The sequence below is a fragment of the Buttiauxella sp. WJP83 genome (genome assembly GCF_027594725.1).
In the GTDB taxonomy this organism is placed as follows: Bacteria; Pseudomonadota; Gammaproteobacteria; order Enterobacterales; family Enterobacteriaceae; genus Buttiauxella; species Buttiauxella selenatireducens.
Genome location: NZ_CP110080.1, coordinates 2188606 through 2303948 on the forward strand (window position 1 = coordinate 2188606; position 115343 = coordinate 2303948).

Consider the following 115343-nt stretch of genomic DNA (forward strand, 5'->3'; position numbering starts at 1 on the left):
AGAATTACTGCATAGCACAATTGATTCGTACGGGCCGACTATAAGTCGGCTTTTTTTTGTCTGCGATTTGTTGTCTATGCTTAAAGGACAGGTTTCAAGTGAGCAGTACAGGAGGTAATAATGACGGTATATCGACACTTAATGATGAGCGATCCCTTTCCGAGCGAACCGGCACCCGTTCCAGACCCGATTCCAAGACCGCAACCTCTCCCTGAACCGTTAGATCCCGACCCAAAACCGATTATTGATCCACCGCCGTTCAGGTAGAAGATTCCCTCTCTCAGGCGAGAGAGGGATGAGAGGATTACTTGATTTCGAGAATATCGAGACGCTGCATTGGTGCTTCGTTGTCATCTTCTTCTGGCTGCCAGCCCACAGGTTGCATTGGCAGCTCTTCGCGGTCAAAGGCCAAATCGCCGCCATCAACCACTTCTGCACCGTGCGTGATACCCGCAAAATCAAACAATTCGGTGTCACACATGTGCGAAGGCACCACATTTTGCATCGCGCTGAACATGGTTTCGATACGGCCTGGATAGCGTTTATCCCAGTCTCGCAGCATATCGCCTATCACCTGACGTTGCAGATTCGGCTGAGAGCCACATAAGTTGCATGGAATAATGGGATATTCACGCGCGGTGGCAAAGCGCTCAATGTCCTTTTCGCGACAGTAAGCCAGTGGACGAATCACAATATGCTTGCCGTCATCACTCATCAGTTTTGGTGGCATGCCTTTCATCTTGCCGCCATAGAACATGTTCAGGAACAACGTCTGGAGGATGTCGTCGCGGTGATGTCCCAGCGCAATTTTCGTCGCGCCCAACTCAGTTGCAGTGCGATAAAGAATGCCGCGGCGTAAACGAGAGCACAGAGAACAGGTGGTTTTGCCCTCCGGGATCTTATCTTTCACAATGCTGTAAGTGTTTTCTTCGACGATTTTGTATTCGACACCGATACTTTCCAGATACTGCGGCAGAATATGCTCAGGGAACCCCGGTTGTTTCTGATCAAGGTTAACCGCAACCAGGCTGAAGTTGATTGGCGCGCTCTGCTGCAAATTGCGCAGAATTTCCAGCATGGTGTAGCTATCTTTGCCGCCAGACAGGCAGACCATAATGCGGTCGCCTTCTTCAATCATATTGTAATCAGCGATCGCTTCACCCACGTTACGACGCAGGCGTTTTTGTAATTTGTTGAGGTTGTATTGCTCTTTCTTGGTAACGTCTTGTTTGTCTTGCATTTAATTGGCACTCTAACGCTAAAAGGGGCGCCACAGGGGCATGGCTAGCTACATGGCGTGTATGGTACGGATTGCGGCGACGAATGTCAGCACGAATTGCAGTAAAAACGCCCCGTGAAGCACGGTTTCGTTATGCTTGTTTTGGAGAGACTCTGCCAGTCGCGGTAATTTTATCAAGAAATGTAGGCATATGTGCCGGAGCATCGAACGCATTAACGAGCAGGGTTAGCCAGAGCAGTAACAGTATAACCAGCAGGGCACTGGCTATTTTGAATGCCCAAATCAGTGGGAATCGTCTTTTCAAGAAAGTCTGACAATTATCTGGTGGTAACATGCGGAAGGGTAACGGTTAATATGTTGAGAGTAAGAATTAAATGCCGGTGAGTGACACCGGCATAATGGCTTATTTAGAGCAGTACACGCGAGCGTCGCGTGGGGTATAAATACCAAAGGTAATAAAGCTCAGGAAACCATCGCCAAAGGTCTGTTGAACTTCAGTACGTACCACTTTATCAGCACCACCACACACCGCTGCAGCATCAACGGTTTTAGTTTGGCCAATTCCACTAACAAAGAAGTGGTGCGTTGTCGTTTGCTGCGGTTTCTCCGCAATATCTTTGTTAATGGTAAAAGTCTGTTGTGCACAACCAGATAAGACCACTGCCGCTACCATCGCTATCATTAACTTTTTCATTACAACCCTATTTTTATATGTGAACTGCTCGTAGCTTCGCATTGTAATTAAGGGATGTGAAGATCCGTTAGTGATTCCATGAGATTTTTCTTATAGTCGTTTCATTGCCGTTTACACAATGAAAATATCGGGTGCCGGTTTCCATTGACTATCAAAAAATGACACCAGTGACGCAGGCCGATAAATTTGCGTGACCCACTGACCTTTACTGTCCTGCACAGGTAAAGGATTGGGGTAGTTAATCCGGGAAATAGCTGAGTGATGAATGGCCAGATCAGCAGATGCCGGCCTTTTAAATTTGCGTACGCTCAGCGAATATTTAATCTTGTACCACTCACAATGGATTTGCCCGCAGTAGTCAGCAATCCAGTTACCGGCTTGCAGTTTTACACCAAGATTAACCAGTTCATCTCGCATCCATAAATACGCGCCGTTAGATAAACCATTGCCATTATTCACGCTGCTATAACCACCACCGATATCAGCATGAATACCAGGGAAAAGCACCTGGACAATATTTTTCCGTTGATCCCAATAGGTCGGGGTAAAATCCCGCCGCATCTCATCAATCGCTAATGCCTGTCTGCCATTTTTAACGTGTTCACCGAGGCCGGTATCGGTAAAACGATAGACATCCACGCGCTCGTCATTCCAGTATTTGGGGATCCCTAATGCTCCCACCGTTTCCCAGACCGCCACGGCTTCAATAGGGACAAAATAGAGCATCTTATTAGGGTCGACTTTGTCATGAAGAAAGTAGGGTGCATCGCGGATGATTTTATCCAGTAAATTTCCATCGACATTAGAATGTTCTCGATAGCTTCTCCATACGGCGGCGCCCAGTCGATACGCTTCCTCTTTATCATTACTCAGGTCGTATTGTGTCGCATCCAGCAGGCCACATTTACCAATCATTCCAGCCAGCGCTCGCACCGTATACGCACCACGGCTAAATCCAACCAGATAGATCTTGTCTCCTTTCACATAATTTCTGCTGATGAAGGTATAACCGCGCACAATACGCTCCACCATTCCCGCACCAAATACACCGCCCATTATTTTTTCCAGCCAGTTATTTGAGTCGCCAACACCATGCAGATATTTACTCACCTGATAAACCACCCCAGATTTTGTGGTGGCGACTTTTTCTTGCTCATTACGCAGAAACATATCAGGGGCATCTGCTGTGCCGTCAAGTTCCGAAAATAGCCGTAAGACATTTGTCCTGTCTGGAATGCGGTCGCCGTCATCGTCATTATTCGGTCCATTCCAGGTGCCGTCAGCGCAAAAGATAATGTTTTTACTCATAGCTGGCCTCATTCAAGTCAGAACAGGATGGTGCTATTTAAATATAGAACTAAAGGCACTGATGTCTTTATTTTCATTCCATTTCACTTGCACTTCTTCTTTCATACAATCATTAAACCAAGAGACAAAGTTATCAATATGTCTGCCGGTTCCTTTTGGATAACAGTGCATTTTCCAGCGGTTGGCTGGCGCATTATCAACGCGCAATGATCCTGCGTTATAGGCTGCGGCAACTTTAGGCGGGTCAAAATGAGTCACGTAGCGCTGATGGGCAATATAAGCCGTTCCGGCTTCAATAGAGGTGGCGGGGTCAAGCAGGTCGTCTCCGGTAAGTGAAGGCCGGCCCAATGCGCCTCGTGCCGTTTTGACCAGCGTCTGCATTAACCCAACGCTTTCGTCATGGATTTGCGGTTCCGCGCGTCTGGCGTTCCTGTCACCACCACTTTCTGTAGCGATAGTTGCGATGATCAGTTCAATGGGAACACCGTACATTTTCGAGGCTTGCACGCAATACGGGCCATACAGATCCCATATTTTCTCAACGGTGGTCGGTTTACCTTGTGTGCCTGACGGGGTGGTCCCCTGAATTGAAATACCGTCTTTCTGCAAATTCCAGCTCACACCGCTGCTAATAAATTCATGCGGGGCGGCCAGCTCACTCCACGTGTCATTGAGCAGGGTGGGCTTCGCGGGAACGGGAGGAGAGGCGATATCGTCAGAACCACGGGCGCTGGAGCGGGGGATCTCCTGCAGCGGTTTTTCCTGAGGCGCATTAGATGCGGTGTTGCTCGCGGTCGCCGCATTCGTCTCCAGTGTTTTTGCAACACTTTCGCCGAGATTCTTAAAGCTGCTGGCCATCTCGATGCCTTTCTCTTTCGACCCCTGGCTACTGCCCCAATAATAGCCAACGATGTTGGATGCTAATCCGTTGATAAAACCAATGACAGTACCGATGATGCCGAATACCGCCGTCACGATACTCTGCTTTTCACTAGGGATTTGTATGCCAGGAATAAGCAATAATAACGAGGTAATAATAACGACCAACAATCCGCCCATGGCTATCCAGACAATTTTAATGCCTGAATTAAAGATATTACCGGCGATGCCTGAATTAACCTGAAAGTCCTGAATACTTTGTTTTTCCTGTAAAGCCAGCTCAGCAAAACGTATGCCTGACGTTATCTCATAATGCTTCAGACTTTCTTCAGCGCTTCTAAGGTCAGTAACGATGGTCGGGGACGTTTGATTATCTTTGATGATCTCAACGATTTGTTCAGGTGTCATGGCCGCTGGGTTTATCGCGTTTCCGGCATTATTGAGTTGCTGCGCCGCATTGGTGGGCAGATTCTTGCTCAGAATACCGGACACCACCGTCGCGGCGATGAGATTCAATGGAGGGGGCAAACTCAGCGCGGTCAATAAAGTAGGGGCAACGCTTCTGATTAATAGCTTAATGTTGTCAGGAATATTCATGCTACAGCTCATGACGTGGGTGACCATGAATAAAGTTAAATTCTGAACTTGGCCATTAACCCTCATCTGTTTTCATGATTTTAAATGACGCACTAAACATCGCCCTGAAAATGCAAACAAAACGTCAGCAGCGTTACCCCCTCAAATCTGCTAACATGCGCGCCAGACGCTGTCTGCCAGCCCATTAATTGAGAGTATAATTGTGACATCTTTTTCTACCCTAAACGTTCTGCCTGCAGAACAACTCGCCAACCTCACCGAACTTGGTTATCACACCATGACGCCTGTTCAGGCGGCTGCATTACCCGCAATACTGGCTGGGAAAGATGTCCGTGCACAGGCAAAAACCGGCAGCGGCAAAACGGCCGCATTTGGACTTGGTTTGCTGCAACACATTGATGCGAGCCAGTTTAAGACTCAGTCACTGGTGTTGTGTCCAACGCGCGAACTGGCCGACCAGGTGGCCAAAGAGTTACGCCGCCTGGCGCGTTACATGCCAAATATCAAAATATTGACGCTGTGCGGTGGGCAACCGTTTGGTGCGCAGCGCGACTCGCTGCAACACGCGCCGCATGTGATTGTGGCCACGCCTGGCCGTTTGCTCGATCATCTGAAAAAAGAGACTGTCAATTTAGAAGCACTGCAAACGCTGGTGCTGGATGAAGCTGACCGCATGCTGGACATGGGTTTTGCCGATGCCATTGACGATGTTATTGGCCATGCGCCACAAGACCGGCAGACATTGTTGTTCTCCGCGACGTGGCCAACGGCAATTGCAGCCATCAGCTCCCGCGTACAGCGAACGCCAGAAACGATCGAAATTGATTCAGTAGATGAATTGCCGTCAGTCGAACAGCAGTTCTATGAAATCTCCCGCAGTGGGAAAATCAGCCTGTTGCAAAAATTGCTCAGCAAGCATCAGCCTGCATCTTGTGTGGTGTTCTGTAATACCAAAAAAGATTGCCAGGCCGTTTGTGATGCGTTGACGGAAAGCAACCAAAGTGTGTTGGCACTGCACGGCGATATGGAACAGCGTGACCGTGACCAGACGCTGGTGCGTTTCGCCAATGGCAGCAGCCGTGTGCTGGTGGCAACAGATGTTGCAGCGCGCGGGCTGGATATTAAAGCGCTGGAAATGGTCATTAACTATGAATTGTCATGGGATCCCGAAGTTCACGTTCACCGCATAGGCCGTACTGCGCGTGCGGGTGAAAGCGGCCTGGCTATCAGCCTGTGTGCTCCTGAAGAAGCCCAACGCGCCAGCGTGTTAGCGGAAATGCTCAATTTGTCTCTGAACTGGCAACCCGCACCAACGGGCGGCAGCATCAAGCCACTTGAAGCTACAATGGCGACGCTGTGCATCGACGGGGGCAAAAAAGCGAAAATGCGTCCGGGCGATATTCTCGGTGCACTGACCGGTGATATGGGGCTGGATGGGGCGGATATCGGTAAAATTGATGTTCATCCAATGCACGTGTATGTCGCGGTTCGCCAGTCAGTGGCACGTCATGCCTGGAAACAGCTACAGCAAGGCAAGATTAAAGGCAAAGCTGTTCGTGTGCGCTTACTGAAGTAATCCTGAAAATCCTCTCCCGGACACGACAGCGTGTCGGGAGAGGGAATGCATTACTCTTTGGCGACGGCGTCCAAAACCCGCACCAACTGAGTCACAAAACCATATTCGTTATCATACCAGGCGACCGTCTTCACTAATTGCAAATCCCCGACTTCCGTGACCTCTGTTTGGGTCGCATCGAACACAGAGCCAAAATGCGTACCGACGATGTCAGACGAAACAATTTCTTCATCGGTATAGCCAAATGATTCATTGTTTTCCGTTGCCTTTTTCAGGGCGGCATTAATCTCATCGACCGTCACTTTTTTCTCAAGAATCGAGACTAACTCCGTCACTGAACCTGTCAGAGTCGGCACACGTTGCGCATGTCCTTTAAGCTTGCCCTGCAATTCAGGGATAACCAGGCCAATAGCTTTTGCCGCACCGGTAGTATGAGGAATGATATTTTGCGCAGCGGCTCGAGACGCTCGCAAATCTTTCCCTCGGGGGCCGTCCACCAGCGATTGTGTGCCGGTATAAGCGTGGATGGTGGTCATGGTGCCGAGTTTAATGCCGAAGTTGTCATGCAGGGCTTTTGCCATGGGTGCAAGACAGTTAGTGGTACAAGATGCGACGGATAGGATTTTATCCTCAGACGTAATGGTGTTGCAGTTCACATTGAAAACAATGGTTTTCATGTCACCCGCAGGGGCAGAAATGAGTACTTTCTTCGCTCCTGCGTCCAGATGCGCGCTGGCTTTTTCTTCCGATGTATAGAAACCGGTGCATTCAATGACTATCTCTACGCCATCTTTTCCCCACGGAATATTTTTGGCGTCTTTCTCGGCATACACCGCAATTTTCTTGCCGTTGACCACCAACGAATCGTCGGTGTAATCAACCGTGCCATCGAAGTTACGATAACTGGAGTCATGCTTGAGCAGATAGGCCAGAACTTGCGGCGACGTAAGATCATTGATGGCGACAATCTCCACCTCACTTTGGGTTTCCAGCACACGACGCAATACCAGCCGACCAATACGACCAAAACCATTAATACCGATTTTTTTCATAACCATAACCTCGTATCTCAACATTGAGAATTGCTTAAATCTTAATCAATTGTAGTGATGGTTCAGAATTGAGGGGGCGCAAACCGATGTTGTTAAGAAAATTGAGAGGGAATTTCATCAGATGTTAATGATTTTTAGAGGGATTGCCGCTATCCTGGAAAAATCATTGTGACAAAGCAGGGCACTCAAATGCGTAGCAAATACACCGCGTTACAGATAACGCTTCATTGGCTGGTTTTTTTACTGGTAGTGGGGGCTTATTGCGCGATGGAACTGAAAGGTTTTGCACCTCGTTCTTATCGGCCAATCTTTAATGCCACTCATGTTACCTGCGGGATCAGCGTCTTCTTTTTGATGATTGTGCGTCTGCTGGTTCGTATTAAATACCGTGCGCCAGCGATAACGCCGAAGCCGCACCCGGCAATCACCGGAGTGTCGCATTTAGTACACACCATCATCTATTTGATGTTCATTATTCTGCCGATCCTGGGTTTCTTAACCGTGTACTTTAAAGGCAGCGACTGGTCGGTATTTGGCATTTCGATGCCACATGCGATTGAGCCTGATGAGGATATGGAGTTCACCATCAAAAGCTACCACGAACTCATCGCCAATATTGGCTACTTCGTTATCGGCATTCATGCTTTTGCGGCACTTTTTCATCATTATGTGTGGAAAGACAATACCTTGCTGCGCATGATGCCAGGTAAAAAGGACTGAGCTTTTTTCCAGACCAGATACCCCACTTGAATAGTGGGGTTGTAGAGAAATGCATTGTGCACTTTAAGCCAATGTGGGCGTAAAACCCACGTAGTATAATGGGCGCTATTTCTTTCTTAACCTGACAACAGTGCTGAGATAAAAAGGCAGAATGAGAATTTGAATCTTTCTGGAAATTCTGAATTCACTTATAAAAGGCATTAAAGCTTTTTGTAATTTCCGCTGTTCTTGAAGTGAAAAAATCGCATGCTTATTCTTAATGAGCATGTATTTTATAAAGTTAAACACTCTTTGAACCGTTGGAAAAAGTATTGCTTTTGTTTCAGGTCTTTCTTTTGAAAGAACAGATAATGTTGTTGCCACGTAAACTAAATCAGAAAGATCGTTTTGTCTAAAGGTCTGCGTGATACTTTTCTTATGAAAACGATACCAGATCAGTGATTTGTTGATTCCAAAAATACATTTGCTTTTCAAATACAAAGCAGGGACTGTGCTCATGTCCTCGTACAACCGGCCTTCCGGAAACTCAATACCGTTCTCAATAAACAACGATTTCTTATAGACCCTGGCCCACGGATACCATTTGCACCGTTGAAATGCAGGTTTCAGTTGTTCAATAGACACAATCCGTTCTTTGCCGGCAAAAACTACACAATCAATGTGCTCGACTATATTTGAAATCTCACTTTCAAACTGATCAGCATTAAACTCGATAATATCAATCGTTGAATCATTAAGTAGCGGTGGAATTTCGGACCAAAAGTCCTGATGATAAAAATCATCTGAATCCAGCAGCGAAATATATTCACCAGACGCAATACTTAACCCTTTGTTTCTGGCAGCAGATAACCCAGCATTTTCTTGATCGATAACGATCAGATTTTTTTCAGGATAGCGCTGCGAAGTCTCTATTATAATTTCGTTGCTGTTGTCCGTTGAGCCATCATTGACAATAATTATCTCTACATCACTTTTAGCATAAGGGAGGACAGATTCCAGACATTCTTCAATAAAGTCAGCAGCGTTATAGCATGGGATGATAATGCTTAATTTCATCAAAGTATCGGTGCTCATTTTTTGTTCTATTTTTTGAAATGTTGCGACATTTTAGCACTGACTCATATGCACTGCGAAATTTACAGTATCGACGAGGGCTTATGTGAACAGGCGGGGGTGTACAACTGACTGAATGTGGAGATGACACTGGATCATTTTGAAAATGCTGAAAAGATAAAATCCCGCGTTCTAGCAATGTTTCGAACCGGTCAGTTTTCGGGTTCAAAAGCTTTGAGAGGGATCCGGTTCCCTTTACGCTGCAGTTGTTATGGACTGAGGGTTAGGCATGAGGCTCAGCCCCATTTGACAGTCCGCATTTCGCTAATGGCTTCCACAAAGTCATGTGGGCGGCTCAGGGTGTGAAGCTGGCATGACAAGTAATGAAGACTGGCACAGTGATTCGATACCGTTTACGGTTACAGATTGAAGAATTTGACCAGCAGACAGGAATCAATAATGGCACGAAGAACCGAACTTAGAGGAATAGCTAATTCACTTAATGGAAGCTTTGTCAGCCGAAATAACGAGTTCGGTGGATATTGGTCTATTGGGCAGTTAAAGCTTTTCGTTGCCGAAAGAGGGCTCACCTCCGTGGGGTTCTCATTCCCCATGCATAAACACAATACCAGCGTTGACTTGATGAATCACATAGCACGGCGCTACACATCCTTACTGGCTGAACTTTTAATGATACAGCGACTTCCTGACTCTTGGGTTAAAGATGTTATCATTACGGTCGACTTCGACACTCCTGTTGAAGCTACACAGTTACATGACATCCCAACAGTGGGCGAACCTTTCAAATGCCTTTGTCAGATCGTTGATGATAATGGTCGTCTCTATTCCTCTGCCATCTATGGCCGGTGTCAGCCTCATTCCACTGCGAAGGAATTGCGATCGCTCCGCGAACAGTTGCCTTAGGTCCTAAGTTATAGGATGGCAAAGCCGTTATCTCGACATGTTGTATCCCATTTGACTGTTAATCTAATATTCTTTTGGCAATGAATTCATTTTTACCAGTTTTCCTCGCTCTATTTCAATATAGCCTCCTTGTTTCAGGGATGATAAAATTTTCATAATCCCACTGCGAGAAAGATTTATTTTACTGCTAATGTAATTTTCAATTGTCGTTGAGTTGCGAATATTTTGAGTTTCACTCATCAGTTCTAAAATTTGAGCACGAACTAACGCGTAAGTAGTGGGGCCAGAAACGTGCTGATAGACCGTGAATAACTTTGCATTGATAACAAAAAGATGCTCCGCAAGCGTTTTCCACAAATTTAGTTTATCAATAACTTCAAGAGCCTCACGGGTAGGTAGTATACCTATTTCACATGTAGAGAGCGTTTTGATGTAGCAGCCAAGGAACATCTCGGTATAATTGCTCATTCCCATTATCGCAGGGGCCTTGCTAAAACCGACGATAAGATCATCATTTTGACGATGATATTCAAAGCTCCCATGCGAGATGAGATAAGAGAAATGCACATTTTCGCTAGAAACCATCAGTTTTCGCCTTGCAGGATATGTTTTTAATATTGCGTAGGGCAGCAATTTATCGATGATTTCACGTGCAAAAGGTGAGGGGACAGATAAGTACGTCGGAAACATATCAGTTTCATTCATTAGAGCATCCTATATCGTAATAGTAGATTGATCCTACTATTAAGTATAGATGCATTTGCGTTCCAGGTGGGGAAATTTTAATTATCCGTCAAGATTGTTATTTTCGAATATTAATATTTAGAGGGTAAATGATTTATGCTAAGTAAAACACCTCGATTTAATGTGATACACTCCGCATTGCGTAAATTGGAAATTATTTTCATGATCCCGCTTCGGGATAAATAGGTTCTATTTTGTATGTAGTTTGCAGCGGTAACACTAAGGCGCACGCGTTCAGGTTCTTGCATTAATTCAAGTAAATGAATTTTAATTATCTCATAAGATGACAATTGCGAAATGAGTATGCAATGTTCATAAACTCTTGAAGCGGTATAAACGATCATTCTACACACGCTTTCCCAAAGCTCTTCCTTTTGGACGATTAAGTTAAATCTCTCCAAAGGAACCTGGACTATTTTTGCATCTAGCATCGCGCGTACATATATGTGGTCTTGTGAAGAATTCTGGTAGCCCACTCCTAAAATAAAGGGAGCCTGCTCGGAATTAAGCACCATCCCATCGCCGCGACGGTGTAGCGATGCCCCGCCTTCCAATAAGAGATAACACACTCTTATATTATTGCTCATGTAACGTAAAGCCTCGCCTCTGGTGCGGGGGAACTCCTCTGCATATGGCCTAATATGATCAATAAGTCTCTGTATGTGCTCAATTGGCTTAGTGGCAGCAAAGGGCGCGGACGTTGATGAATGTTCTGTAGAGAACTTTGTCTTCATGAAGATGATTCCATAGATAACATTGGGCTAAAAAATTACGCCTGCAAGTATCCTACTGACTATTTATGAGTTAAATAGAAAAATGGTCTATGTTTAGACCTTTCCTTTAACTAAACATTAACATTTATCATGAGTGATTTTTTGTTGCCAGCCAAATTATTCAAAATAAGTAATGACATAGAAACTATTAATTTATATCAATCCCTCCATGAACAAACCAGTTTATCGCTCATATGTTTCACGAATGTTAATGCATGAGTCTACAGTTGGCCTAAAAACAAATTGTTTTAGCTACTCGCCTTATTTATATTTGTCGTCAGCAAGATAATGTCGTTAACGTAAATAACTAATTAAATAGTTGGGTTTATTTAAGGCTCTCACAATCCTTTTATTTTAGTGAGAGTGATGGCATTTATCTTCGCTCAAATGTAAGAGGCAAGGAAACCTGTTTAAATACCACATTCCTAAAAGCTTGAATTCATTTAAGCCAGGATGGTATTCACAGGAATAATAAATTTATTCTCAAGGAATTAATAAATGAAAAAGAATATCATCGCTGTTGCTTTCGCTGCTGTAGCTGCTTTGTCTGCATCTAATGCTTTCGCTACTGCTGGTACTGTAAATTTCACCGGTGAAATTTTAGATGCGGCTTGTACTGTTGATGTTGCTTCCCAGAACCAGACTGTGGCCCTGGGTTCATATAACAAGTCTGAATTCGCTGCTACTGGTGCGGTGACTGCGGCTAAGAAATTCACCATCGTGTTGAAAGATTGCCCGGCAGCAGTAACTGCTGCACACGTTCGCTTTGACGGCACACCAGAAGCAACTGATTCTACTCTGCTGGCTATCGACAGCACCGTTGCAGGTGCAGCAACCAATGTGGCGATCAACCTGATGTCTGCAGATATGGTTCAACTGCCACTGCACGGCGATAATGGCTACAACTACGTCCTGAGCAGCACCGCAAATAACAATCTTGATTTCTACGCTCAATATAAATCAACTGCAGCTGCAGTGACTGCTGGTCCGGCAAATTCTGTAGCTAACTTCTCTGTTATCTACAACTAATTTCCTGCCGGAAATTATAAGGGGTCGGCTAACCCGACCTCTTTTTTATAGAGGTACAAAATGAATTTTCTTCGTAAAACTTTAATTGCTCTGGTAATCATTAACTCAGGTGTTTGCGCTGCCAATGCAGGAGTTATTATCGGTGGAACCCGTGTTATTTATGATGGCAATAAAAAGGAAGCATCTATTAGCGTTAACAACCCGGACAGCACCGCGTATCTTATTCAGTCCTGGATTGAGACGCAAAATGGTGGCGCGGAGAAAGCTCCTTTTGTTATTACACCTCCGCTTTATCGCCTTGACCCTACGCAGCAAAACGTTGAGCGTATTATTTTAACCGGTACGCTGCCGCAAGATAAAGAAAGTCTTTACTGGTTAAATATAAAAGCCATTCCATCCGCACCGAAAAAAGATAACACTTTACAAATTGCGGTGAAAACAAGTTTGAAACTAATTTATCGTCCTGCGTCATTAAAAGGCACGACGCCAGAAGAACAGGCTGAAATGTTAACCTGGTCGGTTGTCGGCAATCAAATACAGGTAACTAATCCAACGCACTTCGTAATGAATTTTAATGAGATCACCGTAGCTGGGAGAAAAGTTGAAAACGTAACCTATGTACTTCCGGGGTCAACGGCGCGTTTCGATTTGCCAAAAGGTATTCATGGTGGAAATGCCACATTCACCGTAATTAATGATTACGGCGGTCCTGGCAAAATACATAACACCACCATTTAAAAATTAGACCGCAATAACAGGAAATGACATAGGTGATGGTAATGACCTCAAAAAAACAAATATTTAAGCCTGCCAGGATGGCCATTTATATTGCGGTCGCTCTAAGCAGTTGGACTCAGGTTGCTAATGCTCGCGATACATTCAATCCCGAATTGCTTGAGGTCGGTAATCCTGGCGCAGGTAAGACGGATCTTTCGGCTTATGAAGCAGGCTCTCAAGCACCAGGTGTATATCATGTCGATATTATTCTTGACGAACAACTGGTGGATACCCGCGACGTCGAGTTTAAAGCGATCACTGATAAAAATGGCGATCAAAATTTAGCGCCATGTATCAGTCTTGAGACGCTTAAAAGCTGGGGCGTGAAAACAGAACTCTTCCCTGAGCTGAAAACTGATGAGCAGTGTGTCAATTTCGGCGCCATTCCTCAGGCTTCCACGGATTTTCAGTTCGGCACCCAACGATTGTTAATCAGTATTCCACAGGCGGCGCTTGCACCTCAGGCCCGTGGCTATGTTCCACCGGAAAAATGGGATGAAGGTATCACTGCCGGGATGTTGAACTATAGCCTTAGCGGTGCCAATAACTGGGCTCGTGGGAATAATAGCAGCGCCACTAATACGCAGTATGCCAACCTGCGCCCAGGAATAAATATTGGGCCATGGCGTCTACGTAACTACACGACCTGGAACCGGGACAGCAAGGGTCAGGACAAATGGGACACCGTTTATACCTATGCTCAGCGCGATATTATTCCACTGAAGGCGCAGTTTACTGCAGGCGACAGCTCTGCTCCCTCCGATATTTTCGACAGCATGCCGTTTCGTGGTGCTCAGCTCGCGTCGGATGACGACATGCTGCCAGATTCAATGAGAGGTTATGCCCCGGTTGTACGTGGGATTGCACGCACCAACGCTCAGGTGGTTATTCGTCAAAACAGTTACATCATTTATCAAAGTTACGTAGCACCAGGAGCTTTTGAAATCACCGACATGTACCCAACCGGCGGAGCGGGCGATCTGGATGTCACTATTAAAGAAGCGGACGGCAGCGAGCAACATTTCAGCGTACCCTTTGCGTCACTGCCACTTCTTCAACGTGAAGGGCATCTGAAATACGCTATTACCGGCGGTCTGTATCGCTCTTATGATAACAGCGTAGATAAAACGCCATTCTCACAGCTCACCGCTATTTATGGCTTATCAAAGGGATACACCATTTACGGTGGCGTTCAGGAATCCAGTAAATATCAGTCTTTAGCTTCTGGTATTGGCAAGAACATGGGCGATTTTGGTGCGGTTTCAGTTGACGTGACCCAGGCATGGTCCAAACCGCAGGATGACGTTAAGTCTACCGGGCAGTCATGGCGTGCGCGTTACAGCAAAAACTTTGTTGATACGGGGACTAACTTTGCTATTGCAGGCTATCGCTATTCCACCAGTGGCTATTACGGCATGCAGGAAGTACTGGATTCCTATAGCCGCAATAGCGACATCATCGACCGCCGTCGTAACCGCATGGAACTGACGATGAGCCAGTCTCTGGGGGGGAATTTCGGTTCGCTGATGATTGGTGCTATTCGCGAAGACTACTGGAATAACGGCAAAGCCATGGAGTCGTACAGCACTGGTTATAACAATTCCTGGGGGGGCGTTAACTTTGGTATTACTTACACCTACAGCAAAAACGGTGCGTCGGACGGTTACAGCGAATCGTCCCGTTATGATAAAGATCAGCAGATTGCTCTGAACGCCAGTGTTCCGCTGGAGCGCTTCCTGCCAGGAACGTGGGCGAATTACGCCATGAACTCGAGTAAAAACAGTGGCACAACGCATTCTGTTGGTTTAAACGGTGTTGCGCTTGAAAACAATGCGCTGAACTGGAACGTACAGCAGGGGTATGGCACGAATAATGTTGGCGCGACCGGAACCATGAATGCCGATTATAAAGGCGCCTATGGTGAAATGACCGCGGGATATGGTTATGACAAAAATAGCAATCGTCTGAACTACGGCCTGCAAGGCGGTATTATGGCACATGCTGATGGAGTCACTCTTTCTCAACCGCTGGGTGAAACTAACGTATTAATTAAAGCACCTGGTGCATCCGGTGTAGGAATACAGAACCAGAGTGGTGCCAAAACAGATTATCGCGGTTATACCGTTGTCAGTAATTTAACGCCGTTCCGTAAAAATGATGTCACCTTATCCCCGGATATGATGCCGGATAACGTAGAGCTTGATTTAACCACAGCAACGGTTATTCCAACCCGAGGTGCAGTTGTGCGGGCGGAATATATTGCGAACGTCGGGATGCGTGCGTTAGTCACTTTGACTCAGGCTAACAGGCAGTTTGTACCTTTTGGCGCGATTGTTAGCAACGAGAATAATAAAGGGCAGGGTTCAATCGTTGGTGACCAGGGGCAGGTCTATTTAACAGGCCTGGATAAGATTGCTAATCTATTAGTCAAATGGGGTGATAAACAAAATGAACAATGTCGTGTTGATGTGCATATTCCGTCAACAGATACGAAAGGTGTGCAGGTAATAAATGCCATCTGCCGTTAATACCACATTACATATTCCAGTGAAAAATGGTGCGAAACATGTCACTACTTAAACGTGCAATTCTCTTTTTGATATTTATTTTACCAGCGTATGGCTATTGCTGTACTTACAGCTTTATCGGTTCACCTTATACAATTAACTACGGAAATATCGTTGCTCAGCGCGATGCGCAAGTAGGTCAAGCCATTAGCAATGCTATTTCCGGCACATATGCGACAGGGTACGTCTGTAGAACGTCGGGAAATGAAGGTTCATCGGCAGGTTTGAGCAGTTTTATTTTATCCTATGCTTTTACTTCAACGAGTGGAGCCCGTGTTTATAATACTAATGTTCCAGGTGTTGGCATATCAATTGGATATTACACAAATGAAACTGCAGCAGCAGCTTCAGCGTCGGGCACCTATTATATCAATGACAGCACAAATACCTCAGTTAGTCTGTGGACGTCCAACCCGGGTGATACCGATACCTATCGGTTCCAGCCTATGATACAATTTTGGAAAACAGGGAATATCACATCGGGTTCTTTATCTGGGCAAATAGCTGCATTTTTTGGGCGAACGGCTCGGACGGGTGGTAGCTCTGTCGCAGATATTCCTATTTATGCTGGCTCTGGTTCAATAACACAAGTGGCCTGTTCAATTACCACACCAAATTTAACCTTCCCAATTGGGGATATATTGGCTTCAAATTTTGGATCAAGTGTGGGGACAACGCCATCAGTTGCCCAGAATACTCAAAACCTTGGGTTAAATTGCGATGCCCAGGCAAATATAAATGTGAGTTTATCGGGAACGCAAAATCCGGATGTCTCAAATACCAGTGTCCTTGCATTAACTAATCAGGGAGGCGCCAACGTGGCAAAAGGAGTAGGGGTGCAAATTATTTATAATGGTACGCCGCTGGTATTGAATAGCAATATTGTTTTAAAACGTTCTTCTGGTGGTCAGGAAACATTCCCACTAACGGCGCGTTATTACCAAACTAAAACAGCTGTCGGCACGGGTACGGCAAACGCATCGGCTACGCTTAATTTAACCTATCAATAAATATGGAATTCAAAATGAAAATGAATAAAATCGCAACAGCTTGTTTATTGATGGCGAGCGCTTATGGCTATGCAGTCGACCCCGTCACACTTAATATTACAGGTAATATTGTTGCTTCACCTTGTCAGATAAGCAGTGATAGCGTGAGCAAATCCGTTGATCTCGGGCAAAACATTCAGGCGTCGGATCTTCAAACGGCTGGTCAGGCGACTACGTGGACGAATTTTACGATTAATTTGACCTCCTGTCCTGCAGGTACCACAACCGCAATTATGACGATGCATGGCACGGCGGATACCGCAAATCCAGTTGATATGTATAAGAACACCGGCTCGGCACAAAACATCGCTGTTCAACTGCAAAGCCAGGTTGCTGCACCGCTAGGTGATGGGAAAACTATTTCGGGTACCATTGCCAGCAATGCTTATTCCTATCTATTACGTGCTCGCGCCTACACCCAAAATGGGGCCGTCACCCCGGGCACTATTGCTGCAGTGGTAACAGCCAGTATTGTCTATAACTAGAAAATCTATCGCTGAATGAAATATTGGCCGAGGAGGGTGTTACTCAGCGGCTATTTTTCAATCGCGAGGCTGGCTAATTAATTCACAAAATATTTTGTGATAATATCAGAGCGAATAATTAAAAGACTATGTGTAACTTACTCATTAAAACAGAAGACAGTGCATTTCGTTTTGGTATTACGAATTTAATGCATCAAATTTTTTATGATCTTAAAAAAGAGGGCGTGTTAACTATTGTAGAACTTGCGCAAGGTGCTATTGCATGTGCCGATATCATCGTCATGGAATTTATTGCCGGTGAAAGTGTCGTTTGCCATCAAACACTACAAACGAGAAAGAACAATAGTATTATATTTGGGTTTTATGAAGGAAACAAAACCCCATACTCTTTAGAGTTACCACTCTGTTTGAGTAATACGGTATTTATCAGTAAATCTGCTTCCATTAATACTGTGCGTGAGGCAATAATTAAAACATGGATGGTTTCTCCTGATAGCTATAAAACATATCCTTCAAGGAACTGCTTTGATTGTAAGCACAGGGCTTTATCACCTCAACAAATTAATTTTGCCAATTTATTTGATCGCAGTGAAAAAATGGATGAGATAGCTAGATTTTTGAACATAAACACTAAAACTGCGCATGCTCATAAGTTGATCATTAAAAAGAAATATAATATTGATACTGATCTTGAACTTTTAAACTTACTGAGAATCATTAAAGTAAAAGACTGCGCGTCAGAACTTTGTTTTTGTCGATAATTTAAACCAGCGGCGAATCCCCTACGTTAAAATAGCATCTATTTGGTCCATTTCTCGCTCGCTCTGTAAAGCGCAGTCTCAACCTTTTCGAGTGCCTAAAAAAACCTCATGATTACTGACGGCCATTGGCTATCAGGTCATGAGGGTGTAGAAATTATCTACTAACAGGCTTATTACTGCATCAAACTAATTGAGTCCCGTTTAACATTTCATTCAACCCGATCACATCGAGTTGTTCAGGTGTGTAAGTCCGATCCCCTCTGGCATATTGATATGCTGAACCATGGCTAAATCCATTTTCACGGGCCTGTTTATACCTTGCTATTATTTCAGCATTCGAGCGCGATATATGAGGTGTAAACGGTGTAACATTTGACGCCATAGGCAAAGTATCAACGCAACCAACCAAAATACCTATAACAAGTAGCAGCACTTTCTTCATACACTTAACCAGATATTTTTAAGTATCGTTATAGCGCTGACGATGACCCAGATAGAGCCCGCACCAACGATAACATTCACGAAAATTTCATAAATATGTGAGTTACCCGATCTCACAACACCATTAATAAAAAGCTTACTTTGTGAAATAGCGAAAAGTAATGCCAGCGGTATCCAACCAGTAATAACCCAGTGGTCTAAAGCAAAACCAGTAATATCGGGCATTTGATTTTTCTCAGTAATGAAAACCACCGCTATTGCGACCACCACCGATAGATTCACTACCTCCTAAACCATGTGCACTCTGACTATTCGCCGCATTATTAGCACCATTCCCAGTTCCATGTTCACCACTACTGCGGCTAACAGAATGATGACTTCCGCCTTTCACTGGGGAACTGAACACGCTGTTAAAAGCGACAGATACTTGGGTGTTTTTAGGAAGTGAGCCCGCAGTCACGATCCCTTTATCTGTTTTCACTTTGGTGGAAGGGGCAAGGGTGGAAGAAGAAACATTCATCGTGCTGTTCCCTGTTTGACCGACCACCGAAACAACAGGGCTACCGGTAGGATTCATTTTAGTTCCTGTAACCATAGAAACAGGATTGCCAGCCGAATTCATTTTCGTGCCATAACTCTCTAATTTTGCTTGTGCTTGCGCATTAGTTAAGTTCTGGTTAGCCGCCTTTAAATCTGATTCAGTTTGTGCACGTAATGCCCCAGCATGATTAGAAGCATCAGCCCAGGCAGCGGGAGAGCCTTTACCATATGTTGATTGTGTTGAATCGACATCACCCTGTGCGGCGTCATTCATACGTTGGGCATGTGCTACGGCTTCCTGAGCGGCTGCCAAATCAGCAGCATGTACAGAGAAGGAACAAGCAGCAACAACAAGAGCTAATATTTTGATTTTCATTATTTTGCGTAGCCCTTAAATGTATTGCTGGTATCAGTTACGCCAATCTTGCCGTTGCTGTATACGATGTAATTAAACAGCCCCTGCTGATACACGGTAGTTTTAGCTGTTTTCTCTACTTCTGCTGCAGGTTTACCATCCACCGTCAAGCCGCTGGCAGTGACGATTAACTTCATCCCTTCCCATAGTTTTGACTTGTTAGCCGATGCCGCAGAATGAGAACCCTCGCTGGTACGATGGGCGCTCTGAGCTTTTTGCACTGGATAAAGAGCCTGAGCATTTTCCATAGCCTGCTTTTGCGCAGCTCCATTCACAGCCGTTTTACGATTTTGTTCTGTCAGATAGCAGGTATCCTGGGAAATGCCCTGAGCCTCACACTCAGCCTGGCGCTGCGCACTGGATGAACAACCGGCAAGGATTAAGGTGGATGTGAAGACAGTGAACAGCGCAAGGTTTCTCATTTCAGTTCTCTCAGTAAGATTTTTCAACAGTTGTTGATTTCAGTTATCCCCTTGCACACCACTGTCAACGGGAAATCCTGTTCGGTGCATCGACAATTCGTTGCGACCTTCAACAAAAGTAATCTAACTTGAGCTTCCAATCAACATCTGTTGAAAATTGAAATTGTGTTTATTTCTACATTGGCTTGATGCTATCCTGATGACACTTTTTACTCGCCGGACAAGATGATGCTGATAACACGTTACCCAACAACGAAACCATTCCCTTTCTCTGACATGGTTGCATCGCAGGGATTTCTGTTTTTGTCGGGGCAGGTGTCAATGACAGCCGAAGGAGAGCCCGTCTACGGTACCGTTACGGAGCAGACTTTAAATATCATGCACGGTGTAACGAAGACGCTGAATCGCGCAAGGGCGAGCCTGAATGATGTTGTTCGGGTGCAGGTCTGGTTAAGTGACATGAAGCATTTTGCAGAATTTAATCGGGCATACGGCAGTTTCTTTCACGAAGTCTACCCATCAAGGACAGTGACCAGCAGTACTCTGGCTTTTGGTATGGATGTCGAAATTGAGATTCAGGCAGTAAACCCAGGGAATAAATGATGACATACGAGCGAGAAGCCCTGATTAACGTCCTGTCGGCTGCACTGGAAGCACTGAGAACCACACTTCCTTTAAATACTGAAGCTGTACTGCATGACCTTACTCAACCAGAAGCGTCAGTGGTAAACATTATTAATGGGCATGTCAGTGGGCGAAAAATTGGAGATGCTCTTCTTAAAGGGCCCGAGGATGATAAAGGATTCCTGGGATTGTTTGACGTGCCAAAGCAGACATCAAGCAAGGTTTTCAACGGATATACCACGACGACTGCTGGTGGGAAGGTCTTAAATAGCGCCTCCACACTGTATTACAACTCAGATGGGACGCCTTTGGTTGCCTTTTGTATTAACGTCGATACTGATGTTGTCACTCGTCTGATGCGTGATCTTGAGTATTTGGTTCCTTCGCCGCTGGACTCTGCCGAACAGGAAAACACGCTTACAGGCGTTCCTGAAGAGTCTCTTGATGAGTTCCTTTCGCGTTTTCGGATGACTGGTTCTGAAAGTCAGAAAGAATACAGGATGAGAGTGGTCTCCGAAGTTCATGCGATGGGATTTTTCAAAATCAAAGGAAGTGTTAACCACCTTGCGAAGATGCTCGGGGTGACGCGGTTTACTATTTATAATTATCTGGAAAAACTGAATGCAAAATCATAATGCAAATAGCATCCCTTTTTATCAGGTTGATGCCTTCACATCCCAGCCGTTTGGTGGCAATCCTGCCGGTGTTTGTCCTCTCACTGAATGGCTCAGTGATGAGACGCTGCAAGCGATCGCCATTGAAAATAATATCTCTGAAACCGCTTTTTTCGTCCCGGAAGAGGATGGCTATCACTTGCGTTGGTTTACGCCTGGCTGTGAAGTTGATCTGTGTGGTCATGCCACACTGGCGACAGCATGGGTTCTGTATAACAAACTGGGTTACACAGGTGAATTGGCGCGCTTCCACACCCGTAGCGGCGTGCTGACGGTTAGCAGGCACGGTGAGGAATATTGTATGGACTTCCCGGTGACCTGGCCTGAACCAATCGCTATAACACCGAACCTAACTGAATCACTTGGCATCAGTGAAAAGGACATTATCGGGGTCTGGAAAGCTCCAGATATTATTGTCCTGCTCCGGGATAAGGCCATCATTGATACGATGGAGCCGGATATGAATAAGCTGGTGCAAATCAAGGCACGTGGTGTGGTCTGTACTGCAGAGGGAACCAATGATGGGCCCTTTGATTTCATCTCTCGCTGGTTTGGGCCACAGGTGGGTGTCAATGAGGATCCCGTTACCGGATCAGCGCATACCTGGCTTGTGCCCTTGTGGTCAACGCTGCTCAATAAAACCGAATTTTGCGCTCAGCAAGGGGGAGCACGTAAAGGGGAGCTGCGCTGTGTGTTGCGTGATGATGATCGCGTAGAGCTTTACGGTTCTGCCAGGATGACCATCGAAGGGCGGTTTTACCTTTGATTGTCATTTCTCCTTCTAAATGAACCACTCCCTTTCAGTGACTTCTACACTTCTGCATCCTATCTTACTGATAGTAATGAAAAATATAAAATTTCCAATGAGTTAAAAATTAAAATACAATACCCCCCTATAGTATATAGGGGGCGCTATGCCACATTCACCTGAAGACAAAAAACGGATTCTGACTCGCGTGCGGCGAATACGCGGGCAAACGGAAGCGATAGAGCGCGCGCTGGAAAATGGGGATCCTTGTATCGCTATTTTGCAGCAAATCGCAGCCGTGCGCGGCGCGGCCAATGGCCTGATGGGTGAAATGTTGGAAATCCATCTGAAAGACGAACTGGTCGCGGGGGAGACATCCGAGGATCAGCGTACTGTGCGCATGGCAGAAGTCAGCCAATTACTCCGCTCTTATCTAAAATAATCTACATCTAAAATAAAATTCACACTCACCTGACGACGGAAGAAGAATATGAAATCACGTGCTGCTGTTGCATTCGGTCCGGGAAAGCCTCTGGAAATCGTTGAAATTGATGTCGCACCGCCACAAAAAGGGGAAGTGCTGGTCAAGATTACTCATACCGGTGTATGCCACACCGATGCATTCACTTTATCGGGTGATGATCCGGAAGGTGTTTTCCCTGCGGTTCTGGGGCATGAAGGCGGCGGAATTGTCGTGGAAGTGGGTGAGGGTGTGACCAGCCTGAAACCGGGCGATCACGTTATTCCTTTGTACACCGCTGAATGTCGCGAGTGTAAATTCTGTAAATCGGGTAAGACCAACCTCTGTCAGGCGGTACGCGCGACCCAGGGCAAAGGCTTGATGCCAGATGGCACCACGCGTTTCTCTTACAATGGCGAACCGATTTACCACTACATGGGTACCAGTACTTTCAGCGAATACACAGTGGTTGCAGAGATTTCACTGGCGAAAGTGAATGAACAAGCCCCATTAGACAAAGTTTGTCTGCTGGGATGCGGTGTCACCACCGGGATTGGTGCGGTTCACAACACGGCGAAAGTGAAAGAGGGTGATACCGTTGCCGTATTTGGCCTGGGTGGAATTGGGCTGGCGGTGATTCAGGGGGCGGTACAGGCAAAAGCTGGGCGTATTCTGGCCATCGACACCAACCCAGAAAAATTCAAACTGGCTACTGAAATGGGGGCTACAGACTGTATCAACCCTAAAGATCACGAAAAGCCGATTCAGGACGTAATCGTTGAGATGACTGATGGCGGTGTGGACTTCAGCTTTGAATGTATCGGTAACGTCAATGTGATGCGTTCAGCACTGGAATGCTGTCATAAAGGCTGGGGTGAGAGCGTCATCATCGGTGTTGCGGGCGCAGGCCAGGAAATCAAAACGCGTCCGTTCCAACTCGTCACCGGTCGAGTATGGCGTGGTTCAGCATTTGGTGGTGTAAAAGGGCGCACCCAATTACCGGGTATGGTCGAGGACGCGATGGCGGGCAAAATCAATCTTGATCCTTTTATCACGCACCGGATGCCGCTTGAACAAATTAACGAAGCGTTCGATTTAATGCATGAAGGGAAATCGATTCGCACCGTTATCCATTTTGGCGATAAATAACCGCTAAACTGACCCTCGCTGATTGCTCTACAGAGTGAATCGGCGAGGTTTTTATGTCCCCAAAATCATGCTTCCAGATGCTCGCCATTTTCTCTCATCCATTGCGCGAGTGAGTCCAGTGTCGGGCGCAGTGACTTTCCTAACTCGGTTATCTGATATTCAACTCTCGGCGGGACCTCCGCAAACACTTCTCGTGTCACCAGCATTCTTGATTCAAATTGCCTTAATTGCCGTGTTAGCTCTTTTTGTGTGATGGGATGCACTGCGCGCTGCAAGTCACTAAAGCGCACCGGCTGGTCGATAAAGAATGGGGATGGCCCATTTCCCGGAAATGAGATTCACAAAACTGACCATCGGGCAGCTTTCGCTGGCGACGGGTATCCACCAACAGCGAGCACTTAGCGAGCAACTGGCGCAGTTGTGGCCACGGCTGGATGTGTTGTATGTGAACGCCGGTGATGTCACGCATCGCTTGCTGGAGGAATGGGATGAAAGCAGTTACGACAGGCTGATGAATACTAATCTCAAAGGCCCTTTCTTCTTGATCCAGTCTCTACTTCCGATGCTGTCTAACCCGTCTTCGTTGATTGTCTGTGGCTCGGTCAGTGCGCATATCGGCTTGCCGCAAAGCAGCGCGTATGCCGCCAGTAAAGCAGCAATCTTGTCTCTGGCTCGCACACTTTCAGGTGAGTTAAAGGCAAAAGGTATTCGGGTTAATGGATTAAACCCTGGCCCCACAGAAACTCCAGCACTCAGCAAATTGGGCAATGGGGCGTCTGACCAACCGCTGCGTGACGAAATCCGTGCCCTGGTGCCTGTAGGTCGCCTGGGCAGTACGCTTGAGCTGGCCAAAGCTGCCGTGTTTCTCGCGTCTGATGAGTCTGCTTTTATGGTGGGTAGTGAGCTGCTAATGGATGGGGGTGTAAAAAATATTTAACCGAACTCAGTTCGATTTAAGGGATGACATCATCGCGTAAATCGGACTGAGTTAAGAATCGCTACAGTTGATAAGTGCCCGGACGGCGTTCTTTTACGTGGTAATGTTGTTCACGAAAATCGGCGGCAGAATCTTCGGCTGCCTGACGTATTTCATCACTATCGGCCTGGTGGCGTAGCAACATGTCAGCACTTTTGACGACCAAATACAGGTGACCGTGTGTTTGAGCAGTCGTTTGGCCAGAGAACAGCGCCGCACCGACCAGTAACAAAATCATCGCCAGTTTTGACCGCAATTGTTTAACCATAATCATCAACCTCGTTTACGTGACGGGCACACTGTATAGATAATTTCGTTCAGTTACTATTCAACTTTTAGAAAAAAAGTAAAATTTTTGTCAACAATGTAAAAGGGTTGTTTGTTAACTTTTGGTTTAAGATTTGTTGATGAAAGGCATGCCATGCTGCCACCCTTTTGTGTACAAAAAAGCGGCAGCATGGAGATTCAATGTAAGGATTAGTGGGCGACTGATTTTGAAAACAGGTTAATGACTAACACGCCCAAAATGATCAGTGCCATACCTGCAATCGCAGGCCAGTCGAGTTTTTGCCCCAGGAATATCCAGCCCACCGCTCCAATCAACACGATCCCGGCACCTGACCAAATCGCATAAATAATCCCGGTAGAGATAGTGCGCATGGTGATGGATAAACAATAAAACGCCACCCCATAAAACAGAATGGTGATAACACTCGGCCATAAACGGCTAAAACCTTCCGAGAGTTTAAGTGAGGTGGTTGCGATCACCTCGGCAATAATGGCCACAATAAGCCACATATAAGTCATGTCCGTTTCTCCCACAGATATTCAGCTCGACAATGTAAAGTTCAAAGCCATTTCAGGCAAGAAATTGGCATCCTCAATATTAAAAATTCTCATTTTCATTAACTTGCTTAATCTGCTGTAACAATTAGAAAAGTCAGTGAAAAATTCTAGTCAACTCCCTCGTGATATAATTTTAATGATTTAAAGAGTTGCCTTTAATAGATTAATACACTTTCCGTGTTTACCTGTTTGTTTTATGATACCGGTAACATGCGGAACCTTATTGCTTACCCGTCAGGCCTCGTATGGAAGAGTTCAGTGGGTTTTACATGGCCTTTGGGGATTTAGAATGGACTGGTTTGTTGATTACTTTTCAACGTATCTTTACGGATTGAAAGTCATCGCTATTACTCTGGCGATATTGATGCTAATTAGCGGAATTGATGACTTATTTATTGATATTGTCTACTGGATTCGCCGTGCATGGCGTTCAGTGACCGTCTACCGTAATAACGATTATCTGGACTATAAAGCCCTGTATGAGCCGCAAGAAAAGGCCCTGGCGATTATGGTTCCCGCATGGAATGAAACTGGCGTTATCGGTAACATGGCGAGACTTGCCGCCAGTTCACTGGACTACGAGAATTATCATATTTTCGTCGGCACCTATCCCAATGATCCAGATACACAACGCGATGTCGACGACGTTTGTGCACGCTTTCCGAATGTCCATAAAGTGGTGTGCGCACGTCCTGGCCCCACCAGCAAAGCGGATTGCCTGAATAACATTCTCGACGCTATTTTGCAGTTTGAACGCAGCGCCCGTTTTAATTTCTCCGGCTTTATTCTGCACGATGCGGAAGATGTGATTTCTCCACTCGAATTACGCCTGTTTAATTATCTGGTCGACCGAAAGGATCTCATTCAGATCCCGGTATATCCGTTTGAACGTAAATGGACTCACTTCACCAGCCTCAGCTACCTGGATGAATTTTCCGAACTGCACGGTAAGGATGTTCCGGTACGCGAAGCGTTAGCGGGGCAGGTTCCTAGCGCAGGTGTGGGCACCTGTTTTAGCCGTCGCGCGGTGTTAGCGCTGTTGGCCGATGGTGATGGCATTGCGTTTGATGTACAGAGTTTGACGGAAGACTACGACATCGGTTTCCGTTTACGCCAAAAGGGCATGGAAGAAATTTTCTGCCGTTTCCCGGTGATGGACCCAAACGACACCACCCGAAAACCGTTTGGCCAGCGAGCGCGTACCGCCAACGTTATCTGCGTACGTGAATATTTCCCCGACACCTTTGCAACAGCGGTACGACAAAAGTCGCGCTGGATAATCGGCATTGTCTTCCAGGGATTTAAAACACACCGCTGGAGTTCAAATCCAGTACTGAATTATTTCCTATGGCGAGACCGCAAAGGGGCAATCGCCAACTTTTTAAGTTTTGCCGCGATGCTGGTGATGATGCAACTGGTTGCCATCATGATTTATCAGCGCTGCGTTGATGGGGCATGGCAATTCTTGTCTATCTTCGTGGGGGGAACCTGGCTCACCACGCTGCTGTGGATTAACTTCGGACTGATGACCAATCGCATTATTCAACGCATGATTTTCGTCACCGGCTATTACGGAATCAGGCAAGGTTTGCTGGTCATCCCACGCCTGTTCTGGGGAAACCTGATTAACTTTATGGCTAACTGGCGTGCCATTAAGCAGGTTATTCAGCACGGCGATCCGCGTCGCGTTGCATGGGATAAAACTACGCACGATTTCCCAACCGTCAGCGAGCAGCGTTCCACTCAGCCGTTGGGTTATATCCTGGTGGATTCTGGTGTGATTACCCAGCAACAGCTTGAAGATGCTCTGCAAAACCGTATTCCTGGCCTGAAATTGGGCGGCAACCTGGTACAACTGGGTTACATCACGGCAGTTCAGCTTGCGGTCGCGCTGGCAAAACAGGCTGAAGTCCCGATGGAATCTATTGACTCCCTCACACTCGATCCGCAACTGATCAACAGCATCCCGGCAAAAGTGGCACAACATCATGCGGTACTGCCATTGCGTATCGAAGGCGAGAACCTAATTCTGGCCTGTGAAAACACCCTCGATCCGGTTTCTCTCTCGGCGCTGAGTCGCAAAGTGGGTCGTCCGGTCAAATACGTTGTGGTGCCACGCGGTCAGGTTGTGATTGGACTGCGCTATTGGTACGGACAGGAAGCGTTGTTGAAAGAAAAACAACTACTGGAAAGTGCGGTAAGTGAAGATCTTCTCACCGAGTCACAAGCGGCAGAAATTTGGGATAAATATGTCTCCGGGCAACTGCTGTTTGCGGACGTGTTGACCACAGAATCCCATCTCAATGAAGCCGTTTTGCGCGCGGTGCTATTACGCTACGAGCGCAGCGATTTGATGTTTGGCGAATACCTGGTGCAAGAAGGTGTGGTCAGCCAGAACGTGGTGGATCATGCGCTGGAACAGCAGAGGAAACTGCAACCCTCCCTGAGCAAGTTGCTGCTGAAAGCCGGAATCAATCAATTACAACAGGCTCGCCTGGCTGGGGAGGCAATATGAATATCCGCCTCAATCCCCTGGCTGTGTTGATTTGTGGTGCACTGATCATGGCCCCCGCATTCGCCGCGCAAGAAGGATCAAAACAAGATCTGGGCTTAAACGATTACCGCTACTTCAAGGTGTATCCGCATATCGAGCGTGCGCATCAGGCCATGAAAGCCAATGATGAAAAACGGGCCTTGAGCAGCTTTGAACATGCGCATGAAATGGCACCTGAAAGTGTGCGCCTGACATTGTGGCTGGCAGAAGCTTATCGCTATTTTGGTCACGATAAGAAAGCGCAGACGTTTCTGAAAGATGAACTCAAGAAGAAACCGCAAAACCCCGAGTTACAGCGAGCGCTGGCGGCGATCCCCGTTCCCGAGCCACAGGTTAATAGTCTCGAAGAACTGCTGGCGCTGCAAAAACAGTGCGACGCAGAGCCCACCGTTGATTGCCGGAGTAAAGTCGGTAACTACGCTATCAAGTTCAATCAGTTAAGCATCGCTCGCGCACAGCTTTCTGACCCGACATTTCGTCATACCGCTGCTGCTCAACAACTGACCAATAACTACATACAACGTGCGATTTTCAGGCAGCAGTGGACAGCAGCAGACCAGGGTTACGCACTGTTAGACAGTGATGCCACATTGAGCGAGGCGCAATACCAGCAATGGTTTGCCATCTTGTTACATATGCAGCGTGACCAGCGAATATTGGATTTACAAAGTCAGGGCGTGATGAATAGCCCGGGTATGCAACTTGCCTATGCTCAGTCCTTGGCTGAACGTAACGCGCTCATGCCACTGCGTCATTATCTCACCAGCCGTAAACCGGCATTTAACCATCCTACTGAGGAGCGGAACTGGTTGCGTTTACTGGCAACTTACTGCAAAGAACCCGGCAAAATGGTGGCTAACTGGACGGTCAAATATCCAGAAAACCAACAGTATGTGTTATCAACATTAGTCCCTATCCGTATCCAAAAAGGCGACTGGCAGGGGGCAAATGCACTGTTAAGTAAAATCCCAGGCGATCAGGGGCTTGATCAGCGCCTGGCGTTGAGTCTGGCACGCAACGACACGCAAACCAGCTTGCAGGTGATCCGTCTTATCAGCCAGACGCGCGATTTATCTTCGCAGGAGCTGGAAAATATCAGCTACCAGTTGGTCGTCATGGATCAGGGGAAAATGGCCGCTGAATTGCTACTTCGCTACTGGCCATTTGCGCGGGCGGGCAGGTTGCAGAATTCGCTATCGACGCGTTTGTACACCCAGCTTGCGCTTCATCCTGACGGGTTGTCTGCCGAGAGCCGAATGCGACTGGAAAAACCGTTACCCACGGCCACACAGCGCATGGCTCAGGCGCGGCTGTTCCAGGGGCAAGAAAACTGCGCCATCGTCCGAAATTTGTTGGGCGATATGTCGGCCGAGTATGACGCGCAAAGCTGGTCTCATCTGGCGCAATGCTACCCATCCCAGCCAGGTCTTGCCTTATATGCTGCGCAACAAGCGCTGGCGCGTGACCCATCACCATTTTATCAACGACAAGTGGCTTACCTGGCGTATGCCGCGGAAGATTATCAGTTAGCACAAGCCAATTGGTCACGTATACCGACTGCGACCTTAGTGGATAATGATGTGCTGGCGGCAGCACGCGCCGCCAAACTCTCAGGGAACGATAAGGCATTTGATTACTGGCAGGATGTGGCCTGGCATCGTGGGATGGCGGAGCTTAAATTCGACTCAGCGCCGACACAAGATGACGCTGCACGTGGCTTTGCGTTGTTAGCGCAAGGTAAACATTCTGAAGCCCGTGACGCGCTGGAAAAAGCTCGCGTGACTTATCCGGACTCGCCGGAAATCCTGCGCCAACTGGTCTATCTCAACGAGAGGCTGGATGATAAACCGAAAACCCGCGAGTACAGCGAGCGGGTGGTGGATGACATTGATAATACCCTCACGCCGCAGCAACAGCTGAGCGATAAACAGAAAGAAGACCGCTTTGAGTTCCGCCGCATTCATGAGGACAGCGATCGTCGTTGGACCTTTACTTACGATGGTTCTTTCGGTTTGACGCCGAATTCCATGAATAGCGGTGGCAGCAGTAGCAGCGCCCAGCAGGGAAAAAGTTATCGTAGTTATGAACAATTTGAAGCGGAGTACCGTATCGGTAAAAACCAACTTATCGACGGCGATCAGCTTTCCGTTTACAGCCGAATTTTTGCCGGTAGCGAAAGTGACGGCGAGCATAATTTTATGCCGGTCTATGAGCCGATGCTTGGCCTGGGTGTGCGCTGGAAACCGCTGCGCGACCAGGTTATTTATCTGGCGGCTGAACAGCAAATTCCCCTCGGAAATCACGATGGCAAAACGGATGTCATGCTGCGTGCTAGCGCGTCGTTCTTCAACGGCGGCAAATACAGCGATGACTGGCATCCCACTGGAAAGGGCTGGATGGCGCAAAATCTCTATCTTGACGCAGCGCATTTCGTGAAAGCGGATTATCAGCTGTATACCGCAGATTACCGCATGAGCTGGCACCAGAAAGTGAATGGCCACCAGACGGTCGAGCCATACTGGCATGCGCAATACAACGCCAGCACCGACACGCCTTATCGCGACAACACGCTGGGTGGCGTCGGCGTGCGCTTCAATACCTGGTTTGGTGAAACGCACTACACGGCTTTCCCACACAAGGTCAGCGTAGGTCTGGAATATCAACGCGCACTTTCCGGCCATAACCGCGACACCGACTCCAAAAATAACCTCTTCCTGACTTTAGGAGCACGCTGGTAATGATGAAAATCCTTTTAACCACCTTGCTTCTGGCAGCCCCGGCAGCTAACGCCATGAATGCCGTGATGTATCAACCGCAACTGCGCGATACCACGGTCACTGACGCGCAGTGGCAAACTGTGTTGAGCCAACTCAAAGGGCAGGGAATTGATACTCTGGTATTGCAGTGGAGCCGTTACAACGAGGCTTTCACTGGCGGGGAATCTCGTGCCTGGCTTGAGCATAAAGCGCAACTCACCGTCTCAAGCGGCCTGAAACTGGTTATCGGCCTGGCGGCAGATGGGCAGTTTTTTGAGCGGCAAAAACAGCCTGAACCGGCACTGGAAAACTATCTCAACCATTTGCGCGCCAATGACGTAGCGGTGGCAAAGCGCTGGGTAGAGGTGCTGGGTAAGCCGTCGATTTCTGGCTGGTACATCAGCAGTGAACTCGATGACCGTCGCTGGCGCGATCCGCAGATGCAACAGCTGGCGGAAAACTGGATGAAGAAAACGCGATTGTCGCTGGCCGCGATTGCGGATAAGCCGGTGGCGGTCAGTAGCTTCTTTGCCGGAAATATGACGCCGGATTCTTACCGCAAATGGGTCACGACATTGAGCCATAGCGGCGTAAAAGTCTGGGTGCAAGATGGTGCGGGAACGCAGATGTTGACGGACGCTGAGCGGGCGTTGTATCTGCAAGCGCCCAGTGCCGGGAAGGTTATCGAACTGTTCCGTCAGGACAAACAGTCCAGAACGTTTAAAGCGACTTCGGCACCTGCGGAATATCAGCAAAAATGGCTGGCAACACCTGTCCCGCAAGGGCAGGACCGGGTCTATTTCTCGCTGCGTTATATGAGTGCGGCCAACGGGGTGTTGGCCCACTAGATATTAGGACTTAAATCCGGCGGCATTCATCAGCAGCCGGAATCCCATCCCCACGGCGGTCAGTGTTAAAACACTGCCGCCCCATAACACCACCATCCACATCAAACGCATACCCGTCTGTTTCATCAGTGATACCCCTCACCATGCTGTACTTTTCCGCGGAAAACGTAATAACTCCAGAAGGTGTAAACCAAAATAATCGGGATGATAAACAGCGCGCCGACCAACATAAAACCCTGGCTTTGCGGCGGTGCGGCAGCCTGCCAAATCGTAATCGACGGCGGAATCAAATACGGCCAAATGCTGATGCCCAACCCGCTAAAGCCGAGGAAAATCAGCCCCAGAGTCAGCAAAAATGGCGTGCTGTGCCAGCTGTTTTCGTGACCGACAGAAAGCCATATCAAGACGCTGCACACCAGCACCAACAACGGCACCGGTAACAGGAACCAGAGATTCGGCAGGCTAAACCAGCGTGTAGCAATTTGCGGATGTGCCAGTGGCGTCCAGATACTGATAACCGCGATGATCACAAGCATCACAATCAGCAGTGGCTTCATCAGTTTACGCATGGATTTGAGCAGAGGATCTTCGCTTTTCATCACCAGCCAACTGGCGCCCAGTAGCGCATAGGCGACTACCAGACCGATGCCGCAGAACAGATTAAACGGCGTTATCCAGTCGAGCTGCGAGCCGCTAAAAGTGCGCCCAGTGACTGGAAAACCTGAGATAACCGCGCCAACCACAATGCCCTGGCAAAATGTCGCGACGATTGAGCCGCCAATAAAGGCCTTATCCCAGAAGGGGCGATGTGCAGGCGTGGCTTTAAAGCGAAACTCAAAGGCCACACCACGGAAGATAAGCCCAAGCAGCATTAGCGTCAGTGGAATCGTTAACGCATCGACAATCACCGCGTAAGCCAGCGGGAAGGCGCCGAACAAGGCCGCACCGCCTAACACCAACCAGGTTTCGTTGCCGTCCCACACGGGCGCAACGCTATTGACCATCACATCACGATCTTCTGCTCCACGCACAAACGGAAACAGAATCCCGATACCGAGATCAAAACCGTCCATCACGATGTACATCAGGGTGGCAAAGACAATAATCACAAACCAAATGACTGACAGATCAACGCCCATTAGCGTAACTCCTCGGTGGTTTCTGATACCGCTGAAAGCGGGCGAGAAGGCGTACCGTATGCTGGCGGCGTGTCGTCATTAAACGGCTGCGGTCCTTTTTTGATTTGGCGAATCATATAGCTGTAGCCCACGCCAAACACCGACATGTACACCACAAAGAAGGTCAACAGACTGATGCTCATCTGCAAATTTCCATGCGCTGAAACCGCATCTTTGGTGCGCAGCAAGCCATACACCACCCAAGGTTGGCGGCCGACTTCCGTGGTCACCCAACCGGCAAGAATGGCGATTAGTCCGGACGGACCCATCCACAACATAAATTTCAGGAACGGGCGGCTGTCATACAAACGGTCGCGATAACGCAACCACAGGCTGAACACGCCCGCCAGGATCATCAGCATGCCAAGCCCCGCCATAATGCGGAATGACCAGAACACCATAGTGGAATTTGGCCGGTCTTCTTTCGGGAACTCTTTAAGCGCCGGGACTTGTTTATCCAGACTATGGGTGAGGATCAGGCTGCCGAGCGCCGGGATTTCCAGACCAAAGCGCGTGCGTTCTTGCTCCATATCTGGCCAGCCAAACAGCAACAGCGGCGTGGGCTCGCCTGGTACATTTTCCCAGTGCCCTTCAATGGCGGCAATTTTCGCGGGTTGATGCTTCAGGGTATTCAGGCCATGCATGTCACCAATCATCGCCTGTAACGGGGCGACGATTAACGCCATCCAGAGCGCCATCGAAAACATCGTTTTGACCGCAGGAGACTTGTTACCGTGCAGCAAATGCCAGGCCGCAGACGCGCCCACAAAAAATGCGCTACTCAGGAACGCTGCGACAGTCATATGCAGCAGGCGGTAAGGGAAGGACGGGTTAAACACCACCGCAAACCAGTCGACCGGCACAACAACGCCATTGTGGATTTCAAACCCTTGCGGCGTCTGCATCCAGCTATTGGAAGCGAGTATCCAGAAGGTGGACATCAATGTGCCCAGCGCGACCATACAAGTAGCAAAGAAATGCAACCCTGGTCCCACACGCTTCCACCCAAACAGCATCACGCCCAGGAATCCCGCCTCAAGGAAAAAGGCGGTCAGGACTTCATACGTCAACAAGGGGCCAGTAATACTGCCCGCGAACTGCGAAAACCCGCTCCAGTTGGTGCCAAACTGATAGGCCATCACCAGGCCGGACACCACGCCCATGCCAAAGTTAACGGCGAATATCTTCGACCAAAAATCATAAAGCGAACGGTATACCGGATTTTTTGATTTCAGCCACAACCCTTCGAGCACCGCCAGATAACTGGCCAGCCCAATGGTGATGGCGGGGAAAATAATATGGAAGGAGACAGTAAACGCAAACTGAATCCTTGCCAGATGAAAAGCGTCTAAATCGAACATGCAGTACTCCGCATAAATATTTATTCGATTCGATTGTAAACCGCGCCACATCTGTGTTGTAGAAACAGACTGCCATCATAAAGCTATAACAGTTTTAGAACTTCAACAGAAATTGCCCAAAACGGTATGACAGTATTTGGATTTCACATTAACTTTAAAGTTTGTACTCCAGCGTTTCTGGAAGGTGTTCCACTAAATAGTCCAGGAAGGCACGAACGGCCCGGTTCATATGCTTTCTACTTGGGAATACGGCATGAATAATGTGATTATGCGTGGACCACTCAGGCAAAACATGTACCAGTTTTCCTTCAGAAACGGCCTGGTTGGAGATGGATTTTGGAATGAGTCCAATCCCAATCCCCTGAATGACCGCTTCAAGTTGTACTCGAGGGTTGAGGCAAAACAGTACCGGCCGATGTTTAATCGTAACGACTTGCCGCTGTGCGTTTTCTAGTTCCCATTTTAGCTCGCCTTCTTCTCTGTCCATCACTGAGCTGATAGTGCTCATACTTGTCAGTTGTTCAAGTGTTTCAGGGAGGCCTTCTCTGGCGATAAATGCCGGGCTGGCAACCAATTTTAAATGACTTGTTGCCAGTGTTCGTACAATCAAACCTGGTTCGTTATCAATTAAACGGTGTGCACGAAGCGCAAGGTCGATGCGTTCTTCTATCACTTGTACAGGGCGGTCGGTCGCATCAAGATAAACCTGAACCAGAGGGAATGCAGACATAAAACCTGGGAGAATGGGGGCGAGATGATACTGCGCCAGCACTGATGGGCTGCTAATACGGATGACGCCAGAGGGCTGAGTCACGTGATTGGATAGCGAGTCATATGCCGCATTGCCTTCTTTGACCATTTCCGCAGCATGTCCATACAATAATCTACCCGCCTCAGTCAGTGCGAAACTACGAGTACTGCGCTGGATAAGCCTGACTTTAAGGCGATCTTCCAGATGGGCCACACGGCGACTCAATAATGATTTGGTTATTCCGGACACTTTTTCCGCGCGGGTAAAACCGCTGTGTTCTGCAATAAGATAAAAATAGTAAAGATCGTTAAAGTCCATTCGCAGCCACCTGATAAAAAAGCCCGGTTAGTCTAATTAGCGCATCATTTTCTGGATGCCCATTATCAGGGCTATAACCAGCCCGCAGCAAAAAATTGTGTGATAAAAATCGAGACTGGCAAGGATGATGGCCTGCTGTTTGACCTGTTGGGCAATCCAGGCCAACGCCATATCGTTCGCCTGCGAAGTGCCAACACTGTTGGCATAAACCTGGCTAACTTTTGCCAGTGTTTCTCTGTAAGCTGGATTGTAAGGCGTGATAAACGTATTGAGTATGCTGAAGTGCAGCGTCTCCCGCCATTGCATGCCGACCGTCGCAATACTGATCCCTAATGCTGTGGAAAACTGGGCTGCCATATTTTTAATCTGGTTGGCGTGAGAAAACACGGTTTCGTTGTGCTGAACTTCTCTGAAAGTTTGCATGGCGGTCGTCGCCATCACCATCATGATAAAGACACCGTTAAACAGCAATGCAGGGAGAATATTACCGATTAAACTGGCGTCAGGTGCCAGTTCGCTCATTAATCCTGCATAAATTGCCAGCGACAAGAATCCCGCCACAAAAAATTTCTTCGCACCGGGCCGCTTAGGCAAAACCAGGCTCATGCCCAACCATACCACCAGTGCAGATGACAGCCCAACAGAATACCAGGTACCAATTGAATTCCAGCTATAACCCATTCCACCCTGTAAAAGTTGCGGAATAAGATAGTTATTAAGGCCAATCATCAGATAGCAAAAGGAGAAAAGGATAATCCCCACCATATAACGGCGGTTTGAAAACAGCTCCTTCACCATCAACAACGGAACACCGTTAAAACGCACCATACTGGAGAAAAAGTAATACAACGCACTCAATCCGGTGATGGCAATAATGCACAGAATCAGTAGGTTGCTGTAAAAATTATAGTTAGATTGCTGTAAAACCCACAGCACGGTAAATGCCCCCGCCGAGAGCGATATTAAAAGAAATGGATGAGACTGGCTTTTTAGCTCGCTGTCGGGGACTTCGTCCGGTAAGCATAGGCTGGCGCTGATAAATGTCACCGCTGCAACGCCAATCAAAATGATAAAAATTCCCGACCAGGTATCGTCACTGACCGCAAGTGAGGCGAGGAAGGGAGCGAGTGCGGTGCCAGCTCCCAGCCCGGTGGCAAAGGCTCTGACTCCTGAAAAACGTAAGGGGCTCGGAGGTAAAAGGTTGACCATAACCCTTGCCCCAGTCAGAAACGAAGCACCGCCGATAGCCATCAGAATGCGTCCAGCCAGAAAGCTGGAGTAGGTCAGACTTTGTGAACAAACCCCCGAACCGATGCAAAATATAAAGAGCGAAACAGCAATGTAAAACCGCCATCCGGTTCGTTCAACAATCCAGCGCTGCTTCGAGATCATGATAATAGCAACGCAAGCATAACTGGCGATGGTGAAGCTGTATTCCTGAGGTGATGTGCCAGTCTCGCCCAGAATGGGGCCAGATGCGAAGGCCACCATACCCGCCTGAAGCAGCTCAATGAACGTCAGAAGAAAGATCGTCAGCAGGAGAAGTTTTTGTTTACCGGGAGAAGTCATGTACCAGGATTGGGTCGTCATATTGTGTGAATGGCCAAGCGATAACTACAGTGTCGAAGCATAATCACATTGTAAATTCACAACAATGGCTAAAAATAAGACAGTTAATCCTGTTTATAGGATAATAAATTTAACGAGTAGGGTAATCCTGTGTGTCACCTTGAGCAGAAACAGAAAGGCGTTATTTAACTATAACAGTTGGTGAATATCGCGTATTTTTAGGTATCTGATATAGACTAATGACACCGGCTAACCATGAAAAAATACCAACAACTTGCGCAGCAAATCATTGACCAAATTGCCCTTGGCGCGTGGCTGCCGGGGGATAAATTACCCTCATTGCGCGAGCAGGTAACCATGAGCGGCATGAGTTTCATGACCGTCAGCCATGCTTACCAAACGCTGGAAAGTCAGGGCGTGATTGTTGCGAGGCCGCAATCTGGCTATTACGTCGCTCCCCGGCCCGCCGTGCGTAGCGCTCCAGTCCCTGCAAAAGTGACGCGTGACGAATCAGTCGATATCAATACCTACATTTTTGATGTGTTGCAGGCCAGCTGTGACGCAACGGTCGTGCCATTCGGCTCGGCATTCCCTGACCCCCGTTTATTTCCGCTCTCGCAACTGAACCGTTCGCTGGCGACGGTGAGCAAAACTGCGACCGCCATGAGCGTGATTGAAAACTTACCGCCGGGTAACGAAGCCTTGCGACATGCTATCTCCCGGCGTTATGCGCAGCAGGGAATGCAGGTGTCACCCGACGAGATAGTGATAACAGCCGGCGCACTGGAGGCGCTTAATCTCAGCCTGCAAGCGGTCACTGAACCCGGAGATTGGGTTATTGTTGAAAACCCCTGTTTCTACGGCGCATTACAGGCACTGGAACGCTTACGCTTAAAGGCGCTGTCGGTGGCAACCGATCCACAAAATGGCATTGACCTGGTCGCTCTGGAGCAGGCGCTTAACGACTATCCGGTGAAAGCGTGCTGGTTGATGACCAACAGCCAAAATCCTCTCGGCGTGACACTGTCACCTGAAAAGAAACAACAACTGGTTGCGCTATTACAGCAGCACAATGTCACGCTGATTGAAGATGATGTTTACAGTGAATTGTACTTCGGGCGCGAACGCCCATTACCGGCACGCGCGTATGACGAGCAAGGCATGACATTGCACTGTTCATCTTTTTCAAAGTGTCTGGTGGCGGGATTTCGCATCGGTTGGGTGGCAGCAGGTAAACATGCGCGACGCATCCAGCAGTTGCAATTAATGAGCACTCTGTCCACCAGTTCACCTATGCAACTGGCTCTGGTTGATTATCTGGCGACCAAGCGTTACGACACCCATTTACGTAAACTTCGGCGTGTTCTGGCTGAGCGCAAACAGCAAACCTGGCAGGCGTTGCATCAGCATTTTCCCAGCGAGGTAAAGATTCACCACAGTGAAAGCGGCTATTTTCTCTGGGTCGAATTACCGGAATATATGGATGCCAGTAGGCTCAGTGAGCAAGCTATTGCCCACAAAATCAGCATTGCACCAGGCAAAATGTTTACCACCGGCGGCGCATGGCATAACTATTTTCGTCTGAATGCCTCCTGGGCTTTAGAAGAACGGGAACAACATGCGGTTATTACGTTGGCCCGGTTAATTCGACAACAAATAAAGGAGTGAACATGGAATACCAGACTGAACGCCTGATTTTACGTCCGTGGAAGGAGAGCGACCGAGAGCCGTTTGCCGCAATGAACGCCGATCCAGACGTCATGCGCTACTTTCCCGCGACGCGCACACGCGAGGAAAGCGACACTATGGTGACGGCGGCTGACCACATACTCGCTGAGCGTGGCTGGGGCTTATGGGCAGTCGAAGAAAAAAGCAGTGGGGCGTTTATGGGATTTGTTGGCCTGAATATTCCGGGTTATGAATTGCCGTTTTCTCCGGTGATTGAAATTGGCTGGCGTCTGGATAAACCGTTTTGGGGCAAAGGTTACGCCCCTGAAGCAGCACGAAAAGCGCTGGAGATCGGTTTCAACCAACACGCAATGGACGAAATTGTCGCCTTTACCGCGCTGGAAAACCTGCAGTCACAACGCGTGATGGAAAAAATTGGCATGCGTCGTTGCGAAGAGTTTGACCATCCCGCCATCAAGAAAGGCCAGCCGTTGTGCCGGCATGTGCTGTATCGCGTGACAAAAAATCAGATGCGTTAAAGTGACATCGACAAATCTGCCGCCGCGCGCCGAAGCGGTGGCAGAATGCTGGCGCGAATTTCCGCAACGCTGACTTCAGCCGCTGGTACGCCGACATTCATTGCGGCAACCACTTTTCCACCCCGGGCTAACATGGGCACCGCAACAGACCGCAAACCAATCTCCAGTTGTTGATCGTTAATCGCATAACCCTGACGGCGCGCCAGCGCAATTTCTTCGCGTAACTGCGCAACGCTTGAAACCGTATGTTGGGTGTAGCGCATCAGTTTTGCCCGTCCCAGATAAATTTCCAGCTCCTCTTCCGGTAAGGCGCTCAACAAAACCCGGCCCATTGACGTGGCCCATGCAGGCAGACGGCTGCCTCGGCCAATATCAATACTCATTAAATTATCGACGGCGGTGCGGGCGATATACAGCACGTTGTCGCCATCCAGGGTGGCGACAGAACACGAGTGATTAAGCGTTTTGCTGAGATTATCCAGTGTGCTCTGCGCTGCTTTCGCCAGCGGCGTTCCGGCAAGATAAGCAAACCCTACAGTCAACACGCGCGGCAGTAATTCATAGCTGCGGCCATCCGGGCTGTGAACCATCCCCAGTGTCGCAAGCGTATAAAGGCAGCGGCGCACAGCTGCACGGGAAATCTGTGTTTTTTGGCTGAGCTGTGAGATGGTCAGCCTCTGGCGCTGGGGCGTGAAGGCATTAAGCACCTCCAGCCCGCGAGCCAGTGACAGCATAAAATTGGGGTCTTTTTTAGCAACAGCTTGAATCTCTTCATTATCACCAGAAATATCATCTTGAATATTATGGTTATTTTGCTTCATATGTTTCCCCTCCAGCCGCTCTGAATGGTCATCAGAATGAGCTAAGCCCGGTTGTCCGGCAATGTTGCCCCGGACAATGTGTGGAATATTCCACCACGATCACAAAACTCTGCCATATAAGTGAAACACGTCGATAATCGCACAACAATTCGATTAACGCCGTTGACGCTACGGTGGGGTAACTCCTATTGTCAGAAAACACCGTTTTGTTTGCAGGGGATTACACCGGCAAACATCTTTAAAAATAAAGGCGTAACTGCTGCGCCGACGGGAAGAATATGAGCGCCACAATCGAACATCTCGAAAGCCTGATTGTTGACCTGCCAACGATTCGGCCACACAAACTCTCGATGACCACCATGGGCTGCCAGACGCTGGTTATCTTGCGCCTGACGCGCTCCGACGGGATTATCGGCTTGGGAGAAGCGACCACCATTGGCGGGCTGAGCTATGGCGTTGAAAGCCCGGAAGGGATCAAATCGGCCATTGATACTTATCTTGCCCCGTTACTCAAAGGCCAGCCTGCGGATAACGTCAATAGCCTGGTCGCGCTGATGAATAAATGCGTGCGCGGCAATACGTTCGCCAAATCTGCCATCGAAACTGCGCTGTTGGATGCCCAGGGAAAAGCCCTTGGGTTACCGGTGAGCGCATTGCTGGGCGGAGCGCTCACTTCGCAACTGCCGGTGCTGTGGACGCTGGCAAGCGGCGATACCGCAAAAGACATTGCTGAAGGTGAAAAGTTGCTGGCAGAAGGGCGACACAACGCCTTTAAGCTGAAAATAGGCGCACGAGACTTACGCACCGATCTGCAACATACCCGCGCGATCGTTGAAGCCCTCGGATCGCAGGCCAGTATCCGCGTTGATGTTAACCAGGTGTGGGATGCCAGCCAGGCGGTGCGCGGTTGTGCAGAACTTGACGCGATGGGCATTGACTTAATTGAACAGCCCGTTGCCGCGAACGATCGCGAAAGTCTGGTGCGTTTGAGTCACCGTGGAAACGCAGCCATTCTGGCGGATGAAGCGGTGGCGAGCAGCGAGGATGGGTTTGATATTGCGCGTCGTGGATTTACGGGCGCATATGCGTTGAAAATTGCTAAATCCGGTGGCCCGGCAAGCGTGTTGCGACTGGCAAACGTGGCGCAGGCCGCAGGTATTGGATTGTACGGCGGCACGATGCTGGAAGGCACGATTGGCACGGTGGCTTCGTTGCATGCCTGGTCTACGTTGCCACTGGCGTGGGGAACCGAGATGTTCGGCCCGCTGTTGCTCAAAGACGATATTGTGGAAAAGCCGCTGCATTTCGCCAACTGTGGGGTGACCTTGCCACAAACCCCAGGGCTTGGTGTGACGCTTGATGAAGATAAGTTAGCGTATTATCGCCGTAAGGCATAAGGAGATTTGAATGTTATTTAAAGTTGAAATGACGGTAAATATTCCACTTGATATGCCAGTGGAAACTGCCGCTGAAATTAAAGCCAAAGAAAAAGCGTATTCACAGCAGTTACAGCAAGAAGGCAAGTGGCGTCATATCTGGCGTGTGGCTGGGTTATATTCCAATGTCAGTATCTTTGATGTTAAGGACGCCGAAGAATTACATAATCTATTAATGGGTTTGCCGCTTTATCCGTATATGGATATTAAAGTCGATGCGTTGTGTCGCCATCCATCATCAATTCGCAATGACGACAAATAATAAAAAATAACCTGCGCCATGCCTCTTCGGGCATGGCTCCCTACAAGTAAGCAATGAGACAATAATTATGACAACTCACTTTGTTCGCCTGCCCGAAGTACAAGCTTTATTAAGAGAAAGCGCTGGTCTGAATGGACCAGAAGGTGATGAGCGTTTTAAAAATATCGTTCACCGCCTGCTGGAAAATATCTGTACACTCATTGAAGATTTTAATATAACCGAAGAAGAGTTCTGGCATGCAGCGAATTATCTGCATGAATTGGGTGGTCGCCAGGAGGCTGCGTTATTAGCGGCGGGTCTGGGTCTGGAGCACTATCTGGATTTACGCCAGGACGCGCTGGACGCAAAGGCGCAGCTTGAGTCAGGCACACCTCGCACCATCGAAGGGCCGTTGTACGTTGCTAATGCTCCGCTAGCTGAAGGCCACACCCGCATGGATGACGGGAAAGATAACGGCAAAACGATGTGGCTGTATGGCACCGTGCGTGACACCAAAGGCAATCCGGTCGCCAATGCGATTGTGGATATCTGGCATGCCAACACTCTGGGGAATTACTCCTTCTTCGACCCAAGCCAGGGCGAATACAACCTGCGCCGCCGTATCAAAACCGGCAGTGACGGGCATTACAGCGTGCAAAGTATCGTTCCATCAGGCTATGGTTGCCCACCAGATGGCCCAACGCAGAAGCTGCTCACCCGTCTCGGCCGCCACGGAAATCGCCCGGCACATATTCACTTCTTCGTATCCGCACCAGGCCACAAGCATCTCACCAGCCAAATTAACCTTAACGGGGATAAATATCTGTGGGATGATTTTGCTTTCGCTACCCGTGATGGATTAATTGCCGAACCGGTGACCATTAACGATCCGCAAACGATTAAAGCGCGTAATTTAAGCGGCGAACATACTGAAGTTAAATTTGACTTTACTATTTGCCCGGCCCATTCCGCTGAAGAAGAATCTCGTATTACCAGACTCCGCGCCAAAGAATAACCAATATGCCAGCGCAAGCTGGCATTATTTAAATGCTAATAGTTGCCTGCAAATAAAGTTATCCTCAACGGGAGGTCGCGTTATGCAAAAAACACTGGATACGATTAAAAACAAAATCAGCAATGCCTTGGTTGTTGATCGTGAGAATGACATTTATCGCTGTAATCGCAATGTATTTATTGATGAGCAGTTATTTGAACTGGAAATGAAACATATCTTCGAGGGCAATTGGGTTTATCTGGCACATGAAAGCCAAATTCCTGAAGCTGGAGATTATTTTACCCTGACGCTGGGTAGACAACCGGTGGTTATTACGCGCGATAAAAAGAATGAACTGCACGGTTTAATTAATAGCTGCGCCCATCGAGGGGCAATGTTATGCCGCCGAAAAGCGGGTAATAAAAACTCGTTTACCTGCCCATTCCACGGCTGGACGTTCAGCAACAACGGTAAGCTGTTAAAAGCCAAGGATGAAAGTGTCGGTGGCTATCCCGAGTCCTTTAAGCAAGATGGCTCCCACGACCTAAAAAAACTGCCTCGTTTTGAGTCATATCGCGGCTTCCTGTTTGGCAGCTTGTCTGACGATGTGCTGCCGCTTGAGGATTACCTCGGCGAAACGCGCAAAATTATTGATTTGATTGTTGATCAGGCACCGAACGGGCTGGAAGTGTTGCAGGGCTCATCCAGCTACATCTATGAAGGCAACTGGAAACTCGGCGCTGAAAACGGCGCGGACGGTTATCACGTTAGCGTCGTGCACTGGAACTATGCGTCGACGATGTCGCGACGAAATTATGAAGCCGAAGGGACACATTCCGTGGATGCTAACGGTTGGTCGAAAAGCGTCGGCGGAGGTTACGGTTTTGAACATGGCCACATGCTGCTGTGGACGCGGGCACTGAACCCAGAAGTGCGCCCGGTATTTGCCGAAACCGAGCGGCTGAAAGCCCAGTTTGGCGAAAAGCGTGCTGATTTGATGGTCAACGAAACCCGCAATTTGTGTCTGTATCCAAACGTCTACCTGATGGACCAATTCTCTACGCAAATCCGTGTGATCCGCCCACTTGCCGTTGATAAAACTGAGGTGACGATTTACTGCTTTGCGCCGAAGGGGGAAAGTGCTGCGACACGCGCCACGCGCATTCGCCAGTACGAAGATTTCTTTAACGTGAGTGGTATGGGTACGCCTGACGATCTGGAAGAGTTCCGTTCCTGCCAACAGGGCTACATGGCGCAAAATCTGGAGTGGAGTGATTTAAGCCGTGGCGCAACCCACTGGGTTTATGGCCCGGATGAACACGCGCAGCAGTCGGGATTCACGCCACAAATCAGCGGGATCCGCTCAGAAGACGAAGCGCTTTACATCGCCCATCACCACCACTGGCAACAAACCATGCTGGCGGCTATCGAAAAAGAGCAAAGCCAATTTGATGCCTCAATCACTCAGCGCGTGGAGGTAGCATCATGAGTCTGGATATTCATGCCATCAGCCAATTTCTCTACTACGAAGCTCGCCTGCTTGACGACCGCCAGTGGGACGAATGGTTAAGCTGTTACAGCCCAAAAGTGGTGTACTGGATGCCAGCCTGGGGTGATGACGACAAGCTCACCACCGATCCGCAGAGCCAGATTTCTTTGATTTACTACCCGAGCCGAGACGGTCTTGAAGATCGCGTCTATCGCATCAAGACCGAGCGTTCCGGAGCCAGCACACCAGAACCACGCACCACGCATATGCTGAGCAATATCGAGATTATCGGCAGCCACGGTGACTGCGTTGACGTGCGCTACAACTGGGTGACGCATAGCCATCGTTACCAACAAAGCGGTTATTTCTTTGGCACCACTTTTTGTACGCTGCAACAGACCGACGGCCTGCCGCAGATCACCCGCAAAACCATTCAGCTAAATAATGACTATATCCGCCAGGTTATCGACATCTATCACGTCTGAGAAGAGGTATCGCTATGAGTTTTAATATCGCCCTCAACTTTGAAGATGGGGTCACGCGTTTTATTAGCTGCAACACAGGCGAGAAGATCCTCGATGCCGCGTATCGTCAGAAAGTGAATCTGCCGATGGACTGCTCCGATGGGGTATGCGGAACCTGTAAGTGCCACTGTGCCAGCGGAGAATACGCGTTAGGCGAGGATTTCCTCGAAGAAGCGCTGTCCGAAGAAGAGAACCAACAGCGCCAGGTGTTGACCTGCCAAATGGTTCCACAATCTGACTGCGTGATAGACGTGCCGGTACCCGCATCGGCGTGCAAAACTGGGATCGGCAGCTTTCAGGCTACCGTCATCCGCAGTAGCACACTGTCATCCAGCGCCATTGAACTGGTGGTTGAGCCAGAAAAGGGTATCGACTTCTTACCCGGGCAATATGTGAATATCCAGGTGCCAGGCACCGCGCAAGTACGTGCATACTCGTTCAGTTCGTTACCCGGCGATACCCACGCCAGTTTCCTGATTCGCAATGTGCCGGACGGCCTGATGAGCACCTGGTTATTACAGCACGCTAAAGCGGGAGAACCGCTGACGCTGACTGGCCCGATGGGCAGTTTCTATTTACGCCCCGTGCAGCGACCGATAGTCATGCTGGCAGGCGGCACGGGCCTTGCGCCATTCCTCGCGATGCTGAAAAAACTGGCGAAAAGTCCAGTTAATCAACCGATTACGCTGTTATACGGCGTCACAAAAGAGAACGATCTTGTGATGACCGATGCGCTGGATGAACTGGCGCAACGGTTGCCGAATTTCAGCTGGCTCCCCGTGGTCACCGATGCGGGATCGGCCTGCGCCCAAAAAGGGTTCGTTACCGATCACTTTAACGATGCGTTGCTCAATGATGGCGACGTGGATGTTTATCTTTGTGGCCCGCCGCCGATGGTTGATGCGGTATTACGGACGTTACAGGAACGCCAGATAACACCTGCCAGCTTCCATTATGAAAAATTTGCCCCAGGTAAGACAGCCGAGCAGTCTGCGGCTGCATAAGGAGAAAAGATGCGATTCCAGAACAAAGTGGCCGTCATCACCGGTGCGGCGCAAGGTATCGGCCGCCAGGTCGCAGAGCAAATGGCTCGCGAGGGGGCGCGTCTGGTGTTAATCGACCGGGCGCAATACGTTTTTGAATTGGCTGAAAACCTGCGCCAACAGGGCAGCAACGTGCTGGCGCTGGAAGCCGACCTGGAACAATGGGAGAGTACGGAACACGCCATTGCCCAGGCACATCAACATTTTGGCCAACTGGATATTCTGGTAAACAACGTGGGTGGCACCATCTGGGCGCGACCGTATGCAGAATATCAGCCGGAACAAATTGAAGCGGAGATTCGCCGCTCGCTTTTCCCGACACTTTGGGGATGCCGAGCGGTGCTACCGTATATGCTCAAACAGCAGCGCGGTGCCATTGTGAATGTTTCCTCAGTGGCGACGCGCGGGGTTAACCGCGTGCCGTATTCCGCGGCAAAAGGTGGAGTGAACGCCATTACACAATCCCTGGCAATGGAGTACACCGGCAGTGGGATCCGTATTAACGCCACTGCACCAGGAGGCACAGAAGCGCCAGCCCGCCTGACGCCGCGTAACCATGAGCAAGCCAGCGAACAAGAACAGCTGTGGTATCAACAAGTTGTCGACCAAACCAAAGACAGCAGCCTGATGCACCGCTATGGGACACTGGTTGAGCAGGCGAACGCAATCTTATTTCTGGCAAGCGACGACGCCAGCTATATCACGGGGACTATTCTGCCGGTTGGTGGAGGTGATTTAGGGTAACTATACCCGTCATTCTTTATCAGATTTGCGATTAATAGAAACTCAGGGCCGCTAGCGGGCCCTGATGGTTTTACTTTTTCACGGCCAGCAATACGGAAGACGCTTTGATCAAGGCAATTAAACGGCTGCCATTTTTCAGGGCCATTTCATCGGCGGCTTCATTGGTGATAACCGACGTTAATTCGCTGCCACCATCAATCGTAATATTCACAGTGGTATTTACCGCGCCGCGCAGCAAAGAAAGCACGCTACCTGCGAATTGGTTACGAGCAGAAAACTGGTAACCACAATCTTCTGTTGCCAGCATGACCCACGGCGCTTTGATCAGCGCAATCGCTTCTTTACCGGGTTTCAGCCCTAATGCTTCCCGGCTTGAGCGGGTCACAACTGCCACCAGCTTACCGCCACCATTGAGCGTCAATTCAACTTCGTCATTGACCGCGCCATCAGCGATATGGCTTACCGTGCCGGTAAGTTGGTTTCGTGCGGAAATAGTCATTTGTTCTCCAGCGTATTATTTAAAGTGCGAGTTAATCGTAGAACATCACGAAGTGATTTCAATCAGATTACCGTCTGGGTCTGAAATCACGGCTTCGTAGAATCCGTCACCCGTCCAACGCGCTTCGTGAACCAGCGCACCCAGCGGCTTAAGGCTGGCAACCAATTTATCGACTGCTTCGACAGAACCGAGGCTAATCGCAATATGCGCCCAGCCGGTGCGGTTATCTTCACGAGCGGGTTTGTCGACAAGGCCTGGCAACGTCATCAACTCCAGTGCTGGGCCACTCGCGAGCGTCACAAAATGGGAGATAAAACCTTCACGACGCTTCGAGTGGTAAGCCTCCCCAACATGCGCGTTGAAATGCTCGCGCCAAAAAGCACAAGCATCCTCGAGGTTATTGGTCCACAGGGCAATATGAGCAACCTGCATTTTTTACCTCCATCCATATGAAATTTCGATAATTGAGTAAATTTGACTGGTGGCACCACCAGCGCATTTACACGCTGTCTACACTAAAAAAATGTCCGGTTATGGTATCGCAGGTGCTCGCCCTCAGGTGCCACGAAGTCGTTCTTTACTGCGCGGTATATCACAACCTGGTGAAATTTCTTGCCGCCGCCCTGTCTGGTATATAGCCGCAGACTATTGTTTTTATACGGGGATTTTTTCCACTTTCGGCACTGATATCCCATGGTGTGCCGCCTTTATCTTCAGACAGGAGTAGCAGCAATGCGTACAAAACAGGCTATATGGTCTCTCTCCACACTCTGTTTGACCGTGCTTTCAGCACAGGCGGCAGGGCTTCCGGACAAACTCGGCGCGGGTGAAGGGCAACTCGATATTATTGCCTGGCCGGGTTACATCGAGCGCGGCGATACCGACAAAGCGTATAACTGGGTAACCGATTTCGAAAAAGAAACCGGCTGTAAGGTCAACGTAAAAACTGCCGCTACGTCTGACGAAATGGTCAGCTTGATGGCGAAGGGCGGTTATGACCTGGTTACCGCTTCGGGTGACGCTTCGTTACGCCTGATTATGGGCAAACGCGTGCAGCCAATTAACACAGCACTGATCCCAAACTGGAAAAACGTCGATCCGCGGCTGGTGAAAGGCTCGTGGTTTAACGTCGATGGCAAAGTGTACGGCACGCCGTATCAGTGGGGACCAAACCTGCTGATGTACAACACCAAAACCTTCCCAACGCCTCCAGACAGCTGGAGTGTGGTGTTCGTCAAACAAAACTTACCTGACGGTAAAACCAACCAGGGCCGCGTACAGGCCTATGACGGGCCAATCTACATCGCCGATGCCGCGCTGTTCGTGAAAGCCACACAACCGCAGTTGGGCATTGACGACCCGTATCAATTAACGGAAGAACAATATCAGGCGGTGCTGAAAGTGTTGCGCGATCAACACGGCCTGATTCACCGCTACTGGCATGACACCACCGTTCAGATGAGCGACTTCAAAAACGAAGGTGTGGTGGCGTCCAGCGCCTGGCCGTATCAGGCCAACGCCCTGAAAGGTGAAGGCCAGCCGATTGGCACGGTATTCCCTAAAGAGGGGGTCACAGGTTGGGCGGATACCACCATGCTCCACGCTGATGCGAAACACATGAACTGCGCCTACAAATGGATGAACCACTCGCTGACACCGAAAGTTCAGGGTGATGTGGCGGCGTGGTTTGGCTCTCTACCAGCGGTAGTTGAAGGGTGTAAAGCCAGTACGTTACTGGGAGACAAAGGCTGCGAAACCAACGGCTTTAATTACTTCGATAAGATCGTGTTCTGGAAAACGCCAATCGCCGAAGGCGGTAAATTCGTGCCGTACAGTCGCTGGACACAGGATTACATCGCAATTATGGGTGGCCGTTAAGCCTGGAGGAGTTATGTCGTACGCTGTGCAGTTTCATAACGTCTCGCGCCTGTATGGTGATGTGCGAGCCGTCGATAATGTCTCGATTGATATTGAAGACGGGGAGTTTTTCTCCATGCTCGGGCCATCTGGCTCGGGCAAAACCACCTGCTTACGTTTGATCGCCGGTTTTGAACAGGTCACTTCCGGCGAAATCGCGATTTTTGGTAAACCGGCACAAGACGTGCCGCCTTATCAACGCGACGTCAACACCGTTTTCCAGGATTACGCACTGTTCCCGCATATGACGGTACTGGAAAACGTTGCTTATGGGTTGATGGTGAAAGGTGTGGATAAAAAAACGCGGCTCGCCAAAGCGCAGGAAGCGCTTGAGCGCGTGGCTCTGGGTTTTGTTCACGCCCGCAAACCGTCACAGCTTTCAGGGGGGCAGCGCCAGCGAGTGGCGTTAGCCCGTGCACTGGTGAATCGCCCACGCGTGTTGTTGCTCGATGAACCCCTTGGTGCGTTGGATCTTAAACTTCGCGAGCAGATGCAGGGCGAGCTGAAGAACCTCCAGCGTGAACTTGGGATCACCTTTATTTTCGTCACCCATGACCAAAGTGAAGCGTTGTCGATGTCCGACCGTGTGGCGGTGTTCAATAACGGACGTATCGAACAGGTTGATACACCACGCCAGCTGTATATGAAGCCGCGCACGGCGTTTGTCGCAAGCTTCGTGGGCACCTCAAACGTGCTGCAACCCGCGCTTTCCGGCAAAGTGTGCGGGGAGGAAACGTTATTTTCCCTGCGCCCTGAACATATCGTTCTGAGTGATCAACCGAGTCAGGGTCATGAAATTCGCGTCAACGGCATGATCCAGGAAATCCACTATCAAGGTGCGGCGACGCGATTTGAACTGCGCCTTGCCGGTGGTGAAAAGCTGTTGGTCAGTGAGGCGAACCCGCAACGTGTTATCAGCGAAGAACGCTATCAAATCGGCCAGCAGGTCACCGCAGTTTGGCCCCGTGCGGCGATGGTTGCACTGCAGGGGGAAGGATGAAATGGATATGAGTCTTCCTGCCTCCCATGCTGACAACCGCCTGATGCGGCGCGTTGCCACGTTCTTGTGGCAACGCCCGGGATTCTGGCTGGCCTTATTACTGTTGCCGCCACTGCTGTGGTTTGGCGTCATTTACCTTGGTTCATTACTGACGCTGCTGTGGCAAGGGTTTTACACCTTCGATGATTTCACGATGTCGGTCACGCCGGACCTGACGTTCGCCAACATTGCAGCTCTGTTTAATCCGGCGAATTACGACATCATCCTGCGCACCCTGACAATGGCGATTGCAGTGACGCTCGCCAGTGCGGTGTTGGCATTTCCGATGGCGTACTTTATGGCGCGTTACACCAGCGGCAAGCTTAAAGCGTTTTTCTATATCGCCGTGATGCTGCCGATGTGGGCCAGCTACATTGTTAAGGCGTATGCCTGGACATTGCTGCTCTCACGCGACGGTGTGGCGCAATGGTTCCTGCAAAATATGGGGCTGGAGCCGCTGCTAAATCTGATGCTGACCATTCCGGCCGTCGGTGGCAATACGCTTTCTACTTCCGGATTTGGGCGCTTTCTGGTGTTTCTCTACATCTGGCTGCCGTTCATGATCCTGCCGATTCAGGCCGCGCTCGAACGTTTACCTCCGTCATTGTTACAGGCGTCGGCGGATTTAGGCGCGCGCCCGGCTCAGACCTTCCGTCATGTGATTTTGCCTCTGGCGATTCCGGGTGTGGCTGCCGGTTCAGTGTTCACCTTTTCCCTGACACTCGGTGATTTTATTGTGCCGCAACTGGTGGGCCCGCCGGGATACTTCATTGGCAATATGGTGTATTCCCAACAGGGGGCGATTGGCAATATGCCGATGGCTGCCGCGTTTACGCTGGTGCCGATTGTTCTGATCGCCATTTATCTTTCACTGGTGAAACGACTGGGGGCTTTCGATGCACTCTGAACGCGCACCGTTATTACTCAAAATTGCGGCCTGGGGCGGGGTCATCTTCCTGCATTTCCCGCTGCTGATCATTGCGCTTTACGCGTTTAACACCGAAGAGGCGGCTTTCAGTTTTCCTCCCAAAGGGCTGACGCTGCACTGGTTCAGCGTGGCAGCGTCGCGAGGGGATATTCTCGACGCTGTGACGTTGTCACTTAAAATCGCCGCGCTGGCAACACTACTTGCGTTGATACTTGGCACTCTTGCCGCCACCGCATTATGGCGACGAGAATTCTTTGGCAAAAACGCCATCTCATTGCTACTGCTGTTACCCATCGCATTACCGGGAATTATTACGGGTATCGCGTTATTAACGGCGTTCAAGATGATGAACTTTGAGCCAGGTTTTCTGACCATTGTGGTCGGCCATGCCACATTTTGCGTCGTGATTGTGTTTAACAACGTTATAGCCCGTTTCCGTCGTACCTCATACAGCCTGATTGAAGCGTCGATGGATTTGGGGGCCGACGGCTGGCAGACCTTCCGCTACGTCATTTTACCCAATCTGGGGTCGGCGTTATTAGCCGGGGGCATGCTGGCGTTCGCGCTGTCATTTGATGAAATTATTGTCACCACCTTTACGGCCGGACATGAGCGCACGCTGCCCTTGTGGTTACTCAACCAACTTGGGCGGCCGCGTGAAGTGCCGGTGACTAATGTGGTGGCGTTAATGGTGATGCTGATGACCACCATTCCGATTTTAGGGGCGTACTGGCTGAGCCGTGGCGGCGATGAAGTTGCGGGCAGCGGTAAATAACGTTGAGAAGGTATCACTATGCAAAACAAATTATTAATTAACGGCCAATTAGTGGACGGCCAGGGCGAGAAATTGCCGGTCTGGAATCCGGCAACGGGAGAAGTGCTGCTCGAGATTGCCGAAGCCACGCCGAGCCAGGTTAATGACGCAGTACTGGCTGCGGATAACGCCTTCGCTACCTGGGGGCAAACTACCCCGAAAGAGCGTGCGGAACATCTGCTAAAACTGGCTGACGTTATCGAACAGCATAGTGATGAGTTTGCCCGCCTTGAATCCCTTAACTGTGGGAAGCCATTCCATTGCGTGCTGAATGATGAAATTCCGGCTGTGGTGGATGTGTTCCGCTTCTTTGCGGGTGCCAGTCGTTGCCTGAATGGGCTGGCTGCGGGGGAATATCTCAGTGGCCATACGTCGATGATCCGCCGCGATCCCGTTGGCGTGGTGGCGTCGATCGCCCCGTGGAACTACCCGTTGATGATGGCGGCCTGGAAACTCGGCCCGGCACTTGCCGCCGGGAACTGCGTTGTGATTAAACCGTCCGAAATCACGCCGCTTACGGCCTTTAAACTCGCAGAACTGGCGAAAGATATTTTCCCGGCAGGTGTAATTAACGTGCTGTTTGGGCGTGGGCAGACGGTCGGTGATGTGCTGACCGGTCATACAAAGGTGCGCATGGTATCGTTAACCGGCTCGATTGCGACTGGCGAACATATTATCAGCCATACCGCACCGTCGATTAAACGCACCCATATGGAGTTGGGCGGTAAAGCACCGGTGATTGTCTTTGATGATGCAGACCTTGATGCGGTGGTCGAAGGTGTGCGTACTTTTGGTTATTACAACGCCGGGCAAGACTGCACCGCGGCATGTCGGATCTACGCGCAAAAAGGAATTTACGACAAACTCGTTGAGAAACTGGGTGAAGCGGTCAGTAGCCTGAAATACGGTGCACCTGAAGAGGAGTCCACCGAACTCGGGCCGTTGAGTTCTGCCGCACACCTTGAGCGTGTCAGCAACGCGGTGAACGCCGCCAAAGCGCTACCACATGTCAAAGTGGTGACGGGTGGTGCCAAAGTAGAAGGGGCAGGATATTACTTCCAGCCAACGCTGCTTGCGGGTGCGAAGCAGGAAGATGACATCGTGCAGAAAGAGGTGTTTGGCCCGGTTGTCAGCGTCACGGTGTTTGATGACGAAGAGCAGGTGTTGGGCTGGGCTAACGATTCCAGCTACGGCCTGGCGTCTTCCGTCTGGACAAAAGATGTAGGCCGCGCCCATCGCCTCAGCGCTCGTTTACAGTATGGCTGTACGTGGGTGAATACCCATTTCATGTTGGTGAGCGAAATGCCACACGGCGGGCAAAAACTCTCAGGCTATGGCAAAGACATGTCGCTGTTCGGCCTGGAAGATTACACCGTGATTCGGCATGTGATGATTAAGCATTAGCGTATTGAAAGTAGCAACTCACCCCGTCAACTTTAGTTGACGGGGTGGGGAATTAACTCAACGGGGGATAAATACAGTTTTTCCCGGCGGCCTTTGCCTGATAAAGGAATTGGTCAGCAGCCGATACTATTTCATCTATCGAAGCATATTCCGTTGAATGGGCAATTCCGCAACTAAAAGTAACGAAGAGGTTTGGCTCTCGCCATTTCCGCTGATTTACGGTATATCGCCAGCTATCAATAAGTTCATAACATTCGGCAAAAGGTAAATCGCACATTAAGGCGACTAATTCTTCACCACCAAACCGGTAGATAGAATGTAGACCCGAAAATCGTTCTGCACCTATTTTGCTCACGTTTTTTAAAACACTATCACCAGTTTGATGTCCAAAAGTATCATTAATTTTTTTGAAGTTATCTAAATCGATCATGGCCAAATGGAATGGCTTCTCGGCATTAAACAGATTAAGAATATCCTGCTCAAACTTCCTACGCGAACCAATTTGAGTCAGCGGATCGGTAGTCGCAGCTTGAACCGCTTCCTTTAGCGTTTCATTTTTTTTGGCTATTCCTTTACACAACCCTTCAAGGTTGCGTGGCATTTCACTCACGTCATTATCGTTAATATTTAAATAAAGCATGTCTATCCACTGCTTAAAATACACTCTGGCAATAATGGCGATGATGAGATAGCAAAGCATACAGCCAAGCATGATGTACATCAAAACACTGTAAGAGTTATTTAGCAGTTTATTATATTGCTCATTATCAACGGTGGCGAACGCTACCCAATCTGGGTTTTGAAATGCCTGATAAAAGACAATTTGTTTACTCTCTTTATCCCGAAAGTAACCGCTCGACTCTGTTACTTCGCTTAGCCAAGAAGCAGGCACTTTTCGGCTGAAGATCTCCTTTGGATTGGTAATCATGATTATTGAGCCATCCATTGCCGCAACCATATAGCGGCCTTCGTAAGGAATGACCATCCCCTTCAACGTGGCGCTAAGCGCGCTAAGGTTGAGGTCTAATGCCACGTTACCAATAAAATCCAGCTGTCGGTCAAAGAGATTCATACTGACTGTGATGGTGTTGACATCATTATTGGGTGCAACATTTTTATTAGCACTAATGTACGGGTCAGAGAAGTAGATAACATCTTTCATACCATCTACAGGAAACCACGGGCGTTGGCTTGGTTTATAGTTTTTATATTCTCGGTTAGGGTAAATTCTATAGTTATCATGGTCGTCAGACAAAATGATATTCAAAAAAATATCATTGGCATTAATTAATGAAGGCAACAGGGCGTTTGATTCTGGACGCCCAGAGGAGATGCTTTCCGTAATATCTTCTTTATTCATTAATGCTGAAAGCGAGGTGAATAAAGTGTTAATTTTTCTAACAGGAACTTCGATGCTGGCATGAGACGCGTTCTTGGTAAATCGAAACATTGTCTCTTTGAAGTTACTTTCAGCATTGGATTTAATGTATAAAAAAGAATAAATTGAAATCAATACAAATGGTGCAATCACAACAATAGCAGTTATTACCAATGCTTTTTTAGATGTTAATTTGAACATAGATTAAGTATTTTAACTATTTTGAGGTTTGTACGTGAAAATCCATGCACTTTGTAAAACTATTATCTTAGCCAATGTTTAGAATGGCAAGGTAATTCAATTATCCGAATGTTACAGGAAACCAGAAGGTTTAATCAGGCTTAACCATAAAGGGTTATTTGAAGATAAAGCATAAAAAAATGCACATTTGTGCTTTTTATTTAATCTAAAATCATGAGCAATGCTTATCTAACTATTTTAGAACTGGAAGACTAAATTCCAATTAATGCTTTTTTATTGTAATGGATTTGTATGATAAATTAGAAGTAATTGCTATATGTTTAGCGTGTTATTTTTAAGGCGGTAATTATTAGGTCGCTAGTTAATGGGGTATTAGCAAAAAAAGACATCGGTAGGGCGAACTGGTCACCCTACCGAAATCCGTTAATGATCAAGATACAGATAGTGCATCCAGCTCGTCATTCGCAGTAGCACCTTACGCATCACAGAAACATGGGTAAAGTGGTCGGAATAGACGGCAACCTGGGCAAAAATACCATCTGGTAACGCATCGACTTGTGCATTTGGCGCAAGCTCAATGACCGCCAACACGCCGTCACTCCCCGGAGTGAGCGTCAGTGATTGCAGCGTCCCCTGGGCCTGATAAGAACCACCTGGAACGACAGGTAAAATGGAGGTGAGTTTACCTGGGAATACCTGCCCTGGTAGCGCATTAAAGACCACTTCGGCTTCATCACCTGCTTCTAAACGCAACAGCGAGTTCTGTCTGAATTGCGCAACAATCTGGCGTTTTTGTTTTGGAATAAACACCATCACCGGCCGTAATGGCAGGGCTGCCGCGTAGGTCCCTGGGCGGATCAGCACTTGTGTCACGTAGCCATCACTCGGCGCTCGAACAATGGTCTGGTTGAGGTTGTATTCAGCTTCATTCAGTTGGGCGCGTAAGCTGACAATTTGCGATTGCTCTCCATTGACCATGCTGTCTAACTGACTTTTGATTTGCGACTGCTCGGCAACCGAACCTTTTACCAGTGCATCCTGAGCAAGGTAGTTCTGCCGGGCGTTATCAATATCGCTCTCAGAAAAAGGGTTGACCCGCGCTTTACTGCCCTGAAGGTAGCGTTGGTAATCTTTAAACAATCTGTCGCGTTCGGCACTAACACGGGTTGTATTGGCAATGGCAGCATCAAGTTCCGAGCGGAGTGACTCAGTGCCATGAATGGCAGTGGTTAAATCAGCCTTAAGTCTGTCGACACGAGCCTGATAGCGAGTGGGTTCTAATTTAAATAGCACGTCTCCTTTTTTAATCATCGTATTTTGTTTATCGGTCACTTCACTCACAATCCCTGTCACTTGCGGTGTGATTGGAATTGAAATAACTGCTTTTTGCGCCAAAAAAGTATAAGGGTGGTTGTAGTTCATTAATAAAATCAGTGCGCCAATTAAAAACACTCCTCCCAATGCAGCGGTTGGTACTGTCCATTTATTTACAGGTATTTTAAATATTTTGAATATTGACCATGCAATAGCTACATATGTCAGGATAATGAGTAAATCCATGATATTACTCCGATGGAGTTATTTTATTGTCGCCTAACTTTTGCTCCAGCTCAGAAACCCTTTGCTGTAACGAAGCCAATGATACTTCTGAGTTTTGCTGCATTCCCCAGCCACGTTCTGGTCGATAGAGCGTGGCCCAAATCCATAAGAACGGCCATATAACATGTAGGGTAAACAAGCTCACCCAACCGGCGACGTGGATAGCATCGGCGTGGGGGTGATTACGAGATTTAGCAATAAGATAAGGAATGTCGTGAAGAATAATGATCCCGTAGAAAATAACGAGAAAGACAAAAATAAGCACACCAAGGGCGAAGTAATTAAGAAACATAAAGACCTCATACTAATAACTACAGTTCTTTACTAAAGATAGTCGCTATCTATACTACGGGTACTGAATTATGTAAATTTACTCTTTTGCTTTAAATTCCACATCTTATGAGGTGGATGGCGCCTGTGTATATCTTTATACTAATCATTTATGCGTATAAGCGCGGCGCCACCCAGGGTTTTCTCTTGCCAATTACTCCGTTTCGTCTCGAATGTCGGTCGTGGCACCATTCTTCTGCACCGACTCAATTCCTTTTTGCGCGGCAGCTTTCGATGAATACATCTCACTTTGGGCAATAATCTGTCCGTTTGATGCCTTTAACACGAAATAAAATGGCTCAGCCGTCGCTTTCGTTGATTTCTTTAAAACGTAGTGTCCCATAAAAAATCTCCGCTTTACCCCAGACCCTTTGTCTGTGGAATAGGGTAAATATAGTGCATTCACCAGGCGAGGCGGAAGGTGGGAGAAAGTGGTGGCAAAAGCTTGATCTGCGTCATAAATAAGAGCATATTTTGCGGCAGGTTTTTCAGATGTAAAAATTTATAAAAATGACCCTTTATCAGAGTATGTTAGTTTTTTATGCCGCAATGTCGTTTGTAACCGGTTTTATCACCTGGTTTTTGGCTAAAGATACGAAACGAATTAAACTGTTAAGTTCTGTGCTGGTGGGAGCCACCTGGCCGATGAGTTTTCCGGTCGCGTTGATGTTCTCGTTGTTCTAATTTGTTTTACGTTTTTTGCCGGAATGCACAATGAATGACATTACTTTTTTTCAGCGTTTTGAGAGTGATATCGTAGCCGGTCGCAAAACCATTACGCTACGTGACGCTTCCGAATCACACTTTACGCCGGGCCAGCAGCTGCGCGTCGGGCGTTACGAAGATGACGTCTATTTTTGCACCATTGAAGTGATAAGCGTAACGCCGGTAATGCTCGACGAACTGACGGAGGAGCATGCTCGCCAGGAAAATATGACGCTGCCTCAGCTTAAAGAGGTGATTGCTGATATTTATCCGGGTTTGACGGCGCTTTATGCGATTGTTTTTAGGTTGGTTACAGCAGCTTAAAAAAACAAAGGAAGGGGAGTTTCCCCTTCCTGAATACGCCCCTGGCTATTGACTAGCTTTCTTCAACATCTGATACAACTCATCTTTTAGCCGCAACTTCTCTTTTTTCATCTGTACGACTCTTTCGTTGTATCCCGTCCCTTGCGGCCCTCCCTTGCGTAAAATTTCATCGTCGAGCTGATTGTGCTTGTCAAACAAGCTGAGGAAACGCGGGTTAGCGGATTTTAATTCGTTAATCAATTCACGGTACTCAGGAAACATTGCAAACCTCCTGGACTGTTATTTGGGGTAGGTGATGAATGGTATATGACCTGGCAGTTGCTGCCACTTGCAGTGTAGGCACCGCTGGCTGCGAATTGGAAGCATAGCTTGGTAAGGGTTTGTCAATTTGCGATCCACGAGGCGCGTTAACAATTTCGAATAGAATTTCGCCACTTCACACCTTGCGTAACGGCAAAAATTGATAACGACAATCTCAATTGCATGTGCTAAAACATAGTTATGATATATCTTAGTAACGCAAAAGTGAGAACCGAATGACCCTACAAACTAAACCTAACCTTCCTCAACGCGTAAAAAATGACCTCAAATTCCGTCAGTTAACCGTCAAAAGCAAAGAGACCGTTGCGGGCTGTTTTTATCGCATTGTTTTTAGCAGTCCAGAATTAGCGGGGTTCACCTCACGGGGATTTGATGACCATGTGAAAGTGTTTTTCCCGCCAGAAGACGGTGATTTTATTCGTCCGTCAGTGACTGACGAGGGAATTGTATGGGGGGAAGGCCAGCGTCCACTCTCCCGCGATTACACACCGCTGGCATTTGATGCCACGCGTAACGAATTGACGCTGGATTTCTACATTCACGACGGTGGCGTCGCAAGCCTGTGGGCTGGAAACGCAACGGTTGGCGACACGCTCTTAATTGGCGGACCGCGTGGTTCACTGGTGGTTCCGACCGATTACGCATTTCAGCTCTACATCTGTGATGAAAGCGGGTTACCTGCCGTTCGTCGTCGTCTGCTGTCGTTACCAGAACACATTGTTCCCACCGTGCTGGTTAACAGCCAGCAAACACAAAGCCTCGAGTATCTGTGTGAATTTCATCACGCACAGATTCACCGGCTTGATACCGAATCTATCGCTAAACACATCAGCACGATTGACTTCCCGGAGAGCGACTATTTTGTCTGGGTCACCGGAGAAGGCCACGATGTGAAACAACTGAGCGATGCACTGCTGGAAACTCACGGTCTGGACGCGGATTACGTGCGTGCTGTGGCTTACTGGCATCACAAATAAGGAAACTGATATGAGAATCCATCAACTACATCAACAATTTTGTGCGAAACATGAACGCCACGAAAGACACGGTTTGCACGGTGGTCATCACGGCCATGACCATAACGAAAAGGGCTGCATGGGCGGCGGTAAAGGGCGTATGCGCCGTGAGCGCTTGTTTGACGCCAATGACATCCGTCTGCTGATCCTCCATTTCCTCTCAAGCAACATCGCGCACGGTTACGAGTTGATCAAATCTATTGAGGCGATTGCAAAAGGCGAATATGTACCAAGTCCCGGGATTATCTATCCGAACCTCTCTTTGCTTGAGGAGATGGGGTTGATTACGGCCGTGCAAAGTGACAGCAGTAAGAAAGCGTGGATGCTGACTGAAGAAGGGCACGCGTCACTGGCCGAACAGCAAGATGAACTCAGCCATGTGATTGCACGTCTTGAATCGTTAGGCGTACTGGGGGACAACCGCCGTATCCCGGAAATACAGCGGGCGATTCATAATTTCAAAGTTGCGCTTAACACTAAACTCGGCCAAACCGATCTGCCTAAAGAGACGTTGTACAGCATCATCGATACGTTAGATCAGGCGGCTAAAGACATCGAACGGAGTTAATTTCTCTTTTTCTCTGCAATGAAGCATAAAGTTTTGAGTGTATTTGCCGAAACTCTATGCTTCTGTTGTCATGAGAACGAAAGAGCATGTTAAATCGCATAAAAGTTGTAACCAGTCTTCTCTTTGTGCTGGGTTTATTTGGTGTCTTACAGATGACGTCCGGTGGGTTGTTCTTCAACGCGCTAAAAAACGACAAAGAAAACTTCACGGTGCTGCAAACCATTCGCCAGCAGCAGTCCACGCTCAACGGTAGCTGGGTGGCGTTATTGCAAACCCGTAACACGCTGAACCGTGCGGGCATCCGTCATATGATGGATACCAACAATATTGGTAGCGGCGCGACAGTCAATGAGCTGATGCTCATCGCCAGCCAATCGTTAAAGCAGGCGGAAAAGGAGTGGGCTGAGTATGAAGCATTGCCACATGACCCGCGCCAAAGCGAACAATCCATCAATGAAATCAAGCGTAATTACGATATTTATCACGGCGCACTCGCTGAGCTGATTCAATTGTTGGGTGCGGGGAAAATTAACGAATTCTTCGACCAACCGACGCAGAAATACCAGGATGGCTTTGAGAAAGAGTACGTCAGTTATCTGCAACAAAATGACCAGCTGTATCAACAAGCGGTAGACGACAATAATCAGTCTTACTCGCAGGCTATTTGGATCCTTGTTGTGATTCTGGCGCTGGTCGCCGCGGCGATTGTCACCGTCTGGCTGGGCATCAAGAAAACCTTGATTGAACCGTTGCATCGCCTGATTGAAAGCATTCGTCATATTGCCAGCGGTGACCTGGTGCGTACGATTGATGTGGAAGGCACCAATGAGATGGGGCAACTGGCCGCCACCTTACGCCATATGCAGTCTGAACTGATGAGCACGGTAAGTGATGTGCGTCATGGCGCGAACGCGATTTATAGCGGTGCCAGCGAAATTTCTATCGGTAACAACGATCTCTCTTCCCGTACTGAGCAACAAGCCGCTTCGCTTGAAGAAACCGCTGCCAGTATGGAAGAGTTGACCGCAACGGTGAAACAGAATGCGGAAAATGCACGTCAGGCCAGCCAACTGGCATTGAGTGCTTCCGAAACCGCGCAGAAGGGCGGCAAAGTGGTAGATAACGTGGTGCGCACCATGAACGACATCGCCAGTAGCTCGAAGAAAATTGCCGACATTACTAGCGTGATTGATGGTATTGCCTTCCAGACCAACATCCTGGCACTGAATGCCGCTGTTGAAGCCGCACGTGCGGGTGAGCAAGGGCGTGGTTTTGCGGTGGTTGCCGGTGAAGTGCGTAACCTGGCGCAGCGCAGTGCGCAGGCCGCCAAAGAGATCAAAGGCCTGATCGAAGATTCCGTCAGCAAAGTGGATACCGGTTCAACGCTGGTTGAAAGTGCAGGCGAAACCATGGGTGAAATTGTTAATGCAGTGACCCGTGTGACCGATATCATGGGCGAGATCGCGTCGGCATCAGATGAGCAAAGCCGTGGGATCGACCAGGTTGGGTTGGCGGTTTCTGAAATGGACCGTGTAACACAGCAGAACGCCGCGTTGGTTGAAGAGTCTGCCGCAGCCGCTTCAGCACTTGAAGAACAGGCCAGCCGTTTGACTCAGGCGGTTGCTGTATTTCGTATTAATCAGGAAGTAAGAACTGAACCCCGCAGCGTCGAGCCAAAACTCACACTTGCACCGACGATGGTTCGTAAGACCGCCGTCAGCGAGTCAAACGAGAATTGGGAAACGTTTTAAGTCTTCAGGCGGGTAAGCATCGTATTACCCGCCATTTTTTGGCATTAAATCTGTGCTTCATCCAGACGCATCAACCGATCCAGCCGCTGGTGGTAACAACGCAGCGTCGCTTCCACATCTTTTACTGGCATAAACGACTCACGGTAGACCGCATCCACAATGCGACTCTCTTTTTGCAAATCGTGAAGCAATTTAACGATGAGTTTATCCGTCATGCCCATGCTCAAACCGAGCGCATGGAAATCCATTCCCAGATATTCGCCATAAGCCGTTTTAAAACCCGGTGCCAGTTCGCGGTCGCCTTCTTCACATGATAATAGCGGCAGTGCCATAAACCCCGAGCTAAAAATAGCGGGATAGGGTGCAACAGAGACAAAATCATAAACCGGTGAGAGCGACGGCTCCCCGATTCGCGGGTGAATCAAGCCAAAATTGCGCAGGTGCATATCGTTGTTCCCCAACAAATACGCATAAGCAATGCGTCGGAACAGATCGACTTTAAACGCGATGTTGCTATTCACATGTTGAGTCAGAAACTCAGCCAGCTGCTGATAACTCACATACTGCTTTCCGTCACTGCCCGTTTTCCCGTACTTTTCGCCCACATTCATTGCCGCATCAAGCTGTTCCTGATGAATGGCCGCACCGGTTTGTCTGTCCCGGTCGAAACGGCGGATAACAAAGGCTAATTCGCGGGGTTCATCCTGCTCGGGCGCAAAACTTACCAGGCCGTGCGGCGGTACATCAAACCCCAGTCGTGCCATCAGCGTCATGGTGGCATGTTCATTCTCGGCCAGATGGGGGAATTCCGCGGGAGAGGGTTTGAGAATGTACTCACCCTGGTGCTCTACCACGGCAAACTCCCCATCCTGCACAACCATCTGAAGCTTAGGTTGATAGCCGGAGATACTCATGCCGCGCTGGGCTTTCGGCAATTCATGAATAAATTCACTGCGCGTAAAACTCAGTTTAGGATTCACTTTGCCGGAGCCAGTCAGATGTCTCAGACCTTTGGTCGAATAACCGGACTCTTGCTCTTTGGCCTGCACCAGCGGAGTTAAAAGAATGTGGCAACGCGGGGGTAATCCCATCATTAATCCTCCTGAATGTTGACCAGTTGCACCGCACCTATCAGGTTTTTACCGTTATCGATAAGCATCCCGAGAAGGTCATGTTCGTCGCGCTGTTGCAGTTGGCTGTAACGCTTTTTCAACCACCCCTCTGGTGCCAGAGAGGAGAAAAAAGGGGGTAAGGTTTGGCTGCGAAAACGGCCGACACGCACCGGCAAGCTCAGTGACAGCGGCGGGCCGATATAGTCAGCGCGATAACTAAATTCATAACCGTCGTTATCCTGGCGCAATTCACCCACCGGCTCGCCGTATAACCACACCTCTACACGGCGGCGCATAATTTCACACCTAATGCTTCAGCGACACGTAACACGGTGCCAAATTTGACCTGCTCGGGATCTTTAAACAGGCGTTTGAGCGTTGAAGCTGACACTCCAGTTTGTAGCTCAAGCGTCGCAAGATCGATATCCAGCGCTTTGCGGCGCAGATTCAGTTTTTGCCCCAGTTGTGCTGAGGTCGCGATAACCTGCTCGTCGATCAGGCTATCTGATTCTTGCGCCCGTAACGTCACGGCTTTTTTTACGTCATTCAATAATTCGCTCATGGTTTGCAATTTGTCTGCGAGCGTGTCGGTGTTGTAGTTCATAAATGACCTTAAATTCATATAAAAGAACAGCAATGGGTTTTATGTGAGCTTAATATGATTTTGTGTATCACATATGACCCATTATTTAATTTTTTAATAAAAATGGTTCATTTACGGTCTTTTGTCAATCTTATGGGTCAAAAAGAGTCTATTTTGTTTCTGGATTAATAATTTTAGACCCTTTATGAGCTATTTGATGACGTCGAAATCTGGCTTATCCAGTTTTTGGCTAACCAAATGTAAATTAATTGTTTCACTCATATGAATGGAAACCTTATTAATGAAGGCATGTTAATCAACACGAGTTTGTGGCATGTCATATCGAATCAGCCTGCTGGATAAAAGCCCGGTCGCGAAGGACGATACTCCTGGCGACGCCCTGAAACACACGCTGCATCTGGCTCAGCTTGCAGAGGCCTGGGGTTATCACCGCTTCTGGATTGCCGAGCACCATAACACCTCAAGGCTGGCAAGCCCGTCACCGGAACTGCTTATTGCATGGATAGTCGGGCAAACCCAGCGTATTCGTGTCGGTTCAGGTGGGGTGATGTTGCAACACTACAGCCCTTACAAAGTGGCGGAAAACTTCAATCTGTTGGCAAGTCTTGCGCCGGGTCGAGTTGATCTCGGCGTGGGTAAAGCGCCAGGCGGATTACCTCTGTCGACCCAGGCGTTGCAGCGCGGTGGGCAGGATAAAGCGTCATTTGCCGACAAACTTACCGAGCTTGATAACTGGCTTGCGTTGCCAGCCGCACCAGACGAAGAAGAAACCTTACGCGCCACACCGGTTCCTGCACGCGGTGCCGATCGTTTTTTGCTGGGCGCAAGTCTTGAAAGTGCAGCCCTTGCCGCAAGCCTTGACTGGAACTTCGTTTATGCCGCGCACCTGAATGGCGATAAAAACTTAATGCGTCAGGTGCTGACGGCCTGGAGCAGTAAAAGCCAGCGTGACACGGTGGTGGCCGTGCAGGTGATTGTCGCACCAGACGAGGAAAAAGCGGCTGAACTGGCGAGCCTGGTGGAAATCTGGAGCGTCGAACTGGAAAACAGCCAGCGTGTGAGCGTGGCAAGCGAAGCTCAGGCTCATGCATTTTCTCGTCAGGCGGGTAGCGCCATCAAAAAAATCGAACGCCGTGAACCCTCGCTGCTTAAAGGTATCGCGCAGACGGTTCATGCGGGTCTTGCCGCATTAAGCCAGGAATTTGGTATCGACGAATTCATTATTGATACTCCCATTGCCGATCCTGTGGCACGTATTGAGTCGTTGCGCTTGTTGGCAGGCGTTGATCTGGAATCTCCCGTATCTCATTTTGCGGCCGAACATGAAGCCTGGTAAGGGGAAACCGATGACAATCGCGGCGCAGACATTCAAAGAACAGCTCATCAACTGGCGACGCGAGTTGCACCAGAACCCGGAGCTGTCTGGCAAGGAAGTGGAGACGACAGCAAGGATCCGTCACTGGCTGGAGTCAGCAGGGTTACGTTTGTTGCCGTATTCACTCGCCACAGGTGTCGTGGCTGAAGTCGGACAAGGGGAAAAGGTGATTGCGCTGCGTGCCGATATTGACGCGCTGCCCATTCAGGAAACCAGTGGCGTGCCGTTTAGTTCAATACATGATGGTGTGATGCATGCCTGCGGGCATGATGTTCATAGCAGCGTCATGCTGGGTGCCGCACTGCTGTTAAAAGAACGGGAGGCGGAATTATCCGGGCGCGTCCGTCTGTTGTTTCAACCGGCAGAAGAAAACTTCACGGGGGCGAAGGCGCTGATTAAGGCCGGTGCGCTGGAAAACGTGTCCGCTATTTTTGGCATGCATAACGAGCCTGGCTTACCGGTAGGCACTTTTGCCACCAGAGGCGGCGCATTCTATGCCAACGTCGATCGTTTTGTATTACGGGTGCGGGGCAAAGGCGCACACGCTGCGCGTCCACAAGAGGGTAATGACGCCATCGTGATTGCCAGCCAACTGGTGATTGCCCTGCAAACTATAGCCAGTCGCAATATCGATACGCTGGATTCTGTCGTGGTCAGTGTGACGAGAATACAGGGGGGAAATACCTGGAATGTGTTGCCGGAAAGCGTCGAACTGGAAGGAACCGTGCGCACGCATCGCGACGATATTCAGCAGCAGGTTGAGAAACGAATCAGTGAGATTGCCGCCGGTTTAGCCAGTGCGTTTGGCGCACAAATTGAAGTGGAATGGTTCAACGGGCCAATAACATTGAATAACGATGACAAATGGGCGGCGTTTGCGATGCAGGCCGCAAAAGATGCAGGTTACCAGACACAAACCTCTGAACTGCATATGGGCGGCGAAGATTTTGCCGTCTATTTGCAAACTATCCCCGGTGCGTTTGTCAGCATTGGCAGCAACAGTGCATACGGGTTACATCATTCGGCCTTTAATCCGGATGAAGCATTAATTGAAGGTGCAGCAAGATATTTCGCCACACTTGCTGAACAGGCGCTACTCGCAAACTAAATATTCGGAGCATCAATATGTCAAACAACAGACAATTGCGCCTGGGAACCATCCTGCATGGCGCTTCAGGAAATATGTCGGCATGGCGCCATCCGGCGGCTATTCCCGATGCCAGTATTAATTTTGATTTTGTAAAAGAGACAGCGTTAAAAGCCGAGCAGGGCAAACTCGATTTTTTATTTGTCGCAGACGGTTTATATATTAACGAAAAATCTATTCCTCATTTTTTGAATAGATTCGAGCCATTAACGGTGCTGTCGGCATTAGCCAGCGTCACCACGCATTTAGGTTTGGTCGGCACGTTATCGACCTCCTATAGCGAACCGTTCACCGTGGCACGCCAGTTTGCAAGCCTTGACCATTTAAGCAAAGGGCGCGCGGGCTGGAACGTGGTGACTTCACCGCTGGAAGGCTCGGCAAAGAACTTCTCCCGTGACAAACATCCCGAACACGCGCTGCGGTATCGCATTGCCGATGAATACCTGGATGTCGTGAAAGGGCTATGGGATTCCTGGGAAGAAGACGCGTTTATTCGTAATAAAGAAAGCGGACAATTCTTTGATTCGAATAAATTACACACGCTGAATCATCATGGCGATTTCTTTAAAGTAGCAGGGCCGCTGAATATTTCCCGTACACCACAAGGCCGACCGATTGTATTCCAGGCTGGCGCATCAGATGACGGTAAGAAATTAGCCGCGCATCATGCTGACGCTATTTTTACTCATCACGATACGCTTGAAGAAGCACAGCATTTTTATCGTGATGTAAAAGGGCAGCTGGAAAATTATGGCCGTCATGCGGACGATTTGAAAATATTCCAGGGCGTGAGCGTCATTGTCGGCAAAGATGCAGATGACGTCGAACAGCAATATCAAACCACGGCGGCATTGGTATCGATAGAAGACGCCTTGAACTATCTTGGCCGCTATTTTGAACATCACGATTTCAGCCAATACCCGCTTGATGAGCCGTTCCCTGATATCGGCGACCTGGGGCAGAACAGCTTCCGCAGTACCACTGATGAAATTAAACGTAACGCCCGTGAACGTAATCTGACCTTGCGCCAGGTCGCACTGGAAGCGGCATCACCGCGTCCGCGTTTTGCGGGCACCGCCCAGCAAGTCGCTGATGGGTTGCAGCATTGGTTTGAAAGCCATGCCGCCGACGGTTTTATCATTCAGGGCGGCACACCCGACACCTTCCCACGCTTTGTGGATGAAGTGGTTCCGGTGCTGCAAGTGCGTGGTTTATTCCGCAAAGAATATCCAGGCACCACTCTGCGTGAAACGCTGGGGTTAGCGGCACCGACCAACCAATTTAAAAAAACCACCCTTTAAAACACACAACAATAAAAGAGAACCTGCTATGCAAAAATCATCGCTCATTCTGGCTATCGCTCTGGCACTTTCGTCGGCACACGCTCTGGCGCAGGACGTCACGATTAACGGCACCGGCGTCAGTATTGAAGCCAATAAAACGCCCATCAATACCGTGGTGAACCCGCAGGCTGTTGCACAACTGCCAAAAGATTATCGCTTTGCCGTACCGGGTAAATTCACTGTGGCGGTCGCCGGGCTTAATCAACCGCCGCTGACGGTATTTTCTGACGACAACAAAACGCTGCTCGGGAGCGAAGTGGATATTGCACGTCTGGTGGCAGACAGCTTAGGGCTTGAGCTCAACGTGGTGCCGACGTCATGGGAAGACTGGCCACTGGGTGTGGCGTCTGGCAAATACGACGCGGCCATCAGCAATATTACTGTGACCAAAGATCGCAAACAGAAATTCGACTTTGCCACCTATCGTAAAGACTCGCTGGGTTTCTACGTGAAAGCAGACAGCCCATTTAAAACGATTGAGAAAGCAGAAGATATCGCCGGGCTGCGCATTATCGTTGGCTCCGGAACCAATCAGGAATCTATTTTGCTGGCGTGGAACGAAGCCAACCTGAAGAAAGGGCTTAAACCTTTCACGCCGGTTTACACCAAAGACGATGCCGCACAAACCCTGGCTTTACAGTCTGGCCGAGCTGACGCGTACTTTGGCCCGAACGTCATCGGCGCATGGAAAGCGGCACTTAATCAGAAAACAAAGTTAGTTGGAGTAGTTGATGGCGGTTGGCCGAAAGCGGCACACATTGCTGTCACGCTGAAAAAAGAGAGCGGCCTGGTTGAACCGGTACAAACCGCGCTCAATGGCGTTATCAAGAACGGCGATTACAACAAAGTGCTGAGCCGTTGGGGGGAAAGCGTTGAGAAAATCCCTGCCTCCGAAATTAACCCTGATGGCCTTGGCGATTAAGGAGGGGTCTATGCGCGAACAATTTCGTGATGTTTCCCCGGAAGCACCGGAGCTCCAGCCGATTATTACCGGTTTATTTGGTGAGTATGAGGCGCGTTATGGGGACTATTTTTCCCGTGACGCCGAAGTGGAACTCACCGAGTGGTATCTGGCACCGCAAGGGTTATTCATTGTTCTGGAACGAGATGGCGAGATTATTGCTACCGGTGCGTATAAGCCATTCGATGAACATACCGCTGAAATCAAACGCATCTGGACTCATTCCTCATTGCGCAAACAAGGGATTGCGCAGCGCATGATGCGTGAACTGGAAAGCAGGGCGCAGATTGCCGGTTACAGCCACGTTTATCTGACTACCGGCTTTCGTCAGCCGGAAGCGGTGAAGCTGTATCTGAGCCTCGGTTATCAACCGCAGTTCGATATTCAGCGCAACCCAGAAGAATACAGCGTGGCACCGTTCGACGGGCGTCTGCGTTTTACCAAAACGCTGGCTCGTCTGAGCAAAACGGCCTGAGGAATGATCATGACTAGACTATCAACCCCACCATCAACCATTAAAGTCGTTCCGGCGCGTTATCCGCTACGAACACTGGGTGCTGTTGTCGCACTGTTTGTGCTGGCGATTGTCATTCAGTCGGTGGCGTTTAACCCGCGCTGGGAATGGAGCGTGTTTGCGCGCTGGCTCTTCGATCCGGTCATTCTTGAGGGGCTGGCGCAAACCTTATTGTTGACGCTGATTGGCACCGTGCTCAGCGTGATATTGGGTGGTTTGCTTGCGCTCGCCAGGCTTTCATCGTCATGGCTGCTCAATAGCCTGGCGTGGGGTTATATCTGGCTGTTCCGGTCGCTGCCGCTGATCGTGGTGCTGATCATTCTCTATAACTTCTCGTATCTCTACGACACGCTTTCAATTGGTATCCCGTTTACTCAAATCAGCTGGGGAAGCTACCAGACGATTAACGTGCTCGGGCAGTTTTCTACTGCTGTAGTCGGGCTGACGCTGGTGCAAAGTGCGTATACCGCTGAGATTATTCGCGGCGGCTTTTTGGGGGTTGATCACGGGCAGTATGAAGCGGCAGCGGCATTAGGGTTACCCGCATGGCGACGCACACTGCGTATTATTTTGCCACAGGCGTTACGCACCATTTTACCTTCCGGTTTTAACGAAATTATCAGTCTCGCAAAAGGCACGGCGATGGTTTACGTGCTGGCAATGCCAGAGCTGTTCTACACCATTCAGATGATCTACAACCGCACCCAGGAAGTGATCCCGCTGCTGATGGTCGGTGCGGTCTGGTATCTGGTGATCACCAGCGTGCTTTCGCTGATTCAACACCTGGTCGAACGTTGGTTGGCACGCAGTGAACGCCGCTCCGCCATTAATCAACAAAGCCCGGTGCGCCACGCGTCACGTCAGCCGGTACTGCAAACTCAGGAGGCCGCTCATGTCCCACTTCCATAGCCAAACTGGCCACATTTCGATTACTGGTGTCAGTAAATACTTTGGCCGCCACAAAGCGCTGGATAACATTTCGCTGGAGCTGGAACCTGGCTCGGTGACGGTGATTCTGGGGCCGTCTGGCTCGGGTAAATCCACGCTGCTGCGCGCCATTAACCACCTTGAGCGCGTTGACGAAGGCTTTATTCAGATTGATGGCGATTACATTGGCTATCGCCAGGCGGGCGATAAGCTGTATGAACTGAAGGAAAAGGAGATCCTGCGCCAGCGAGTGAACGTCGGTTATGTGTTCCAGAACTTCAATTTGTTCCCGCATCTCACGGTGCTGGAAAACCTGATTGAAGCGCCGATTGCCCATAAACAACTCAATCGTAAGCAAGCCATTGAGCAGGCCTATGAGCTGCTGGATGTCGTGGGATTACGCAATAAAGCGGATGCCTGGTCGCGTCATCTTTCCGGTGGGCAACAGCAACGTATTGCTATTGCTCGTGCGCTGGCATTGCGTCCTCGCGTGATGCTGTTTGATGAACCGACTTCTGCACTCGACCCGGAGCTGGTGGGGGAAGTGCTGGACGTGATTAAAAAACTGGCACGTTCGGGTACGACGCTGGTGGTGGTGACGCATGAAATCGGTTTTGCCCGGGAAGTGGCGGATAACGTGGTGTTTATGGTGGACGGAAAAATTGTGGAACAAGGTAGCAGCGACGAGGTGCTTAACCATCCGCAACACTCACGAACGCGTCAGTTTTTATCTAAGGTTCTATAAGGAGCAGGCATGAAATTTGTCCCACTGGCGCTATTGATGATGAGCACCACGCTTTACGCACAAGGAAGTCTTGATCTCAAGGCGAATGAACAACCGATTCATGCCGCTAAAGACCCTATTGCTATAAGCAAAATTCCGCAAGGCTATCAGTTTGTTGAGCCAGGCACGCTGACGGTGGCGATTTCCGCGCTTAACTCGCCGCCGCTGGCAATGCTGGCCAGTGATAACCGCACCAGGATCGGCAGCGATCCGGATATTGCCCGTCTGCTGGCTGATAGTTTAGGGCTGAAACTCAAACTGGTCCCGACGGCATGGGAAGACTGGCCGCTTGGTATTACCTCCGGGCGTTACGATGTGGCGCTGGTGAATATTGCGGTGACCGAGCAGCGTAAAACGAAATTCGATTTCGCGACCTATCGCGTCGATTCGCTGGCGTTCTCGGTAAAATCAGACAGTCCGATTCAGAAAATCAGTGGGCCGGCAGATGTTTCGGGTTTACGCATCATTTTAGGTTCTGGCACCAATCAGGAAAAAATCCTGTTGGGTTGGAATGAAATTAATGAACGTGAAGGGCGCAAACCGGCACAACCGATTTATCTGACGGATGACGCTTCCGGCAATTTGTATATTCAGGCGGGTCGTGCGGATGCCACCTTTGGTCCACAAAGTGTGGCAGCTTATAAAGCGGCACTGACCGGAACCACGCGGGTTGTCGGGCTGGGTCCGAAAAAAGCGTATGTCGCCACGACCACCAAAAAAGGGAATGGGCTGGTATACGCGCTGCAAGCTGCACTGGATGGCACGGTGAAACGCGGTGAATACCAACAAGTGCTGGATCGTTGGGGAGAAAAGGGCGAAGAAGTAGCTACGTCTGAGGTGAATCCGCCAGGGATTACCTATCCGTGAATAAGCAAAATTCACAATTTTTGTTACCTTTGCTCCAAATAGTTTAATTAATCATTATCTTCGCGAATCGACGATTTTGATTAAGCCACACTTCCGGTATGATGCCGTCATTATTTAACTATGCATTAATTAATGGATTAATTATGACGGTTTATCACCTCCGCACCCGCATTAACTCTAATGTTCCCGCAAACTCATTGCTTTATGACCTGTGTATTTACCGAATGGACTCAAATAGAAATAAATATTCTCTTGTGGATGTAAAGCAACAACCGTTACAGGAGAATTATGAGACGCAGGTCCATTCGACGGAAAATATCAGTGACCCACTTTCCACCATCTACATCATGAGAGTGATGCTTTACAAGAAAACGTTGTTGCATACGAGCAGTGTCTTAGCTGAACCCTTTACTCGAATGTATACACTCAAAGAATTCGCTTCTGGGAACGCTTGGTCTTTTGTTAAACGTGAAAACCCTTGTTATTTTGTATCGACAGGTACGACGAAACGGGTTAGTGAGGGTGAGAATATTGTTCGCGTTGAAATATCCATTCCAGAACGACCTTTTATTGCCAAAGAATATCCAATTGGTAGCCCTCATGATCCTTTCGCAAAGGATAAAATAGTTCGTCAAATCAATGAAAGATTTAACCGTGTTAGTTGGCCAAAACAGAGCGGTGCCAGTGTCTGTGGGCCTGCTGCATTCTTTTATTGTCTATTGAAAGATCGCCCTGATGTGTATGCCCAGGCTGCACAGGATCTGTGGCTATTCGGAAAGACCAGGATCGGTGAGCTTGAGATAATACCAAGTGAAGGATGTTGTCATCCTACAGGCCATTTTTTCGGAGACATATCGGGTCTTGATTGGATGACCCAGGCAGGGTTGAGAGATTCAGAAAATACCGTTCTGAGCTTTGATTCTCTCGATTCTCCAGTTGCGGGTATCACCATGTGGCATACAGTGATGGAATGGTTTGAGAAAGTCGGTTATGAAAAAGTGTTTAGCAATGTGGGACCTTTTCAGGCGGGTATTCAAGGAATTCAAGATTTAAATAAATATGCAGAAAAAGGTTATAAAATTGTCACGCTAATTAATGATGGACTATTAGGACGAGGTGGTTCCCACTTAACCATTCCGAATCATTGGATTGTCTGGAATGGCCCAGTAACTCAAGAAACTGATGGTAGTATGCATTTGGATTTATTTTCATGGGGTGACGTATTTGATCAGATTAAAATTGAAACGGATATGTCTATATTTAACCATCGTTTTTTTGGAGGGATGGTGTTTAAACCATTAAAATAATATGCGGAAAGTCTTCCTTGTTTCTTCAGTTTTTTTCTTATCCGCATGCACTTTGCAAGCTAATTTCACACCAGAAAGCGATAAACTTAATGATGGTATTATTGGTGCACCTTATTATGAACAGATAAATATATCTGGTGGTTATGTTTTTGCTCTGGATTATGATGGAAATGAACGACTGGTCGGGGACATATCTCCTAAAGATGTAGGTCTATATGTTCAGCAGTGCAATGAAAAAATGCGCAACAATTGCATACAGATAAAAGGTGTGCCAACAAAGCCAGGGATAGCCAGCATCCGCGTATATGGTGGCATTGGAGGGGGAATGTATTCAAAAGCAGGAAGGTTCGATAAAACGTATACCATTTCAATCAAGGGGCATGACTGAACTCCTGCTTTCCGATAATCAAGCCAATAGCGCCAGGCTTACAAAGCCATGAATATCTTCCAATGCTTGTTCGCGTGCGAGCGGTGCACTGTCGATAATCAGTTGATCCGAATACCCGTTCAGCAACGATCCTAGCTGACGGGTAACGCGTCCGACATCGGTCTGGCGAAACACCCCGCTTTGAATACCCGCCTCGATAATGCTCGCCAGCAAAGCGTCCCATCTTTCCGTAAGCGTCAGAGCAAAATCGGCATACACCGTGTTATGTACCGCAAGACGCCACAATGAACCGTACAACTCCCACGCCGCGTCTGCGCGGTCAGGCAAATAATCATCGATGAAAATGTTCAGCCCGCGTTCTGGGGTAACGGCGCGGGTCTTTTGCGTAAAAGAGTCCAGTTCCGCATACATAAAGCGTGAAAAGGCTTCAATACACAGCGTCTGCCAGTCGGGAAAGTAGTGGTAAATATGGCTACGGGCAATGCCGACACTTTCTGTTAACTCGCGCGTGGTGACCTTTTCCACCCCTTTTTCGGTGAACAATACGATCGCCGCATCAAGAATATTCTCTTTTAGAACAGATGCTTTTTCTTTCATCACAGTACCTTCGTTGACTTTGAGCAAGTGCTCAAATAGAATATTTTCATTCTTGAGCAACCGCTCAAGGATAACAATCTAAGAAGTTAAAGTCATGTCTACTTGTCATCAAACCGCGCAGATTAAACCCTCGCTCGGTGCATTGAACACCATAAAAAAACTCGCAAAACTCCACAGTAAAAAGCTGATTATTACGCTGATGCTGGTGGTCGCTGAGAACGTCGTTTACCTGCTGTATCCCTTAATGGCGGGTTTTGCCATCAACGCTATCATCAAGGGGCAATCGCTGCATGCGTTGCTGTATGCGCTGGTGGTTTTTATTATGTGGGCGATAGGTGCTGCACGCCGCAGCATGGATACGCGCACTTTCGCCAGAATCTACGCCGGACTAGCGGTGCCGGTTATCCTGGCGCAGCGTAAAGACGATCATAGCCATTCTACCATTGCCGCGCGCGTGACGTTGTCACGTGAATTTGTGAATTTCTTTGAAACACATCTGCCCTTGTTGATTACGTCGCTGGCTTCCATCATCGGTGCGGTGATTATGCTACTGACGATTGAGTTCTGGGCAGGTGTTGCGTGCCTTGGGGTGCTGATCTTCTTCTCACTCTTTTTACCGAGTTACACGCGTAAAAACGAAATGCTGTACGAGAAACTCAATGACCGACTAGAAAAGGAAGTGGGTTTCGTGGGGACAGCCAGTGAAAACACGCTCAACAAGCACTACAACTTTTTGGCGCGGGTGCGTATTCGTCTGTCAGACCGGGAAGCGTATGGCTATCTGTCGATTGGTATTGCCGCAGCGTTCCTGTTCGCCACGACCATCTGGCTAATGACCGTGAAGGGTGTCGGGAACGCCGGGCATATTTACTCGGTCATGACATACATGTGGATGTTTGCCATGAGCCTTGATGACGGCCCATCTCTGCTGGAAAAATACTCGCAGCTTAAAGAGATAGGCAAGCGGGTGAACACCGGGCTGGTGTGATTGCTTAGGGAATTAACCCACGTCAGGCAATGCGCCAGTTGCAATCAAGGCCTGGATAACAATTACCGCAACCCCACAGGCAAAGACTAAAATGAGCAGCGGTTTGCCACCGGCGACACGGTAAACCGCTTCTGTTTGAGCCTGACGACTTTTCCATACCAACAGCGACGGGATGATCAGCGCCAGAATCGCCAGCGCCACACCCGCATAACCCAGCGCCATCACAAAACCTTGTGGATAGAACAGGGCGAAGACCAGCGGCGGTACAAAGGTCATTAGCCCTGTTTGCATGCGGCCGGACGCTTTACGGTTACGGTTGAACAAATCGCTCAGGTAATCAAACAACCCCAACGACACCCCCAGGAATGAAGTGGCCAGCGCCAGGTCGGCAAATAAGTGAACTGCCAGCTCAACATGCGGTGAGGCCACCACTTCACGAACAGCCTGCAACAAACCATTCAACCCGGAATGATTGGCTAACAGCCCACTGAATACGCCGGAATCAATCGCACCCAACGTCGCAACTTGCCAGAAAATATAAGCCACTAACGGGATTGCGCTGCCGATGATAAACACCCAACGCAACTTACGCAGATTCCCGTCAAGATAGCTGACAATGCTAGGCACGCTGCCATGGAAACCAAACGAGGTGAAAATCACCGGAATGGCAGAAAGTGCGAGGCCTTTTTCCAGCGGCAACGTCAGCAGATTGGTGTGATGGATATGCGGCATCATCAACGCCAGCATCACCACCAACATAACAATCTTGGCACTGAACAATATGCGGTTAAACATATCCACCATATGTGTGCCAATACAAACAACCCCACCGGCAACAACCGTGAACAGTAACACCCCAGTGGAGACAGAAATCGTCGTTGAGAACCATTGACTGAGGCTTGCTGACAACAACTCACCCGCACCGCTGATATACGCCGCGGTTAACGCATACATCAGGAATAACATGCTAAAACCGGTGAGCCATTGCCCCGGTTTACCGAGATAACGCCGGGCGAGTGTGCCAAGACCGGTATCGGCGGAAACGTGTTGATACACCTCCACTAATAGCAGCGCGGTGTAACACATGAGGCCCCAAAGGCCGACCAACAAAAGCAAGGTTACGCCAAAACCCACGCCCGCTGACGCCAGCGGCATCGCCAGCATTCCTGCGCCAATTGTGGTTCCTGCGACGATAAAGATACTGCCAAGAGTGCGATTCTTCACGCTTCCCTCTGAATTTACGCTTGTTATAACGACATTGTGCCGCGCAGGGTAAGGGATTGCGGAGAGTCCGTCAAATCAGGATTACAAAGCATGTAATGATATCTTTACGATTAAATGCATTATTTAACTTAGCAACCCTGGCCTGACCGGGCTTTCACTTCGGTTCAATCATTTTTATTTCTACACCCTGAAAAATGCTTGTCTTCGCGAATCAGCCCCTTTAACATTTTCTATCCCCCCGGGGGGGATGGAAAGATCAATAGCTACATCGCCCGGAAAGAGGAGCCAAAAATGTCAGTTCACACTTCACACCCCGATATCATTAAAAGGCTTAAACGTGCCGCAGGGCATTTGAAAAGCACCATCCAGATGATCGAAGACGAAAAATCTTGTCTGGATATCGCCCAACAACTGTACGCGGTAGAAAAGGCCATAACGAATGCCAAGCGTACGCTTATCCATGATCACCTTGACCATTGTCTGGAACACGTCCTGGAAGACAATCAGCACGCTTCTGATGCGGTGCTCAACGAATTTAAAGAAATAACCAAGTACCTCTGAGGTAAGAGAAATGACTGATTTTTCCGCGTTGTTACAACAAGGTATGGCAAACGCATGGCTTTTTGTTCCCAGCGCCATTTTGCTGGGAGCGCTTCACGGTCTGGAGCCGGGACATTCCAAAACCATGATGGCGGCTTTTATTGTTGCTATCCGGGGAACTGTCAAACAGGCTGTCATGCTGGGCCTTGCCGCCACGATTTCCCATACAGCCATCGTCTGGATGATTGCGCTGGGCGGAATGTTCATCAGCCGGAAATTTACCGCTGAATCAGCAGAACCTTGGTTTCAGCTCATTTCTGCCTTCATCATTCTGGGTACAGCGGCATGGATGTTCTGGCGTACCTGGCGTGGTGAGCGGCTGTGGAAGCTGGAGCAGGAAGAAGTGCATGGGCATCATCATGACGAAACGCGGATTATTGATACCGGCCACGGAAAAGTTGAGCTCTCCATTTTTGAGGAAGGGCAATTGCCGCACTGGCGTTTGCGTAACCTGAGCGGTCAGAACTGGCACGCACGGGATGTCTCACTGGTGACAAACAGAGGCAAAGGAACTTTCTCTCAGGTCTTCGATTTTGTAGAGAAAGACGGCTTCATGGAGTCCACACAGGCTATACCTGAACCGCATAACTTTGAGGCTCGTCTGACGTTAGGCCATCGCGGTCATTCTCATGACTATGAGGTGACATTTCATGAGCATGAACACGATCATGACCATTCGGCACTCGAAGGACTGGACGCATCCTCGAAGGAGTACCAGGATGCGCATGAAAAAGCGCATGCTACCGATATAAAAAAACGCTTCGCCAACCGGAATGTGACCACCGGTCAGATAATCCTGTTTGGCTTGACCGGTGGACTGATCCCGTGCCCGGCGGCCATCACGGTGCTCCTGCTTTGCATTCAGGTGAAAGAATTTTCGCTCGGAGCAGCACTGGTTTTATGTTTCAGTATTGGCCTGGCCATCACCCTGGTGACTGTTGGTGCTGCTGCGGCATACAGTGTGCGACAGGCAACAAAGCGCTGGAGTGGATTTGATACGCTAGCGCGCCGGGCACCTTATTTCTCCAGCGTTCTGATTGCCCTGGTAGGGATCTACATGGGTTATCACGGATGGACCGGGGTTATGCAATAGCCTTTACGCATTTGCCCCGGTAATTGCCGGGGCGTTGCACTACGTTCTCAGGAACAGATGCAAAACCAGCCCGATGACAGCACATCCTGCAATAACGTTAGTGACTTTAACTTTAAACCGGAACAGAGCAATCGCCGCCGCCAACGCAATAGCCGCCGCTAACCAGTCTGGTTTTTCTTCAAACCCTGCAGGCCACAGCACGTGGTAGCCAAAAAACAGCGCCAGATTGAGGATCACACCCACCACCGCCGCCGTAATGGCCGTGAGAGGCGCGGTGAACTTCAGATCGTTGTGAGTCGTCTCGATAAAAGGGCCACCGGCCAGAATAAACAGAAACGAAGGCAGAAACGTAAACCAGGTGACCAGCACCGCCGCGACCGCGCCTGCAAGGAAAAGATGATCAGGGCCGTATGCCATGTTCACATATCCCCCAACAAACCCCACGAACGCAACCACCATGATTAGCGGTCCCGGTGTGGTTTCGCCCAGCGCAAGACCATCAATCATCTGTGTGGGTGTCAGCCACTGATAATGGACCACCGCGCCCTGGTAAATATAGGGCAACACCGCATAAGCTCCGCCGAATGTAAGCAACGCTGCTTTGGTAAAAAACCAGCTCATCTGGGTGAATGGATGCGCCCATCCCAGACTCAGATACAGTATTGCCATTGGTGCCGCCCACAAGAATCCACCGGCAATAACGATCCAGGCCAGGCGTGACCATTTGAAAACCGTGTGCGCCGCCGTTGGGGTATCGTCATCGATGATGGCGGCACCGTACGATCTACGGCTGGCATCATGGGAATTGCCCTTTCCAAAGTGCCCGGGAAAAAGGCGACCACCGATATAACCCATAATCGCCGCAGAAAGGATGATGACAGGGAAAGGAACATTCAAAGCAAAAATGGCAACAAATGCGGCAGCAGCAATCGCCCATTGGGTGTTGTTACTCAGCGCACGGGAACCAATACGATGCGCAGCCTGCACGACGATGGCCGTAATGGCTGGCTTGATGCCATAGAATAGACCAGCGACAACAGGCAAATCACCGTATGCAACGTAGATCCATGACAGCGCGATAAGTACCAGCAGCGAAGGCAGAACAAACAATGCTCCCGCAACCACGCCGCCCCAGGTGCGGTGCATCAGCCAGCCGATATAAGTCGCCAGTTGCTGCGCTTCAGGGCCAGGCAGCACCATGCAGTAATTAAGGGCATGCAAAAATCTCTGCTCGGAAATCCAGCGCCGGTTCTCTACAAGTTCCTGATGCATAATTGATATTTGCCCTGCAGGGCCGCCAAAACTGATGAATCCCAACTTCAGCCAAAACAAAAAGGCTTCCCGGAAACTGACAGGCTGAGGGGGGATCTCTTTATCATCGGTGCCCGGAGATAAACTCTTATTCATGATTGCATGAACCCATTTTGTCGTTAACCATCAAACCCTACAGCGTCGCCGGGAATAAAGGAATCTTCACTACGCTTAGTGCTGAGATATGCTCAGAGGAGGCCGAAATGATTAAGAATCTGTTTACACATTTTCCCGATGCGGCAGTGCGCCAGCAGGCGGAAACATTCGAAGCGCTGTTAACTGCTCCCAATATAAAAATTGAACGAATCATCTCTACGGGGCAATCCACGCCACCTGACACCTGGTACTGTCAGGATGAGTGTGAGTGGGTCATTGTGTTGCAAGGTTCAGCGGGGTTGCGCTTTGAGCAAGAAACCCTGACGCGAATTCTTCATCCTGGGGATTTCGTCAATATTCCTGCGAAGTGCCGTCACCGGGTGGAATGGACAGATGCGAAGGGGCCCACGATCTGGCTTGCGGTGCATTATTGATAAAAAAAGGGTGGATATCGCTTGCGCTAATCCACCCTGGGGTCATCTACAGAGCGTTACTTCTGCTCTTTTTTCCCAGCCAGATTCAGCGTGGGCGTTTCATCAAAGAAGTTCCACGGTTTCAGCAGCGTGTGGACCCATTCCGTTGGCATGATTGGCCACTCTTCGGCGCGAGCGACGTGCGTCGTACCGGTGGTCATCCACACCACGTCATCCTGGTTATCCAGTGACTGATTATCTTTCGTGTACTGACCCAGTCCGGTGTCGTGGGCTGAACGGTTCGGGTATTTGCCTTCAGGATAACGTTCTTCCGGGTTGTAACGCGTCACCCACAGTTGTTTATCCATAAAGCTCAGGCGGTGATAAATCCACTCGTCTGGCGCGAACTTCGCACCGGTTGCCACTGGATGTGTGCCACCGGCATACGGGATTATCTGGTAAGAAACCGGATTGCCCATTTTGTTCTCTTTACTGGTGTTGCTCAGTAAACGAATTGTGCCTGGGTCAAACTTCTGTGCCGCATCCTGCTCGGTCGTAATGTCATGCTGATTGATTTGCATGGTACTGGTGCGCGGGCCGCCAGCGGTGTTCGGTTTCACTTCCGGATCCAGTGCGACCAGTTTGTTGTTCTCGCCATCAACATCCATATCCAGGCGGAAGTTGTAGATGTGTTGGTGCGTGGTGCCCACGATATTGTGGTCGATAAGCGTGCCGTATTTCGCATCGTCTTTGGCGGTTTCATCGTGCATGGTTTTGGCTTTAACGCCTTTCACCGCTTCAATGCCGGTTGCGCCCGCGTCGATACCGATGGTGCCATTCTGATGGAATACCCAGTCAAAGATATAATCGTAGTTGCCTACGGTACTGATCCAACGCACCACCAGTTCGCGACGTTCGGTACTGATATTGGGCTGGCCCATTTCCTGATGCTTATACTCAGGCCCGGCGTAGCGTTCAAAAATCGCCACAGCGCGTGGGATAGTGGTCGGCTTGCCGGTGTAATCAGCAATCGTTTCATCCAGCAATACCGCGTTGCCTGGTGCATCTTTGCCACGAGCCAGCGGGGAGGTCAGCGTACCCATGCCGTAATCACCCGCATCCAGATACGCTTTGAAGTACCAGCCAACGTCCGGGTCACCGTAAGGGACGATCATGCCACCGAGCGACCCTTCGTACATCACTTTGCGTTTGTTGCCGTTATCGTTAAAGGTCACGGTCGACAGAATTGGCCCAACGCGTGAGTTCAGGCGCAGGTGGAAATCCCAGTTCTGCCAGTGAATGGTATCGCCAGTGATGGTGTAGTTTTTACCTTCTGGCTCAATGATTTCCAGCGGTTTAATCGACGGCGCAGTGCGGTCGCGGCCATCAAACGGACGCGGATTCATCGGCACCGGGATCACCTGGCCTTCTTCAATCTTGATGATTTTCTTCTGCTCAAGATCGACCACGGCAACCAGGTTTTCAATCGGGTGCGCCCAGTAGTTGCCATCGCCCGTGTCCAGATAGCTCACGACTTTAAGCAGGCGCTGGTTCTGTTCCAGACCATCTTTGCCATCAAAGAAACCCACCGTCAGCGGGGTGGTAATCACTTTGGTTGGGTCGGTGATGCCATGTTTCTTCAACGCATCAGCGTACTCTTTACTGCCGTTGATAATGGTCTGCACGCTGATGAAATCGTCAATCAGAACCATACCGTGCGCGCCTTCAATCGGTGTCCACGACACGACTTTCCCGGCGTCTAAATCCACCACACCTTCAACGATATGGATCCCGTCGAGCATAATCACATCCGCCTGACGAGGTGCCGTCACCGCCGTGCCGCTCATGACAAACTGCCAGACCTGATCTTTTGGCGGCTCATGCAGCGATATTTCGGTGAATCGTGTCCCACTTTTAAAATCAGGTGCGGCTTGTACAATCGACACCGCTTTTGATATTTCATCGGCAGTCAATGAATTAAGCGGATGTGGTTTTTTCTCGACGGCGAAAGTTTGATCCAGACCAGACTGGAAGACCTCGTTAATAAAGGTATCCGAAATATACGCTTTCTTATTTTTAAAGATAATCGGCACTTGTAGCTGCAATGTTTTGCCATTCACCATCGCCGATTTAGTATTGGGTTTAACCTTCACAAACGCGCCGTCTTTAACGATGGTGTACATCTGTGCATAGTCATCCCACTGAATATCCGCACCAAACTCCGTCAGCGTTTTTTCCATCGGCACCATATGTGCCTCGCCGCCGTGGGCAATAGCGCCTGAAGAGGTCAGGAGTGCGATTGCTAAAGCCAGGACTTTCTTTCCGGTTGTTAAATTCATGAAATTCTCACTCTTGGCTGATGTATTTTATTGTTGTGTGTTTATAAAAGGGTATGAATTCAACATAACAACTTCTGCGACAAGATATATTGTGCTGCTTGCCAACTTCTTTGTTGGCTTTGCCAAATTAGTTAAAACTCCCTCTCCTTTGGGAGAGGGTTGGGGTGAGGGGAATATTAAGCGTCAAAAATCCCCATGCTTACGTGCAACCAGCGTCAAAATGGAATACAACGCGACAGACTGGTTTTCCTGGTTCAGCACGTCCACCGCCCATTCCACGACGCCAACCGGTTTATCTTCCGCCGTTTTCTGCGATTTGGCCGTTTTGCGCTTACAGGTCAGACGGACTTGCAGGGTATCGCCGATTTTTACCGGTTCGATAAAGCGCAGGTTCTCCATTCCGTAATTGGCAATAACAGGCCCAACGCCCGGGTCAACAAACAGGCCCGCTGCGGCAGAAACCACAAAGTAACCATGAGCCACACGCTCGCCAAAGAAGGATTCTGCGGCACCAATTTTGTCGACGTGGGCATAGAAATGGTCACCGCTGAGGTTGGCAAAATTGACAATATCGGCTTCTGTGATGGTGCGACGCGCCGTCAGCAAACTTTCGCCAACCTGCAAATCTTCAAAGTGTTTACGGAACGGATGGACGGCATCTTCTTTAACCGCCGCACCATAGCTCCATTGCTTGCTTACCGCCGCCAGCATGGAAGGGCTGCCCTGAATCGCCGTACGCTGCAGGTAATGTTTCACCGCGCGCAGGCCGCCGAGTTCTTCACCGCCACCCGCGCGTCCTGGGCCTCCGTGTACCAACATCGGCAGTGGCGAACCGTGACCGGTCGATTCCACAGAAGATTCCTGATTGAGCACCTGAATACGTCCATGCGCACGGGCGGCACCCAGAATAAACTGGCGTGCAATATCGCCATTCGCCGTGACTAACGTTCCCGCAAGACTGCCCTGGCCTGCTCGCGCCAGGGTCATCGCGTGTTCTGCATTTTGGTAAGGCATGACAGTGGCAACGGGCCCGAAAGCCTCCAACTCATGAACCGCAGGTGTTTCATCCGGCTGAAGACACAGCAACAGCGTCGGTGGGAAAAATGCCCCCGCACGTGAAGTATCTGCTTCACCGCCGACCACCACTTTGCAACCGGCGGCAACCAACTGCTGTACTTTGCTTTGCACATCATCACGTTGCTCAAGGCTGACCAACGCCCCCATCTTCACGCCTTCTTGAGCAGGATCGCCAGGCTGGATTTTGGCCAGTTTTGCCTGCAAAGCTTGCGTCACGTTTTCCAGTTGCGCCTGTGGAACGATGATGCGGCGAATCGCAGTACATTTTTGCCCGGCTTTTGCCGTCATTTCGCGTACCACTTCACGGATAAACAGCGCAAATTCCGGCTGCTCTGGCGTGATATCTTCCCCCAGCACACAACAGTTCAGCGAGTCCGCTTCCATGGTGAAGGGCACAGAACGTGCGACAACATTAGGGTGACAACGTAACTTCTGGCCGGTACTTGCAGAACCGGTAAACGTCACCACATCCTGCTCGTCGAGCAAATCAAACAGGTTAGCAACACCGCCGCAAATCAGGCTGATAGCACCCTCTGGCACCAGCCCAGAATCAACAATCGACTTCACCATTGCCTGAGTCAACTGGGCGCTGGCGGTGCCGGGCTTAATGATGGCAGGCATACCTGCAAGCCACGTTGGGGCCAGTTTTTCCAGCATTCCCCAGCAAGGGAAGTTAAACGCGTTGATGTGCAACGCAACACCGGATTTAGACGTCAGAACATGGCGCGCGGCAAATCCCCCTTGTTTAGACAGCGGGATCATTTCGTCTTCAGGCCATAACACATCATCCGGTAACTCACGGTTTCCCATGCCCGCGTAGGCGAAAAGGGTGCCGATACCGCCCTCGATATCCACCCAGCTATCCGCGCGCGTTGCACCGGTTTGATATGAAATTGCGTAAAACGACTCTTTATTTGCCAGCAGATGTTTTGCGACTGCTTTGAGCATCGCGGCGCGTTGCACAAAGGTCATTGAGCGTAATGCGGTGCCGCCGTTGTCGATGGCGTAGCGGCGTGCCTGCGACATATCCAGCCCTTCGCTGGTCACCTGATACAACACTTCGCCGCTAATTGCATGATTTATCGTGCGTTCTTTGCCGTGACCCATCACCCACTGACCAGACAGATAACTTGTTAACTGTTGCATCTCTCACTCCGCTAAGCATTACGTTTAATTGTCTCAATGTTTGATTTGTGAATCATAAAAATCAAGATGTAATTTAATAATATATTAACAATGTGATTACGCATGCTTTTCGATATTTCGTTATCTTGATGAATAAAAAGGATTATTGAAAATTTATCGTGATAATGCTCACAAAGTGTATGTGTTAATTTTGGTGTTTTGGTTAACTTATCTGTAACTTTTAATCATCAAGTGATTCGCATAAACGCAATTATCGAATCTAATTTGAATCATAAAAGGTGATGACGTGACTGAACAACACCGCTTTGATGAGCGAATCGCACAGGAAATTGCTATCGAACCGCAGGATTGGATGCCTGATGAATACCGCAAAACGCTGATCCGCCAGATAGGGCAACACGCCCATTCCGAGATAGTCGGCATGCTGCCGGAAGGTAACTGGTTGACTCGCGCTCCAAGCCTGAAGCGCAAAGCCATTCTGTTAGCGAAGGTGCAAGACGAAGCCGGACACGGGCTTTATCTGTATAGCGCGGCGGAGACGCTGGGATGCGCCCGGGAAGATATCTACCAGAAGATGCTCGACGGCAAGATGAAATACTCCTCCATTTTCAATTATCCCACGCTGAACTGGGCCGACATTGGCGTGATCGGCTGGCTGGTTGATGGCGCGGCGATCGTTAATCAGGTCGCGCTGTGCCGCACCTCCTACGGTCCGTATGCCCGTGCGATGGTGAAAATTTGCAAAGAAGAGAGCTTCCATCAGCGCCAGGGTTTTGAAGCCTGCATGGTGCTGGCGAACGGTAGCGAAGAACAGAAGCAAATGTTGCAGGACGCGATCAATCGTTTCTGGTGGCCTGCACTGATGATGTTTGGTCCGAACGATGACAACTCGCCAAACAGTGCCCAGAGCCTGGCCTGGAAAATCAAACGTTTTGGCAATGACGAACTACGTCAGCGCTTTGTGGACAACACCGTGCCGCAAGTCGAGATGCTTGGCATGACGGTGCCGGACGAAGGTCTGCACTGGAACGAAGCCACCGGGCATTACGAATTCAGTGAAATTGACTGGCACGAATTTAATGAAGTGATTGCAGGACGCGGGCTGTGCAACGAAGAGCGGCTAGCCGCCAAACGCAAAGCCTGGGAAGAGGGGACGTGGGTACGAGAAGCCGCCCTTGCTTACGCCGAAAAACAACACGCCCGCACTGTCGCCTGAAGGAGAATTTTATGAGCAATGTTCACTGGCCGTTATATGAAGTGTTTATCCGTAGCAAACAGGGTTTATCGCATCGTCACGTCGGCAGCCTGCACGCCGCTGATGAACAAATGGCACTGGAAAACGCCCGCGATGCCTACACCCGCCGATCCGAAGGCTGTTCCATCTGGGTGGTAAAAGCGAGTGAAATCGTCGCTTCACAGCCTGAAGAACGTGGTGCGTTTTTTGATCCGGCAGAAAGCAAAATTTATCGCCACCCCACGTTTTACACCATCCCTGATGGCATCGAGCACATGTGAGGCGCGAAATGACTTATTCCCCATTAACCACCTACACCTTGCGCATCGGCGATACCTGTCTGGTGCTGGCCCAACGCTTATCGGGCTGGTGCGGACACGCGCCGGAGTTAGAGATTGACCTGGCGTTAGCCAACATCGGTCTGGACTTACTCGGCCAGGCGCGCAATTTCCTGACCTATGCCGCTGAACTTCAGGGCGAAGAGCTGGATGAAGACAAACTGGCATTCGGTCGCGACGAACGTCAGTACTGCAATGTGTTGCTGGCCGAACAGCCGAACGGCGACTTTGCCGACACCTTGATGCGCCAGTATCTGCTGGATGCCTGGCATGTGGCGCTGTTTGAACGTCTGTCACACAGCCAGGATACCCAGCTCGCCGCGATTGCCGCGAAAGCGATTAAAGAAGTGCGTTACCACCTGCGTTTCAGCCGCGGCTGGTTGGTGCGCTTAGGCAACGGCACGGAATTGTCTCAGCAAAAAATGCAGCACTCACTGAACAAACTGTGGCGCTTTAGCGGCGAAATGTTTGTCGCCGACGAGCTGGAAATTAGCCTTGCGCAGCAAGGAATTGCCGTCGACCCACGCACGCTGCGCGCCAGTTGGGAAGCGGAAGTCTACGGCGCTCTGCTGGAGGCCACACTCGTCAAGCCACAGGAAGCGCAATATCGCACGGGCGGAAAGCAGGGGCTGCACACCGAGCATCTCGGCCCGTTACTGGCGGAAATGCAGTATCTGCAACGCGCTTACCCTAATCAGCAGTGGTAGTGAGGTAAAGATGCAAACTCTCGATGTGGTTGAACCGGCACAAGTTCGCGAGGTATGGCGCATTCTCGGGCAAATCAGCGACCCGGAAATCCCGGTGCTGACCATCACCGACCTTGGCATGGTGCGCAGCGTTCACCATCGTGATGACGGCTGGCACATTGGTTTTACGCCGACCTATTCCGGCTGCCCGGCTACTGAGTTTCTGCTAAAGGCGATTCGTGAAGCGATGGAACAGGCCGACCATCGTCCGGTGCATATCGAGCAGATGCTGCACCCGGCGTGGACCACAGACTGGATGACGCCTGCGGCCAAAACACGTTTGCGTGAATACGGCATCAGCCCGCCACAAGGGCACGCTTGCCACGCCACATCTGCGGCCGTGGACGTCTCTTGCCCGCGCTGCAGCAGTTTGCACACCTCGCTGATTAGCGAATTCGGTTCCACGGCCTGCAAAGCGTTGTATCGCTGCGATAGCTGCCGCGAACCCTTTGATTACTTTAAATGTATTTGAGGTTGCCATGACGACGTTCCATTCGCTAAAAGTGGCGCGCATTGAGCAGGAAACTCCTGAAGCGGTTGCCATCACGTTTGAAGTGCCTGCGGATTTGCAGACACATTACGCGTTCAAACCCGGCCAGCACTTGACCCTTAAAACGCGTCTGGGCGGTGAAGAATTGCGCCGTTGTTACTCCATTTGCCGCGCCGAACAGCCCGGTGAGATTTGCGTGGCGGTGAAAGCTATTGAAGGCGGGCGCTTTTCGCAATACGCAGTCACCGACCTGGTGGCGGGCGTAGCGATGGACGTGATGATCCCGCAGGGGACATTTGGTTATCAACCGCAACCGGAAACCACCGGCAACTATTTAGCCCTGGCAGTCGGCTCAGGTATCACGCCAATGCTCGCCATCGTTAGCGCAACACTGGCTACTGAACCTAATAGCCGCGTGACACTGGTTTATGGCAACCGCAGCAGCCGTAGCATGATGTTCCGCACTGCACTTGCCGATCTGAAAGACCGCTACCCGCAGCGCCTGCAACTTATTTACCTGTTCAGCCAGGAAGTCCAGGAAAGCGAACTGCTCAGCGGGCGGCTTGACGGTGCGAAAATTAAGGCGCTGGGTGACCATCTGTTGGATGTAAAAGGTTTTGATCGGACCTTCATTTGTGGCCCTCAAAGCATGATGCAGGAAAGCGAAGCTGCGCTGCTGGAAATGGGCGTCGCCCAACAAAACATTTTCATCGAACACTTCAACACGCCAGGCGCCGCACCGAGCCGTAAAAGCCGTGAGCAGGCCGCCGGAAAAGTCGTGACGTTACGTCAGGACGGGCGTGACCGCAAAATTACACTCGATTCTCACGACGAAAGCATCCTCGATGCGGCACTGCGTCAGGGCGCGGATCTTCCCTATGCCTGTAAAGGCGGCGTGTGCGCCACGTGTCGCTGCAAAGTCATCAGTGGTGAAGTGGAGATGGGCGTCAATTACAGCCTCGAGCCGGATCAACTGGCGGCGGGTTACATCCTGAGCTGTCAGGCGCTGCCAAAAGGCGACGACGTCGTGATCGACTTTGATGCGCAGGGGTTGTGATGAACGAACTGTTAAGTAGCCAAAAAGATCGCGTCCTAACGCTGACGTTAAACCGCCCAGAAGCCCGCAATGCCTTAAACAATGCGCTGCTGGAGCAACTGGCACAGGCGCTTGAAGAAGCACAACACGACGACAGCGTGGGAGCGGTGGTGATCACCGGTAACGCACGGTTTTTCGCCGCTGGCGCCGATCTCAAAGAGATGGCCAGCCGCGATATGCCCGCGACCTTAAACGACCCGCGCCCACAACTTTGGGCGCGTATCGAACGCTTCCCTAAGCCTTTGCTGGCAGCCGTCAACGGTTATGCATTAGGGGCTGGCTGCGAGCTGGCCATGCTTTGCGACATCGTTCTGGCCGGGGACAACGCCAGTTTCGGATTGCCGGAAATCACGTTGGGCATTATGCCGGGTGCTGGCGGTACGCAACGTTTGATTCGTAGCGTCGGGAAAGCCCTGGCTTACCGCATGGTGTTGACCGGTGAAGCGATTAGCGCAACACAGGCGCAGCAGGCGGGGCTGGTTGCAGAGGTCACTCCGGCTGCGCTCACGCTGGAATACATCCAGAAACTGGCGGCACGCATTGCGCAACATGCGCCGTTGGCATTGCAGGCAGCAAAAATGGCGCTGCGCCAGGCACATGAGCTTTCACTTACACAGGGTTTGCAGCAAGAGCGTCAGCTTTTCACTCTATTGGCTGCGACCGAAGACAGGCAGGAAGGCATTGCCGCATTCCTGGAAAAAAGACCCGCTGCGTTTAAAGGACGATAACCATGAATTTCATTCTTAGCGATGTGCAAAACGGCGTAATGACGCTGACGCTTAATCGCCCTGAACGCCTGAACAGTTTTAACGATGAAATGCACCGCCAACTGGCTGAGGTTTTGACCCAGGCCGAGCGTGATGACTCCATCCGTTGTCTGCTGATTACCGGAGCAGGGCGTGGATTTTGTGCAGGACAGGACTTAAATGACCGTAACGTTGATCCGACGGCGGCTGCGCCAGATTTAGGCGCATCGGTGGAAAACTTCTATAACCCACTGGTTAAGCGACTGGCAAAACTGCCCAAACCAGTAATCGCTGCGGTTAACGGCGTTGCTGCCGGTGCAGGCGCTACGCTTGCATTGGGATGCGACATGGTTATCGCAGCACGCTCTGCGAATTTTGTTATGTCGTTCAGTAAATTGGGCCTGGTTCCTGACTGTGGTGGCACCTGGTACCTGCCGCGTCTGGCTGGCCGCGCGCGCGCCATGGGGCTGGCATTGATGGGCGATAAACTCAGCGCACAGCAGGCCCTGGACTGGGGCATGATCTGGCAAGTCGTTGATGACGAATCATTAAACGACACCGCCCAACAGCTCGCCACCCACTTTGCCAGCCAGCCGACGTTTGGCCTGGGGCTTGTGAAGCAGGCGCTCTATGCCTCGGAAACCAATTCGCTCAATGAGCAACTCGACCTGGAGCGTGATTACCAACGCCTGGCGGGACGCAGCGAAGATTATCGCGAAGGGGTGTCGGCATTTCTGACAAAACGCCCTCCGGTGTTTAAGGGGAAATGATGATGCTGACTCCACATTCAGTTATCGCCGTGATTGGCAGCGGAACCATGGGGGCAGGTATTGCTCAGGTTGCTGCTCAGGCGGGACATCAGGTCAGGATTTATGATATCCAGCCAGGCGCTGCGGCGCGGGCTATTGATGGCATCGCCACAACATTGAGCGCTCGGGTGGCAAAGGGCAAGCTTTCAGAAGCCGATAAAAATACCACCGTTAATCGTTTAGTGGCGGCGCAAAGCATGAGTGAACTGGCTGATGCGGTACTGGTGATTGAAGCGGCCGCTGAGCAAATCGATATCAAACAGGCGATTTTCCGCGAGCTTGCTGCGGTGTGCTCGCCAGAAGCGATTTTCGCCAGTAACACTTCGTCAATTTCCATTACCGCGATTGCCAGCGGCGTTGAACACCCGCAGCGCGTTGCAGGGCTGCATTTCTTTAATCCAGCCCCGGTAATGAAACTGGTGGAAGTGGTGAGCGGGCTGGAAACTGCGCCCGCCGTGCTGGAAAGTCTGACTGAGCTTGCGCTTCGTTGGGGTAAACAGCCCGTTCGCTGCCACTCTACACCGGGATTTATCGTCAACCGCGTTGCGCGTCCGTTTTATGCGGAAGCGTGGCGAGCACTGGAAGAACAGGTGGCACCCGCCGGTGTGATTGATGCGGCACTGCGCGACTGTGGTGGCTTCCCGATGGGGCCGCTTGCGCTGACAGATTTGATTGGTCAGGACGTTAACTTTGCCGTGACGTGTTCGGTGTTCAACGGATTCTGGCAGGAGCGACGTTTTTTACCGTCACTGATTCAACAGGAACTGGTGCTGGGCAAACGTCTGGGTAAGAAAACCGGGCAGGGTGTGTTTAGCTGGCCGCTCAATGAATCCTTGCCATACCAGGCGGCACAGCCCGCCAGTGCGCAAGCCGGGCACATTCAACGCCACGGTCGCGCAGCATGGCTCAACAATATGGATTCAAGTGACAGTGTCACTGATTCATCTCTGGAACTCGATGACGTTTGGGTACAGGTCACACAAGGTGAAACGGCGACTCAACTGGCAAAACGCCTTCAACGCCCGGTCGTATTGCTGGATTTGGTAAATGACTGGCAACGCTCTCCGCTGGTTGTGCTGGCGTCGGCCGCGGGTAATACGCCGGAACAAACCGCCAAAGTCGTTCGTTTCTTCCAGCAGCAGGGCAAACAGGTACTGATGCTGAGCGATTATCCTGGCATGTTGGTGTGGCGCACCGTGGCCATGTTAGCCAATGAAGCGTCGGATGCGCTGCAAAAAGGGGTGGCTTGCGAACAAGACATTGATACCGCTATGCGTCTGGGAGTGAATTATCCACACGGCCCGCTGGCGTGGGGCGCAGAACTTGGCTGGCAGAATGTGCTGCGTCTGCTGGAAAACCTGCAACAACATTACGGCGAAGAGCGCTATCGCCCGACATCGCTGCTGCGTCAACGCGCACTGCTGGAGACTCAACATGAGCATTAATGCATGGGCCAACGCCCGGGAAATGTACGCTCGCGATAACTGTGCGCAGCAGATGGGCATTGAAATTCAGGAAATGGGTGAAGGTTTTTCACGCCTGACGATGACCATTACGGACGCCATGCTCAACGGTCACCAGACCTGCCACGGCGGGCAACTGTTTACGCTCGCTGACACCGCTTTTGCCTACGCCTGCAACAGCCAGGGGTTAGCGGCTGTGGCCTCCGGTTGCAGCATCGATTTTGTCCGGCCTGGGCTTGCGGGCGACACGCTCACTGCGATTGCTCAGGTGCGCACTCAGGGGCGGCTAACCGGCGTCTATGACATTGAAATTATTAACCAACATGAGAAGACGATAGCCCTGTTTCGTGGGCGTTCGCACCGTATCGGCACGACAGTTTCCGGAGAAAAGCTATGAATGACGCGTTTATTTGTGACGGTGTAAGAACGCCCATTGGTCGTTACGGCGGAGCACTTTCTTCCGTGCGTGCCGATGACCTGGCCGCCATCCCGCTTAAAGAGTTGATGGCGCGTTACCCGAATCTTGACTGGAACGCGGTGGACGATGTTCTCCTCGGCTGTGCAAATCAGGCGGGGGAAGATAACCGTAACGTGGCCCGTATGGCGACGTTGTTAGCGGGACTGCCGCAGACAATTTCTGGCACCACGATTAACCGCCTCTGCGGTTCGGGTCTTGACGCGTTAGGCATGGCGGCGCGGGCAATCAAAGCCGGTGATGCCGAGTTAATGATTGCCGGTGGCGTGGAGTCAATGTCACGTGCACCGTTCGTGATGGGCAAGGCAACGACCCCGTTCCAGCGGCAGGCAGAGATGTTCGATACCACTATCGGCTGGCGTTTTGTGAACCCGCTCATGGCTCAACACTTTGGTACTGACAGCATGCCCGAAACGGCAGAGAATGTAGCTGAGTTGTTAAGCATAACCCGTGAAGATCAAGATGCCTTCGCGTGGCGTAGCCAGCAACGTGCAGAGCAAGCACGGAAAAATGGCGTGCTGGCCCAGGAAATCGTGCCGGTGCTGCTAAAGGGTAAGAAAGGGGCAGTGATGGAAGTTCGCGAAGATGAACATCCTCGCCCTGAAACAACGTTGCAACAACTTAATGGATTGAAAGCACCGTTCCGCAAAAACGGGGTGATCACCGCAGGCAATGCTTCTGGCGTAAACGATGGTGCCGCAGCGCTGATTATTGCAAGCGAAGCTGCTGCCCGCCGTCACGGTTTAACGCCACGAACCCGCATTGTGGCGATGGCAACCGCGGGAGTCGAACCGCGCTTGATGGGACTTGGACCGGTACCTGCCACCCGTAAGGTGTTGGAACTGGCCGGACTTTCCATCAACGATATGGATGTCATCGAACTCAATGAGGCCTTTGCCGCGCAGGCGCTGGGAGTGTTACGACAATTGGGGCTTCCTGACGACGCCTCACATGTTAATCCCAACGGCGGCGCGATTGCGTTAGGCCATCCATTGGGCATGAGTGGAGCCCGACTGGCGCTAGCCGCCAGCCACGAACTACATCGGCGCAAGGGTCGTTTCGCCCTGTGTACGATGTGTATCGGTGTTGGCCAGGGCATTGCCCTGATCCTTGAGCGTGTGAGCTAATCAACCCTGCGAGTACCCTATAATGATAAACACAACAACTAAGCTGGAACCGATTGAAACCGCGTCGATTGATGAGCTGCAGGCCTTACAAACGCAGCGTATGAAATGGACGCTTAATCACGCTTACAACAACGTGCCGATGTACAAACGCAAATTTGACGCGGTCGGTGTGCATCCTGATGATTTCAAAGAGCTGAAAGATATTCGTCTCTTCCCTTGCACCACAAAGCAAGATTTACGCGACAACTATCCGTTTGACACCTTTGCTGTGCCAATGGAGCAGGTCGTACGTATCCACGCGTCATCTGGCACCACCGGTAAACCAACGGTTGTCGGTTATACGCAAAAGGATATTGATACCTGGGCCGACATCGTTGCCCGTTCTTTGCGTGCTGCGGGCGGTACGCCAAAAGACAAAATTCATGTGGCTTATGGTTACGGTTTATTTACCGGCGGGCTTGGGGCGCACTATGGCGCAGAGCGCCTTGGGGCGACGGTTATCCCAATGTCAGGCGGACAAACAGAGAAACAGGCTCAGCTTATTCGCGATTTCCGCCCGGATATGATTATGGTGACGCCATCCTGGTGCCTGAATCTGATTGAAGAGCTGGAGCGCCAGATGGGCGGGGATGCGCGGGATTGCTCGCTGCGTGTTGGGGTGTTTGGTGCCGAGCCGTGGACTCATGCCATGCGCCGTGAAATCGAACGTCGCCTGGGGATCACCGCACTGGATATTTACGGTTTGTCTGAAGTGATGGGACCGGGTGTGGCGATGGAGTGTCTGGAAACCACCGATGGCCCAACCATCTGGGAAGATCACTTCTATCCTGAAATCGTCGACCCGATTAGCGGTACACCGCTGGACGATGGCGAGCAGGGTGAACTGCTGTTTACTACGCTCACCAAAGAAGCGCTGCCGGTGATTCGTTACCGTACACGCGACCTGACCCGTTTACTGCCGGGCACCGCGCGTACCATGCGTCGCATGGACCGCATTACCGGACGTTCAGACGACATGCTGATCATCCGTGGCGTGAATGTGTTCCCATCACAGCTCGAAGAAGAGATTGTGAAATTTGAACACCTTGCGCCGCATTACCAACTGGAAGTACATCGTGAGGGCCATCTCGACACGCTGTCCGTTAAGGTGGAGCTCAAAGAGAGCAGTTTGCACCTGAGCCAGGAGCAACGTTGTTCTGTCTGCCACCAGTTGCGCCATCGTATTAAGTCCATGGTGGGTATTTCTACGGACATCAGCATTGTGAACTGCGGCAGCCTGCCACGTTCTGAAGGCAAAGCGATTCGCGTTTGCGATTTACGCCAGGCGGCGAATCAGTAAAGATTACGCCCCTGCGGGGGCGTAACTAAGAGGCGAGAACTCGAGCTTCCAGGGCGCTGTCGACGATAATTTCAAAATCGGTGAACAGCGCTTTTGGTGTGACTTTGCGACCCGTTTTGATGAGCTCGACAAATCCGTACCCGTTTAGTGTCTGCAAAGTGACTGACAAATTACTGAGCTTACGGTTAGACAAGGCCGCCAGTTCGGAGATTGTTTCAGGCTGATGTTTGGCCATAAGTCGCAACAGTGCGATGTTTTCAGGGTTGAGGATTTGACCTACGGCGTTGATGGATGTGAACCAAATTTTAGGTTCATCCGGTGCCCGGTGATACTTCCCGGACACAATAGCCAGCATATGTTTTTGGATAAGTTCATTCTGCATAATGCCAATTCTTGCTTTCATCTCTTTTTCCTTGATTTGATGATCTCATCACTATGTTTAAAAAAATCTTCCAGCAGTTGTGTCGCTGAGGAAAATTCATAGAAATGTCCTTTATCAGACGCCGTCAGATGAACGTGATCCCGAACGATTCGACTGCCAAACTTCCCTTTACTCGCCGCTCTGATGCCATGTGCATTGTCGTAGCCAAAAATACGTGTGTTGTACTTGTTATGTAAGGTCAGAGAATAACGAATACCGTGCGGACAAAGGACGGAAGGTGGCACGCACCAGGCCTCAGCTTTCCACCAAAAACCATCGTCCATAAAAACAATCACACCATGAAGTTCCAGTAACCACTGCAGGCCGAAATCTTCTCTATCCATCGAGCAATATCCTTACTTATGACCCAATCATAATATTGGTTTGTTTTTTATGCAATCGAAGAATGAAGGGGAAAAAATGGCCGTACAACACGCGCGATAAACATCGTGGAAGCACCTCGCAAAATGCAAATTTTTGACTGATGCGTTGCGGCGTTCTGCTGCTCGGAGGCTTGGCACAATCAATAAACAATGCATTTATTAAGTAATGTTCAAAATTGTGAATCATATTTGTAATGATATGATTTTTATTATCTTTGCTGTGCTATGTTTTAGGTATTGACGGTTTTAAACGGAACTTTCGGCTATTTATGAGCAACAAACTGGAGCAGTTTATTCAGCAGGCGGTCAGTGCGGTTCCTATTAGCGGAACCTCGCTGATTGTCTCTTTGTACGGAGATGCTCTGGCGCATCGCGGTGGGGAAATCTGGCTTGGTAGCCTTGCGACCATGCTGGAGTCACTCGGTTTTGGCGAGCGTTTCGTGCGCACTTCGTTATTCAGACTCAACAAAGAAGGCTGGCTTGACGTGGAGCGCGTCGGGCGGCGTAGCTTTTATCGCCTGACCGAAATGGGCCAGCGTATGACCCGCCGTGCAGAAGCGAAAATCTACCGTGCCGGCCAGCCTGAATGGGATGGCAAGTGGTTGCTTCTACTGTCTGAAGGGCTTGAGAAAAACACCCTGCAACAGGTCAAGAAACAGCTTATCTGGCAGGGGTTTGGCACGCTTGCACCGAGCCTGATGGCTTCGCCGTCACAAAATCTTGCCGATGTGCAGAACCTGCTGCATGAGGCCGGTGTAGCAGATAACGTCATCTGTTTTGAAGCCAGTTCGCCTCTCCAGGCTTCGGAAACCGCGCTCAAAGCGCGAGTCGAAGAGTGCTGGTTGCTCACCGATAAAAATGAGCGCTACGGCGAGTTTATTAACTCGTTTCGCCCGTTATTGCCGTTGCTACGTGAAGCGGACGAAAGTGAACTGACGCCACTGCGCTGTTTCCAGATCCAACTTTTGCTTATCCATTTCTATCGCCGCGTAGTGCTAAAAGACCCACTGTTGCCGGACGAATTGCTGCCTCCACACTGGCAGGGGCAAAGTGCCCGCCAACTGTGCATCAACATTTATCAACGTGTTGCACCCGGCGCGTTGCAGTTTGTCAGCGAGCATGGCGAAACCTCGGTTGGCGATCTACCGCAGCCAGGAAGCGGTTATTTCCAGCGTTTTGCTGGTATCAACGTGAATCCGTAAGGGAAAATTATGCCTATATATCAAATCGATGGGCTTACGCCCGTGGTACCAGAAGACAGTTATGTGCATCCCACAGCCGTATTGATTGGCGATGTGATTATTGGCCATCGGGTGTATATCGGCCCCAATGCCAGCCTACGCGGCGACTTTGGGCGCATTATCGTCAAAGATGGCGCTAACGTTCAGGATAATTGCGTGATGCACGGTTTCCCTGAGCAGGACACCATTGTTGAAGAGGACGGGCATATCGGGCATGGCGCGATCCTGCACGGCTGTTTGATTGGTAAAAATGCGTTGATTGGTATGAATGCGGTGATTCTTGATGGCGCACAAATTGGCGAAAACAGTATTGTTGGTGCTACGGCGTTTGTTAAAGCGAGAGCCGAATTTGGCGCTAATCAAATGATCCTTGGCAGCCCGGCAAAATTTGTGCGTGAGTTACGTGCGGATGAAATCGAATGGAAGAAGAAGGGCACGCGTGAGTATCAAGAACTGGTGATTCGCTGCCAGCAAACGATGCATCAGGTTGAACCGTTGCGTGAAGTTGAATCCAATCGCCATGAAAAAACGATGGGCAGCGTTTACCAACCAAAATCCTCGAAAGCGTAGTCACTGATAAGGGGCAAATGCCCCCTTCATCTTTATTTCAGTCGTTTACCTGCATCATCAACGACTTTTTCACCGTCTTCCTTGGTGAAAGCCGCTTTCTGCACATCTGGAAGGATATCCAGAACCACTTCGGAAGGACGGCACAGTTTGGTTCCCAGCGGTGTCACCACAATCGGACGGTTAATCAGGATCGGATGTTGCAACATAAAATCGATTAACTGGTCATCAGTAAATTTATCTTCTGCAAGACCCAGTTCCTCATACGGCTCGACGTTCTTACGCAGTAACGCCCGGACGGAAATGCCCATATCAGCAATGAGTTTGACCAGCTCATCGCGTGAAGGTTGAGTCTCAAGGTAAAGAATAACGGTCGGCTCATTACCGCTGTTGCGGATCATCTCCAGCGTATTACGCGATGTGCCGCAGGCTGGGTTGTGATAAATGGTGATGTTGCTCATATCAGTATCTCATTACAAAGTGAAAGAGAGACGTAGCGCCAGCGCGGCCAGCGTTACAAACAGCACAGGCAGAGTCATGATAATCCCGGTGCGGAAATAGTATCCCCACGTGATGGTCATGTTCTTCTGTGAAAGTACGTGCAGCCATAGCAGCGTTGCCAGGCTACCAATAGGGGTGATTTTCGGTCCCAGATCGCAGCCAATAACGTTGGCATAAATCATGGCTTCTTTGATAACACCTGACGCGGTACTGCCATCAATCGACAATGCGCCAATCAATACGGTAGGCATGTTATTCATGATAGAAGAGAGGAATGCGGTCAGGAATCCCGTTCCCAGCGTGGCTGCCCACAGGCCTTTATCTGCGAGTAAGTTCAGCACGTCAGACAAGTATTCTGTCAGCCCTGCGTTACGCAACCCATAGACCACCAGATACATCCCCAGCGAGAAGACAACGATCTGCCATGGTGCCCCACGCAACACTTTGCCGGTGTTAATGCCACGACCTTTTTTTGCCACAGCAAACAGGATTGCTGCCCCTACCGCAGCAATCGCACTGACTGGAATACCGAGTGGTTCGAGTACAAAAAAGCCCACTAATAAAAGAACTAATACAAGCCAACCGGTTCTGAATGTTGCCGGATCTTTGATGGCTTTTGCGGGCTCTTTCAGTCGTGCCAGATCATAAGTGGGCGGGATATCTTTGCGGAAAAACAGATGCAGCATCACCAGAGTGGCGACAATGGCGGCGATATCCACCGGCACCATCACCGACGCATACTCCGTGAATCCCAATTTGAAGAAATCCGCCGATACGATATTCACCAGGTTCGATACGATAAGCGGCAAGCTGGCGGTATCGGCAATAAACCCTGCAGCCATCACGAAGGCCAGTGTGGTGCTTTTACTGAAGCCAAGCGCCAGCAGCATGGCGATAACAATCGGCGTCAGAATAAGTGCTGCGCCATCGTTGGCAAACAGTGCCGCGACTGCCGCGCCGAGCAGAACAATATACGTAAACAGCAGGCGGCCACGGCCGTTCCCCCAGCGAGAAACGTGCAGCGCTGCCCATTCGAAAAAACCGGACTCATCAAGCAACAGACTGATGATAATAACGGCGATAAACGTTGCCGTCGCATTCCAGACGATATTCCACACCACCGGAATATCAGCAATGTGAATCACTCCCGATGCCAGAGCCAGTACGGCCCCCAGCGTGGCGCTCCAGCCAATGCCTAATCCCTTCGGCTGCCAGATAACCAATACGATGGTCAGGATAAAAATGGCTCCTGCCAGTAACATAAAACCTCCTGAATGAAGACAATAAAAGAATTACGATACATATTTGAAAAATCATATATGTATTGAGAAATTTTTTAGATACAAACAGTCTTGCCGCTACCAGAGCAGTTGGCTGATGCCAGCTTGCGGGCGATGGCCTGTACGTCGTCCTGTTGGCTTAACCAGGCTTGCTCAATAACCTGAGCCGCCCACGAAGGGATATGCGGAGATAAGCGGTAGTGAACCCATTTTCCCTGCTTGCGATCCAGCAATAACCCCGCTTCCCGGAGCATTGCCAGATGACGTGAAATCTTCGGCTGTGACTGATCTAACGCCGTGCAGAGATCGCACACGCACAGTTCTCCCATCTCACGAAGTAGTAATACGATACCCAGACGGGTTTCATCAGAGAGGTTTTTGAAGAGTTGTAGGGATGAGATTGGCTGCATTTTATTCCCCTGCTTTGAGCGAATAGTGTCGCTCTTCTAAAGCCGGAAGTCAAAAACACATATGATTTATCGGATGTGTAAGAACTCGCCACGCACTTAGCGTGGGAGATCCCGGACCTTATTGCCAGCGCTTCCGATATTCCCCAGGCGATACGCCGAAACGAAGCTTAAATGCAGTCGAAAAGTGGCTGTGATCGGTGAATCCCCAGTTATAGCCAATCCCTGCCAGTTTCTCGGTCACGCTCGCAGTGCGCAGGGCTTGCGCACATAAATCCAGGCGGCGGTTTTTAATGTATTGCGCCACCACCAGACCTTTATCGGCGAACATACGATACAGACTGCGAACAGACATGCCTGCTTCACTGGCAATCCATTCCGGGCGCAGATCTTCTGACTGAATATGGCTATCAATTAACCCCATCACGCGCTCTAGTTGTTTATCACGTTTGGAGGGTGGGGCATCACGCACCTGCAATACCGGACGGAGCAGACAGATAATGGCTTCCAGTGCGGCTTCGCTTTCACAGACATTCAGGGTGGGGTTTTTCATGCTTTCATGGAGCAGCCGCTGACTCATTTTCACTACCGGCATGTCGGCACTTAGTCGTTGAGCACAAGGCAGATCGCCCGAACGCCGGTTTTGTTCAATTAAGTGACGCGGAACCAGCAGCGAGATTTGTTTCGTGGGCTGGGTATACATAATGCTGCACGGGCGGGAAGCGTCGATAAGGGTGATATCACCGCCGTGCAAGACGGCCTGATTGTTGCCTTGTTCCAGGACGGCCTCGCCATCAAGCTGAAACACAGTATAAAACCAGGCATCGTTGCTGCGGGCCACTTCATACTGGGAGCGGAACAGACGCGAATGCGCAGTTTCTACCACGCTCAGTTTCATGGCATTGGCGTGATACTCCTGCAAAGAGCCGTGGAATCCGCCATCTAAAAGTTGCCCAGAGAAAGGGCCACAGGCGCGGTTGATATGATCGAGCCAGTTATCAAAACGCTCATTACTTGCAGATTCAGCCATTGTTCACCTCACCAAATGCACCCACGGTGCCACGTGTTAATTCATTGTTACAGCTTGCGCGATACGGGAGAAGGACTTCGCGTCTGGTATAGGAATTCACTATAGATAAATTGGGGGATAAAACGGCGAGCTTTGTCGCCAATTGTGTGGGCTGTCACAGGGAACAAAGTAATTGTCAGGCAGATGAAAACCATTTGCGCCGCCAGACCCTAGACTTCAGGCAGGGCTTCTTGCCATGACGATAATAAGGAGAAACTATGTCTGCTAATACTGTTGCTGTTCTCGAGTCGGTTCAATCTTTCCTGGCACACAATCATGGGCTGTATATTGACGGAAACTGGCAGTCTTCTGGTTCTTCATCACGCCTGAGTGTCTATAACCCAGCTGACGGGCAACAAATCGCAACCAGCGCTGATGCCAACGAAGCGGATGTCGATAAAGCTGTGACTTCGGCCTGGCGTGCCTTCACCAGTGGCGTATGGGCCAATATGCTGCCTGCCGCCCGTGAGCGAATCTTACTGAAATTTGCAGATCTCGTTGAGCAACATGCTGAGGAGTTGGCGCAGCTCGAAACCCTCGAGCAGGGCAAGTCCATTAATATTTCCCGCGCTTTCGAAGTGGGCTGTGCGCTTAACTGGATGCGTTACACCGCAGGACTGACAACCAAAATCAGTGGGCGCACTTTAGATGTGTCGATTCCGATGCCTGAAGGCGCTCGCTACCAGGCATGGACGAGAAAAGAGCCGGTCGGTGTGGTGGCAGGCATTGTGCCGTGGAACTTCCCGTTGTTGATTGGGATGTGGAAAGTGATGCCGGCACTCGCCGCAGGCTGTTCGATTGTGGTCAAACCGTCGGAAACCACACCGCTGACCCTTCTGCGTGTCGCGGAATTAGCCAGCGAAGCCGGTGTACCCGACGGTGTCTTTAACGTCGTGACGGGGAGCGGCGCAGTTTGCGGGCGCGCGCTTTCACAGCACCCGCTGATCGCAAAAGTGAGTTTCACCGGTTCTACCGCCACAGGCAAAGGCATCGCACGCGCGGCGGCGGATCGTTTAACTCACGTAACTCTGGAGTTGGGTGGCAAAAACCCGGCTATCGTGCTCAAAGATGCCGACCCGGCGATGGTAATTGAAGGGTTAATGGCCGGGAGCTTCCTGAATCAGGGGCAAGTTTGCGCGGCCAGTTCACGCATCTACATTGAATCTCCGCTGTTTGACACCCTGGTGAGTGGATTTGAGCAAGCGGTGAAATCGCTGTCCGTCGGCGCGGGCATGGATATGACCACGCACATCAATCCGTTGGTGTCGAAAACGCATCAGCAAAAAGTGGCCAGTTATCTGGATGACGCTAAGCGCAATCATGCTGAGATTATCAGCGGGAATGCTGCGCCAAAAGGCGAGGGTTACTACGTCACGCCAACACTTGTCGTCAATCCTGCGGCGGAATTACGCTTGAATCATGAGGAAGTGTTCGGCCCAGTGGTGAATCTGGTTCGGGTTAACGATGCGGAAGAAGCGCTGCGCCTGGCGAATGATACCGAATATGGTTTAACGGCCAGCCTGTGGACGAACAACTTGCAGGCGGCGATGAGTTATTCATCGCGCATTCAGGCGGGTACGGTTTGGGTGAACAGCCATACGCTTATCGATGCCAACATGCCTTTCGGTGGCATGAAACAATCGGGTTCTGGCAGAGATTTTGGCCCAGACTGGCTGGATGCCTACACGGAATTAAAATCAGTTTGTGTACGCTATTAATTAAAAACCCCGGAGCAATCCGGGGTTATTTTTTGACTCGCGTTAGCTGCCCCAACGGCTTTTAAGGTAACTGACGGCTTCCCGCGTCTGTGGTTGATTGAGATAGTCTTCCCTGAACAAAATAGTGCCGTTGATGTTCGGCATTGACTCGTTCATATCAAGCTGTTTTTTCAGCTCCGGTACGCCGCCATTGATCACCCAGTCTGGCTCGACCTTCGAACGTTCACCAACCTTGTACAGTGCAACGCCAATATAGAGGCGCGTGTGGGTCGGTTTCACCACCTCAGACCACCATTTTGCCAGCACATCATAACGGGCCGCGTCACGGGCGAACGGCCAGTACAATTGCGGGGCGATATAATCCAGCAGGCCTTGTTGTACCCACTGGCGGGTATCGGCAAAGGATTCATCATAAGCCGCAGCGCCTCGCGTATCGGAACCCGCTGGGTCGAATGAACGATTGCGCCATACACCGGCAGGGCTAACACCGAATTCAACGCCTGGTTTCAACTGCTTGATAGTCCGAGAAACCTGTACAATTAATTGCTGAGTATTGTGGCGTCGCCAGTCCGCTTTTGTGTTAAAAGCCTGACCATATTGTTTAAAGGTCTGGCTGTCGTTAAGCGCAGAACCTGGGGACTCGGTGTAGAAGTAATCATCAAACTGTACGCCGTCAATATCATAACCTTTGACCACTTCAGCCACGATACTGGTTATCCAGTCCCGCGCTTCAGGAATACCTGGGTCGACGACGAAACGATCGCCCGCCGTGCGGATCCAGTCACGATGTAGGACATAAACACTCGAGGGATTCGCAGATAACGTGCGGTTGAGCCTGGCAACGGTTGACGATGTCGTGTTGGTGGAAACTCGGTAAGGGTTAAACCAGGCGTGGACGCGAATACCCCGTTTATGCGCTTCTTCAATCATAAATTGCAGCGGATCGTAGCCTGGGTTCTCACCAATATTCCCCGTAAATACATCAGACCACGGCAAAATTTTTGATGACCAAAGAGCTGTTCCATCCGGTTTAACCTGGAAGAAAACGGTGTTAATACCAAGACTTTTCAGCTTATCAAGTTTGTCGGTGAGCGCTTTTTGTTGCACGCGAATGCGAACATCAGGGTCACTGATATCAGCAGAAGACACCGGTGGCCAGTCAAGACGCGACACGGTCGCAAGCCAGACCCCCCGCATCGGTTCACGCGTTTGGTCCGTTTTCCCCTGAACTGGAGGCGTCACGGACGGCAACGGCGTCACCAGCGATTTCGGCGGTTTGGATGAACAACTGGCGAGTAACAAAACAGCGGCAACAAAGGTGCCTAACTTTTTCGCTTTAAGGGCATAGGGAAAGCTGCGAGGGCTGCTGATGATAGACTCCAGTTTTTTCAGGGCGCGGCGAAGAGAAATATTCTCTTCTGATTTAAATTTAAGTCAATCAAACCCGCTACCCGAAACGGCCAGATTTGCTATTTGTCCTCAATTATCCTTCAAATGAAGACTTCCATTTTCCATGATCAGAACTCGATCAGCAGAAGCGAGTGTTTCTGGTCTGTGGGCGATTAGAAGAACAGGTATTCCCGTTTGACGCAGGGTTTGGCTAATGATTATCTCACTTTCCACATCCAGATGGCTTGTCGCTTCATCAAGCAACAGAAAACCAGGATTTTTATACAACGCACGGGCTAAAAGGATGCGTTGTTTCTGTCCTCCGGAAAGCCCCCCACCAGTTTCACCGAGCAAAGTTTGATATCCCATAGGCATTGCCATTATCTCTGAATCAATCAGAGCTAATCGAGCGCATTGCATCATTCGCTCATGATTGCGGTCATCATTGAAAAAAATAATGTTATCGGCAATAGATCCCCGGAACAGGTGGTCATCCTGTAATACTGTGCCGATCCGCTGGCGAACCTGGAAATAGTCAGGATGAGAATGAGGGATTCCAAACGCCTTAATCGTACCTTCCTCAGGAATATTAATGCCTAAGATCAGTTTAATCAGAGTTGACTTTCCACAACCCGACTTTCCCGTAATTGCAACAACTTCACCAGGATAGAGAGTTAAAGATACATTTTTGATAACCTGGTTATTACTCCCTTTATGACTGAAAGCTATTTGCTCAAGAGTCAAAGGTTGGGAGAGCGCTGGAGGGTTATGTTTTGATATTATCTGCGTGACATCATCAACGTTGTCATCATCAGTGGAATCGGCTTGCTTTTGCTGACCTTCGGAAGGAGACAACACAATGTCAGCCAAGCGTTCATTGTAAATATCTAACATACGCCATGAAAAAAACTTATCTGTCAGGCTACTAATACTGGAAGAAAAACGCCCTTGATAAGATAGATACGCAACAAGCATACCCACAGTGAATGTTCCATTTAGCACTTCACCTGCGCCTTTCCACAGCACAACCGCAGATACAAGGCTTCCAGTCAGAGAGTGGGCTATGTCATAGCACATGAGTAGCCTGCTCTGACGTAGCTGTGTATTTCTGCGAGTAACATTGAGGTTTAACCAGGCGGCTTCTCGATGTGCGGAAACACCATTAATTCTTATGCTAAGAATACCATTAAGGGTTTCAAGAAAATGTCCTGACTCTCTTGCGCCAGCATCCCAGGCATCTTCTGCTGATTGCCGAAGAGAGGGATACCAGATCGCCCTCAATACTCCATAAATTACCGCAGCTAATACGGCGATGAGAGTCATTCCCGGGCTGTACAGCAGCATCATCCCGAGGGATGTTATGACGAGTAGCACATCAAGAATGCCTTCGAGCACCTGTGTTGTTAATGCTTCCTGGATAGTATCAATTGCGCTGAAGCGGGCATTAATACTTCCTTTGCTCCTTGCGTCATACCACGTGAGGGGAAGTCGAATAAGGTGATGGAAAACTCTCGCTGTCCATTGCATGTTGAAATTGACAGATAAAGTAATACTTGCCCATTGGCGGGCCAGTGATAAGAGCATTTGCGTCAATGACAGTAGTAATAGCGCGATAATGATTATAGTTAACAGGCTATGGTCAGCAGCGACCAAAACCTCATCAATCACTATTTGATTTAGTAGAGGACTCCCTAATGTTATGACCTCAAGGGCCAGAGCAAAAATAATAATTTTCAACATGGAAGAGAAAAGGCCAGGCGTTCTTCCTGTCAGATGACGCAGCCTGATTTTCTTCCTTTCATCTTTTTGAATAAAGTTGCTGGAAGGTGATATCTCCAGTGCAATACCAGTAAAATGCTTGTCAACATCCTTTATCGAAAGGATGACTTTTCCTCGGTCTGGGTCATGGATGACCAATCTGTTCCCCCGAACCTTATGAAGCACGACAAAATGATTCATATTCCAGTGAAGAATACAGGGAAGGGTGAGTGATTTGAGATCGTCAGGCTCTAATCTGATGGCTCGTGAGGACAGGTACATACCAGAAGCACATTCAATCAGCCTCTGAAGTGTCATGCCCTGGGTGCTTATGTTGAAACGCTCCCGCAAGGTGGGTAAATCGGTCTGAAGGCCATGCCAGCAGCTAATCATTGCTAGACAAGCTAATCCGCACTCTGCTGATTCCGTTTGCCGAATTGCAGGTAAATGCTTTCTCCCTGTCCATTTAAGTGATTCCATCACAATTTCCCTTTAAGGCTCCAGAGAGGTTCAGTTAACCATTCCCACAAATGCCTGGTATCAAGACTGACATCCCCTTCCAGGGTCATTCCCGGTCGCAATGCTTCCTTCCTGCCATAGGCCATGATGAAAAGATGTTCTGGTTCGACAATCACACGATAGTGGCCTTCATTTTCTTTCCAGGTCACAGGGGAAACTGAAATTAAATCAGAGGGGGTGAGTGTTGTACGGCTGATTTCACGGATAGTGCCATACTGAACGCCGAATTTCTGATAAGGGAAGGCCGCAAAACGGAGAGCTACCCGTTGTCCGGGCTGAATAAAGCCAGCGTTCTGGCTGGTTGCATAGAGTTCAATCTGTAAACGGGCATTATCCGGCACCAGTGTCATGACCGGTTCTGACGCTTTAGCAGATTGCCCCTGCTTTATAAGCACAGCAGCCACCGTGCCCGATACCGGCGAAGTGAGTGTGAAATTTTCCTGTCCAGCCACTTCCAACTGTTGCTGTCTGATGCCCTGTAGTTGCCTGTCAAGCTCTGCCTGTCGGCTCTTTCCCTGCGTATTGAGATGATTCAGTTCCTCTTCTGCGGTATCCAGTAAACTGTGCAGTTGTAGAAGCTGTTGACGCTGGTTCTCGACGTTCTCCTGTGCTGCGGAGACCTCGATCTGCTTCTGCTGGTACTCGATATCTGAAACATAATGAGTGGACACGAGTTTCTGATATCGGCTCATCACGGATGCGGACAACTGTGCCTGATGTTCAGCCAGTGCCAGACGTTGTTCAGCGCTTTTTATCTGTGGTTGTAGGGATGAGATCCGCTGTAGTGTGGCTTGTTGTTGCTGGCTGTTGTCATATTGCTCCAGTGTCTGCTTTGAAGCCAGCATCGAATACTGTGTATTAAGGGACTGGCTCATGGCTGCAAGCGTGCCTCCCCCTTGACCGTTATATCGCTCACCGCTTATGTGGTAAAGAGTGTCACCTGCAGTCACATGCTGACCTTCTGAGACCATTAAACCCGTGACATATCCGGTGTACTGAGGTGTTATTTTTATCAATCCAGTTGAGGGCATCACAATACCCGACAATTGAGCTTTTCTTGTATACTGTCCAGAATAAAGAAAGGTGAAAATTAACAGCATCAAACCAATTGTGGCTGTTGCACTAAACATAAGACCTAATGAAGTTGGAATAATAATATCGCCATACCCTACATCACTTTGATGAGCTGTAGATTCATTTCTGAATAATGACATTGTTATTTTTACACAAAGAAATTTGCGGTAAGTACAAAAGCATTCATTGTTGAATGCAATGCCATAGGAAGCAAAAGTCCTTTTGTGATAACTCTGGCATAACTAAGTATCAAACCAACTGCAAATATCAGAGCATATTCAATAATGGATGTAAACTGCATATGCATGATGGAGAAGATAAGCGAAGATAAAACAGCCGGTAGAATTAAATCTTTCTTATATATAGAACAAATAAAACCAAACAAACACCCCCTGTAAAACACTTCCTCAAAAAAAGGGATGACAATAACCATTATAACCACAGGCAAAAAACCCAGATTAATACCACTCCCATCCTGCAACATCATATAACAAACTTGCAGTGCTATTATGATTGTAAGCGCAGAAAAAAATTGACGAGCAGAAAAACCAGATAAATGAAACTCTGATAACCGGCGAAAAAACACGGAGTAAGAGACGATAGCTAGTTGTAGCTCCGCAAAAAACATGACATAAAGGGAACTCTCTATACCTGAGTAACCCATTATATAAATTGGAATTGATGTTATAGCAACCGACAAGATAAAAATAGTTAAAAATATCGAAGAGGTAAAATATCCATGTGAAAAATCACTCATATCTTTAGTATACACACCCACCTACCAATGAAATAATTAAAATTGAGATTGTTACTCTGTATTGAAACCACCTCGCCAATCTTTTAGAACTGATGAGGTGGTAAAACAATAACTTGTTATCTTATCTAGTTGGATTTTAACTATGTCTTAACCAACTTAGCCATTGCTAGCAGAACATTCGAAACGACAATCGGTATTAATCTTCCACAAGTATATATAACGCTAAATATAGTAAATACTTTCACTATAATTTGAATAGCTGTAGATGCCTCTAAGAAATTTAGCATAATCACGGAATTATAAGCTATAAACATAGACAGAATCACTGCTATCGTAGTGCTTAGATATTTACTGACATTCATATTATACACCGCGAGAATAAATGAACGGAATGGAGTACCGCTACCTTTTACAGCTTCCAATCATACCTGCAACCGCAGATCCCGCACCAGCTATGCTTCTGGAGGCTACAGATGCGCCAAGCCCCATCAATCCACCAGCTATACCAATTCCACAGTTACTCGTAATATCATTATACATATTGGCTCCAGCCGCACCTGCTGCATAGTTAGGCTGAAAACCATTCGCTTGTCCGCCGTAACCGGTCCGCGCACTATTGCCACCATAGTTACTACGTTCGTTATTATCTTGTCCGTTCGCACCACCACCGCTAACTAATGCAATCTCATCAAAACTTAACTCTCTGATACTAGACATAAAAATCCCTCTTATTAGATTATCTTTGCATTTCGTACCCAATAACTATTGCATACAAAAAACATAATTAAATAGTTAGTGGTTGTAAAAATTAAAAATTAGGAATTTTCATTAGTTCATGTTAAGTCCAGAGTTCACCACAGATCCCGCAGTAGCACCTCCGTTGTGCTTCCTAGGTACGAATCTATTAAATCACTTTCTACCTCATGATACTTTCCAAGCCTTGCAACCCTAGGCCTAAAGGGTAATTAAAGTAAAAAACTGTCATAATCTATAATAATTTTCGATACCTCAACCAACCACTTTCAGTACTCTTTAAACGCCAGTTCCAGGCGGGCGATTAACGGTTTAAACAAATAGCTCAGGAATGTCCGTTCGCCGGTTTTTATCGTCACACTGGCGGGCATGCCAGCTTTAATCTTGTAGTCTCCCAGTAAATGCACGCCCTCTGTGGAAACCTGGACTTCAGCCAGATAATAGGGCTGTTTCGTGGCTTCATCTATTAATCGGTCGGCGGATATCGTTAAGACACGAGCAGGAACCGAGGGCAATAACGCATGATTGAGGGCAGGGAATAACACATCGACCGTAAGCCCCGGGGCCATTTTATCAATCGCGTGAACCGGTATTTTTGCATCGATTTGCAAAGGCTGCCCACCCGCGACGATATCCATTAAATGTTCCCCCGGCTGAATGACGCCGCCCACGGTACTAACTTTGACATCCAGTACGATCCCGTCAATGGGGGAGCGGATTTCGGTGTTATCCAGTTCATGGCGTGTCGATACCAGTTCATCTTCCAGCATGGCGACTTCTTTTTGTTTTTCCGTTAACTCGGATTCCACTTCACGCAAATATTGGTGGCGCACCTGATACGCTTTGATTTTCAATTCGTTTTGTTGTGATTTTAGCTTGGCGATATTCAGAATATCTTCTGAAACACTGCCGGATATTTCAGCAGCTTCCCGTTCAAGCACCAGTAATTGTGCTTTGGGATAGTAGTTCTTTTCACTGAGCGCTCTGATGGCACTCAGTTCTCTGGTGATCAGGTTGAACTGGTGATCCCGATAACCTTTTATTCTATTGAGATTTTCGGTTTGCCCCAACAGGCCATCGAGCGTTTCCTGAATCATGGATAGTTCATCTTCAACGTTTTTCCGACGCGTCTCAAATAACTTAGCCTGCAGGTTTCGCACTTCGGTCAGGCGTTTATTATCGGCAAATTTCTCGGTCAGGGCATTGTCGAAAGCAATAGCGTCCAGTCCATCTCTTTCCGCCAACAGACGATCTTCAACGCTTTTCGCAGAGATATATTGCGCATTTAATGCGCTGTAACGCATGTCGAGCTGCATTTTGTCCAGACGAACCAGTACCTGATTTTTTTTAACGACGTCTCCCTCTTTAATGAAAATATCGGTCACACGCCCACCGCTCAGGTGTTGAATCGTTTTGCGATTACTTGAAACCGTTACCGTGCCGTCAGCCACAACACCGGCATCCAAAGGGGCCTGTACCGCCCATAACAAGAAGCCACCGACGCCCAGAGCAATGACGATTATCCCGCGTAGGATAGGCGGCCAAATGCGTGTATCCACAGGGTCAGAGCCAGCAGCGTTATCGTTTTTATCTTTATTTTTCATCATCAGGCCTCTCGTTGCTGTTCATTACTTGATGAAGGTGCGGTTGACACGGGTTTTAAAATGTTGGCCTGGCGAAGGCTGGTGAAGACCTGGTCTCGGGTTCCAAACTCCTGAACGGCTCCTTCGTTGAGCAGTAAGACTTTATTGACCACACCGAGCAACGTCGGGCGATGCGAGATGATGACCGTGGTTTGCCCTTGTGTTCGCAGGGCATTAATCGCCTTAACCAGCGCGAGTTCACCGGCATCGTCCAGATTGGCATTGGGCTCATCCAGTACGATGAAAGCAGGGTTGTTATAGACGGCACGCGCCAGACCAATACGCTGCCGTTGTCCGCCAGACAACTGGTGTCCGCCTGCGCCGAGCAGTGTGTCGTAGCCCTGAGGCATGCGTAAAATCATCTCGTGTACACCCGCCAGAAGTGCGGCGGCCACGATAAGTTCGCTGTCATTTTTCTCAAAACGGGCGATGTTCTGCGCGATGCTGCCGTCAAACAATTCAACCTCTTGCGGCAGATAACCAATGGACGGGCCGAGTAATGCTTTATCCCACTGACAAATATCTGCGCCATCCAGGCGAACCTTGCCAGATAACGGTGTCCATACGCCGACCAGCAGCTTTGCAAGAGAGGTTTTCCCTGATGCGGAAGGGCCAATAATGCCCAGCACTTCGCCTTGTTCGAGGTGGAATGAGATATTACGCAACAGTGGCGCTTTCTGGCCGGGGGCGGCAGCAAACACGCTTTCTACGCTGATATTTCCTTTTGGTCGTGGCAGCGTCAGGATCTCTTTTGGTGCCGGGTACTCCTTCAGCAAAGTGGATAACTGGTGCCATGCGCTACGAAACTGCACAAACTGCTTCCAGCTACCAATAATTTGCTCCACCGGGTTTAACACTCTTCCCAAAATGATGGACGAGGCAATCATCAGCCCTGGGGTAATTTGTCCCCCGATCACCAGTAAGGCACCAGCTCCCAGAGCGATAGATTGCAGTAGCACGCGCACAAAGCGGCTCAGGCTGCTCAGTCCCGCGCTTTTGTCGGCGATTTGCGTCTGTAAAACCATCGTTTTGTTGTGCTGCTCCTGCCAGTGGTGTTTAAGCGTAGAGAGCATGCCCATTGCTTCAATGGTGTCGGAGTTTTGCAATTGCTTATTAAGTTTGGTGGCATTATTAACCGTCAGCGCATGAGCTTGCTGAATAGGGCGCTTGGTTGATATTTCAGAAACCAGAGTCAGGAAAAATAATACAGTAATGCCGCCTAAAGAGAGGTACCCCAATAGCGGGTGGATAATAAATGCAATAAATAAATAAAGCGGTGTCCAGGGGATATCCATGAGGGCAAATAAACTGTTGCCGGAAAGAAACTGGCGCATCTGGTCTAATTCAGCCAGTGACTGAGCGGGGTTATTTTCCCCCGTAGCCACTTTCCGCTTAAACGCTGCATTAAAGACGAGCTGGCTTAACTTCACATCCAGGCGGTTGCCGAGCCTGACCATGGTCTTGGCTCGCGCGGATTCAATCATCGCAATCACGATATATAAACCGACAATCAATAACGTTAGCATCAATAATGTTGTGGTGTTTTTACTCACCAGAACGCGGTCGTAAACCTGCAACATATAGATTGCCGGCGCCAGCATAAGCATATTAATCACACAACTAAAAAACAGCAGCATAATAAATGTGGATTTCGTTCCCTTTAATGCATTCTTCAGTTCTGTTGGCGTATGCTGGCGCGACATAGTTTTCTCCTTACGCGATCAATGAACTATTGCCATTGTTAGCGGCAAAGGTTGATGGAATTTCCAGAATAAAATCACCGATGGTGACGGTGGTTGAATTGACGCCGACTAAGGTAATCGTGTCAGCACCGATGGTGACGACAGTATTGCCACCGCTACCGGAGATCCCGACGTTTGCCGCAAAAGTAGCCGCGGTAATACCTAACAAACTCAGATCGAGGTAATCCTGTCCGCCTGCGGGTGCACTGTCGAAAGCGGTGATGCGGTCTTGCCCAAAGCTTGCGCTGAAGGCGAAGATGTCTTCCCCGGCGCCGCCATCCATGTTGTCATTACCCGTTTGACCATTGAGTATATCGTTGCCAGCTCCTCCAGCCATGACATCGGCACCTGCACCACCAATCATGACGTCGTTGCCGTTTCCACCCTGAAGGTTGTCGACGCCGTCACCACCATCCAGGAAGTCATTGCCTATCCCACCGTTTAACTGGTCGTTGCCGCCCATGCCAAACAGCGAATCATTACCATTACCGCCGGTAATAATGTTGGCGATGGCATTCCCTGTACCGATGAAATTGCCTGTTCCGGTGTACACCAGTTCTTCAACGTTATCGGTCAAATCGTAACTGTTGAGGTTGGTTCGGACGACATCCGTCCCGCCATTCGCGCCTTCTATGACAACATCACCGGCATTATCAACGATGTAAGTGTCGTTACCGGCACCACCCGTCATGCTGTCAGCACCAAGGCCGCCATCGAGTGTGTCGTTTCCGGCATCCCCTTGCAGGATATCGTTACCGGCTTCACCGAACAGGTTGTCATTGCCTGCACCACCGATAAGCAAATCGTCACCCGCCCGTCCTTGTAGGGTATCGTTGCCACCTTCGCCGCGCAGAATGTCACTCCATGCGGTCCCGTTGAGGTTGTCAGTACCGTTATTACCCACCATCAGATCGCCGACAGGCTGGGTTGTGGTAGAAGTCAGGACAACAGGGGGGTTACCCTCATCATCAACGACGGTGACGACCACCTGCAACGTCCTCCCGACTGCGGCCTGGCCTGGGGTATATGTGGCCGCAGTCGCGCCGAGAATGTTGGTAAACCCGTTCCCGTTCGCGTTGCTCATTCGCCATTGGTAGCTGAAATTGCCGCCGCTCAGGCCGTCAGCATCGGTAATACCGGAAACAACAGCCGTCAGCGTCAGACTTTCAGTAGGGGTCAGGTCATTGATGACCGGCTGCCCCAGGGTCGCCTGATTTCGTGGCACGACAGCCTGTGTTTGGCTTGAAACCAGTCTTTCCGCATCCCCCATCTGGTCATTGAAACTGGCGACCACGCGCAATGCCGCCCCCTGGGCTGTTCCCGGCACCCGGAACTCAGCCCCGGTTGCCTGATCCCGCCATTCGCCGCCGATAAAGGCCTGCCATGTCAGTGTTATTGCGGTGTTAGCGGCAATACCGTTGCCATCACTTAAATTAGCCAGGTTGACCCGCAGAAGGTCGCCCACCTGAGGTGTCGCATTGCTGATGGCGAGATCCCCTGTGGCCTGTTGTGCCGTCACCCATAGCTGCTTACCGTCGCCAAACTCCAGTTTTTCGATGTTCAGCAGGCGGTCAATACCATCATTAAGGTTCAATGCGGCGTTAGGTGTGGCATGGTCGACACGCAGACTGCCGTCTGCCATACGGGTGAAGACGTAGTTGCTGCTGATATCACGATAAACCGCAACGTCGATGTCTCCGCTATTATTCTCACGCAGGATCTCACGCACAATGGTGAGTTGGTTGGGTTTTAAGGTGCCCGCCAGCATGTAAGATTTCAGCTCATTCATGCTGTCTACACTGGTGATACCCGGCAAACCACTGACCGCAATGCGCACGTTCAGCCATGAGTCGCCATCGATGATGTCATTACCTGCTTTACCGGTTATGCGGTCGCTTCCGCCGCCACCGAGTAAAATATCGCTGCCATCATCAGGGTTAAACAGTACGGCATTCGGATCGGATGAGTGTGCAACGCCGAGAATCGCCTGTAGCCCACTAATTCGGTCAGCGCCTTCCTGGGTCAGATTATTGGAGAGTGGTACGCCCTGAACCGGTGCGGTTCCGATTGGTTGTTCGGTGCCAATCAAGATATCGTTATGCTTCCAGCCCGATAGCCCTTCGACCAGGTCGAAACGATCCCGCAGGATAAATTCCTGTTGGTTGACGAAAATCGGAATACCAAGGTCAGAGTTTGCACCGTTCGGGTCGCCTTTGTGGATTGCCCAGTCGAAACCGGCCATGCCGTTGTTGCGTTGAATACCCGCGCCCTGAACCATGATGTCGTCACCCGCTTCGCCATCGTAGTCAGTATCGTTACCCTGGCCGTTCAGTACGTCGTGACCGACAATCGTACTGTTGAAGAACAACTCCGAGTTCTCACCGGTCAGCGAGTCAAACCCGTCACCGCCTTCTAACCAGTCGTCACCTTCATTACCCAGCAGGGCATCACCACCGGAGCCCCCCAGCACAAAGTCATTATCGAGACCCGCAAAGACCTCCTGCGCATCTTCGCCCACCACAATAAAATCACTGCCGCTGCCACCGAAGACCAGATCGTTACCGTTACCGGAGAAGATGACATCGTGACCTGCGTCGCCATGCAGGAAGTCGGCATCCCCAACGGGCGTTCCGGTGTCAGTAATAATGTCATCGCCGTCACCGCCGTGAACCACGTCGGCTTCATCACCACCATCAAGGCGGTCATCGCCAGCATCGCCCCACAGGCTGTCGATACCTTTACCGCCGATTAGCGTATCGTTACCGGCAGTACCACCGAGCACCACATGGCCGTCACCGGTATATTTAAGGTAACCGCCGTCTTTTGCACCGTCGCCGTCAACATCCGTTGTGGCCTCGCGCCGGACCAACAGCGGGCTCAGCAGATCTTTCAATGGATTTCCCCATTTCGGATCGAGTTCGGTTTGCAACACACGGTTGACTTCAAAAATATGGTCCGGGGTCTGGAACAGGTTAGCGGGCAGGTGAGAGGAACCGCTATCGCCCAGGTCACTGTTGCGCATTACCAGTGCGGAGAATGAGTTCGCTTCCAGCTCATTGAGTAAGTTCAACCCCTGAACACGGCTCAGATAGTAGAATCGGTCGCCGTCTTGCAGCATTTCCATCTGCGTTTCAAAGACAAAGTTGAAGGTTGAACCGAGCATCCCACCAAACTCGTTTTTGCGTTCAGCCAGGCCACCGATCCAGAAATCGATCATATTCAGACCGGATTCTTTGGTCGCCCAGGCCCCAGTGCTGTTGAAGAAATCCATCGCATCAATAGGGGGGGCGATGCCATTTTTAATGTCGCCAAACAGCAGGAAGTTGACCGCCGCGCGCTTCCCTTCAAGGGTGGTGGCATTCAAAATCAGCTCATGCTGGCCGTAGGCAGCCATAAAGTTGATGATGGAAGCCGGATTTTTCAGGTAAGTCGTGAAATCCGCCCAACTGGTGTAAGGCCGTAACTCGCTGTTACCGGTTAACTCAAAGAACTGCTCGCGAGCCTGATTGAGCGTTGGCATTCCTGTATCACGGCCACGGGCAATGTTAAGTGCCCCTAAATCAAGCGGAAGGCCGATCAGGTTATTGCGCAGGGCATCGGTAATGAATTCATCAATTTCGTTACCGACCTGCCGGGTCATGCCGCGAACAATCGCACCGATTGCCTGGTCATCGGAAACCGTCACCCCGTTGATTTGGTTAAAGGCGACCGGATTGAGGAAGGCGGCAATCAGGCCAATATCGCCATTTTCCATATCAATATCGGTACGGGCGACCGTTTCAGTCAACATTGAGTGGCCAAAGCGGTAAACCACGTGCGCAAACTCGGCGAAGATTGCCGGATTGATGTCTGCACTGTTGGAGAAGACAAACGGATCGACCGCCGGTTGCACGGTACGAGCGAACTCTTCGAAAACGAGGTGCTGGTATTGCATCTCCGTGGTGAAACGACCTGCCTGGAATAAGTATTCACCGTTCCACACTAACGTATCGAGATTGTCTGGAATTTCCGTTATCGGGTGATTCGGCATTAACCATTGGTTAATCAGGTCAATATCACCTGTTGCCAGCAGGGTAGTTTTATACTCCTCTACCAGGCGGTTATGCTCGCTGTGAAACACTGCATGCACGGCGGTCAGGCCGATATTTTCGTTACCGCGGCCATCACCCGTAATGAAATGCCGGTCGAGCAATTCATCATCGTAGGTTCCAGGAGCCTGAACGCCACCAATCGCATCGTCGCCATCCGCCACCAGACCTTTCGGATTGGCAGTATGGGCAATGTCATCGAGGAAGGCGTGGCCGGTGCGGACGGTGTTTGGCGGCAAAACATCACCGTTGGCTTCAATCAGTCCGCCAGGGGCTGTTTCTGTCTTTGCGGTAACAATCTGTACTTTACCGTTTTCACTTAAGATCAAATTACCGTAACGGTCAGTCGCCAGCAGTGGAACATTAAATACATCCTGATCGGTCAGTTTAATTCCGAGCAAGGTTTCAGCCTGATGCTTCACATCCGCCCAGGTTGCCAGGCCACCGTTCGCCCCGCCTAATAAATTACCTGTAGGTTCGGGTTTTCCATCAATTATTACATATTCACGGATGAAGATTTGATGGGAAGGGTGAGAGGTGTAGGTTTGGTTTTGATCAATGAATGGGGTGGTAATATTTTTAGTTTCGTGATTAGCATCAACTTCTGCCCGGGTTAATATCATGAAGTTATTAGGGTGAGGATTTATATCTGAAGGTTCCTCAAATAAAGGATCGTCGGGTTGCAACTGAATGAAAACAATGCCGTTGCCCCCTTTGGGAATTAAATCCAGCCCGTGGTCAAAAAACTGACCGAAGAATGTCATCCAACCATTAAAAGCAGGAGACAGACCAATATCGGGAGAGAG

The 115343-nt window shown here is 49.7% G+C and carries 113 protein-coding genes and 2 pseudogenes (1 of these 115 running past the window's edge); 65 read left to right on the plus strand and 50 right to left on the minus strand.

Annotated elements, in window-relative coordinates:
• Positions 1–120 precede the first annotated feature (120 nt).
• Complete coding sequence (gene ynaL / locus OH773_RS22430) at positions 121–267, plus strand: proline-rich small protein YnaL (protein ID WP_442865666.1); 147 nt, start codon at positions 121–123, stop codon at positions 265–267.
• A 37-nt stretch (positions 268–304) separates the two neighbouring features.
• Here ynaL and ttcA read toward each other — a convergent pair whose 3' ends face one another.
• The 4 genes from ttcA to OH773_RS10175 form a co-directional block, all read right to left on the minus strand.
• Positions 305–1240, minus strand: coding sequence for a tRNA 2-thiocytidine(32) synthetase TtcA (ttcA, locus tag OH773_RS10160; protein WP_270145361.1), 936 nt, complete (start codon positions 1238–1240; stop codon positions 305–307).
• 403 nt (positions 1241–1643) lie between these two features.
• Positions 1644–1934 carry a Bor family protein gene (locus OH773_RS10165; RefSeq protein WP_270145363.1) on the minus strand — a complete coding sequence of 97 codons (291 nt, stop codon included), beginning with the start codon at positions 1932–1934 and terminating at the stop codon, positions 1644–1646.
• 111 nt (positions 1935–2045) lie between these two features.
• Positions 2046–3242 carry a DUF2235 domain-containing protein gene (locus OH773_RS10170; RefSeq protein ID WP_270145365.1) on the minus strand — a complete coding sequence of 399 codons (1197 nt, stop codon included), beginning with the start codon at positions 3240–3242 and terminating at the stop codon, positions 2046–2048.
• Between the two features lie 33 nt (positions 3243–3275).
• On the minus strand, positions 3276–4718 hold the full coding sequence (locus tag OH773_RS10175) for a lytic transglycosylase domain-containing protein (RefSeq protein WP_270145367.1): 1443 nt from the start codon (positions 4716–4718) through the stop codon (positions 3276–3278).
• A 202-nt stretch (positions 4719–4920) separates the two neighbouring features.
• Here OH773_RS10175 and dbpA point away from each other — a divergent pair, with 202 nt between their 5' ends.
• Positions 4921–6294, plus strand: coding sequence for an ATP-dependent RNA helicase DbpA (gene dbpA / locus OH773_RS10180; protein ID WP_270145369.1), 1374 nt, complete (start codon positions 4921–4923; stop codon positions 6292–6294).
• A 50-nt stretch (positions 6295–6344) separates the two neighbouring features.
• Here dbpA and gap read toward each other — a convergent pair whose 3' ends face one another.
• Positions 6345–7346: a type I glyceraldehyde-3-phosphate dehydrogenase gene (gene gap / locus OH773_RS10185; protein WP_270145371.1), complete on the minus strand. Its 1002-nt coding sequence runs from the start codon at positions 7344–7346 to the stop codon at positions 6345–6347.
• A gap of 189 nt (positions 7347–7535) precedes the next feature.
• Between gap and cybB the strand changes: the two genes are divergently transcribed.
• Positions 7536–8066, plus strand: a complete 531-nt coding sequence (gene cybB / locus OH773_RS10190; protein ID WP_270145373.1) for a cytochrome b561 — start codon at positions 7536–7538, stop codon at positions 8064–8066.
• Between the two features lie 105 nt (positions 8067–8171).
• Here the strand turns inward: cybB and OH773_RS10195 are convergent, their stop codons facing one another.
• On the minus strand, positions 8172–9140 hold the full coding sequence (locus OH773_RS10195; RefSeq protein ID WP_270145375.1) for a glycosyltransferase: 969 nt from the start codon (positions 9138–9140) through the stop codon (positions 8172–8174).
• A gap of 438 nt (positions 9141–9578) precedes the next feature.
• On the opposite strand from OH773_RS10195, the gene OH773_RS10200 reads away from it, so the two are divergent.
• Positions 9579–10043, plus strand: coding sequence for a hypothetical protein (locus OH773_RS10200; RefSeq protein ID WP_270145378.1), 465 nt, complete (start codon positions 9579–9581; stop codon positions 10041–10043).
• A 63-nt stretch (positions 10044–10106) separates the two neighbouring features.
• Here OH773_RS10200 and OH773_RS10205 read toward each other — a convergent pair whose 3' ends face one another.
• Both OH773_RS10205 and OH773_RS10210 read right to left on the minus strand, forming a co-directional pair.
• Positions 10107–10748, minus strand: a complete 642-nt coding sequence (locus tag OH773_RS10205) for a helix-turn-helix domain-containing protein (RefSeq protein ID WP_270145380.1) — start codon at positions 10746–10748, stop codon at positions 10107–10109.
• Between the two features lie 110 nt (positions 10749–10858).
• Positions 10859–11521: a helix-turn-helix domain-containing protein gene (locus OH773_RS10210; protein WP_270145381.1), complete on the minus strand. Its 663-nt coding sequence runs from the start codon at positions 11519–11521 to the stop codon at positions 10859–10861.
• Positions 11522–12058: 537 nt separating this feature from the next.
• On the opposite strand from OH773_RS10210, the gene OH773_RS10215 reads away from it, so the two are divergent.
• The 6 genes from OH773_RS10215 (at position 12059) to OH773_RS10240 (ending at position 18228) form a co-directional block, all read left to right on the plus strand.
• Positions 12059–12589 carry a fimbrial protein gene (locus OH773_RS10215; RefSeq protein WP_270145382.1) on the plus strand — a complete coding sequence of 177 codons (531 nt, stop codon included), beginning with the start codon at positions 12059–12061 and terminating at the stop codon, positions 12587–12589.
• Positions 12590–12649: 60 nt separating this feature from the next.
• Positions 12650–13327: a fimbrial biogenesis chaperone gene (locus OH773_RS10220; protein WP_270145384.1), complete on the plus strand. Its 678-nt coding sequence runs from the start codon at positions 12650–12652 to the stop codon at positions 13325–13327.
• A 41-nt stretch (positions 13328–13368) separates the two neighbouring features.
• Positions 13369–15894 (plus strand): fimbria/pilus outer membrane usher protein, encoded by a 2526-nt coding sequence (locus tag OH773_RS10225; protein WP_270145386.1) that lies wholly within the window; start codon positions 13369–13371, stop codon positions 15892–15894.
• A 38-nt stretch (positions 15895–15932) separates the two neighbouring features.
• Positions 15933–16943 (plus strand): fimbrial protein, encoded by a 1011-nt coding sequence (locus OH773_RS10230; protein ID WP_270145388.1) that lies wholly within the window; start codon positions 15933–15935, stop codon positions 16941–16943.
• A gap of 14 nt (positions 16944–16957) precedes the next feature.
• Positions 16958–17467 carry a fimbrial protein gene (locus OH773_RS10235; RefSeq protein WP_270145390.1) on the plus strand — a complete coding sequence of 170 codons (510 nt, stop codon included), beginning with the start codon at positions 16958–16960 and terminating at the stop codon, positions 17465–17467.
• A 128-nt stretch (positions 17468–17595) separates the two neighbouring features.
• Entirely contained in the window at positions 17596–18228 is a 633-nt protein-coding gene (locus tag OH773_RS10240; RefSeq protein WP_270145392.1) for a helix-turn-helix transcriptional regulator, read from the plus strand.
• Between the two features lie 181 nt (positions 18229–18409).
• Here OH773_RS10240 and OH773_RS10245 read toward each other — a convergent pair whose 3' ends face one another.
• The 4 genes from OH773_RS10245 to OH773_RS10260 are packed head-to-tail and all read right to left on the minus strand — an operon-like array spanning position 18410 to position 20073.
• Positions 18410–18670, minus strand: a complete 261-nt coding sequence (locus tag OH773_RS10245; RefSeq protein WP_270145395.1) for a hypothetical protein — start codon at positions 18668–18670, stop codon at positions 18410–18412.
• Positions 18667–18894: a hypothetical protein gene (locus tag OH773_RS10250; RefSeq protein ID WP_270145397.1), complete on the minus strand. Its 228-nt coding sequence runs from the start codon at positions 18892–18894 to the stop codon at positions 18667–18669. Before OH773_RS10250 ends, OH773_RS10245 begins: the two co-directional genes overlap by 4 nt.
• Before the next feature lie 10 nt (positions 18895–18904).
• Positions 18905–19585 (minus strand): hypothetical protein, encoded by a 681-nt coding sequence (locus OH773_RS10255; protein WP_270145399.1) that lies wholly within the window; start codon positions 19583–19585, stop codon positions 18905–18907.
• On the minus strand, positions 19585–20073 hold the full coding sequence (locus tag OH773_RS10260; protein ID WP_270145401.1) for a hypothetical protein: 489 nt from the start codon (positions 20071–20073) through the stop codon (positions 19585–19587). Before OH773_RS10260 ends, OH773_RS10255 begins: the two co-directional genes overlap by 1 nt.
• A 294-nt stretch (positions 20074–20367) precedes the next feature.
• Between OH773_RS10260 and OH773_RS10265 the strand changes: the two genes are divergently transcribed.
• From OH773_RS10265 to OH773_RS10285, 5 genes are all read left to right on the plus strand, one after another.
• Positions 20368–20649, plus strand: a complete 282-nt coding sequence (locus OH773_RS10265) for a RidA family protein (RefSeq protein ID WP_270145404.1) — start codon at positions 20368–20370, stop codon at positions 20647–20649.
• A complete protein-coding gene (locus OH773_RS10270) occupies positions 20646–21305 on the plus strand; it encodes a helix-turn-helix transcriptional regulator (RefSeq protein ID WP_270145406.1) in 660 nt (219 codons plus the stop codon). The genes OH773_RS10265 and OH773_RS10270 overlap by 4 nt, the downstream gene beginning before the upstream one ends.
• A complete protein-coding gene (locus OH773_RS10275) occupies positions 21292–22110 on the plus strand; it encodes a PhzF family phenazine biosynthesis protein (protein ID WP_270145408.1) in 819 nt (272 codons plus the stop codon). The genes OH773_RS10270 and OH773_RS10275 overlap by 14 nt, the downstream gene beginning before the upstream one ends.
• Positions 22111–22258: 148 nt before the next feature.
• Positions 22259–22534: a metal/formaldehyde-sensitive transcriptional repressor gene (locus OH773_RS10280; RefSeq protein ID WP_270145410.1), complete on the plus strand. Its 276-nt coding sequence runs from the start codon at positions 22259–22261 to the stop codon at positions 22532–22534.
• 48 nt (positions 22535–22582) lie between these two features.
• Entirely contained in the window at positions 22583–23701 is a 1119-nt protein-coding gene (locus OH773_RS10285; RefSeq protein WP_270145412.1) for an S-(hydroxymethyl)glutathione dehydrogenase/class III alcohol dehydrogenase, read from the plus strand.
• A 65-nt stretch (positions 23702–23766) separates the two neighbouring features.
• Here OH773_RS10285 and OH773_RS10290 read toward each other — a convergent pair.
• Positions 23767–24055: pseudogene (locus OH773_RS10290) on the minus strand (winged helix-turn-helix transcriptional regulator).
• On the opposite strand from OH773_RS10290, the gene OH773_RS10295 reads away from it, so the two are divergent.
• A complete protein-coding gene (locus OH773_RS10295; RefSeq protein ID WP_270145414.1) occupies positions 24033–24638 on the plus strand; it encodes an SDR family oxidoreductase in 606 nt (201 codons plus the stop codon). The pseudogene OH773_RS10290 and the gene OH773_RS10295 overlap by 23 nt on opposite strands.
• 61 nt (positions 24639–24699) lie before the next feature.
• On the opposite strand, the gene OH773_RS10300 is transcribed toward OH773_RS10295, so the two are convergent.
• Both OH773_RS10300 and OH773_RS10305 read right to left on the minus strand, forming a co-directional pair.
• Positions 24700–24945, minus strand: a complete 246-nt coding sequence (locus OH773_RS10300) for a DUF2554 family protein (RefSeq protein ID WP_270145417.1) — start codon at positions 24943–24945, stop codon at positions 24700–24702.
• A gap of 209 nt (positions 24946–25154) precedes the next feature.
• Positions 25155–25484 (minus strand): SMR family transporter, encoded by a 330-nt coding sequence (locus OH773_RS10305; protein ID WP_270145419.1) that lies wholly within the window; start codon positions 25482–25484, stop codon positions 25155–25157.
• 328 nt (positions 25485–25812) lie between these two features.
• Between OH773_RS10305 and nfrB the strand changes: the two genes are divergently transcribed.
• The 3 genes from nfrB to OH773_RS10320 are packed head-to-tail and all read left to right on the plus strand — an operon-like array spanning position 25813 to position 31681.
• Positions 25813–28038, plus strand: coding sequence for a cyclic di-3',5'-guanylate-activated glycosyltransferase NfrB (gene nfrB / locus OH773_RS10310; protein WP_270145421.1), 2226 nt, complete (start codon positions 25813–25815; stop codon positions 28036–28038).
• Positions 28035–30815, plus strand: coding sequence for an NfrA family protein (locus OH773_RS10315; RefSeq protein WP_270145423.1), 2781 nt, complete (start codon positions 28035–28037; stop codon positions 30813–30815). The genes nfrB and OH773_RS10315 overlap by 4 nt, the downstream gene beginning before the upstream one ends.
• Positions 30815–31681: a DUF4434 domain-containing protein gene (locus OH773_RS10320; RefSeq protein ID WP_270145425.1), complete on the plus strand. Its 867-nt coding sequence runs from the start codon at positions 30815–30817 to the stop codon at positions 31679–31681. Before OH773_RS10315 ends, OH773_RS10320 begins: the two co-directional genes overlap by 1 nt.
• A gap of 3 nt (positions 31682–31684) precedes the next feature.
• Here the strand turns inward: OH773_RS10320 and OH773_RS10325 are convergent, their stop codons facing one another.
• The 5 genes from OH773_RS10325 to OH773_RS10345 form a co-directional block, all read right to left on the minus strand.
• A complete protein-coding gene (locus OH773_RS10325; protein ID WP_270145427.1) occupies positions 31685–31807 on the minus strand; it encodes a DUF2474 domain-containing protein in 123 nt (40 codons plus the stop codon).
• Positions 31807–32820: a cytochrome d ubiquinol oxidase subunit II gene (gene cydB / locus OH773_RS10330; RefSeq protein WP_270145429.1), complete on the minus strand. Its 1014-nt coding sequence runs from the start codon at positions 32818–32820 to the stop codon at positions 31807–31809. Before cydB ends, OH773_RS10325 begins: the two co-directional genes overlap by 1 nt.
• On the minus strand, positions 32820–34220 hold the full coding sequence (locus OH773_RS10335) for a cytochrome ubiquinol oxidase subunit I (RefSeq protein WP_270145431.1): 1401 nt from the start codon (positions 34218–34220) through the stop codon (positions 32820–32822). Before OH773_RS10335 ends, cydB begins: the two co-directional genes overlap by 1 nt.
• A 154-nt stretch (positions 34221–34374) precedes the next feature.
• Positions 34375–35289 (minus strand): LysR family transcriptional regulator, encoded by a 915-nt coding sequence (locus tag OH773_RS10340; protein WP_270145433.1) that lies wholly within the window; start codon positions 35287–35289, stop codon positions 34375–34377.
• A 36-nt stretch (positions 35290–35325) separates the two neighbouring features.
• Positions 35326–36879 carry an MFS transporter gene (locus OH773_RS10345; protein WP_270145435.1) on the minus strand — a complete coding sequence of 518 codons (1554 nt, stop codon included), beginning with the start codon at positions 36877–36879 and terminating at the stop codon, positions 35326–35328.
• Between the two features lie 234 nt (positions 36880–37113).
• On the opposite strand from OH773_RS10345, the gene OH773_RS10350 reads away from it, so the two are divergent.
• Together OH773_RS10350 and OH773_RS10355 are read left to right on the plus strand one after the other, a co-directional pair.
• Complete coding sequence (locus OH773_RS10350; protein WP_270145437.1) at positions 37114–38526, plus strand: aminotransferase-like domain-containing protein; 1413 nt, start codon at positions 37114–37116, stop codon at positions 38524–38526.
• A gap of 2 nt (positions 38527–38528) precedes the next feature.
• A complete protein-coding gene (locus tag OH773_RS10355; RefSeq protein ID WP_270145439.1) occupies positions 38529–39065 on the plus strand; it encodes a GNAT family N-acetyltransferase in 537 nt (178 codons plus the stop codon).
• Here the strand turns inward: OH773_RS10355 and OH773_RS10360 are convergent.
• Positions 39062–39799, minus strand: coding sequence for an IclR family transcriptional regulator domain-containing protein (locus tag OH773_RS10360; protein WP_270145801.1), 738 nt, complete (start codon positions 39797–39799; stop codon positions 39062–39064). The two genes, OH773_RS10355 and OH773_RS10360, sit on opposite strands and share 4 nt — an antisense overlap.
• A gap of 365 nt (positions 39800–40164) precedes the next feature.
• Between OH773_RS10360 and OH773_RS10365 the strand changes: the two genes are divergently transcribed.
• From OH773_RS10365 to benD, 7 genes are all read left to right on the plus strand, one after another.
• Entirely contained in the window at positions 40165–41283 is a 1119-nt protein-coding gene (locus OH773_RS10365) for a muconate cycloisomerase family protein (RefSeq protein WP_270145441.1), read from the plus strand.
• A gap of 10 nt (positions 41284–41293) precedes the next feature.
• Positions 41294–41584, plus strand: coding sequence for a muconolactone Delta-isomerase (gene catC, locus OH773_RS10370; protein ID WP_270145443.1), 291 nt, complete (start codon positions 41294–41296; stop codon positions 41582–41584).
• A 67-nt stretch (positions 41585–41651) separates the two neighbouring features.
• On the plus strand, positions 41652–42578 hold the full coding sequence (catA, locus tag OH773_RS10375; RefSeq protein WP_270145445.1) for a catechol 1,2-dioxygenase: 927 nt from the start codon (positions 41652–41654) through the stop codon (positions 42576–42578).
• Between the two features lie 82 nt (positions 42579–42660).
• A complete protein-coding gene (locus tag OH773_RS10380) occupies positions 42661–44046 on the plus strand; it encodes a Rieske 2Fe-2S domain-containing protein (RefSeq protein WP_270145448.1) in 1386 nt (461 codons plus the stop codon).
• Positions 44043–44531, plus strand: coding sequence for a benzoate 1,2-dioxygenase small subunit (gene benB, locus OH773_RS10385; protein ID WP_270145450.1), 489 nt, complete (start codon positions 44043–44045; stop codon positions 44529–44531). Before OH773_RS10380 ends, benB begins: the two co-directional genes overlap by 4 nt.
• Positions 44532–44545: 14 nt before the next feature.
• On the plus strand, positions 44546–45574 hold the full coding sequence (benC, locus tag OH773_RS10390; RefSeq protein ID WP_270145452.1) for a benzoate 1,2-dioxygenase electron transfer component BenC: 1029 nt from the start codon (positions 44546–44548) through the stop codon (positions 45572–45574).
• A gap of 9 nt (positions 45575–45583) precedes the next feature.
• Positions 45584–46357 (plus strand): benzoate diol dehydrogenase BenD, encoded by a 774-nt coding sequence (benD, locus tag OH773_RS10395; RefSeq protein ID WP_270145454.1) that lies wholly within the window; start codon positions 45584–45586, stop codon positions 46355–46357.
• 70 nt (positions 46358–46427) lie between these two features.
• Here benD and OH773_RS10400 read toward each other — a convergent pair whose 3' ends face one another.
• On the minus strand, positions 46428–46856 hold the full coding sequence (locus OH773_RS10400) for a TOBE domain-containing protein (protein WP_270145457.1): 429 nt from the start codon (positions 46854–46856) through the stop codon (positions 46428–46430).
• A gap of 45 nt (positions 46857–46901) precedes the next feature.
• On the minus strand, positions 46902–47288 hold the full coding sequence (locus tag OH773_RS10405; protein WP_270145459.1) for a VOC family protein: 387 nt from the start codon (positions 47286–47288) through the stop codon (positions 46902–46904).
• 300 nt (positions 47289–47588) lie between these two features.
• On the opposite strand from OH773_RS10405, the gene ydcS reads away from it, so the two are divergent.
• From ydcS to patD, 5 genes are read left to right on the plus strand one after another with little or no spacing between them, the layout of a single operon-like run.
• On the plus strand, positions 47589–48734 hold the full coding sequence (ydcS, locus tag OH773_RS10410; RefSeq protein ID WP_270145461.1) for a putative ABC transporter substrate-binding protein YdcS: 1146 nt from the start codon (positions 47589–47591) through the stop codon (positions 48732–48734).
• 13 nt (positions 48735–48747) lie between these two features.
• Positions 48748–49773 (plus strand): ABC transporter ATP-binding protein, encoded by a 1026-nt coding sequence (locus tag OH773_RS10415; RefSeq protein ID WP_270145469.1) that lies wholly within the window; start codon positions 48748–48750, stop codon positions 49771–49773.
• Positions 49774–49780: 7 nt separating this feature from the next.
• A complete protein-coding gene (locus OH773_RS10420) occupies positions 49781–50719 on the plus strand; it encodes an ABC transporter permease (protein ID WP_270145472.1) in 939 nt (312 codons plus the stop codon).
• The gene (locus OH773_RS10425) at positions 50709–51515 is read left to right on the plus strand and encodes an ABC transporter permease (protein WP_270145474.1); all 807 of its coding nucleotides are present in this window, start codon (positions 50709–50711) and stop codon (positions 51513–51515) included. Before OH773_RS10420 ends, OH773_RS10425 begins: the two co-directional genes overlap by 11 nt.
• 18 nt (positions 51516–51533) lie before the next feature.
• Entirely contained in the window at positions 51534–52958 is a 1425-nt protein-coding gene (gene patD, locus OH773_RS10430) for an aminobutyraldehyde dehydrogenase (protein ID WP_270145477.1), read from the plus strand.
• 52 nt (positions 52959–53010) lie between these two features.
• Here patD and OH773_RS10435 read toward each other — a convergent pair whose 3' ends face one another.
• The 4 genes from OH773_RS10435 to OH773_RS10450 all read right to left on the minus strand — a co-directional run bounded on the left by OH773_RS10435 (position 53011) and on the right by OH773_RS10450 (position 56809).
• Positions 53011–54537: a sensor domain-containing diguanylate cyclase gene (locus OH773_RS10435; protein ID WP_270145480.1), complete on the minus strand. Its 1527-nt coding sequence runs from the start codon at positions 54535–54537 to the stop codon at positions 53011–53013.
• Positions 54538–54960: 423 nt separating this feature from the next.
• Positions 54961–56097, minus strand: a complete 1137-nt coding sequence (locus OH773_RS10440; protein WP_270145482.1) for an HlyD family secretion protein — start codon at positions 56095–56097, stop codon at positions 54961–54963.
• A gap of 4 nt (positions 56098–56101) precedes the next feature.
• The gene (locus OH773_RS10445; RefSeq protein ID WP_270145484.1) at positions 56102–56428 is read right to left on the minus strand and encodes a DUF3302 domain-containing protein; all 327 of its coding nucleotides are present in this window, start codon (positions 56426–56428) and stop codon (positions 56102–56104) included.
• 192 nt (positions 56429–56620) lie between these two features.
• Positions 56621–56809 carry a YegP family protein gene (locus OH773_RS10450; protein ID WP_183270253.1) on the minus strand — a complete coding sequence of 63 codons (189 nt, stop codon included), beginning with the start codon at positions 56807–56809 and terminating at the stop codon, positions 56621–56623.
• Between the two features lie 167 nt (positions 56810–56976).
• Here OH773_RS10450 and OH773_RS10455 point away from each other — a divergent pair, with 167 nt between their 5' ends.
• Both OH773_RS10455 and yqfB read left to right on the plus strand, forming a co-directional pair.
• Entirely contained in the window at positions 56977–57150 is a 174-nt protein-coding gene (locus OH773_RS10455; RefSeq protein ID WP_270145487.1) for a GhoT/OrtT family toxin, read from the plus strand.
• A 30-nt stretch (positions 57151–57180) separates the two neighbouring features.
• Positions 57181–57495 (plus strand): N(4)-acetylcytidine aminohydrolase, encoded by a 315-nt coding sequence (yqfB, locus tag OH773_RS10460; protein WP_270145489.1) that lies wholly within the window; start codon positions 57181–57183, stop codon positions 57493–57495.
• Between the two features lie 45 nt (positions 57496–57540).
• On the opposite strand, the gene OH773_RS10465 is transcribed toward yqfB, so the two are convergent.
• Positions 57541–57756, minus strand: coding sequence for a YdcH family protein (locus OH773_RS10465; RefSeq protein ID WP_183269289.1), 216 nt, complete (start codon positions 57754–57756; stop codon positions 57541–57543).
• Positions 57757–58031: 275 nt separating this feature from the next.
• On the opposite strand from OH773_RS10465, the gene OH773_RS10470 reads away from it, so the two are divergent.
• From OH773_RS10470 to tsr, 3 genes are all read left to right on the plus strand, one after another.
• Entirely contained in the window at positions 58032–58793 is a 762-nt protein-coding gene (locus OH773_RS10470; RefSeq protein ID WP_270145492.1) for a siderophore-interacting protein, read from the plus strand.
• Between the two features lie 10 nt (positions 58794–58803).
• Entirely contained in the window at positions 58804–59400 is a 597-nt protein-coding gene (locus OH773_RS10475; protein WP_270145493.1) for a PadR family transcriptional regulator, read from the plus strand.
• Between the two features lie 86 nt (positions 59401–59486).
• Positions 59487–61151 (plus strand): methyl-accepting chemotaxis protein, encoded by a 1665-nt coding sequence (tsr, locus tag OH773_RS10480; protein ID WP_270145494.1) that lies wholly within the window; start codon positions 59487–59489, stop codon positions 61149–61151.
• Positions 61152–61195: 44 nt separating this feature from the next.
• Here the strand turns inward: tsr and OH773_RS10485 are convergent, their stop codons facing one another.
• From OH773_RS10485 to OH773_RS10495, 3 genes are read right to left on the minus strand one after another with little or no spacing between them, the layout of a single operon-like run.
• Positions 61196–62245, minus strand: coding sequence for a HipA domain-containing protein (locus OH773_RS10485; RefSeq protein WP_270145495.1), 1050 nt, complete (start codon positions 62243–62245; stop codon positions 61196–61198).
• Positions 62245–62559 (minus strand): HipA N-terminal domain-containing protein, encoded by a 315-nt coding sequence (locus OH773_RS10490; RefSeq protein ID WP_270145496.1) that lies wholly within the window; start codon positions 62557–62559, stop codon positions 62245–62247. Before OH773_RS10490 ends, OH773_RS10485 begins: the two co-directional genes overlap by 1 nt.
• Positions 62544–62867, minus strand: a complete 324-nt coding sequence (locus OH773_RS10495) for a helix-turn-helix domain-containing protein (RefSeq protein ID WP_270145497.1) — start codon at positions 62865–62867, stop codon at positions 62544–62546. The genes OH773_RS10490 and OH773_RS10495 overlap by 16 nt, the downstream gene beginning before the upstream one ends.
• Positions 62868–63180: 313 nt before the next feature.
• Here OH773_RS10495 and OH773_RS10500 point away from each other — a divergent pair, with 313 nt between their 5' ends.
• From OH773_RS10500 to OH773_RS10540, 9 genes and pseudogenes are all read left to right on the plus strand, one after another.
• A complete protein-coding gene (locus OH773_RS10500) occupies positions 63181–64203 on the plus strand; it encodes an MsnO8 family LLM class oxidoreductase (RefSeq protein ID WP_270145498.1) in 1023 nt (340 codons plus the stop codon).
• A gap of 10 nt (positions 64204–64213) precedes the next feature.
• A complete protein-coding gene (locus OH773_RS10505; protein ID WP_270145499.1) occupies positions 64214–65350 on the plus strand; it encodes an amidohydrolase in 1137 nt (378 codons plus the stop codon).
• 17 nt (positions 65351–65367) lie between these two features.
• Positions 65368–67654 (plus strand): annotated as a pseudogene (locus OH773_RS10510) (NtaA/DmoA family FMN-dependent monooxygenase).
• A gap of 10 nt (positions 67655–67664) precedes the next feature.
• A complete protein-coding gene (locus OH773_RS10515; protein WP_183269279.1) occupies positions 67665–68168 on the plus strand; it encodes a GNAT family N-acetyltransferase in 504 nt (167 codons plus the stop codon).
• A 9-nt stretch (positions 68169–68177) separates the two neighbouring features.
• Positions 68178–69116 carry an amino acid ABC transporter permease gene (locus OH773_RS10520; RefSeq protein ID WP_270145500.1) on the plus strand — a complete coding sequence of 313 codons (939 nt, stop codon included), beginning with the start codon at positions 68178–68180 and terminating at the stop codon, positions 69114–69116.
• Positions 69100–69879 (plus strand): amino acid ABC transporter ATP-binding protein, encoded by a 780-nt coding sequence (locus tag OH773_RS10525; RefSeq protein ID WP_270145501.1) that lies wholly within the window; start codon positions 69100–69102, stop codon positions 69877–69879. The genes OH773_RS10520 and OH773_RS10525 overlap by 17 nt, the downstream gene beginning before the upstream one ends.
• A gap of 9 nt (positions 69880–69888) precedes the next feature.
• Complete coding sequence (locus OH773_RS10530) at positions 69889–70785, plus strand: transporter substrate-binding domain-containing protein (protein WP_270145502.1); 897 nt, start codon at positions 69889–69891, stop codon at positions 70783–70785.
• Positions 70786–70928: 143 nt separating this feature from the next.
• Complete coding sequence (locus tag OH773_RS10535; protein WP_270145503.1) at positions 70929–72092, plus strand: hypothetical protein; 1164 nt, start codon at positions 70929–70931, stop codon at positions 72090–72092.
• A 52-nt stretch (positions 72093–72144) separates the two neighbouring features.
• The gene (locus OH773_RS10540) at positions 72145–72480 is read left to right on the plus strand and encodes a hypothetical protein (RefSeq protein WP_270145504.1); all 336 of its coding nucleotides are present in this window, start codon (positions 72145–72147) and stop codon (positions 72478–72480) included.
• 18 nt (positions 72481–72498) lie between these two features.
• On the opposite strand, the gene OH773_RS10545 is transcribed toward OH773_RS10540, so the two are convergent.
• Complete coding sequence (locus OH773_RS10545) at positions 72499–73077, minus strand: TetR/AcrR family transcriptional regulator (protein ID WP_270145505.1); 579 nt, start codon at positions 73075–73077, stop codon at positions 72499–72501.
• 94 nt (positions 73078–73171) lie between these two features.
• Here OH773_RS10545 and OH773_RS10550 point away from each other — a divergent pair, with 94 nt between their 5' ends.
• The gene (locus OH773_RS10550; RefSeq protein WP_183269274.1) at positions 73172–74065 is read left to right on the plus strand and encodes an ABC transporter six-transmembrane domain-containing protein; all 894 of its coding nucleotides are present in this window, start codon (positions 73172–73174) and stop codon (positions 74063–74065) included.
• Between the two features lie 12 nt (positions 74066–74077).
• Here the strand turns inward: OH773_RS10550 and tyrP are convergent, their stop codons facing one another.
• Complete coding sequence (tyrP, locus tag OH773_RS10555; protein WP_270145507.1) at positions 74078–75289, minus strand: tyrosine transporter TyrP; 1212 nt, start codon at positions 75287–75289, stop codon at positions 74078–74080.
• A gap of 291 nt (positions 75290–75580) precedes the next feature.
• Here tyrP and OH773_RS10560 point away from each other — a divergent pair, with 291 nt between their 5' ends.
• Positions 75581–75850, plus strand: coding sequence for a metal-sensing transcriptional repressor (locus OH773_RS10560; protein WP_270145508.1), 270 nt, complete (start codon positions 75581–75583; stop codon positions 75848–75850).
• Between the two features lie 10 nt (positions 75851–75860).
• Positions 75861–76982, plus strand: a complete 1122-nt coding sequence (locus OH773_RS10565; protein ID WP_270145509.1) for a nickel/cobalt efflux protein RcnA — start codon at positions 75861–75863, stop codon at positions 76980–76982.
• A gap of 39 nt (positions 76983–77021) precedes the next feature.
• Here the strand turns inward: OH773_RS10565 and chrA are convergent, their stop codons facing one another.
• Entirely contained in the window at positions 77022–78389 is a 1368-nt protein-coding gene (gene chrA, locus OH773_RS10570; protein WP_270145510.1) for a chromate efflux transporter, read from the minus strand.
• Between the two features lie 107 nt (positions 78390–78496).
• Here chrA and OH773_RS10575 point away from each other — a divergent pair, with 107 nt between their 5' ends.
• Positions 78497–78823 (plus strand): cupin domain-containing protein, encoded by a 327-nt coding sequence (locus tag OH773_RS10575; RefSeq protein ID WP_270145511.1) that lies wholly within the window; start codon positions 78497–78499, stop codon positions 78821–78823.
• A 56-nt stretch (positions 78824–78879) separates the two neighbouring features.
• Here the strand turns inward: OH773_RS10575 and tynA are convergent, their stop codons facing one another.
• On the minus strand, positions 78880–81141 hold the full coding sequence (tynA, locus tag OH773_RS10580; protein ID WP_270145512.1) for a primary-amine oxidase: 2262 nt from the start codon (positions 81139–81141) through the stop codon (positions 78880–78882).
• A 183-nt stretch (positions 81142–81324) separates the two neighbouring features.
• Positions 81325–83364 (minus strand): phenylacetic acid degradation bifunctional protein PaaZ, encoded by a 2040-nt coding sequence (paaZ, locus tag OH773_RS10585; protein WP_270145514.1) that lies wholly within the window; start codon positions 83362–83364, stop codon positions 81325–81327.
• A 286-nt stretch (positions 83365–83650) separates the two neighbouring features.
• Between paaZ and paaA the strand changes: the two genes are divergently transcribed.
• The 11 genes from paaA to paaK are packed head-to-tail and all read left to right on the plus strand — an operon-like array spanning position 83651 to position 93227.
• On the plus strand, positions 83651–84580 hold the full coding sequence (gene paaA / locus OH773_RS10590; protein ID WP_270145516.1) for a 1,2-phenylacetyl-CoA epoxidase subunit PaaA: 930 nt from the start codon (positions 83651–83653) through the stop codon (positions 84578–84580).
• 11 nt (positions 84581–84591) lie between these two features.
• Positions 84592–84879, plus strand: coding sequence for a 1,2-phenylacetyl-CoA epoxidase subunit PaaB (gene paaB / locus OH773_RS10595; RefSeq protein WP_183269268.1), 288 nt, complete (start codon positions 84592–84594; stop codon positions 84877–84879).
• An 8-nt stretch (positions 84880–84887) separates the two neighbouring features.
• Positions 84888–85643 (plus strand): 1,2-phenylacetyl-CoA epoxidase subunit PaaC, encoded by a 756-nt coding sequence (paaC, locus tag OH773_RS10600; protein WP_270145519.1) that lies wholly within the window; start codon positions 84888–84890, stop codon positions 85641–85643.
• Positions 85644–85653: 10 nt separating this feature from the next.
• Entirely contained in the window at positions 85654–86154 is a 501-nt protein-coding gene (paaD, locus tag OH773_RS10605) for a 1,2-phenylacetyl-CoA epoxidase subunit PaaD (RefSeq protein ID WP_270145521.1), read from the plus strand.
• A 7-nt stretch (positions 86155–86161) separates the two neighbouring features.
• Positions 86162–87229, plus strand: coding sequence for a 1,2-phenylacetyl-CoA epoxidase subunit PaaE (paaE, locus tag OH773_RS10610; protein ID WP_270145523.1), 1068 nt, complete (start codon positions 86162–86164; stop codon positions 87227–87229).
• The gene (gene paaF, locus OH773_RS10615; protein ID WP_270145526.1) at positions 87229–87996 is read left to right on the plus strand and encodes a 2,3-dehydroadipyl-CoA hydratase PaaF; all 768 of its coding nucleotides are present in this window, start codon (positions 87229–87231) and stop codon (positions 87994–87996) included. The genes paaE and paaF overlap by 1 nt, the downstream gene beginning before the upstream one ends.
• Positions 87997–87998: 2 nt before the next feature.
• On the plus strand, positions 87999–88784 hold the full coding sequence (gene paaG, locus OH773_RS10620) for a 2-(1,2-epoxy-1,2-dihydrophenyl)acetyl-CoA isomerase PaaG (protein ID WP_270145528.1): 786 nt from the start codon (positions 87999–88001) through the stop codon (positions 88782–88784).
• Between the two features lie 2 nt (positions 88785–88786).
• Positions 88787–90268, plus strand: coding sequence for a 3-hydroxyacyl-CoA dehydrogenase PaaH (paaH, locus tag OH773_RS10625; RefSeq protein WP_442865681.1), 1482 nt, complete (start codon positions 88787–88789; stop codon positions 90266–90268).
• Positions 90258–90683, plus strand: a complete 426-nt coding sequence (gene paaI, locus OH773_RS10630) for a hydroxyphenylacetyl-CoA thioesterase PaaI (RefSeq protein ID WP_270145532.1) — start codon at positions 90258–90260, stop codon at positions 90681–90683. Before paaH ends, paaI begins: the two co-directional genes overlap by 11 nt.
• A complete protein-coding gene (gene pcaF, locus OH773_RS10635) occupies positions 90680–91888 on the plus strand; it encodes a 3-oxoadipyl-CoA thiolase (protein ID WP_270145534.1) in 1209 nt (402 codons plus the stop codon). The genes paaI and pcaF overlap by 4 nt, the downstream gene beginning before the upstream one ends.
• Before the next feature lie 22 nt (positions 91889–91910).
• On the plus strand, positions 91911–93227 hold the full coding sequence (gene paaK, locus OH773_RS10640) for a phenylacetate--CoA ligase PaaK (RefSeq protein ID WP_442865667.1): 1317 nt from the start codon (positions 91911–91913) through the stop codon (positions 93225–93227).
• Positions 93228–93252: 25 nt separating this feature from the next.
• Here the strand turns inward: paaK and OH773_RS10645 are convergent, their stop codons facing one another.
• A complete protein-coding gene (locus OH773_RS10645) occupies positions 93253–93630 on the minus strand; it encodes an HVO_A0114 family putative DNA-binding protein (RefSeq protein ID WP_270145536.1) in 378 nt (125 codons plus the stop codon).
• Positions 93627–93992 carry a toxin-antitoxin system TumE family protein gene (locus OH773_RS10650; RefSeq protein ID WP_270145538.1) on the minus strand — a complete coding sequence of 122 codons (366 nt, stop codon included), beginning with the start codon at positions 93990–93992 and terminating at the stop codon, positions 93627–93629. Before OH773_RS10650 ends, OH773_RS10645 begins: the two co-directional genes overlap by 4 nt.
• A 308-nt stretch (positions 93993–94300) precedes the next feature.
• On the opposite strand from OH773_RS10650, the gene paaX reads away from it, so the two are divergent.
• A complete protein-coding gene (gene paaX, locus OH773_RS10655; protein ID WP_270145540.1) occupies positions 94301–95233 on the plus strand; it encodes a phenylacetic acid degradation operon negative regulatory protein PaaX in 933 nt (310 codons plus the stop codon).
• A 9-nt stretch (positions 95234–95242) separates the two neighbouring features.
• Entirely contained in the window at positions 95243–95842 is a 600-nt protein-coding gene (gene paaY, locus OH773_RS10660; protein WP_270145542.1) for a phenylacetic acid degradation protein PaaY, read from the plus strand.
• A gap of 32 nt (positions 95843–95874) precedes the next feature.
• Here paaY and arsC read toward each other — a convergent pair whose 3' ends face one another.
• From arsC to feaR, 4 genes are all read right to left on the minus strand, one after another.
• Positions 95875–96300 (minus strand): glutaredoxin-dependent arsenate reductase, encoded by a 426-nt coding sequence (gene arsC, locus OH773_RS10665; protein ID WP_270145544.1) that lies wholly within the window; start codon positions 96298–96300, stop codon positions 95875–95877.
• Positions 96301–96312: 12 nt separating this feature from the next.
• Complete coding sequence (gene arsB / locus OH773_RS10670) at positions 96313–97602, minus strand: arsenite efflux transporter membrane subunit ArsB (protein ID WP_270145546.1); 1290 nt, start codon at positions 97600–97602, stop codon at positions 96313–96315.
• 74 nt (positions 97603–97676) lie between these two features.
• Positions 97677–98030, minus strand: coding sequence for an As(III)-sensing metalloregulatory transcriptional repressor ArsR (gene arsR / locus OH773_RS10675; protein WP_270145548.1), 354 nt, complete (start codon positions 98028–98030; stop codon positions 97677–97679).
• Between the two features lie 118 nt (positions 98031–98148).
• The gene (gene feaR / locus OH773_RS10680; RefSeq protein ID WP_270145550.1) at positions 98149–99057 is read right to left on the minus strand and encodes a transcriptional regulator FeaR; all 909 of its coding nucleotides are present in this window, start codon (positions 99055–99057) and stop codon (positions 98149–98151) included.
• A 257-nt stretch (positions 99058–99314) separates the two neighbouring features.
• On the opposite strand from feaR, the gene OH773_RS10685 reads away from it, so the two are divergent.
• Positions 99315–100814, plus strand: a complete 1500-nt coding sequence (locus tag OH773_RS10685) for an aldehyde dehydrogenase family protein (RefSeq protein WP_270145552.1) — start codon at positions 99315–99317, stop codon at positions 100812–100814.
• Positions 100815–100856: 42 nt separating this feature from the next.
• Here OH773_RS10685 and OH773_RS10690 read toward each other — a convergent pair whose 3' ends face one another.
• From OH773_RS10690 to OH773_RS10725, 8 genes are all read right to left on the minus strand, one after another.
• A complete protein-coding gene (locus OH773_RS10690; RefSeq protein ID WP_270145805.1) occupies positions 100857–102185 on the minus strand; it encodes a glycoside hydrolase family 10 protein in 1329 nt (442 codons plus the stop codon).
• A gap of 108 nt (positions 102186–102293) precedes the next feature.
• Positions 102294–104441: a peptidase domain-containing ABC transporter gene (locus OH773_RS10695; RefSeq protein WP_270145554.1), complete on the minus strand. Its 2148-nt coding sequence runs from the start codon at positions 104439–104441 to the stop codon at positions 102294–102296.
• Positions 104441–105694 carry an HlyD family secretion protein gene (locus OH773_RS10700; protein ID WP_270145556.1) on the minus strand — a complete coding sequence of 418 codons (1254 nt, stop codon included), beginning with the start codon at positions 105692–105694 and terminating at the stop codon, positions 104441–104443. The genes OH773_RS10695 and OH773_RS10700 overlap by 1 nt, the downstream gene beginning before the upstream one ends.
• Before the next feature lie 8 nt (positions 105695–105702).
• The gene (locus OH773_RS10705; protein WP_270145558.1) at positions 105703–106326 is read right to left on the minus strand and encodes a CPBP family intramembrane glutamic endopeptidase; all 624 of its coding nucleotides are present in this window, start codon (positions 106324–106326) and stop codon (positions 105703–105705) included.
• A 387-nt stretch (positions 106327–106713) separates the two neighbouring features.
• Complete coding sequence (locus OH773_RS10710) at positions 106714–107028, minus strand: hypothetical protein (protein ID WP_270145560.1); 315 nt, start codon at positions 107026–107028, stop codon at positions 106714–106716.
• Positions 107029–107333: 305 nt separating this feature from the next.
• Positions 107334–108668: an HlyD family type I secretion periplasmic adaptor subunit gene (locus OH773_RS10715; RefSeq protein ID WP_333482181.1), complete on the minus strand. Its 1335-nt coding sequence runs from the start codon at positions 108666–108668 to the stop codon at positions 107334–107336.
• Between the two features lie 2 nt (positions 108669–108670).
• Entirely contained in the window at positions 108671–110410 is a 1740-nt protein-coding gene (locus OH773_RS10720; RefSeq protein WP_270145564.1) for a type I secretion system permease/ATPase, read from the minus strand.
• 10 nt (positions 110411–110420) lie between these two features.
• Positions 110421–115343: the 3' portion of a peroxidase family protein gene (locus OH773_RS10725; protein WP_270145566.1), read on the minus strand. The gene runs 444 nt beyond the window's last position; the window shows 4923 of its 5367 coding nt (coding positions 445–5367); the start codon falls outside the window, past its right edge — the gene reads right to left on this strand; it ends in the stop codon at positions 110421–110423.

What these genes read in the sequence shown, in the direction of transcription:
- OH773_RS10445 (WP_270145484.1), bottom strand. Translation starts at nt 56,428, where the DNA reads ATGTTTCTTAATTACTTCGCCCTTGGTGTGCTTATTTTTGTCTTTCTC.
- paaZ (WP_270145514.1), bottom strand. Translation starts at nt 83,364, where the DNA reads ATGCAACAGTTAACAAGTTATCTGTCTGGTCAGTGGGTGATGGGTCAC.
- benD (WP_270145454.1), top strand. Translation starts at nt 45,584, where the DNA reads ATGCGATTCCAGAACAAAGTGGCCGTCATCACCGGTGCGGCGCAAGGT.
- OH773_RS10715 (WP_333482181.1), bottom strand. Translation starts at nt 108,668, where the DNA reads ATGAAAAATAAAGATAAAAACGATAACGCTGCTGGCTCTGACCCTGTG.
- OH773_RS10300 (WP_270145417.1), bottom strand. Translation starts at nt 24,945, where the DNA reads ATGGTTAAACAATTGCGGTCAAAACTGGCGATGATTTTGTTACTGGTC.
- OH773_RS10265 (WP_270145404.1), top strand. Translation starts at nt 20,368, where the DNA reads ATGACAGCCGAAGGAGAGCCCGTCTACGGTACCGTTACGGAGCAGACT.
- catC (WP_270145443.1), top strand. Translation starts at nt 41,294, where the DNA reads ATGTTATTTAAAGTTGAAATGACGGTAAATATTCCACTTGATATGCCA.
- OH773_RS10215 (WP_270145382.1), top strand. Translation starts at nt 12,059, where the DNA reads ATGAAAAAGAATATCATCGCTGTTGCTTTCGCTGCTGTAGCTGCTTTG.
- OH773_RS10240 (WP_270145392.1), top strand. Translation starts at nt 17,596, where the DNA reads ATGTGTAACTTACTCATTAAAACAGAAGACAGTGCATTTCGTTTTGGT.
- paaH (WP_442865681.1), top strand. Translation starts at nt 88,787, where the DNA reads ATGCTGACTCCACATTCAGTTATCGCCGTGATTGGCAGCGGAACCATG.
- OH773_RS10520 (WP_270145500.1), top strand. Translation starts at nt 68,178, where the DNA reads ATGACTAGACTATCAACCCCACCATCAACCATTAAAGTCGTTCCGGCG.
- OH773_RS10380 (WP_270145448.1), top strand. Translation starts at nt 42,661, where the DNA reads ATGCAAAAAACACTGGATACGATTAAAAACAAAATCAGCAATGCCTTG.
- benB (WP_270145450.1), top strand. Translation starts at nt 44,043, where the DNA reads ATGAGTCTGGATATTCATGCCATCAGCCAATTTCTCTACTACGAAGCT.
- nfrB (WP_270145421.1), top strand. Translation starts at nt 25,813, where the DNA reads ATGGACTGGTTTGTTGATTACTTTTCAACGTATCTTTACGGATTGAAA.
- OH773_RS10525 (WP_270145501.1), top strand. Translation starts at nt 69,100, where the DNA reads ATGTCCCACTTCCATAGCCAAACTGGCCACATTTCGATTACTGGTGTC.
- OH773_RS10465 (WP_183269289.1), bottom strand. Translation starts at nt 57,756, where the DNA reads ATGTTTCCTGAGTACCGTGAATTGATTAACGAATTAAAATCCGCTAAC.
- OH773_RS10455 (WP_270145487.1), top strand. Translation starts at nt 56,977, where the DNA reads ATGACCCTTTATCAGAGTATGTTAGTTTTTTATGCCGCAATGTCGTTT.
- OH773_RS10285 (WP_270145412.1), top strand. Translation starts at nt 22,583, where the DNA reads ATGAAATCACGTGCTGCTGTTGCATTCGGTCCGGGAAAGCCTCTGGAA.
- OH773_RS10415 (WP_270145469.1), top strand. Translation starts at nt 48,748, where the DNA reads ATGTCGTACGCTGTGCAGTTTCATAACGTCTCGCGCCTGTATGGTGAT.
- OH773_RS10365 (WP_270145441.1), top strand. Translation starts at nt 40,165, where the DNA reads ATGAGCGCCACAATCGAACATCTCGAAAGCCTGATTGTTGACCTGCCA.
- OH773_RS10295 (WP_270145414.1), top strand. Translation starts at nt 24,033, where the DNA reads ATGAGATTCACAAAACTGACCATCGGGCAGCTTTCGCTGGCGACGGGT.
- OH773_RS10500 (WP_270145498.1), top strand. Translation starts at nt 63,181, where the DNA reads ATGTCATATCGAATCAGCCTGCTGGATAAAAGCCCGGTCGCGAAGGAC.
- OH773_RS10210 (WP_270145381.1), bottom strand. Translation starts at nt 11,521, where the DNA reads ATGAAGACAAAGTTCTCTACAGAACATTCATCAACGTCCGCGCCCTTT.
- OH773_RS10170 (WP_270145365.1), bottom strand. Translation starts at nt 3,242, where the DNA reads ATGAGTAAAAACATTATCTTTTGCGCTGACGGCACCTGGAATGGACCG.
- OH773_RS10255 (WP_270145399.1), bottom strand. Translation starts at nt 19,585, where the DNA reads ATGAAAATCAAAATATTAGCTCTTGTTGTTGCTGCTTGTTCCTTCTCT.
- OH773_RS10545 (WP_270145505.1), bottom strand. Translation starts at nt 73,077, where the DNA reads ATGAAAGAAAAAGCATCTGTTCTAAAAGAGAATATTCTTGATGCGGCG.
- OH773_RS10440 (WP_270145482.1), bottom strand. Translation starts at nt 56,097, where the DNA reads ATGGATTTACTCATTATCCTGACATATGTAGCTATTGCATGGTCAATA.
- cydB (WP_270145429.1), bottom strand. Translation starts at nt 32,820, where the DNA reads ATGGGCGTTGATCTGTCAGTCATTTGGTTTGTGATTATTGTCTTTGCC.
- OH773_RS10560 (WP_270145508.1), top strand. Translation starts at nt 75,581, where the DNA reads ATGTCAGTTCACACTTCACACCCCGATATCATTAAAAGGCTTAAACGT.
- ynaL (WP_442865666.1), top strand. Translation starts at nt 121, where the DNA reads ATGACGGTATATCGACACTTAATGATGAGCGATCCCTTTCCGAGCGAA.
- OH773_RS10205 (WP_270145380.1), bottom strand. Translation starts at nt 10,748, where the DNA reads ATGAATGAAACTGATATGTTTCCGACGTACTTATCTGTCCCCTCACCT.
- OH773_RS10685 (WP_270145552.1), top strand. Translation starts at nt 99,315, where the DNA reads ATGTCTGCTAATACTGTTGCTGTTCTCGAGTCGGTTCAATCTTTCCTG.
- arsR (WP_270145548.1), bottom strand. Translation starts at nt 98,030, where the DNA reads ATGCAGCCAATCTCATCCCTACAACTCTTCAAAAACCTCTCTGATGAA.
- paaK (WP_442865667.1), top strand. Translation starts at nt 91,911, where the DNA reads ATGATAAACACAACAACTAAGCTGGAACCGATTGAAACCGCGTCGATT.
- pcaF (WP_270145534.1), top strand. Translation starts at nt 90,680, where the DNA reads ATGAATGACGCGTTTATTTGTGACGGTGTAAGAACGCCCATTGGTCGT.
- OH773_RS10435 (WP_270145480.1), bottom strand. Translation starts at nt 54,537, where the DNA reads ATGTTCAAATTAACATCTAAAAAAGCATTGGTAATAACTGCTATTGTT.
- OH773_RS10550 (WP_183269274.1), top strand. Translation starts at nt 73,172, where the DNA reads ATGTCTACTTGTCATCAAACCGCGCAGATTAAACCCTCGCTCGGTGCA.
- yqfB (WP_270145489.1), top strand. Translation starts at nt 57,181, where the DNA reads ATGAATGACATTACTTTTTTTCAGCGTTTTGAGAGTGATATCGTAGCC.
- OH773_RS10165 (WP_270145363.1), bottom strand. Translation starts at nt 1,934, where the DNA reads ATGAAAAAGTTAATGATAGCGATGGTAGCGGCAGTGGTCTTATCTGGT.
- paaC (WP_270145519.1), top strand. Translation starts at nt 84,888, where the DNA reads ATGACTTATTCCCCATTAACCACCTACACCTTGCGCATCGGCGATACC.
- OH773_RS10420 (WP_270145472.1), top strand. Translation starts at nt 49,781, where the DNA reads ATGAGTCTTCCTGCCTCCCATGCTGACAACCGCCTGATGCGGCGCGTT.
- cybB (WP_270145373.1), top strand. Translation starts at nt 7,536, where the DNA reads ATGCGTAGCAAATACACCGCGTTACAGATAACGCTTCATTGGCTGGTT.
- OH773_RS10720 (WP_270145564.1), bottom strand. Translation starts at nt 110,410, where the DNA reads ATGTCGCGCCAGCATACGCCAACAGAACTGAAGAATGCATTAAAGGGA.
- OH773_RS10425 (WP_270145474.1), top strand. Translation starts at nt 50,709, where the DNA reads ATGCACTCTGAACGCGCACCGTTATTACTCAAAATTGCGGCCTGGGGC.
- OH773_RS10345 (WP_270145435.1), bottom strand. Translation starts at nt 36,879, where the DNA reads ATGACGACCCAATCCTGGTACATGACTTCTCCCGGTAAACAAAAACTT.
- tynA (WP_270145512.1), bottom strand. Translation starts at nt 81,141, where the DNA reads ATGAATTTAACAACCGGAAAGAAAGTCCTGGCTTTAGCAATCGCACTC.
- OH773_RS10350 (WP_270145437.1), top strand. Translation starts at nt 37,114, where the DNA reads ATGAAAAAATACCAACAACTTGCGCAGCAAATCATTGACCAAATTGCC.
- OH773_RS10470 (WP_270145492.1), top strand. Translation starts at nt 58,032, where the DNA reads ATGACCCTACAAACTAAACCTAACCTTCCTCAACGCGTAAAAAATGAC.
- paaG (WP_270145528.1), top strand. Translation starts at nt 87,999, where the DNA reads ATGAATTTCATTCTTAGCGATGTGCAAAACGGCGTAATGACGCTGACG.
- OH773_RS10490 (WP_270145496.1), bottom strand. Translation starts at nt 62,559, where the DNA reads ATGCGCCGCCGTGTAGAGGTGTGGTTATACGGCGAGCCGGTGGGTGAA.
- OH773_RS10650 (WP_270145538.1), bottom strand. Translation starts at nt 93,992, where the DNA reads ATGGATAGAGAAGATTTCGGCCTGCAGTGGTTACTGGAACTTCATGGT.
- patD (WP_270145477.1), top strand. Translation starts at nt 51,534, where the DNA reads ATGCAAAACAAATTATTAATTAACGGCCAATTAGTGGACGGCCAGGGC.
- ydcS (WP_270145461.1), top strand. Translation starts at nt 47,589, where the DNA reads ATGCGTACAAAACAGGCTATATGGTCTCTCTCCACACTCTGTTTGACC.
- paaD (WP_270145521.1), top strand. Translation starts at nt 85,654, where the DNA reads ATGCAAACTCTCGATGTGGTTGAACCGGCACAAGTTCGCGAGGTATGG.
- OH773_RS10305 (WP_270145419.1), bottom strand. Translation starts at nt 25,484, where the DNA reads ATGACTTATATGTGGCTTATTGTGGCCATTATTGCCGAGGTGATCGCA.
- OH773_RS10495 (WP_270145497.1), bottom strand. Translation starts at nt 62,867, where the DNA reads ATGAACTACAACACCGACACGCTCGCAGACAAATTGCAAACCATGAGC.
- OH773_RS10530 (WP_270145502.1), top strand. Translation starts at nt 69,889, where the DNA reads ATGAAATTTGTCCCACTGGCGCTATTGATGATGAGCACCACGCTTTAC.
- OH773_RS10535 (WP_270145503.1), top strand. Translation starts at nt 70,929, where the DNA reads ATGACGGTTTATCACCTCCGCACCCGCATTAACTCTAATGTTCCCGCA.
- OH773_RS10220 (WP_270145384.1), top strand. Translation starts at nt 12,650, where the DNA reads ATGAATTTTCTTCGTAAAACTTTAATTGCTCTGGTAATCATTAACTCA.
- arsC (WP_270145544.1), bottom strand. Translation starts at nt 96,300, where the DNA reads ATGAGCAACATCACCATTTATCACAACCCAGCCTGCGGCACATCGCGT.
- OH773_RS10515 (WP_183269279.1), top strand. Translation starts at nt 67,665, where the DNA reads ATGCGCGAACAATTTCGTGATGTTTCCCCGGAAGCACCGGAGCTCCAG.
- OH773_RS10505 (WP_270145499.1), top strand. Translation starts at nt 64,214, where the DNA reads ATGACAATCGCGGCGCAGACATTCAAAGAACAGCTCATCAACTGGCGA.
- OH773_RS10475 (WP_270145493.1), top strand. Translation starts at nt 58,804, where the DNA reads ATGAGAATCCATCAACTACATCAACAATTTTGTGCGAAACATGAACGC.
- chrA (WP_270145510.1), bottom strand. Translation starts at nt 78,389, where the DNA reads ATGAATAAGAGTTTATCTCCGGGCACCGATGATAAAGAGATCCCCCCT.
- OH773_RS10280 (WP_270145410.1), top strand. Translation starts at nt 22,259, where the DNA reads ATGCCACATTCACCTGAAGACAAAAAACGGATTCTGACTCGCGTGCGG.
- OH773_RS10405 (WP_270145459.1), bottom strand. Translation starts at nt 47,288, where the DNA reads ATGCAGGTTGCTCATATTGCCCTGTGGACCAATAACCTCGAGGATGCT.
- gap (WP_270145371.1), bottom strand. Translation starts at nt 7,346, where the DNA reads ATGAAAAAAATCGGTATTAATGGTTTTGGTCGTATTGGTCGGCTGGTA.
- OH773_RS10320 (WP_270145425.1), top strand. Translation starts at nt 30,815, where the DNA reads ATGATGAAAATCCTTTTAACCACCTTGCTTCTGGCAGCCCCGGCAGCT.
- OH773_RS10250 (WP_270145397.1), bottom strand. Translation starts at nt 18,894, where the DNA reads ATGCCCGATATTACTGGTTTTGCTTTAGACCACTGGGTTATTACTGGT.
- OH773_RS10325 (WP_270145427.1), bottom strand. Translation starts at nt 31,807, where the DNA reads ATGAAACAGACGGGTATGCGTTTGATGTGGATGGTGGTGTTATGGGGC.
- paaB (WP_183269268.1), top strand. Translation starts at nt 84,592, where the DNA reads ATGAGCAATGTTCACTGGCCGTTATATGAAGTGTTTATCCGTAGCAAA.
- OH773_RS10235 (WP_270145390.1), top strand. Translation starts at nt 16,958, where the DNA reads ATGAAAATGAATAAAATCGCAACAGCTTGTTTATTGATGGCGAGCGCT.
- catA (WP_270145445.1), top strand. Translation starts at nt 41,652, where the DNA reads ATGACAACTCACTTTGTTCGCCTGCCCGAAGTACAAGCTTTATTAAGA.
- OH773_RS10245 (WP_270145395.1), bottom strand. Translation starts at nt 18,670, where the DNA reads ATGAAGAAAGTGCTGCTACTTGTTATAGGTATTTTGGTTGGTTGCGTT.
- paaY (WP_270145542.1), top strand. Translation starts at nt 95,243, where the DNA reads ATGCCTATATATCAAATCGATGGGCTTACGCCCGTGGTACCAGAAGAC.
- benC (WP_270145452.1), top strand. Translation starts at nt 44,546, where the DNA reads ATGAGTTTTAATATCGCCCTCAACTTTGAAGATGGGGTCACGCGTTTT.
- paaF (WP_270145526.1), top strand. Translation starts at nt 87,229, where the DNA reads ATGAACGAACTGTTAAGTAGCCAAAAAGATCGCGTCCTAACGCTGACG.
- OH773_RS10200 (WP_270145378.1), top strand. Translation starts at nt 9,579, where the DNA reads ATGGCACGAAGAACCGAACTTAGAGGAATAGCTAATTCACTTAATGGA.
- feaR (WP_270145550.1), bottom strand. Translation starts at nt 99,057, where the DNA reads ATGGCTGAATCTGCAAGTAATGAGCGTTTTGATAACTGGCTCGATCAT.
- OH773_RS10340 (WP_270145433.1), bottom strand. Translation starts at nt 35,289, where the DNA reads ATGGACTTTAACGATCTTTACTATTTTTATCTTATTGCAGAACACAGC.
- paaX (WP_270145540.1), top strand. Translation starts at nt 94,301, where the DNA reads ATGAGCAACAAACTGGAGCAGTTTATTCAGCAGGCGGTCAGTGCGGTT.
- OH773_RS10710 (WP_270145560.1), bottom strand. Translation starts at nt 107,028, where the DNA reads ATGTCTAGTATCAGAGAGTTAAGTTTTGATGAGATTGCATTAGTTAGC.
- OH773_RS10645 (WP_270145536.1), bottom strand. Translation starts at nt 93,630, where the DNA reads ATGAAAGCAAGAATTGGCATTATGCAGAATGAACTTATCCAAAAACAT.
- tsr (WP_270145494.1), top strand. Translation starts at nt 59,487, where the DNA reads ATGTTAAATCGCATAAAAGTTGTAACCAGTCTTCTCTTTGTGCTGGGT.
- OH773_RS10315 (WP_270145423.1), top strand. Translation starts at nt 28,035, where the DNA reads ATGAATATCCGCCTCAATCCCCTGGCTGTGTTGATTTGTGGTGCACTG.
- OH773_RS10700 (WP_270145556.1), bottom strand. Translation starts at nt 105,694, where the DNA reads ATGTCATTATTCAGAAATGAATCTACAGCTCATCAAAGTGATGTAGGG.
- OH773_RS10695 (WP_270145554.1), bottom strand. Translation starts at nt 104,441, where the DNA reads ATGGAATCACTTAAATGGACAGGGAGAAAGCATTTACCTGCAATTCGG.
- paaE (WP_270145523.1), top strand. Translation starts at nt 86,162, where the DNA reads ATGACGACGTTCCATTCGCTAAAAGTGGCGCGCATTGAGCAGGAAACT.
- OH773_RS10175 (WP_270145367.1), bottom strand. Translation starts at nt 4,718, where the DNA reads ATGAATATTCCTGACAACATTAAGCTATTAATCAGAAGCGTTGCCCCT.
- OH773_RS10335 (WP_270145431.1), bottom strand. Translation starts at nt 34,220, where the DNA reads ATGTTCGATTTAGACGCTTTTCATCTGGCAAGGATTCAGTTTGCGTTT.
- OH773_RS10485 (WP_270145495.1), bottom strand. Translation starts at nt 62,245, where the DNA reads ATGATGGGATTACCCCCGCGTTGCCACATTCTTTTAACTCCGCTGGTG.
- OH773_RS10225 (WP_270145386.1), top strand. Translation starts at nt 13,369, where the DNA reads ATGACCTCAAAAAAACAAATATTTAAGCCTGCCAGGATGGCCATTTAT.
- OH773_RS10355 (WP_270145439.1), top strand. Translation starts at nt 38,529, where the DNA reads ATGGAATACCAGACTGAACGCCTGATTTTACGTCCGTGGAAGGAGAGC.
- OH773_RS10270 (WP_270145406.1), top strand. Translation starts at nt 20,646, where the DNA reads ATGATGACATACGAGCGAGAAGCCCTGATTAACGTCCTGTCGGCTGCA.
- OH773_RS10450 (WP_183270253.1), bottom strand. Translation starts at nt 56,809, where the DNA reads ATGGGACACTACGTTTTAAAGAAATCAACGAAAGCGACGGCTGAGCCA.
- OH773_RS10360 (WP_270145801.1), bottom strand. Translation starts at nt 39,799, where the DNA reads ATGCTGTCACTGGCTCGCGGGCTGGAGGTGCTTAATGCCTTCACGCCC.
- ttcA (WP_270145361.1), bottom strand. Translation starts at nt 1,240, where the DNA reads ATGCAAGACAAACAAGACGTTACCAAGAAAGAGCAATACAACCTCAAC.
- OH773_RS10565 (WP_270145509.1), top strand. Translation starts at nt 75,861, where the DNA reads ATGACTGATTTTTCCGCGTTGTTACAACAAGGTATGGCAAACGCATGG.
- OH773_RS10195 (WP_270145375.1), bottom strand. Translation starts at nt 9,140, where the DNA reads ATGAGCACCGATACTTTGATGAAATTAAGCATTATCATCCCATGCTAT.
- arsB (WP_270145546.1), bottom strand. Translation starts at nt 97,602, where the DNA reads ATGTTACTGGCAGGAGCCATTTTTATCCTGACCATCGTATTGGTTATC.
- OH773_RS10275 (WP_270145408.1), top strand. Translation starts at nt 21,292, where the DNA reads ATGCAAAATCATAATGCAAATAGCATCCCTTTTTATCAGGTTGATGCC.
- OH773_RS10230 (WP_270145388.1), top strand. Translation starts at nt 15,933, where the DNA reads ATGTCACTACTTAAACGTGCAATTCTCTTTTTGATATTTATTTTACCA.
- paaI (WP_270145532.1), top strand. Translation starts at nt 90,258, where the DNA reads ATGAGCATTAATGCATGGGCCAACGCCCGGGAAATGTACGCTCGCGAT.
- OH773_RS10400 (WP_270145457.1), bottom strand. Translation starts at nt 46,856, where the DNA reads ATGACTATTTCCGCACGAAACCAACTTACCGGCACGGTAAGCCATATC.
- OH773_RS10575 (WP_270145511.1), top strand. Translation starts at nt 78,497, where the DNA reads ATGATTAAGAATCTGTTTACACATTTTCCCGATGCGGCAGTGCGCCAG.